We start from the raw sequence: 113807 nt of genomic DNA, 5'->3' as shown, positions 1-113807 counted from the left end.
CACGTTGTCGACCGGGTTCTCCTTGTTGGAGTGCATCTGGAAGATCTTGCCGATGCGCTCCTTCTTGCCCTTGGTCGAGTTGATGACCTGGGCACCGGACTCGATCGAGCCGGAGTACACGCGGACGTAGGTCAGACGACCGAAGAAGGGGTGCACCGCGACCTTGAACGCCAGGGCCGAGAACGGCTCGGTGGCGTCGGGCTTGCGGATGATCTCCTTCTCCTCGTCCTTGACGTCGTGGCCGATCATCGGCGGCACGTCGAGCGGGGACGGGAGGTAGTCGATGACCGCGTCGAGCATCGGCTGGACGCCGCGGTTCTTGAAGGCCGAGCCGCAGAGGACCGGGTAGACCTCGGAAGCGATCGTGAGCTTGCGGATCGCGCCCTTGATCTCGTCCTTGGTCAGCTCCTCGCCGCCGAAGAACTTCTCGAGCAGGGCGTCGTCGGTCTCGGCGACGCGCTCGATCAGCTTCGCGCGGTACTCCTCAGCGCGGTCCTTGAGGTCCGCGGGGATCTCCTGGACCTCGTACTGGGCGCCCATGGTCACGTCACCCTTGGCGTCGCCGGGCCAGACCTTGGCGTGCATCTCGATGAGGTCGATGACGCCGACGAAGTCGTTCTCGGCACCGATCGGGAGCTGGAGCACGAGCGGCTCCGCACCGAGGCGGTTGATGATCGTGTCGACGGTGAAGTAGAAGTCCGCGCCGAGCTTGTCCATCTTGTTGACGAAGCAGATGCGGGGGACGTCGTACTTGTCCGCCTGACGCCACACGGTCTCGGACTGGGGCTCGACGCCCTCCTTGCCGTCGAAGACGGCGACGGCACCGTCGAGGACGCGGAGCGAGCGCTCCACCTCGACCGTGAAGTCCACGTGACCGGGGGTGTCGATGATGTTGATCTGGTTGTTGTCCCAGAAGCAGGTCGTCGCGGCCGACGTGATCGTGATGCCGCGCTCCTGCTCCTGCGCCATCCAGTCCATCGTGGCAGCGCCGTCGTGGACCTCACCGATCTTGTGCGTGATGCCCGTGTAGAACAGGATGCGCTCGGTCGTCGTGGTCTTGCCGGCATCGATGTGCGCCATGATGCCGATGTTGCGGACCTTGTTCAGGTCGGTGAGCACGTCCTGTGCCACAGGTTCCTCCGGAAGAGTTGTAGGAGAGGGTGGCGCCCGGGCGGGCGTCGGTGGTGCGTGACCACCGACGCCCGATCGGAGCCGGGACTACCGGGCCGGGATTACCAGCGGTAGTGGGCGAAGGCCTTGTTCGACTCGGCCATCTTGTGGGTGTCCTCACGGCGCTTGACCGCGGCACCGAGACCGTTCGACGCGTCGAGGATCTCGTTCATGAGACGCTCGGTCATCGTCTTCTCGCGACGGGCCTTGGCGTACGAGGTGAGCCAGCGGAGCGCGAGGGTGTTCGCGCGGTGCGGCTTGACCTCGACCGGGACCTGGTAGGTCGAGCCACCGACGCGGCGGCTGCGGACCTCGAGGGTCGGACGGACGTTGTCGAGCGCCTTCTTCAGCGTCGCGACGGCGTCCTGCTGGTTCTTGGCGGAGACGCCCTCGAGTGCATCGTAGACGATGCGCTCGGCGAGGCCCTTCTTGCCGTCCAGGAGGATCTTGTTGACGAGCTGCGAGACGATCGGCGCGCCGTACACCGGGTCGGCGACGACGGGACGCTTCGGGGCGGGACCCTTACGAGGCATCTAACTCAACCCTTCTTCGCGCCGTAGCGGCTGCGGGCCTGCTTACGGTTCTTGACGGCCTGGGTGTCCAGGGCGCCGCGGATGATCTTGTACCGCACGCCGGGGAGGTCCTTCACACGACCGCCGCGGACGAGCACCATCGAGTGCTCCTGCAGGTTGTGGCCCTCACCGGGGATGTAGGCCGTGACCTCGGTGCCGTTCGAGAGCTTGACACGAGCGACCTTGCGCAGGGCCGAGTTCGGCTTCTTGGGGGTGGTGGTGTAGACGCGGGTGCAGACACCACGCTGCTGGGGGTTCGCCTTCAGTGCCGGCGCCTTGGTCTTGACGACCTTGGGCGTACGACCCTTGCGAACGAGCTGCTGGATGGTAGGCAACTGTTCTCCTGGTTCTTCGCTCGTGCTCTGGCCGACGCATTCCGTCGGCTTCCTCATCCCACGCTGATCACCGCCTGACGGCGGAGGGAGGTCGTGGGATGGATGACCCGGCACGGTCTCGTCGAGGTCGACGAGGGTGACCCGGGATTTCGGGCGCGCCCGAGGGCGCACACCCGGTAGAGACTACCCGCGTCACACGGCGAAATCAATCCGGGCGCGTCGCGCCCGGAGCGCGCCGACGCTGGCGTGGCGAGACGAGCCTCCGGGTCGTCGACCGCGCGTCCGGACCCGTCCGCGGTGGTGGGGCGGGCCTCCAGGCCGACGACCGCCGGTCCGGACCCGTCCGCGGTGGTGGGGCGGGCCTCCAGGCCGACGAGCGGCGGACCGGACCCGTCCCGTCAGGAACCCGCGTCGGACGAACCGTTGCCGATGGCGGACTCGAACGTCGCGCCGTCGTCGGAGAAGCCCGACACGTACCCGCTCGCGTTCACGTTCATCGGACCCGCCGATGCCGTACCGACACCGTCGGGCCCGGAGATGTCCGCGGTGAAGGTGGCCCGACCGAAGGTCGAGGTCGAGACCGTCCACCCACGCGACAGCCATCCGCCGACCGTGACCTGCGGGCGCTGCTCGAGCGTCCACTTCTGGTTCGTGTAGGTGTAGGCCGGGTCCTCGCCGTAGGCGTAGAAGCTGCAGCCAGCGGGTGCCGGGTCCGTGGAGGCGATGCACCCGTCGACCCAGCGGTCGACCGCCTGTTGGGCGGCCTGCTTCCCGTCGTCGGTGAGCTCCGTGGTCATGGACACCGGCACCGAGCCGGTCGTGCTGAAGCCGGGGACGCGCGCGGTCGCACCCGCTGCCGTGAACCACTTCCCGCCGTCGACCGCCACGGCGTACGAGCCCGGCAGGGCGGTCAGGTCCGCGATGCCGTCATCGGACGTCCGGACGCGCTGCCCGGCGACCTCGACCGTGGTCCCGCCGGGGCCGCGGACCGAGACCTGGACCCGTCCGAGGTCCGGCGCCTGGAGCTCCCACACCGGGAAGACCCCCCAGTCGGTCCCCGTGCGGTCGAGCGTGAAGGTGGACGCGACGTCCCGGCCGCCCTGTCGCAGGTACGCGCGCACGGTGGCGGTGTCACCGTCGGTGCGGGTCGCTGCGATGCGGTACCCGGTGACACGGTCCGTCGCCTTCGCGTAGGCGGCGTCGGTGAGCAGCACGTCCGCGTCGTCGTGGTCGACACCCGCCAGGCGCAGCGCGTCGTCCACGTGCCCAGCGGTCAGGTCGTCGAGGAAGGCCCGCACCGGCCGGTCGGCCGAGTGCGAGGAGGACTGGGTCGTGTACCCGACGACGCCCGTCACGAGCAGCAGGACCACGGCTGCACCGCCGGCGATGATCCCGACCAGTGCGCCGCGCCGCATCCGGCGACGCGGGCGAGGTGCGGTCGGGGTGGTGACGGGCACCGGCGGCTCCTGCGTGCCCCGGAGCGTGTCGACGTGCGGGACCTGTGCCCACCCGCCCGGCTGGTTGTCGGTCATGCGTCCCCCGTCGTGCCTCGTGCGTGCTCCGGGATCCTACCGCCGCGCGGTCCCCCGCGACCGGGCCTGGTACCGGGCGGCGGAGACACCGCCGAGGACGCAGAGCAGGGCGACGACCACCGAGCCGACGACGAACGGGCTCAGCGCGGAACCCGCGGGGAACACGAGGAGCTCGGTTCCGTCCCCCCGCGTCACCGAGTAGCCCACCGCTCCCGTCGCGAGCATCGCCAGGTAGGTGCCCGCAGCGGCGACGAGTGCGGTGACGCCGGGGTTGCCCTCGCGGATCCCCGCCGCCGTGGCGAGGAACACGACCGCGGCCGCCGCGACCACCATCGCCGGACCGAGGTACGGGCCGGCGTCCGGCTGCGGGATCGCCTCGACGTCGGCGAGCAGGGCCTCGAAGCCCGTCACCGCGACGACGAGGGCGATGAAGAGGATCGACGTCATCGTCGCGATCAGCCACCGGGACATGGCTTGATCGTACTGCCGGGCATCCTGGGTGGCGGGTCCCGATGCCGTCGCGTCACCGCGCGGCGCGCTCCTGCGCGTGCTCGCGGTCCTGCTCGGCGTCGCGCTCTGGCACGGGAGCCTGGCCTTGGCCCTGGCCCTGGGGGTGCTCCTGGCCCCGGGGGTGTTCCTGGCTCGCCTGGTGCTGTGCCGCCGCGACGAGCGCGAGCGCGATGGTCGCGGTGATGACCGGGACGGACTCGGTCATGGGGGCGACGGGGGCCGCGGTGCCGTCCTGGAGGCGCGGCTCGGCACGGTCGTGCTGCGCGGGCTCCGCCGCGTGGTCGCGTTCCGCCGGGGCCTCGTCGTGGTCGAGCAGGGTCGACTCCGCCTCGTGGCCCCGCAGGGTCGACTCCGCCTCGTGGTCCCGCAGCGCAGGCCCGACGACCGGCAGGACCGCCGTCGTCGTCGGCGGCTCGACGTGCAGGACGGTGACCGCGGGTGTCTCCGGGACCCCGCGTCGGGCAGCCCGACGGGCGCGGCCCATCCGCACCAGGACCACCACGGCGATGACCGCCCAGACGCCGTTCACGATCGTCGACGGGACCGCGTGGTGCGCGGCGACATTGATGGCGACGGAGAGCCCGCCGACCAGGTTGAGGGACTGGTAGAGCGGCCCGTTCGGGATCTTGCCCAGTGAGAACAGCAGGTAACCTGCGAGGACGGTTACGGCTCCGAACCAGCCGAGGAACTCCACGATTCCGACCAACACGCGCGACTCCGGGCACGACGAGGAACGGCCGTCCTGAGGCGACCGTCCGAGAGGGGTGTGAGCAGCCGCGAGTGCGGCGTCGGGAGCATCGTAGGCACAGCGACGGGTGTCGCGGAAGTGGGTGCGGCGTGGCGTGTCGCACCCACTTCGCGGGGGGCTCTGAGGAGGGGTGTCAGCCGTTCGTCGAGGCGCTCGACGAGGACGCTGCTGCGGCCTGTTCGGCCTGCGTCGAGGCGGCGTCCTGCAGGACGTAGATGAAGCCGCTGAGCGTCCAGGTCGTGGGGCCGGCTTCGTTGCTCGCGTCCGAACCGCTCGCGGAGGACGACGAGACGATCGACGAGACGAGGAACAGCCGCTTGCCGTTCTGCACGGCCTTCATGTAGGCGGTCGCCTGCTCGAAGGACCCCTGGACCCCGACGGTCACCGGCACCGCGGAGAAGTTCGTGCTGGTGATGACCGGGCTCGTGGTCACGGCGGGCGCCGCGGCTGCTCCGGGGGTGCCGGAGGCGCTGGGAGTCGGGGTCGGGGTCGCCCCGGCCGAAGCGGTGCCGGACGCCTCGGTGGTCGTTCCCGGACCCTGCGGCGGAGCGTACGACTGCGCATCGGACGTGGTGAGCGACGAGATGGTCACCCCACCCGCGTCCGCGAGGTCCGAGAGCTCCCGGTAGAACGCTGCCTGGTCGAGTGACGAGGGGATGGATCCCTCGAGGACCGCGAGCTCTGCCTTCTGCGCCGGCAAGGTCTGGCTCTCGGCGCGCAGCTTCGCGATGCGCCCCTCCGCCGTCGCGTTGCTCTGTTCGGCCGAGGCCTGCTGGTCGGCGCTGGCGTCCGCCCGTGCGAGCTGCGGTTGCACGCCGAGGAAGAAGCCGCCGACGGCGACCACGACGCTCGCCATCACCGCGACGAGGAGCATGAGTCGGTTGCGGGACACGTCACTCCCCCTTCTCGGCGGCGTACTTGCCGTCGTAGGCACCGGTGTCGAGGTGGATGGTGAGGTTCGCCGTGTACCCGCCGGAGTCGTCCGTGCCGAGCGTGACCGAGTTGGCGTTTGCGTCGACGTAGCCCGGGATCAGCTCGAGTGCGGTGATCCAGTCCGAGACGGACGGGAGCACTGCGGTGGTCGCGGTGACCGTGACCGTCGCCACCCGGGGACCCTGCAACGGAGCCGTCGACTGGGAGAACGCCTGCAGGGGCGTCGCGCTGTCGACCTGGACGCCGGTGATCGCGACCCCTGACGGCAGCGATGCCTGGATTCCCTCGAGCGTCGTACCCCAGTCGATCTCCGTCGAGCCGCCGACCTGCTGCGCCGACGTGATGAGCGCCGACTGCGCCTGGACGGTCTTCACCTCGGCGAATCCCTGCTCCTGCTTGAGCAGCGACACGGTGTGGTCCTGGGCGATGGTGAGGTCCGATTCGGCGTTCGCCGCGGTCGCGTACGCCCCACCGGTGCCGAGCAGGACGACGGCGGCGACGAGTGCCACGACCAACCATGCTCGTCTGACGCCTGCTCGCTGCCGACGTTCGATCAGGACCTCGGCCGGCAGCAGGTGCACCCGGGGCTCGTACCCGACGGTGACGGCGGTACGCCTGCCCCGCCGGTCCGGTTCGTCCGGCCGGGCGCGCGGCGCGGGCCTTCTCTGTGACGGTACCGACGGTGTGCGTCGGAACAGGGGCCGCCGGCCTCCCGCGGACCGGGCGTCCGCTCCTGCGCTGGTCATGCTGCTCTCCCTCCGACCGCGAGGCCGTAGGCGACCGCGACGGACGATCCGCGGGTCTCCAGGTCGTGGTCCCGGACAGACCGGGCGCGCGCCACACCGTCGAACGCGGACGCTACCCGGACCGGCACCCCGACACGTTCGCCGAACCCGTCGGCGAAGCCACCCAGGGCAGCACCGCCGCCGGCGAGCACCACCTCGCGGACCGGTTGGTCCGGGTGCGTGTTCACGAAGTAGTTCACGGTGTTCCTCAAGCTCGAGTAGAGCTCCTCGACGGACTCACGGACGACGCCGGCGGCCCGGTGGTCGTCCGGCGTCCGGGCGGCCGCACCGAGGCCGAGGTGCCGCTTCACCATCTCGGCCTCGTCCCACGAGATGGACATCCGCGCAGCGAGTGCCTTCGTCACGTCGGCCCCTCCGGTCGGGATGATCCGGACGAACTGCGGTACACCGTCGGTCAGGATCACGACCGACGTGGTCTGCGCACCGAGGTCGATGACGGTGACCGTGCCGGGGACGGACCGCCGGGTCGCGAGCACCCTGCTCAGCGCGAACGGGATGAGGTCGACCCCGACCGGGTTGAGGCCGGCGAGCTGCACCGCGCGCACGTTGTTCAGGACCGCGTCCTTGACCGCAGCGATGAGCAACCCCTCGAGCACGGGCGCTCCGTCCTGCACGCCCTCGCTCGTCGGGTAGAAGTCGAGGATCGCGTCGCCGACGGGGACGGGCAGCATGTCCTGCACCTGGAAGGGCAGCGACTCCCGGACCTGCGCCAGTGGCGCCCGCGGTACCGTCAGCGGACGCGCGAGGACGCGTTGGTTCCCCATGCCGAGCACCACGTCCCGAGAACGGAACCGGCCCAGGGACCAGAGTTGCTTGACCGCCCCGGCCACGGTGTTCGGCTCGAGCACCTCGCCCCGTGTCACGGAGTCCTCGGGGGTCGGGACCTCCGCGATGCGGACGACGGTCGGGTTCGCCTTGTCCGCGTCGGCGACCTCGACCGCACGGATGGACTGCGCGGAGATGTCGAGCCCGACGATGTTCTTTCCCATGGTGGTCTTTCCGTCCGGTCTTCAGCCGATGCCGAGGAGTGCGAGGTAGGCGTTCCAGAAGTCAGCGCCGGAGAAGACACCGACCCAGGCGCCGCACACCATCCAGGGCCCGAAGGGGATCCCGCCGCGCCGACCGACGCGCCTCGTGGCGACGAGGACGAGGGCGAACGTACCGCCGAGCAGGAACGCTGCGAAAGAGCCCACTGCGAGGGGTCCCCAACCGAGGTACGCGAGCGCGAGCCCCAGGACACCGGCGAGCTTGACGTCACCGAAACCCATACCGCCCGGGACGAGTACGGCGAGCAGCAGGTACCCCGCGGCGAGTGCACCCATGCCGACCAGGCCGCGAAGGAGCGCACCCCAGTCACCGCTCAGAGCGCTTGCGATCGCGAACAGCACGAGCAGTACCGGGTACGCGGGCAGCACGATGCGATCTGGGAGGCGGTGCACGTCGAGGTCGATCATCGTCAGCGCCACGCTGATCGCCATGAGGTACAGGAACGCGAGGACGACGGGCAGCGTGGCCGCCGTCGCGAAGGAGGCCGACGAGGCCGACGCGACGGCCCACACGACGACGACGGCGAACAGGACGCCCGTGGCGAGCTCGACCACCGGGTACCGCGCGGAGATCGCCGTCCTGCAGTGCCGACAACGGCCCCGGAGGACCACCCAGGACAGCACAGGCACGTTGTCACGTGGCCGGATGGCGGTGTGACACGTCGGACAGGCGCTCGCCGGACGCACCACGGACAGGCCGGCGGGAACGCGGTGGATGACGACGTTGAGGAAGGAGCCGATGAGGAGGCCGACACCGCCGCTGAGGACAGCGAGCAGCACGACCGGGGGTACGCCGATCACGATGCCGCGCTCCCGTCGGTCCGGAATGCTGCCTTGACCTCGCCCACCGTCGTGATGCCGTAGGAGGTGGTGACCGGGCTGAGGAACCGGGGCGGAGCGGTGTACTTGAGTCGCGCGTCGTACTGGTAGTCCTTCACGTACCCGTTGCTGCCCGAGGAGACGATGCCGCGGAACCGCTGGGCGATCGCTCCCTTGACGGTGAGCTTGCCGCGAGCACCCCCTCGGTCGTAGTTCTGCACCTGGAAGGTGTGCGCGGCCGAGATGATCGCAGCGTCGATCTCGCGCCCGTCGTCGTCGAGCATCGCCCCGTTCCTGCTCCATGACAGGGCCCCGTAGGGGTTCCACACCCACACCGCGTTCGTCGCGGTGAGGCCGAGGATGTCCGCGCTCGAGTCGACGTAGTCCAGGTCGCCTGTGACGTACAGGTAGTTCTGGGCCGCGACGGTCAGCTGCCCGTGGAAGTCGCCCTTCACGAAGGCGTCCCCGTTGCGGGAGCCGTAGGCACAAGGCGCCGTCCCGAGGCCCGGCGTGGACTCTCCTGCGAGCGGGTACCCCACGCCGTTGTTGCTGCAGGTCGCGACGGTCGAGGAGGCGTTCTTGTTCGATGCGTCCGACGGGATGTTCTGCACGTAGACGATGTTGTTCTCCGGTACCGGGATCGTGGCGCCCGCAGCGGAGCCGAGCTGCCCCGAGGACGTGCCCGGCTGCCCGCACTGCGCCGGGTTCGACCCACCCGTGGCACCGTCGCCCGTCGTGTTCGTGAACTTCGTGCCGGGCGACTTCACGGTCATCGTCCCGCCCGCGTTGAAGACGATGTCGGTCGGTCCGGTGTACAGGCACCCGGGGCGGGGCACGGTGGCGCCGAGGTCGGAGCGCGTCTCCTGGAGCTGCTGCGAATTCGTGGACGGCATGCCGATCGACGAGGCGAACGACGGCTGGTTGACGCCAGCCGGGAACTGCTGCCCGGCGCACGCCTGGTTCAGGGAGTTCTTCGCCGTGTACCGCAGGGCGGTGCCGGCCGGCTGGTAGGACGTCGAGGGGGTCTCGGTGAACTTCGCCTCGCAGATGCGCATGGTGTCGTTCGAGTGCGCAGGTCCGGCGATGACGTCACCGCTGCCGAAGGCGATCTCGTTGCAGCCGGTCGTCGGCCGCCCCTGGTAGGCGTACCGGACGCAGTTCGTGGTACTGGCACCGGAGATCTGAGGGTCCTGGATCTCGAGGTCGGTGAAGTACAGGAAGTCGATGAAGCCCTGCTGCCGGATGGACGCGACGACCGAGCGCACGGCGTTGCCCACCATCCCCGTCGACCGGACCTTGATCGTCCCGCTCGTGCCGTACTGCGCGGTGTTGACCTCGTACCGGTAGTACGACGTCGGCGTGTCCGGTGCCGTCACCGGGACCTTCGCCCACGACGCTCCGGCGCCCACCCCGAACGCTGGGTTGGCCTTGCCCGCCGGCGGCATCGTCACCGAGCTACCTCGGCTGTAGGTGGATGCGGGGTTGCCGTACTGGAAGTACGTGTTGTCGTTCGACAGTCGCGCCTGGTAGTCCGCGATGCCGGCGTACGCCGCGCTCAACGCCGCGTTGAAGTTCTGGTCGGCGTTCGCCTTGACCCTCCCGGACGTCGCGATCGACAGCGACGTCGCGACGAAGGCGACGATGACCATGCCGAAGATGAGCGCGATGACCATCGCCAACCCCTGGTCGTCGCGCGCGCGGGTCAGGTCGATGCGCTGTCGGAGTCCGTTCACGGTCCGACCCTTCCGGTCGAGAGGAGGTTGGGGAGGCTCACCTGGTTGCTGAGGGTCACGCTGTTGTCGGCGACCGAACCGTTGTTCGACAGACGGAGGGTCACGCCGACCGAGACGACCGACTGCATCTGCGCGGCACTCAACGCGCCCGTCGCATCCGGGACGAGCGCGGTGTTGGTCGCGTCGAAGTAGACGAACAAGGCCTGCTGGCCGCTCGGGGTCGCCGAAACCGGCGGTGCGAGGGTCCGTGTCGTCGGTGTGCCCGTGAAGCGGTAGTAGCTCGACCCGGACACGACCGGCTGTCCGGGGGTGACGGTCTCGACCAGGCGTCGCGAGGAGTCGAGCGCGAGCACCACCTGCTGCGGACGGGGGTCGGGACCCGCGTTCGCGACCGGGGCCGCGCCCGACAGGTCCACGGCGGTCGTGAAGGTCATGGACTCGGTCCGAGCGACGGCGAACGCCGGGGCGTCGGCCGCGTTCTGCTGGGGGTTCCGCATCGCGGCGTGCAGGAGTCGGGTGACCTCGTTCATCGCCGTCGACGCCGAGCGGGCGTTCGTGTCGGTCGCGTTGGCGTACGTCGTCGCCCGCAGCATGGTGACGAACGTCCCGGAGACCACGGCGAGCACGATCGCGAAGATCATGATGGTGACGAGCAACTCGGGCAGGCTCAGCCCGCGGTCGTCGCGCCGGATCCGGTCCGCGACCCGCAGCAGGGCCCCGCTCACCCCGCGGTCCTCGGGTCGAGCGTCACGACGTTCGCGGTGCCGGGGACGACGATGCCGAGCAGGCCACCGATGATGTTGCCGAGCGAGATGGGGTTGAAGTTGATCGCGTCCGAACTCTCGGTCACGGCCCACGTGCCCCACGGCAGGGCGATGGTCGCCGTACCGTCGCTCCTCGTCGCCGTGCGGGTGAACGTGTAGGTCATCCCCGCAGCGCACCCCGGGTCGCCGTTGGCCGCGGTCGTCGTCGTGGCCCGGATGGTCGTCGTCCGGGCCTTCACGTTGATCGTCGCCGCTCCCATGGCGACGGTCGGCGACGCGATCGAGCTCCCCGTCGCGGGCGCGACCTGTGCCGGAGCCTTCCCGGTCCGACCATCTGCACTCGTCGGCCATGCGGTCGGGTCGGTCGACAGGCAGGAGCCGCCCGGAGTGCCGGTCGGAGCGTACTTCCCGGCGTAGACGGAGTAGCCCGACGCTATCGGGCTGAGGTACTGGTCGCTGACCGGGGCCGCGGTCTGGTAGACGCCGAGGGTGCTGACGTACGAGGTCGTCAGGTTCGTCGGCAGCGACGCGCTCACCCCGGACGTGTACCGGTTCTGGAAGTCCCACGCCGGGTCGTACGTGAACGCTGCGCCTCCCGAGTCCCCAGCGGCGACCGTGACCGACTTCACCGGGTTCGCGGCCTGCTCCTGGTCGCGGTACTGGCCGGACGGCGGGCTGAGAGTCACGGTGTAGGTCCCGGGTGCCACCTTGTTCGCGATGGTGCACCCGTCCGCGTTGGTGACGTCGGGCTGCGCGCTGCCGTCGAGCATGCGCGCGGTGTTGCCGGGGACGGTGCGGTCGGGTGCCAGGGTCGCGGTCACGTTGCTCGTCCCGCCGCCGTTGATCGAGGTCACCGAGATGAGGACCGTGCCGAGCGCGGGGTCGTTGATCTTGCTGGTCGGCGCGAGGACCGTGTCAGCCGCGATCTTCTGCGTGGTGGATGACTGACCAGTCCAGGACACGCGGATGTTCACGCGACGGAAGAGGAGGGATCCGTTGCCCGAGAGGCCAGCGACCGTGCAACCGGTGTCGACGTTGTTCGTGTTGATCCAGGACACGGTCCGCGTGACGGTGTACTCGACGCCGTCCACCGCGATGGCGGGGTAGGTCTTGTTCGCCAGGCCGTTCAGGTCGTTCTGGCCGTCGATGCGCGCGACGTCGATGTACTGCTGGGCGAGGTTGGCGGCCTCGACCCGACCGCGGTTGTCCGCGGTCATGCGGAGGACCAGGGTGGTGGACGCGAGGGCGCCCATCACGATCACCGTGAAGATGAGGAGGGCGATGACGACCTCGACGAGGGACAGCCCCTCGTCGGACCGGCGCACGCGCTGGAGCGCGCGGCGGATGGCGATCATCGTTCCTCCTCTCGTCGTCCTCGAGCTGAGGGGGAGCGAGCCGACAGGATGTCGGCTCGCTCCCCCTCTCTTCACATTGCTCAGCTGCAGCCGGCGGGTGCGGTAGCAGTCGGGCCCTGTACCGAGCTGGAATCGGTGACCCAGAACTTCTTCGCCGTGTCACTCGGCGCGTCGGCCTTCAAGCAGAACGCCCCGGACGCGTAGGCCTTCGCGAAGGTGATCGTCTGAGTCGTGTTCGAGGGGAAGCCGTACTTGCCGAGCGGGTCCGTCGCGAGTGCGGGGGCAGCAGAGGGGTTCGGGTTGTCCGTGTAGTACGCGATGACCGCGGTCTTCGCGTTCGTCAGGTCGGACTTCACGCCCGCGTCCTTCGAGCTCGACTGGATGCCGAGGTACACCGGGATCGCGATGGCCGCGAGGATGCCGATGATGATGACGACCACCAGGAGTTCGATCAGGGTGAAGCCCTTGTCGTTCTGCTCCAGCAGTCCCTTGCGGCGAGCTTCGAGCTTGCCCATGAGAGCGAAGTACATTGTTGTTCCGTTCCTTCGGAAATGGGGTGGGATTGCGTTCGGGAGCAGTGCCCTGCCGCCTGCTCAACTGTATGCAGGGCGGATTCTCGGCATAATCCCGAGAACGGGGGTGATCGGCGCAGCAAAATGCCCCCAGTACCGGGGGCAGAATGCACACGGTCTCCCCTCGGACGAGGGGCGCGCGATCAACCGGACTGCTGGATGACGGACGAGATCTGGAAGATCGGCATGTACAACGCGATGATCATGCCGCCCACGACGACGCCGAGGAAGGCGATGAGCAGCGGCTCGATGAGCGACGTCAGCGCCTCGGTGGTGGCGGTGACCTCCTCATCGTAGAAGTCCGCGATCTTCTCGAGCATGATCTCCATGGACCCCGCATCCTCACCCACGGCGACCATCTGCGACACCATCGACGGGAAGACCGTCTCCGCGGACAACGGATCAGCGATGGAACTGCCTTTCCGAACCGATTCTGCAACGCGTTCCAGTGCACGTTGCACGACGATGTTGCCGGAGACTTCTCCGGTTATCTGCAATGCCTGGAGAATGGGTACGCCGGCGCCGATCATGTTCGAGAAGTTCCGCGAGAACCGCGCGATCACGATCTTCTTGTTGAGCTTGCCGAACACCGGCAGCCGCAGTTTCAGCGGGTCGAAGAACGACCGGACCGCGTCCGTGTTCTTCCTCGCACGCCACCAGAGGACGAACGCGATGATCGCGACGGCGAGGACAGGTCCGATGTAGACCATCGAGGCCGACAGGCTGACGAGGATCTGTGTCGGCAGCGGAAGTTCACCACCGAGCCCCTCGAACATCTTCTGGAAGATCGGGACGATGAAGACCAGCATGATGACCACGCTGAGCAGCGACATGACGAGCACGACCACCGGGTAGGTCATCGCCGACTTGATGGTCGTCTTGAGCTTCTGCTCCTTCTCGAAGTTCGTCGCGATCGACGCCATCGCCTGGTCGAGGAAGCCGCCGGTCTCCCCCGCCCGGATCATGTTGATCATGATCGGCGGGAAGTCGACCGGGTACTTCGCGACGGCGTCGGAGAGCGCCACACCGCGTTCGACGTCGTCGCGGACCTTCTCGAGGATGCCGCGCAGCTTGGTCGACTGCGTCTGCTCGGCCAGGATGCTCAGCGTCCGGAGCAGTGAGAGCCCCGAGCTCAGCATCGTGGCGGCCTGCCGCGCCGTGATCGCGAGGTCCTTGAGCCCGACGCCCTTCTCGAACCCCGGGATCTTGATCTCGGTCTGCAGCCCGGTGCCGGGCTTCGCCTCGGTGATCGCGATCGGCGAGACACCCATCGTGCGGAGCCGCTGCACGACCGCCCCCTCGGACGCAGCGTCGAGCCGACCCTTGACGAGCTTGCCGGCGCCGTCACGGCCCCGGTAGTCGAACGCGAGTGACATCAGTGCCCTCCGGAGTACTTGTCGCCGAAGTCGATCTCCGACGCGGCGATCGCCGCTGCGGACGAGTCGGACGGCGACTCGACGCGCTGCACGAGCCGGTCGAAGCCGTCCTCGTCGTGCACCTTCTCCATCGCGGCGGCGCGGGTGACGGTGCCGACGTTGACGAGCTCGGCGAGGTCCTGGTCCATCGTGTGCATCCCGGCGTCACGGCCGGCCTGCATCGCCGAGGTGATCTGGTAGGTCTTGCCCTCGCGCACCAGGTTCGCGATCGCGGGCGTCGTCTTCATGATCTCGGTGGCGACGACACGGCCCGACCCGTTCGCCTTCGGCACGAGGGTCTGGCAGACGACCCCCTCGAGCGTCGCCGCGAGCTGGGTGCGGATCTGCCCCTGCTGGTGCGGCGGGAACACGTCGATCACACGGTCGATGGTGCCGGGAGCGCTCTGCGTGTGCAGCGTCGCGAAGACGAGGTGGCCGGTCTCGGCGGCGGTCAGTGCGACGGAGATGGTCTCGAGGTCGCGGAGCTCGCCGATCAGGATGACGTCGGGGTCCTGTCGCAGCACGTGCTTCAGCGCGGCGGCGAACGAGTGCGTGTCCGCACCGACCTCGCGCTGGTTGATGATCGCCTTCTTGTGGTCGTGCATGAACTCGATCGGGTCCTCGACCGTCACGATGTGGTCGGCACGGGTCTCGTTGACCAGGTCGATGAGCGCGGCGAGGGTGGTCGACTTGCCGGATCCGGTCGGTCCGGTGACGAGGACGAGCCCGCGGGGCAGCTTCGCGAACTCCCCCACGTGCTGCGGGATGCCGAGCTGCTTGAGCGTCTTGATCTTCGTCGGGATGATGCGGAACGCCGCGCCCCAGTTGCCGCGCTGCTGGTAGTAGTTCACGCGGAAGCGGAACTCCGGCGACAGCGAGTACGCGAAGTCGAGCTCCTGCTCGTGGTCGAACTGGCCGGCCTGCTCGGGGGTGAGCAGCGTCTTCAGTGCGGCGATCACCTTGTTGCGTGCCCACGGACCCCCCGGGACCGCGGGACGCAGCGAGCCGTCGACCCGCACGGTCGGCGGCGCGTCGGCGGTGACGTGGAGGTCCGAGGCGCCCTGGTACACGACCTGCGAGAGCGCCGTGATGAGGTCGGCGTCGGCGACCTCGCGAGCGTGGCGGGTGAAGCCGATCTCGGGGTGCGACGCGGGGTCGACCGCGTGACCGGTCGTCGCCGGGACGGCCTGGAGGCTCGTGGTCGCCACCGCGGGTACCACCGGCAGGTGCTCGGTCACCGATCCCGCGTACCCGTACGCCGCGGTCGACGGTGGGACGGCGGCCGGGGGCGTGGCCGGCGCGGCCTGCGGCTGCGCGACCGGGACGGCGACGGGGTCGCCGGCGGGCGGTGGCCACGACCCCGCACCGGCCGCCACACCGGTGCTCGCCGGAACCGACCCCGCCGTGGCCGGCGGTGCCGGGCTCCACGCCGTCGGAGCACCCCAGTCGGGCTCGGCCGACAGGTCGTAGACGGCGTTGCTCGACGTCGGCACGCTCGGCCGGTCGTCGGCCGACGTGCCCGACGGCGCCGAGGAGGCCGACGCCGCCGCAGCCGCAGCAGCAGCCGCGAGCCGTGCAGCCCGACGACCGCCGACCTCGTTGCCCGGGGTCCCCGGGTGCCATCCGGCGACGGGGTCGTCGCCGGCCTCGATGTCGTACACCGATTCGTTCATCGTCCTCGTGCTCCCGGGACTACGCGACCACGCGCAGGATCTCGTCGACGCTGGTCATGCCGAGCTTGACCTTCTCCCACCCGTCCTGTCGGAGCGTCAGCATGCCCTGCTGCTGGGCGACGCGGCTGATCTCGGCGCTCGAGGCCCGTGCGACGGCGAGCCGCTCGATCTCCTCGGTGACGGTCATGACCTCGTGCAGGGCGATGCGGCCGCGGTACCCGGTGTTCGAGCAGACGGCGCAGCCGATCGGCGCGAAGAACTCCGGCACGGCCGCGTCCGCACGGTCGAGGAACCCGAGCGCGTGCAGCTGCTCGGCCTCGTACACCGCGGGGGCCTTGCACCGGTCGCAGAGCCGGCGGGCCAGACGCTGGGCGACCACCGAGTCGAGTGCGGACCCGACCAGGAACGGCTCGATGTCCATCTCGGTCAGGCGGGTGACGGCCGACGGCGCGTCGTTCGTGTGCAGGGTCGAGAGCACCAGGTGACCGGTGAGCGAGGCCTCGATCGCGATCTGCGCCGTCTCGTGGTCGCGGATCTCGCCGAGGAGCACCACGTCGGGGTCGGAGCGCAGGATCGAGCGCAGCGCGGACGCGAAGGTCAGGCCGGCCTTCGGGTTCACCTGCACCTGGTTGATGCCGGCCATCCGGTACTCGACCGGATCCTCGACGGTGATGACGTTGATCTCGGGCTTCGCGACCGCGTTGAGCGTCGTGTACAGCGTGGTGGACTTGCCCGAACCGGTGGGGCCGGTGACCAGGATCATGCCGTACGGCTTCGAGTAGGACCGCTGGTACGCCTGGAAGTTCTGCTCGAGCAGGTTGAGGTCCTTGAGCGTCAGCGACGTGTTCGTGTTGTCGAGGATGCGCATGACGACCTTCTCGCCCCACACCGTGGGCAGCGTCGCCACGCGCAGGTCGATCTGCCGGCCACCGTGGCGCACCGACATCCGGCCGTCCTGCGGCTTCCGACGCTCGGCGATGTCGATGTCGCTCATGATCTTGAGCCGGCTGATCACGCCGTTCTGGATGTTCTTCGGCGCCGGGGCCATCTCGTGCAGCACGCCGTCGATGCGGTATCGCACCCGGACCTCGTGCTCGCCCGGCTCGATGTGGATGTCGGACGCGTGGTCCTGGATCGCCTGCGACACGAGCAGGTTGACGAAGCGGACGATCGGGACGTCGTCGAGTGCACCGTCGGTCAGGTCCACCTGCTGCTGCGTCTGTGCAGCCGACTGGTCCTCGAGCGACGACGTCAGGTCGTTCATCTCGTCGTCGGCCCGCAGGTACCGGTCGAGGGCGCTGACGAGGTCGCGCTCCTCGACCTGGAGCGGCTTGATCGCGCGACCGGAGGCGGTGCGGGCGTCGTCGATCGCGAGCACGTTCGACGGGTTCACCATCGCGAGCACGAGCGTCTCGCCCTCGAACCCGATGCCGAGCACCCCGTGCCGGCGGCAGAGCGCCGCGGGCAGCATCGACACGGCGGTGCCGTCGACCGGGTAGTCGGTCAGCGGGACGGTGTGCGAGTTGTTCGACGCCGCACGCGCCGTGATGTACTGCGCCTCGCTCACGACGCCCTGGTCCACCAGGGACCGGATCGCGCGCTCGTCGATCGTCTCGTCGCCGGTCATGGAGTCGAGGTGTTCGATCGGCAGTGCGCCGTTGAGGATGAGGATCTCGGACAGGGTGGCCATGTGTCCCGGGGCCTCCTTCGGGTCGAGACCGGGTCGTGGTTGTGTGCTCCGCAGCGGCGCGGCGCCCGTCCACGCTACGGCCGCCCGGCACGACCCCCGCAGTCCCACAACGAGGGGGCGACGGGGTGGCGGGTGTCCCCAGTGCTGGGGTACCGACGGGTACCGAGTGGTCCGGCTGGTGGTCGTCATGCGTCGATGCTCCGTGATCACGACGACGGCGCGCGGCTCGGGATGACGACCGGTGGACGACGAGGCGACGGCGAAGGCCTGTGCAGGAACGTGCGGGACACGACGGGTCGGCGGCCGGTGCACGACGAACCCCTCGACGTGCGGGACCGCTCCGAGCCATGATGAGACATGGACATCACGAGCGTGACCGTGGGGCTCCCCGTCTCCGACATCGAGGCGTCCTGCCTCTGGTACGGCGCCGTGTTCCAGCGGGCGGACCCCGACCTCGAGCCCGAGGACGGCGTGGTCGAGTACGAGATCGGCGGCATCTGGCTGCAGCTCTTCCTCGCCGCGGACGCCGAGCAGCGCCCCGCCGCCGTCCGCTTCGGCGTCGACGACGTCCGGTCGCAGCACGCCCGCATCGGCTCGCTCGGCATCGACGTCGGCCCGGTCGAGTGCGTCGACGGCGCCGTCGACTGGTTCGACGTCCGCGACCCCGACGGCAACGTCCTCAGCCTGTACTCGCTGGTCGACGAGAAGGGCCGCACCGCCTGAGACCGTGCCACACGGCGGACGGGAGGCCCGTGGCGGGCCCGCCACGGGCCTCCCGTCCGCCGTCCCGGCCGGTGGGACGAGGAAGGCCCCCGCATCCGAGGATGCGGGGGCCTTCCGGGTTCAGCTCAGGCTCAGTTGTAGGTCCCGGGCGTGAAGTCGTCCGACGAGAAGCTGTCGAAGTCGACGAAGCTCAGGTCGGCGTCCGAGAACGAGGAGTCATCGGCGAAGATGCGGTTGGGGTACCGCTCCGCCTTGGCTTCCTCGGTCGCGGCGACGTCCACGTCACGGTACCGGCTGAGGCCCGTCCCGGCGGGGATGAGCTTACCGATGATGACGTTCTCCTTGAGGCCGACGAGGTGGTCCTGCTTGCCCTCCATGGCCGCCTGCGTGAGGACGCGGGTGGTCTCCTGGAAGGACGCGGCGGACAGCCACGACTCGGTCGCGAGGGACGCCTTCGTGATGCCCATGACCTCCTGGCGAGCCGAGGCGGTCTTGCGACCCTCCTGCAGCGCCGCACGGTTCAGCGCGTTGTAGCGCGACCGGTCGACGAGCTCACCCGGCAGCAGGTCGGTGTCGCCGTGGTCGACGACGGTGACCTTGCGGAGCATCTGGCGGACGATGACCTCGATGTGCTTGTCGTGGATCGGCACACCCTGCGAGCCGTACACGTCCTGCACACCGTTGACGAGGTGCTTCTGGACCTCGCGCACACCCTTGACCCGGAGGACCTCCTTCGGGTCCACCGTGCCGGCGATGAACTGCTCGCCGAGCTCGACGTGCTGGCCGTCCTCGATGAGGAGGGTCGCACGCTTGAGCACCGGGTAGATGAACGGCTCGTCGCCGTTGTCCGGCGTGAGGATGATCCGACGCCCCTTGTCCGTGTCCTCGATCGTGACGCGGCCGGGGGCCTCGGCGATCGGGGACGCGCCCTTCGGGGTGCGGGCCTCGAAGAGCTCGGTCACACGGGGCAGACCCTGCGTGATGTCGTCGGCCGAGGCCGAACCACCCGTGTGGAAGGTACGCATCGTCAGCTGGGTACCGGGCTCACCGATGGACTGGGCGGCGATGATGCCGACCGCCTCGCCGATGTCGACGAGGTTGCCCGTGGCGAGCGAACGGCCGTAGCACTTCGCGCAGACACCGACGGCGGACTCGCAGGTCAGGACCGAGCGCACCTTGATGCTCTCGACACCCGCCTCGAGCAGCGTGTCCAGCAGGACGTCACCGACGTCCGAACCGGCCTCGGCGACCACGGTGCCGTTCGCGTCCACGGCCTCGACGGCCAGGGTGCGCGAGTACACCGTGTTCTCGACGCGCGGGTCGCGGACGAGCTTGCCGTCCTCGCCCTTGGTCGCGATCGGCAGCTCGAGGCCACGGGTCGTCCCGCAGTCGTCCTCACGGATGATGACGTCCTGCGACACGTCCACGAGACGACGGGTCAGGTAGCCCGAGTCAGCGGTACGGAGAGCCGTGTCCGCCAGACCCTTGCGGGCACCGTGCGTGGCGATGAAGTACTCCGCCACGGTCAGGCCCTCGCGGTACGAGTTGATGATCGGGCGGGCGATGATCTCACCCTTCGGGTTGTTCACCAGACCACGCATACCGGCGATGTTGCGCACCTGCAGCCAGTTACCACGAGCACCCGACGAGACCATGCGGTTGATGGTGTTGTCGACCGGGAAGTTGTCGCGCATCTCCTGCGCGATCTCGTTCGTGGCCTCGGTCCAGATCTTGATCAGGTCGGCGCGGCGCTCCGCGTCGGTGATCAGACCCTTGTCGAACTCGCCCTGGACCTTGGCGGCCTGGACCTCGTAGCCCGCGATGATCTCCTTCTTGCGAGGAGGCGTCACGACGTCCGACAGCGCCACGGTCACACCGGAGCGCGTGCCCCAGTAGAAGCCCGCGTCCTTGATCCGGTCCAGCGCGGCGGCCGTCTCGGTCTTGGAGTAGCGCTCGGCGAGGTCGTTGACGATCGCGGAGAGGGTGCCCTTGTCGGTGACGCGCTGGACGAACGGGTAGTCCGCCGGCAGCGTCTCGTTGAAGAGCGCACGGCCCAGGGTGGTCTCGAGGAGGATCGGCTGACCGACCTCGTAGCCCTCCGGTGCCTCGCCCTCGGCGAAGTGGACACCCGACATGCGGATCTTCACCATCGCGTTGAGGTGCAGCGTGTTCTGGTCCTTGGCCAGGATCGCCTCGGCGACCGACGAGAACGCACGGCCCTCGCCGAGCGCGCCCTCGCGGACGGTCGTCAGGTGGTGCAGACCGATGATCATGTCCTGTGCGGGCAGGGTCACCGGACGGCCGTCCGACGGCTTGAGGATGTTGTTCGAGGCGAGCATCAGGATGCGGGCCTCGGCCTGGGCCTCGACCGACAGCGGCAGGTGCACGGCCATCTGGTCACCGTCGAAGTCCGCGTTGAACGCAGCACAGACGAGCGGGTGGAGCTGGATGGCCTTGCCCTCGACGAGCTGCGGCTCGAACGCCTGGATGCCCAGACGGTGCAGCGTCGGGGCACGGTTCAGCAGGACGGGGCGCTCGCGGATGATCTCCTCGAGCACGTCCCACACCTGCGGACGCGAACGCTCGACCATGCGCTTGGCCGACTTGATGTTCTGCGCGTGCGACAGGTCGATGAGGCGCTTGATGACGAACGGCTTGAACAGCTCGAGCGCCATCTGCTTCGGCAGACCGCACTGGTGCAGCTTGAGCTGCGGGCCGACGATGATGACCGAACGACCCGAGTAGTCGACGCGCTTGCCGAGCAGGTTCTGGCGGAAACGACCCTGCTTTCCCTTGAGCATGTCGCTCAGGGACTTCAGGGCGCGGTTGCCGGTACCCGTGACCGGGCGGCCACGACGACCGTTGTCGAACAGCGCGTCGACCGCTTCCTGCAGCATGCGCTTCTCGTTGTTCACGATGATCTCGGGGGCACCGAGGTCGAGCAGGCGGCGGAGACGGTTGTTGCGGTTGATCACACGACGGTAGAGGTCGTTGAGGTCCGACGTGGCGAAGCGGCCACCGTCGAGCTGCACCATCGGGCGGAGCTCCGGCGGGATGACCGGCACGACGTCGAGCACCATCGCGGCCGGCGAGTTGCCGGTGGCGAGGAAGGAGCTGACGACGCGCAGACGCTTGATCGCGCGGATCTTCTTCTGACCCTTGCCCTCGGCGATCTGCAGGCGCAGCGACTCGGCCTCGGCGGCCAGGTCGAAGGCCTCGAGCCGCAGCTTGATCGCCTCGGCGCCCATGTAGGCGTCGAAGTAGATCCCGAAGCGGTCCTGCAGCTCGTGGAACACGGCGTCCTCGGGCTTGAGGTCACCGACCTTGAGGTTGCGGAAGTCCTCCCACACGCGCTCGAGGCGGGTGATGTCCTCGTCGAAGGACTTGCGGACCTGGGACATCTCCTTCTCGGCGGTGTCCTTGGTCCGGCGCTTCACGTCGGCCTTGGCGCCCTCTTCCTCGAGCGCTGCGAGGTCGTCCTCGAGCTTCTTGAGGCGGTCGGCGATGATCGAGTCGCGCTGACCCTCGAGGTTCTTGATCTCGAGGCGCATCTCGTTCTCGAGACCGGGCATGTCGGCGTGACGGCCCTCTTCATCGATGTCGATGATCATGTACGCCGCGAAGTAGATGACCTTCTCGAGGTCCTTCGGCGCCATGTCGAGGAGGTACCCGAGGCGCGACGGGACGCCCTTGAAGTACCAGATGTGCGTGACGGGTGCGGCGAGCTCGATGTGGCCCATGCGCTCACGACGGACCGAGGACTTGGTGACCTCGACGCCGCAGCGCTCGCAGACGATGCCCTTGAAGCGGACACGCTTGTACTTGCCGCAGGCGCACTCCCAGTCGCGGGACGGACCGAAGATCTGCTCGCCGAACAGACCGTCCTTCTCGGGCTTCAGGGTGCGGTAGTTGATGGTCTCCGGCTTCTTGACCTCGCCGTACGACCACTGACGGATGTCCTCGGCGGTCGCGAGGCCGATCCGGATGGCGTCAAATGACGTTGCTTCGAGCAATGTTCTTCTCTCTTGCTGAGTTCGAAACGTGTTCGGTACGGGCCGGCTCAGATGTCGTCGACGGACGACGACTCGAACCGCGAGGAGATGTTGATGCCGAGCTCTTCAGCGGCACGGAAGACCTCGTCGTCCGTGTCGCGGAGGCTGACCGCCTGGCCGTCCGCCGAGAGGACCTCGACGTTCAGGCAGAGCGACTGCATCTCCTTCATGAGGACCTTGAACGACTCGGGGATGCCGGGCTCCTGGATGTTCTCGCCCTTGACGATCGCCTCGTAGACCTTCACGCGGCCGAGGATGTCGTCGGACTTGATCGTCAGGAGCTCCTGGAGGGCGTAGGCGGCGCCGTACGCTTCGAGCGCCCACACCTCCATCTCACCGAACCGCTGTCCACCGAACTGCGCCTTACCACCCAGCGGCTGCTGCGTGATCATCGAGTACGGACCGGTCGAACGAGCGTGGATCTTGTCGTCGACCAGGTGGTGCAGCTTGAGGATGTACATGTAGCCGACCGAGACGGGCTCCGGGAACGGCTCGCCGGAGCGGCCGTCGAAGAGCTGCGCCTTGCCGGACGAACCGATCAGGCGCTCGCCGTCGCGGTTCGGGAGCGTGCTGTCGAGGAGGCCCTCGATCTCGCGCTCGTACGCACCGTCGAACACCGGGGTGGCGACCTTGGTGCCGGGCGCCGCGCTGTGCGCTGCCTCCGGCAGGGCCGAGGCCCACTCCTGGATGCCCTCGACGTTCCAGCCCTGCTTCGCGAGCCACCCGAGGTGGATCTCGAGGACCTGGCCGAAGTTCATGCGGCCGGGGACGCCGAGCGGGTTGAGCACGATGTCGACCGGGGTGCCGTCCGCGAGGAACGGCATGTCCTCGACCGGCAGGATCGTCGAGATGACGCCCTTGTTGCCGTGACGACCGGCGAGCTTGTCACCCGCGGTGATCTTGCGCTTCTGGGCGATGTAGACGACCACGCGCTGGTTGACGCCCGAGCCGAGCTCGTCGTCGCCGTCCTGCGCGTCGAAGACCTTGACGCCGATGATCGTGCCCTCTTCACCGTGGGGCACCTTCAGCGAGGTGTCGCGCACCTCGCGCGACTTCTCGTTGAAGATCGCGCGGAGCAGGCGCTCCTCGGCGGAGAGCTCGGTCTCGCCCTTCGGCGTGACCTTGCCGACCAGGATGTCGCCGGGGCGGACCTCGGCACCGATGCGGATGATGCCGCGCTCGTCGAGGTCGGCCAGGAGGTCCGGGCTGACGTTCGGGAGGTCGCGGGTGATCTCCTCCTTGCCGAGCTTCGTGTCGCGGGCGTCGACCTCGTACTCCTCGATGTGGATCGAGGAGAGCGTGTCGTCCTTCACGAGGTTCTGCGACAGGATCATCGCGTCCTCGTAGTTGTAGCCCTCCCACGGCATGAACGCGACGAGGAGGTTCTTGCCGAGCGCGAGCTCGCCGTTCTCCGTCGCGGGGCCGTCGGCGATGACCTCGCCCTGCTCCACGCGCTCGCCTGCGGAGACGATGACGCGGTGGTTGTAGCTCGTGCCCTGGTTCGAGCGGTCGAACTTGCGCAGGTAGTAGGTCTGCGTGCCGCCCTCGTCGAGCTGCAGGGTCACGGCGTCGGCCGAGACCTCGGAGACCACACCGGCCTTGTCGGCGGTGACGACGTCACCGGCGTCGATGGCGGTGTAGCCCTCCATGCCGGTGCCGACGAGCGGCGACTCGGAACGGAGCAGCGGGACGGCCTGACGCTGCATGTTCGCACCCATGAGGGCGCGGTTCGCGTCGTCGTGCTCGAGGAACGGGATGAGCGAGGTCGCGACCGACACCATCTGGCGCGGCGAGACGTCCATGTAGTCGACCTCGTCCTTGCCGACGAGCTCGACCTCGCCGCCCTTCTTCCGGACGAGCACCTTGTCGTCCTGGAAGTGGAAGTCGTCGGTCAGCGGCGCGTTGGCCTGGGCGACGACGAAGTCGTCCTCCTCCGACGCCGTGAGGTAGTCGATGGTCGTGGTGACCTGACCGTTCACGACACGGCGGTACGGCGTCTCGATGAAGCCGAACGAGTTGATCCGACCGAACGACGCGAGCGAACCGATCAGGCCGATGTTCGGGCCTTCCGGGGTCTCGATCGGGCACATGCGGCCGTAGTGCGACGGGTGGACGTCGCGGACCTCGACGCCGGCACGCTCACGGGAGAGACCACCCGGGCCGAGGGCCGACAGGCGACGCTTGTGCGTCAGACCCGCGAGCGGGTTGTTCTGGTCCATGAACTGCGACAGCTGCGAGGTGCCGAAGAACTCCTTGATCGCGGCGACGACGGGTCGCACGTTGATCAGGGTCTGCGGGGTGATCGCCTCGATGTCCTGCGTGGTCATGCGCTCGCGGACGACGCGCTCCATGCGGGACAGACCCGTGCGGACCTGGTTCTGGATGAGCTCGCCGACGGCGCGGATGCGACGGTTGCCGAAGTGGTCGATGTCGTCCACGTCGAGGCGCAGCTGGACGGGCTCGCCGTCGCGGACACCGTCGAGCGTGGTCTTCTCGGCGTGCAGCGAGACGAGGTACTTGATGGTGCGGACGATGTCCTGCACGGTCAGCACCGAGTCCGAGAGCTGCGCGTCGATGCCGAGCTTGCGGTTCAGCTTGTACCGACCCACCTTGGCGAGGTCGTAGCGCTTCGAGTTGAAGTAGAAGTTGTCGAGGAGCGCACGCGCGGCCTCGGCGGCGACCTGCTCGCCCGGACGCAGCTTGCGGTAGATGTCCTTGAGCGCCTCTTCCTTCGTGAGGACGGCGTCCTTCTCGAGGGTCGACTCGATCGAGGCGAAGCCCTGGAACTCCTCCATGATCTCCTCGCTCGTCAGGCCGAGGGCCTTGAGGAAGACGGTCACGGACTGCTTGCGCTTGCGGTCGATGCGCACGCCCACCTGGTCGCGCTTGTCGATCTCGAACTCGAGCCACGCACCACGCGACGGGATCACGCGTGCGGAGTAGATGTCCTTGTCGGAGGTCTTCTCCTGCTGGCGCTCGAAGTACACGCCCGGCGAGCGGACGAGCTGCGAGACGACGACGCGCTCGGTGCCGTTGATGATGAACGTGCCGCGCTCGGTCATGAGCGGGAAGTCGCCCATGAAGACGGTCTGCGTCTTGATCTCACCGGTCATGTGGTTCATGAACTCGGCGTTGACGTACAGCGGCGCGGCGTAGGTCTTGCCACGTTCCTTGCACTCGTCGATGGAGTACTTCGGGTCCTCGAGCTCCGGGGACGTGAACGAGAGCTGCATGGTCTCGCCGAGGTCCTCGATCGGGGAGATCTCCTCGAAGATCTCCTCGAGGCCGGAGTGCAGCGCGAGGTCGGTGCGACCCTGCTCCTGCCCTTCGGCGAGGCGGGCCTTCCAGACGTCGTTGCCGACGAGCCAGTCGAAGCTCTCCGTCTGGAGGGCGAGCAGATCCGGCACCGTCAGGGTGTCCGTGATCTTGGCGAACGAGAGTCGCGAGTGGTTGCGACCGTTCTTGGGGTTGGTGGATGCGTTGGGCGCAGCAGCCAAGGGTGTGACCTCCGGTAGGCCCCGTCGGGCCGGTACTGACGAGCAGCACGTAGGTGAGTGGGTTGATCGCTCGGCGCGACCCCGGGACCACCGACACGGAACGCACGACGGCAACGACCGTCGGGGACCTGTGGGATGATCGGTGAGCGGGTCCCGCCGCCATATACGGGACCGGCTGCACCAGGGCGCGTGTTCGACCGCAATATGACGACACACGAATGCCAGGGAGCGCGAACTGTCATCATAGGTCGCCCTGGCGCGCGCTGTCCAGTCCTGGCTTGACCGGATTCGGCGATGGCGTGTATAAGCACGGCCACCCGCCGAGCATTCCCCTCGGTGTCAGCCGCGGCCGGCTCAGTCCTCGAGTGCCTGCAGCAATTCCTCCGGGTGCTCGGCACGCACGAAGGTCACCCGACCCCGGTCGTCCGTGATCCGCACGCCCCGCCCCGGGGTGAGCAGGAGCGCCCGCACGCCCCGGCCCAGGCGCAGCCCCACCCCGCCGAAGGTTCGGGCATCCGCCTCGACGACCGCGACGTCTGCGATCCGGCGTCGGACGATGCGGCGCGCCGGCAGCGGGCGGAAGTGCAGCACCACGTCGGTGTCGGTCACCGCGATGCCGGTCCGCGCGAGCAACAGCAGGGCTCCGGCGACGAGGGCGACCACGCCCGGCAGCAGCAGGGCGACCTCCGGCGCGTCCCCCGGCCAGCCGAGGACGGCCGCCGTCAGCGCGCCACCGCCGAGCAGCAGCACGGCACCGACCGCGCGCATCCACCGGGGAGCGCGCTCACCGTCCGCGACCACCGGTCTGGAGGCAGGGTGCGGCCGGGTGGACGGGTGCACCCCCGGCAGGGCGCGGCCGGGTCGCGGAGCACGGCCGGGTCGCAGGGCACGGCCGGGTCGCAGGGCACGGCCGGGTCGCAAGCTGGGGACGCTGAGGGTGTCGGTCATCGCGGGTCTCCTGGGGGGATCGGGTCCTGCCGCGTGCCGCTCGGATCCGGGATCGGCGCACGCGTGGTGTGGTGCGCCGTCGCACGCCGGAGGGCGGCGCACCTCGGGGCACGCCGACGACGTGCGGGGCACCCGGGCGCGGTGGGGGTCGCGCGGGGTCGTGCCGACCACGTCGTGGTCACCCGGACCGGCGGAACGCCACGCCCTCGGGGCGCGGTGCTCGACACCTGTCGGGTGACGACGTGGAGAACGGTACGTCCTGTCCCTTGACGTCGGCTGGTGGTGACGTCGGCTGGTGGTGACGTCGGCTGGTGGTGACGTCGGCCGGCCGTGCGGGGACGACGCTGCGTCAGCGCAGGACGCGGGCGACGGCCTCGGCGCGGGTGCGGACCCCGAGCTTCGCGAAGACCTGGTTCACGTAGGACTTCACGGTCGGCACCGTCAGGAAGAGCTCGGCGGCGATCTCCGGGTTCGTCCGACCGGCGGCGATCCGCTCGAGCACGTCGGCCTCCCGCGGCGTGAGCGCGGGGAAGCGGTCACGGAGCCCACCCCCGGGAGCGTCACCCCGGACACCGACGTCGACACCGGCGGCTCCCGCACCGCCGGCGGCGCCGGGGCCCGCGCCGAGCTGCGCGACGAGCCGCGCACCGACCCCGGCGTCGAACGTGGCCTGTCCCGAGGCCACGGCGCGCACCGCGGTGGCCAGTTCCCTTCGGCCCGCGTCCTTCGTCAGGTACCCGCGCGCCCCGGCCCGCAGCGCGCCGACGATCGAGGCGTCGTCGGCGTAGGTCGTGAGCACCAGCACGGCGACCTCGGGGTGTGCGGCCGTGATCGCCGCGGTGGCGGTCGGGCCGTCGGTGCCCGGCATCCGCAGGTCCATCAGCACGACGTCCGGCGGGTCGTCGTCCACCATCGTGATCGCCGCAGCGCCGTCAGCGGCCTCGCCGACGACCTCGACGTCGGGCTCGAGCGACAGCACCGTCACCAGGCCGTCCCGCACGATCGCCTGGTCGTCCACCACGAGCACCCGGATCGTCATGCCCGCTCCCCTGCACCGCCGGTCGTCGCCGGCACGCGCATCGCCACGACGAAGGACCCGTCGACCACGCCGGCCGTGACGGTCGAGTCGTCGCCGAGCTCCGCGATCCGCTCCCGCATCCCGACGAGACCGAGCCCGCCGCCGGCCCCCGAACCCGAGCCCGCGCCCGAGCCCGCGCCCGAGCCCGCGGGGTCGAGCGCGTTCACCACCGTCACCTCGACCGCCGGGCCGGCCGCACGCACGGACAGCTCAACGGGTCGACCGGCGGCGTGACGGCGGGCGTTGCTCAGCGCCTCCCGGGTGGCCGCGACCACGACCGCGCGGTGCGGCGCGTCGACCGACACCAGCCCCAGGTCGCCGCGCGTGGTGAGCGCCCCGCCGAAGGCGCGATGGGCGTCGGCCAGCCCCGCGAGGTCCACGGGCTGCGTCACGGGCCCCGTCGTGTCGTCCCGCAGCGCGTGCACCGCACGTCGGGCTTCGGCGAGCCCGGATGCCGCGAGGGCCCGCGCCGCGCCGGCGCGCCGGGTGGCCTCCTCGACGCGGCCGGCCTCGAGCAGCGCCTCGACCGCGTCGAGCTGCAGGACGAGCCCGCCGAGCGAGTGCGCGAGGACGTCGTGGACCTCGCGGGCCGCCCGCGACCGGTCCGCCAGCAGTCCGGCACGCTGCTGCTCGACCTCGGCCTGCCGGGTGCGTTCCTCGACGAGGCGGGCCTGGCGGCGGCTGAACCCGACGACGGCGGCCAGGAGCAGTCCGCCGCCGGAACCGAGCACCACGGCGACCGGTGTCCCGGCCGGCACGGCGGTGCCCGCGACCTCGACCAGCGCCACGGTCGCGGCGACCGGTCCCGCCCACCCCGGCTGCCGTGCGCTCGCCCCGAGGACGACGACGCCCACGAGCGGGACGGCGACCGCCACCGCCCCCGTGGGGACGACGACCGCGGCCCCGGCGACGACCATGACCCAGGCCGTGGCGAGCAGCAGGCGCTCCCGTCGCGCGGCGACACGGAGCACCCACGCGGCGAGCGCCACCGACCCGACCACCCACACCCAGGCGGGGTGCCCGGTGGCCGTCCCGGTGCGCACGAACCAGTACGTGACCACCAGCACGCCGAGCAGGTTCAGGGCGCGGGTGAGCACGGAGCCGCTCCGGTCGCGCACGGGCTCGGTCCACGCGGCGGTGGCGCTCCCCGGGTCCGGACTGCTGGTCACCGGACCATCATGCCGCTGGCCGCACGCGGGACGCGCTGGTCGACGACCAGGGCCCGTGCCGCCCGGTTCAGCGCCAGGACGAGCAGGATCGCGCCCGTCGACGTGAGCAGGTGCGCGCCGAGGTGTCCGCCGACGACGTCGAGTCCGATGCGGACGGCGACCAGGAGCAGCCACAGCCCGGCCCCCGCCCAGCCGGTGCGCGACTCCAGCGTCCGGCCGTGGTCGTCGGGGGTCGTGGTCACGCGGAACCGGGTCATCGACCCCATCGCGAGGCCGACCGCGACCGCGAGCAGGGCCTCGATGCCGAGGAAGAGCACGTCGAGCGCCGTCACGGTGGCGGCCGCCTGCGCGAGCACCACGACCCCGACGAGGCCGAGGACGAGCGGGCCGCGCCAGACGCGCGCCGGGTCGAGCGTCCGCCAGGTCGCCTGCCGGTACGCCAGGAAGCCGACGAGGACGAGGCCGATGACGGCGTTCGCGATGAGCTGGGTGGACACGGTGGGCCTTCCGACGAGGTGTCCGGCGGGGGTCCCCGACCGGTGGTCCCAGCCTCGTGAGCCGGCGGTCGGCGGCACACCACCCACGGGTGGTGGTCCGGGTGGGGATCACGGTGGTGTTCCATTGGGGGCATGGCTGATGCGTTCGACGGGTTCCGGATCGGTGCGGGCTGGGCGTCGGTCGAGCCGGACCGGCACCGCCCCGGGTCCTTCACGCTCGTGGTCGACGGCACGCCGCAGTCGCACGTCGACCTCGAGGACCCGACGCACCTGGCGTTCGAGTACATCCGGCGGATCGGGCACGCGATCGACCTGCTGCCGGAGGGCCCGATCACGGCGCTGCACCTCGGCGCGGGTGCGCTGACCCTGCCGCGGTACGTCGCCGTCACCCGCCCGGGCTCGCGGCAGCAGGTCGTGGAGCTGGAGCGCGACCTCGTCGAACACGTGCGCGAGGTGCTCCCCTTCCCGCGTGGCGCGTCGATCCGCGTCCGGTACGGGGACGCCCGCGAGGTCCTCGGCAAGCTGCCGGCCGGGCTCCGCGGGACGGTGGACCTGGCGGTCGTGGACGTGTTCGGCGGCTCGCAGATCCCGGCACACGTGACGAGCGTCGAATTCTACCGGACGGTCGCCGAGTTCCTCTCCCCCACCGGGATCGTCGCCGTCAACGTGGCGGACGGCGCCGGGCTCGCCTTCGCACGGGGGCAGGCCTCGACGCTGCAGGCCGTCCTGCCGTCGGTCGCCGCGGTCGCCGACACCGGGATGCTCAAGGGTCGGCGGTTCGGCAACATCGTGCTGCTCGGGTCGAGGACCGACCTGCCCGTGGCGGACATGCCCCGGCGGTACTCGTCCGACCCGATGCCGGCGAAGGTGGTGCACGGTCAGGAGCTCCGCGCCTTCACGGCGGGGGCCCCCATCGTCACCGACGCGACCGCGGTCGCGTCCCCCGAGCCGAACCGCAGCGTCTTCGGCGGCTGAGCCCGCGGTCGCGGCGCGACCACCCACCGCGACGGGAGGCCCGGTGCCGGTCCGCCACCGAGCCTCCAGGCCGTGGGACGGGTACAGGAGCACCGTGTCGCCCTGAACACGTCGGGCATCCGGCTGTCAGGATGGGGGACAACGACCGCGCAACCGCGCGACCGACCGAGGGAGTCCCCAGATGACGAACGACGACCGGAGCAACGAGGACCGGACGGGCGACGGCAACGCGCCGGGCAACGCCGACGCGCCGGTCTGGGGCAGCGCGCCGCAGCACGACCGGCAGGACGCACCCCGCTACGGCGAGCGCGTCGACCCGGCGCCGGGGTCGGCACCGCAGTACGGCGAGCAGCAGGGCCGGCCGCAGTACGGCGAGCAGGACCACGGCCAGCCGCAGTACGGGCAGCAGCAGTACGGCGACCGCGACCAGCACGGGCAGCACGGGCAGCCGCCGCAGTACGGCCAGCCTGCGCAGTACGGCGAGCACGACCAGCACGGTCGGCGCGACCAGCACGACGGCCGCCACGAGTCCCCGACGTGGGGCGAGCACCAGGGTTCCCACCAGCCGTACGCAGCGTCCTCGGCACCGGCGAGCGCGGGCAGCCCGGCGTGGCAGTCGTACGAGGAGCCGAAGCGCAAGAAGAAGACCGTCGGCCTCGTCGCGTTCGCGCTCGGGGTCCTGTCGCTCGTGCTCGGCGTCGTCGGTGGTGCCCTGATGGGTGCGGCCTTCGCGGGCAACCGCGCACTCGCCGACATCGCGCAGAACGGCGGCAGCTCCGTCGAGCAGCAGCAGCAGATGCAGCAGCAGCTGATGAACGACCCGTCGGCCCTGACCCAGCTCAGCGGCGGGCTGATCGTGGTCGGCATCGCAGCCGTCCTCGGGCTGTGGGCCCTCGTGCAGGGCATCGTCGCGGCCGTCTCGGGCCGGGGTCGTGTCTGGGGTGTCCTCGCGATCATCCTCGCCGTCGTCGCCACCTTCGCGACGTTCATCGCGATCAGCATCGCCGCGGCCGCCGCGGTCACCGGCACCAACTGACCCACGCGTCGCACCGACGGCCCGTCCCGCTGCAGCGGGGCGGGCCGTTCCGCATCCCGGGGGCGTCCCGCGTTCTCGGACCCCCCGTGCGCGTGGCACCGCCCGCTCACGGGAGGCCGCGGTTACCCTCGAACCGATGTCCCTCCCGCCCGACGACAGCCAGCAGCCCGACCGCGCCGACCGCGCCCGGGAACCCCGTCATGCCGCACCGGGCGACTCCGCCCCGGTCACCGCGGGTGTGAGCCCGGGGAGCACCTTCGCGCCGATCAGCCTCCGGCCGGCGGTGGACGCCGACGTCGTGCAGCAACGGCTGCGCGACCTCGGGCAGAGCCGCAGCACCGAGGCCCTGGCCGAGCGGGCCGAGCTCCTCCGGCTGCTCGGTCGGCTGGACGAGTCACTCGTCGTGGCGGAGGAGGTCTTCCGCCTGACGATGTTCACCGGCGAACGGTCGGACAAGGTCGCCGCCCGCATCCGTCGCGCGCACGTGCTGCACGACCTCGGTCGCCACGAGCGTGCCGCGACCGAGGCCGCCATGGCACGGGACACCGCCCGGACCGAGGAGTGGCCGGAGCTCGAGGGCGCCGCCGCCGAGCTCGAGGGCTGGTCGCTGTTCGAGCTGTCCCGGTTCGACGAGGCCCGCTCGGCGCTCTCGCGTGCCTACCAGGCCTTCCGCCAGGCGGGTGCACCGTCCGAACGCACCGAGGCGCTCCGCACCGCGGTGGAGGCCGCGCTCCGGGCATCGGTCGCGCAGCCGAAGGCCGTCGCGGACAAGCCCCGCACCGCACGCGAGGTCGCCGCCCGCCGTGCCGAGGACGACGAGCCGCAGACGACGCGCGTCGCCGAACCGGTGAAGCAGGTCCCGCCGGTCCGCCGTCGTGTGCTCGGTGCCCCCGACGCCGCACGCACCGACGCCGACGACATCTGGGGCCGGATCGCAGCCAAGGCGGCGCAGAAGGGGCAGGCGCCGCGCGACGAGCCGACCGACGACCTGCCGGGCACCGACCGCCGGTGACGGCACAGCCCTCGGCGGTCGTGCTGGAACGCGTCCGTGCGCGGGCGGAGCAGCTGCTCACCGCCCACCTCGGCCCGGGTGGATGGACGTTCGCGTTCGACCACGCCAAGACCCGGGCGGGGCAGTGCGACTTCGGCCGTCGACGCATCACGGTGAGTCGGCACATCGTCAGCAGGGTGTCCGACGACGACGTCGACCAGGTCCTGCTGCACGAGGTCGCCCACGCCCTCGCCGGGCCCCGCGCCGGGCACGGCCCGGTGTGGCGTCGCACGGCGGCCGGCATCGGGTACACCGGGTCCCGCCTGTACGACGGACCCGTGGCGTCCGAGCTCGCGCCCTGGATCGGGACGTGTCCGGCGGGCCACGAGCACTTCCGCTACCGCACGCCGACCAGGCCGCTGGCGTGCGCCCGGTGCTCGCGGCGCTTCGACGGCCGCAACCTCATCGCCTGGGAGCGGCGCGCGGCTACCGCATGATCGATGCGGCACGTGGAGGCGCGCCGGGGAGCCGTTAGCCTGGTCGGATGCACACGGGGCAGCACATCCGGACGGACAGCGGGTCGTCGTGGTTCTTCGACGCCGGCCGGATCGCCCTGGACTTCGCCCACACCGGCGGCTTCGCGGACGACCCCGACGGGCGTCGCCCCCGCGCACGGCTCGGCGAACTCCTCGTGACGCCGGCCGACCTGGACGAGTGGCTGGGCGACCACACCGAACCGATCGACGTCGGCGCCACGGCGCGGGAACTGCAGGACGCCCGGGCACTCCGCGCCGCGATCGGACGCCTGGCCGTCGCCGCCGCCCCCGCCCCCGTCGGCTCGTCCGACCCGGCGGCCCGGACCGCGGTCGCCGCGGGGCTCCGCGCCGGCACCGGACGCACCCGGCCGGCGCCGGACGACATCGACACGGTGAACCTGTTCGCGGCGCTGCCGGACGTCCCCCCGAGCCTGCCCGGGGGCCGACGTCGAGCGGGCGCGAACCGGGTCCGCCTGGCCCAAGCGCTGTCGAGCGTGGCGCGCGACGCCGTGGCGCTCTTCACCGAGGTCGGGTTCGACGACGTCGCCGCCGACGGACAACCGACCCGTCTGAGCCGCTGCTCGGCCGACGACTGCGGGCTCGTGTTCTACGACTCCTCACGGGGCGGGACCCGTCGGTGGTGTTCGATGCAGCGCTGCGGCAACCGCGCGAAGGTGCGGGCGCACCGCGCTCGTCGCGCCGCGGCCTGAGCAACCGATTAGACCTGCCGAATCTGTGGATTCGGCACACCGAAACCTGGCAGGCTGTCGGCATGACCGACACCGCCGCTCGCCGCGCCCACCCCGGGCGGTCCGGGCGCCCTGCCGGCACCGGTTCGCCCGGCCCCGAGCGGCCGCGCCGCCGCGCCGCGGGTCTCACCCTGCTCGGGCCCGCGTTCGTCGCCGCCATCGCCTACGTGGACCCGGGCAACGTCGCCGCGAACCTGACCGCCGGCGCGCAGTACGGGTACCTGCTGCTCTGGGTGCTCGTCGCCGCGAACGCCAGCGCCGTCGTGGTCCAGTACCTGTCGGCGAAGCTCGGGGTCGTCACCGGGAGGTCGCTGCCCGAGCACCTCGGCCTCCGCATGCGCCGCACACCCCGGCTGCTGTTCTGGGTGCAGGCCGAGGTCGTCGCCGCCGCCACCGACGTCGCCGAGGTCATCGGCGGCGCGCTCGCACTCCACCTGCTGTTCGGCCTGCCGCTCGTCGTCGGCGGCGTGCTGACCGGCGTGGTGTCGATGGCGATCCTGCTCCTGCACAGCCGCCGGGGCACCCGCACGTTCGAGGCCGTCGTGACGACCATGCTCGCGATCCTGACCGTCGGGTTCTGCGCGGGGCTGCTGTTCGCGCAGGTCTCCCCCGGCGAACTCGTCGGCGGGCTCGTCCCCCGGTTCGAGGGCGCGCAGTCGGTGCTCCTCGCCGCCTCGATGCTCGGTGCGACCGTGATGCCGCACGCGGTCTACCTGCACTCCGCCCTGGCACGGGACCGGCACGGCGACGTCCCCGCCGGGCCCGAGCGCCGCCGGGTGCTCGTCGCGACGCGGTGGGACGTCGCCCTGGCCCTCGTCGTCGCGGGCGGCGTCAACGTCTGCATGCTCGTGCTCGCGGCGGCCACGCTCCCCGGGGTCCCCGGCACCGACACGATCCCCGGCGCCCAGGGCGCGATCGCGACGAACGTCGGCCCGGTCGTCGGCGTGCTCTTCGCGGTCGGCCTGCTCGCGTCCGGACTGGCCTCGACCTCGGTCGGCTGCATGGCCGGCGCCGAGATCATGCACGGCCTGCTGCACGTCCGCGTCCCGCTCGTGGTGCGCCGACTCGTCACGCTGGTGCCCGCCGTCGTGCTCCTGGCCGTGGGCGCGGACCCGACGATGCTCCTCGTGCTCAGTCAGGTGGTGCTGAGCTTCGGCATCGCCTTCGCGATCGTGCCGCTGGTGGTCTACACCTCGCGGCGGAGCGTCATGGGCGCAGACGTCAACGCGATGACCACCCGCGTGGTCGCGGGGGTCATCGCGCTGGTGATCGTCGCCCTGAACGTGGCGCTCGTGGTGCTGACCCTGACCGGAGCCGGCTGAGCGGCTCGCGTCGGGCGTCGGGCGTCAGGCGTCAGGCGTCAGGCGTCAGGCGTCAGTCGTCGGTCGTCAGTCGACGACGCGGACGTCCTTCCAGAAGGCGTAGTAGCCCGAGTAGTCCTTGCCGACCCGGTCGAACGACGACGGGATCGGCGTCGGGTAGGTCCAGGCACGGTCCGGCAGCTCCTGGCCGTCGACCGTGACGGTGTAGTACTGCGTGTCGCCCTTCCACGGGCAGTGGTACTGGGTGTCGCTCTCCGAGAAGAACTCCGGCTTCACGCTCGACGGCGGGAAGTACCAGTTGCCCTCGATCTGGATGAGGTCCTCCTGCGGAGCCTCCGCGATCACGGTGTCGCCGACGACTGCCTTCATGACGTGCTCCTTGCGATCAGCGGCGTCCTCGCGACGCCTGGTGCGATCCGGAACGCTACGCCCGCACCCCGGATTCCCGCAGGACGACCAACTCGGGTCCCACGGCGAGCGCCGCGTGCACCGTCTCGCGGTCCAGGTCCGTCGCACCCTCGGCGGCGGTCACGAGGTGCTTCACCGCGCGACGGAGCCCCGTGTACGCGGCGCAGGCGGCAGCGGCTTCCGGCGACGTGTGGTCGATCCCGACCGTGACGAGCGCATCGACGACCGCTCCGGCAGCGAGCAGGTCCTCGACCGCCGCCTCGGGCGTCTCGGCGACGTCCGACGGCTCCCCCGCCGCGTCCGCGACGGTCGCGGCGCCGTCGGCGGTGCGGCCTGCCGCGACGACCGCGACGACGCACCGGTCCCCACGCTCGGCCTGGAGGCTCGTCACCCGCTCCGCGACCGCCGCCGCGTTGCCGAGGTGGCCGAGCACGACCTCCGGACCGTCGGGCAGCAGGGCTGCCGCGGCCCGCGCACGGGCCGCGTGGTCGGCCCCCTGCGTGGACGGTTCCGGCAGCACGTCCACCCACACCACGAGGTGCGTGCCGTGCGCGATCCGGTCGGCACCGGCGTTCCCCCACGCGAACCGGACCTGGTACTTCTCCTGCGTGCGTGCTGCCACCACTCCACGGTACCGGCGGTCCGCACCTGTCCGTCTCCACAGGACCGCGCTGCGGCTGCGCATCCGCCGGGCCCCGCTGTCGGACCGGCGACCGTAGGATCGGTGACCATGGAGATCGCCACCGTCCCCACGCTGACCGGCGACCGCGTCACCCTCGAGCCCCTCGCGGCCGAGCACGCGGACGACCTGCGGGCGGCGGTGGCGGACGGCGACCTCTGGCGCACCTGGTACACCTCGGTGCCGGCCCCCGACCGGGTCGAGTCCGAGATCGACCGGCGACTCGGCGAGCACGCCGCGGGTCGGATGGTGCCCTTCGCGATCCGTGACCGCCCGACCGGTCGGGTCGTCGGGGCCACGACGTTCGCGAACATCGACACGGTCAACCGTCGCGTCGAGATCGGGTACACGTTCCTGGCGCGTGCGGCGCAGCGCAGCGGGATCAACACCGAGGCGAAGCTGCTCCTGCTCTCGCACGCGTTCGACACCTGGGACTGCATCGCGGTCGAGTTCCGCACGCACTGGCACAACCAGCAGTCGCGGGCGGCGATCGCGTCGCTCGGGGCGAAGCAGGACGGTGTGCTCCGCAGTCACTCGATCGGCCGCGACGGCATGCTGCGCGACACCGTGGTCTTCTCGATCACCGCTGCCGAGTGGCCGACCGTGCGCCTGTCGCTCACCGAGCGGCTGCGCACCCGGGACCGCGCCGAGGGCGCCCGCCGCCGGGCCGCCCGGCACGCCTGACCCCGCACGCACCGTCCCCCGCCCCGACGTCACCTGTCCAGAGCCGCGGCGTAGCGTCCGCTGCATGCACGTCGGTCTCCGCATCGTCCTCGACGCACCCGTCGACGCCGTCCGCGACGCCCTGCTGTCGCCGTCGGTGATGGTCGCCGTCACGAAGCCGTTCCTGGTCTACCGGTCGCGGTCGCCGGAAGGGTTGCCGGACCGCTGGACCCCCGGCGTCCCGCACCCCATCGCCGCCGACGCGTTCGGGGCGGTGCCGAGCGGTGACACGCACGTCGACATCGACCTCTACGAGGTGGACGGCGTCCCCGTGCAGCGTGACAACGGCGGTGGCGTCTCGGGTCTGTTCGGCCGGATGACGATGCGGCACCGGATGGCCACCGTCGACCTCGGGGACGGCCGGACGCTGCTGCTCGACCGGCTGACCTACCGGATGCGTCCCGCGGTCCTCGGCGCCGCGCTCTGGCCGGGCATGTGGGTGATCTGGCAGTGGCGTGCGCTCCGGATGCGGCAGCTCGCGCCGTCCTGGCGCTAGGCCTCGCTCGCGGTCCTGCTGCCCGGAGGTGTCACCGCGGTGACGGGACCGGTCGTCCGGGCCGCACCGGGCTCCCCGTGGACGTCCGCCGACCGGGTCCTCCGCGGGTGAGCGGCACGAGCGGGTGCCACGTCCCTAGGCTGCACCCATGACGACCGTTCCCCCGCACCGCCCCGCTGCCGAGGTCGAGCAGGCGCTCCTCGCCCTGAACGACGGTTCCCACCCCTTCGAGGTCCGCAAGGACGACGACCGGATCGTCGCGGTGTGGCGCCACCGACTCCAGGGCGCCCAGCTGGCCTGGGGCAGGGCCGAGTGGCGCTACCGCGTCACGCTCCTCGACGACAGCGGCGAGTACACGACGAGCGTGGTGCAGAAGAACTGGGACGGGGAGAACACCGCCTTCTCGTTCCGGTCGAGCGACGTGACCGGACCGGTGGACGACGTCCTCGCCCGCGCCGGTTGGACGAAGCGACGGAGCGCGGTGGGACGGATGGTCGGCAGACTCCTCGGCCGCGACTGATGCCGCTGCCACGACGAGCGCTCCTCGGCTAGGGTGGCGAGGTGCTCCGGGGGGCGGCTCGGAGTGCGATCGGAACGATCAGAGGGGGATCACCGTGGACCAGTACGCGATCGACCCGGGCGGGGTGCTGTCCGTGCTCGTGGGTGTCGACGGGCGGCTCGAGCAACTCCGCGAGGCCGACGCAGCAGTCGTCGCGGCCGTCGAGGCAGCGCTGACCGCGGTGGGTTCCTCGAGCGCGCGAGGGGGTCTCGAGCGTCTGGCGGAGGACTTCCGGTCCGTCGTCCCGAACCTGCACGAGCACATCGCTGCGGCCAGGACCGCGGCGACCACGGCGACGCAGGCCTACGACGCCGCTGACGCCGAGATGGCCGGACGGACCCCGCGGGTCCGACGTCCCGAGGACGAGCGGTGAGCGGCGCACTCGTCGACGGATCGGCGTTCCCAGCCATCGACGCCGACGCGGAGGGACTGCGCACCGCCGCGTCCGACATGCGGTCGGCGACGAAGACCGTCTCCACGGTCACCGCTGAGGTCGACGACCGGTGGAGCGGACTCGGCCTGGTGTACGTCGCGCAGGAGAGCGCGGCGCTGATCGACGCCACCCTCGCTCCGAAGTGGGCTGCCGAGGCGCTCGCCAGCGCCTTCGACCGAGCGGCCACCGCCCTGGAGACGTTCGCGGACGCGGTCGACACGGCGAAGGGGTCCCTCGCGTCCGCGGCGACCGCGGCCTCGGAGCTCCGTGGCGAGGTCAGGCGGGCGTCGGACGACCCCACCTACGACTGGCACGACGACGACGACGTGACCAGCCGCAACGCTGCGGTCGAGACGAGCGTGCTGCAGGCGGTCGAGGCGTACGAGACCGCCGCTGCCGAGTGTGCGGCCGCGCTCGACGCCATCGGTCGTGAGACTGCTCCGACGCACGCGAGCGGGTCGTCGTCGGCGCACGGCTGGGAGGCCGACACCGGCGCCTCCGCGTCCGCGACGGCGTCCGACCAGCAGGCTTCCGCGCACGCGAAGGCCGGCGTCGGCGCATCAGCCGAGGGTTCGGCGTCGGTGGACGGTGTCGGATCGGTCCGAGGAGACGCCGACACCTTCGCCGGGGTGGGGTCCGAGGCGAAGTCCGAGGCCCACGAGGACGAGGACGGGTTCTCCGGCTCCGCGTCGGCCGAGGCGTTCGCCGGTGGCAAGGCAGACGCGCACGGACACTACGAGGGACTCGGCGGATCGCTCGACGGCGCGGCCGAGGCGTTCGGCGGTGCGAGCGTCGCCGCCGCTGCGTCCGCGAAGGCCGACCGCGTGAACGGCGTCTCGGCCGGTGGCTCCGTCGACGCCTTCGCCGGCGCACGGGCGAAGGGCTCGGTGGACTACCAGAACGGGTTCGTGGGCGCGAAGGCCTCCGGGCACGCCGACGCCGGTGCCGGAGCATCCGCGAACGGCAAGGTCGAGGCCGGCCCCAAGGGTGTGAGCGCCGAGGCCGGCGCGAGTGCCTTCGCCGGTGCGAAGACCGGCGTCGACTACAGCACCTCCTTCATGGGCGTCTCGATCGGCAGCGGTGTCGACGTCCGGGCGGGGGCCGGCGGCGAGGTCAAGGCCGCAGCCGAGGTCTCGGCGGACGAGATCGACCTCGAGGCGAGGCTTGCGGGAGCACTCGGCGTCGGAGCCGGTGGCAACGTGCACGTCAACATCGACCCGAAGGAGTTCGTCGACGACGTCAGCTCCCTCTTCGGGTTCTGACCCACCGGACCGACGAGCAAGAGGACAGCATGCCCACCACGAGATCCGACACCGCCCCGTTCGCACCGTTCCCCGTCGTCGCGGTCGAGCACCCGGCCGACTGGGGACCACTGCTCGTGCCGGACGCAGCGCTCGCCGTCGCGGAGCGCGAGCAGCGGGGGGTCTTCCGGGCGAACGTCGCCGTGACCGTCCGACGGGTGGCGACGGCCAGCGGCGAGGACGCTCCTGCCCTCGCGACGGCGATCGCGGAGAACACCGCGGCACTCGAGGGTGCCGAGCGGTGGGCCGAGCTCGGGAGCGAGTACCGGACGGTGCTCGGGCTCGACGGCTACCGCATCGAAGGTGCGTTCGTGCTCCCGGGGACGGGCACGGTCTTCCAGGCGGTCCAGCTCACGGCGGTCCAGCACGACGGCTTCGCCGACGTCGTGGGCATCACCGGGACGTGCGGCGCCGACGAGGGCGAGCGGCTCGTCCCCGTGCTCCGCGCGATCATCGAGTCGGCGCGGCTCGTCTGAGGGACGCTCGGGCCGGCCGGTCCTCGGCGCGTCGGTCCTCGGGCCCGTCAGTCCTCGGGCCCGTCAGTCCTCGAGACCATCGGTCCTCGAGACCGTCGGTCCTCGGGCCCGTCACTCCTCGGGGGTGTCGGCGACCTGCACGTCCACGGAGTACTTGCTGCCGTCGACGTCGCCGATCTCGACGGTCGCGTCGTACTTCGTGTCGAAGCCCGCGGTGTTGACGTCGCAGTGCACGACGTTCCCGTCCTGCAGGTCGATGGAGTCGTCGCCGCAGTCGACCTCGGGGCGCTGACCGACGCTCTTCTCGAGCGAGTCCGCGACGACGCGGGCCAACCCCTCAGGAGACGTCGTCCGGTTCGCGGACACCGCGCACCCGCTCAGGACGACCACCAGTGCCGCCACGGTCGTCCCGACCAGTGCGCTCTTCCGGGCACTTCGCATGATCCACGTCCCCCTCGTGTTCTCCGACATCGGGCCCATCCTGCCACGGCACGTCGCCCCGCGGCCCCGGCTCACCCGACCCGCTGACGCCCGCTGGCCGGTCAGGAGCGCACGGGCGTACGCTCGTCCCCGTGAGCCAGACGCAGGAGCCGAGGGCCCAGGACCGCGTGCACAGCACGCTCGCCACCGTGGACTGGCGGCGGATGACGTTCGACCTGTACCGACGGGTGCGGGCGACGGCCGACCCCGAGACCGCGCACGCGATGTGGCGCGAGACCCGCGACGCGATGTTCGCCGAGCACCCGGCCAGTCCGCTGCTCGACGAGGACGCCCGCGACTTCGAGGCGCTGCCCGTCCCCGACTACGACCCCGAGTGGCGGTTCCGGGCACGGATCGAGACCGCTGAACCCCTGGCGATGGACGTCGAGACGGGCACCGACGGCACCGTGCACTTCGACCGGCTCGGCGTCGTCCGGCTCCCCGGCATCGGCACGCTCGACGTGTGGTCGCACGGCGGCTACGCGGGCGGGGTGTTCGTCCCCGTGAAGGACGCCAGCGCCGGCCGGGCCCGCGGCACGTACGGCGGTGGCCGCTACCTGCTCGACACGATCAAGGGCGCGGACCTCGGCGGGGACGACGGCGAGCTCGTCCTCGACTTCAACTTCGCGTACAACCCCTCGTGCGCGTACGACCCGGCCTGGGCGTGCCCCCTCGCTCCCCCGGGCAACACCGTCGCCGTGCCGATCCCGGTCGGCGAGCAGTACGACTTCTGACGCCGCGCAGGCACGAGCACACGGACAGGACGCAAGGGTGGATCGCATGACGGGACTCGTGGCACTCGACGCGGGCGGCCGGGTGCCGCCCTTCGAGCAGGTCCGTTCGCAGATCGCGGCGCAGATCGCCGCCGGCTACCTGGTGGACGGGGAGCGCCTGCCGAGCGTGCGGGCCCTCGCCGAGGAGCTCTCGCTCGCCCCGGGGACGGTCGCGAAGGCCTACCAGCTGCTCGAGGAGGCCGGTCTCGTGCACACCGCGCGGGGCGCCGGCACGCGGGTGGTGCGGCCGGCCGAGGTCCCCGACGCCGTCGCCACGGCAGCGCACGCGCTGGCGGCCGCCGCGCGCGAGGCCGGACTGTCCGCCGACCAGGCGGCGGCGGCCCTGCGCGACGCCTGGCCCGCCTGACCCGGCCACCCGCGTTCCGCAGCTCGCGGGACGGACGTGATCCGCGCCTCCCGGCCGTCCCCGTCCCCGCGCCTTCCGCAACACGCAACGTCGGCGGGGCCGCGCAACGCCGTGCCGCTGCGCACTGCCGCCGAGGTTGCGTCTCGCGGAACCGGGAACCGCGACGTCAGCAGTGCTCGAAGACGTACTCGTCCGAGGCCGGGGTGACCAGGTCGCGGTCCCGCAGGATCGTCATGGCCGGACGGTCGCGCAGCCGGCACACCGACGCCCACGACCGGTCGAGGGTGTCCGCGTACTCGACGTCGATCACGCGCCCTCCGTACGCCTCCGTGTAGGCCGAGCACTCGTCGTACTGCACGCACTCCTCGGCGACGACGAAGTCGAAGCCCGTCGACTGCCGACCGGCCTTGCCGAGCTGCGGGGTGTTCTTCTGCCCGACGGCCAGGCCGTGCTCGTGCCCGAGCCGGACGAGCGCCGTCGCGAGCGCGAGGTTCCCGGACCGGGTCAGGCGCTTCCCGGAGCGCGTCCACGAGTCGAGGTTGTCGAACTCCACGGCGTCGAACCCGCGGTCTGCGCACCGGGCGACCGACGTCGTCAGCTCCGCCGTGATCGCGGCGCGCCCCGCGGCGGTCCGGGTGTCGAGGAGCACCTCGTCCGGCCAGCCCGGGTCGGCGACGAGTTCCCCGGCGTCGTCGCGCAGCAGTGCCGATGGAGCGCGGCGCTCCCACTCGGCGAGCGTTCCCGGCTGCGTCTGGAAGCCGTTGACGTAGCAGATCGAGTACCTGCCGGCGGCCGGACGGTCGGTGCTGTCGCGTTCGACGATCGTCACGCCCGAGGGCGGGGTGTAGCCGCCGCCGAGCTGGTAGTCCGGGCGCCCCGAGGTCGGCAGGTCCCGGTGCGAGGACGCCGACGACGCGGCGGGCGCGGCAGGCGCGGCGTGCGCGGCAGGCGCGGCGGGGGCGGCAGGCGCGACAGCCTCGGCGCAGCCCGCGCTGCCGAGGACGGCGACCAGCGCGATCGCGGTGGTCAGGAGGACGGATCGCGTGCGCACGAGGGGATCATCGCACGCCGGGCGCGAACGGCCTCGGCTCGTTCGACGGGTACCCGCTATGCTGGTGGTACTCGAGGCGCCGATCGCCTCGTGCGTCGTACGGACGCCCCCGACTCCCGACCCTCATCCGGTCGATGATCGCGCACCGTCACCCGGTGCCAGGCTCTCTGCTGCGGCGACCGCGTCAGCCTCTGCTGACGCGGGGATCCCGCCCGCGCGCCGAAACCGAGCGCGCCCACGGCCGGCACGAGCCGGCTCGAAAGGTCACGATGACCGCCACTCCTTCCGACATCCGTTTCTCCGACCTCGGCGTCCCCGCGCCGATGGTCCAGTCCCTCGCCCAGCAGGGCAAGGAGACCGCGTTCCCGATCCAGGCCGACACGCTGCCCGACTCCCTGCAGGGCAAGGACGTGCTCGGCCGCGGGCGCACCGGCTCCGGCAAGACGATCGCCTTCGCGATCCCGCTGGCCGCGCGGCTCGCCGCGAGCCGTCGGCCGCGTCGCGCCGGTCGCCCCCGAGCGCTCGTGCTCGCCCCGACCCGTGAGCTCGCGACCCAGATCGACGCGACGCTCGCGCCGCTCGCGAAGTCGATGGGCCTGAACACCACGACGATCTTCGGCGGCGTCGGCCAGGGCCGTCAGGTCGACGCGCTCCGCGCCGGTGTCGACGTGGTCGTCGCCTGCCCGGGTCGCCTCGCCGACCTGATGCAGCAGGGGCACGTGAACCTCGGCGACATCGAGGTCACCGTGCTCGACGAGGCCGACCACATGGCCGACATGGGCTTCCTGCCCGGCGTGACGAAGATCATGCAGGCGACGCCCGAGCAGGGGCAGCGCCTGCTGTTCTCGGCCACGCTCGACAACGGCGTGGACAAGCTCGTCAAGAAGTTCCTGCACAGCCCGGTGATGCACTCGGTCGACGACGAGACCAGCCCGGTCGAGGCGATGACCCACCACCTGTTCGAGGTCGCCGACGCCGACGCGAAGAAGGACCTCGTCCGCGCACTCGCCTCGGGCACCGGTCGTCGCATCCTCTTCATGCGCACGAAGCACCACGCGAAGCGCCTCGCGAAGCAGCTCAGCTCGCAGGGCATCCCCGCGGTCGACCTGCAGGGCAACCTGTCGCAGGGCGCCCGGGAGCGCAACCTCGCCAAGTTCTCGTCCGGCGAGGCCCTCGTGCTCGTCGCCACCGACGTCGCCGCCCGTGGCGTGCACGTCGACCACGTCGAGCTCGTCGTGCACGTCGACCCGCCGACCGAGCACAAGGCCTACCTGCACCGCTCGGGTCGCACCGCGCGTGCCGGTTCCTCGGGCGACGTCGTCACCGTGACGCTGCCGACCGAGCGCCGCGACGTCGCGCAGATGATGCGCGCAGCGGCGATCAAGGTCACCCCGCAGCAGGTCACCGCGACCTCGCCGGCCGTCACCGAGCTCGTGGGCGAGGTCGCGCCGATCCGTCACGTCGAGGAGGCCCCGGTCCAGCAGCAGCGTCAGCGACAGCCGCGCGCGGCCGAGAGCGGGCACACCGATTCGGCCGGCGGCGGTCGTCGTCGTGGTCGCGGCGGACGGTCGGGAGGCTCGACGCAGGCTCCCGAGGCCGCCTCGGCCGGTCGCGGCTCGGGTCGCGCCGCCGGTGGTCGCGGTGGTCGTCCGGCCGCCGCGGGTGCCTCGGCCTCCGCGGGTGCTGCCGGTCGTGCCGGCGGTGCCGGTCGCGGCAACGGCTCGGGTGCTGCGGCGTCGGGCGGTGCGACCGGTGGTCAGCGCCGTTCGGGCGGCAGCCGCCGGGCGTCGAGCGACGTCGTCCGTGGCGGGTCCGCTCCGGTGTGGTCGTCCGAGGGCGGCTACGCAGCGGGTCGGTCCGGTGCGGGTGAGTCCGCCGGCGGTCGTCGCCGCGGGGCTTCGCGTCGGGCGTCGCGTCCGGCCGGGGCTGCCGACCGCCACTGAGCGTCGGCGGGCTGGGGCCTGAGTGGTCCGCGAGAGCGACAGGACGCCGCCGTTGTCCGGCGGCGTCCTGTCGCTTCGGCGTCGGCGTCCGGAACCTGGACGTCCGGTGGGAGCAGCAGCAGTGCTCCCGCGTACGTTCTCCTTCACCGAAGGCTGCGTGAGTGGCCGACGGGGAATCGTCCGTCGTTGGAAGGAGACCGTATGGCTGGCAGCGAAGAGAACCACACCGGCGAGAAGCTCGTCGGCAAGGTCAAGGAGGGCGTTGGCAACCTGACCGGCAACGACAAGCTGAAGGCCGAGGGTCAGACCGACCAGGCCAAGGCGTCGGCCAAGCAGGGTGTCGACGACGTGAAGGACGCGGCGCACGGCGTCGCGGACTCCCTCCGCGACGAGAAGCACTGAAGCCGGTCCACGACCGCGCTGCGAAGCCCCCGGAACCATGCGGTTCCGGGGGCTTCGTCGTGTCCGGGTGTCGGTCGGACCGTCAGTGCAGGGCACCGACCGAGGCGAGACCGGCGCGCAGGAGTGCTCCGCGACCGCCCTCCATCTCCTCGGCCACGGCGTCCGAGGCTGCCTCCATCGGGCTCATCCACGTGAGCTCGAGGGCGTCCTGCCGCGGCTCGCAGGTGCCGGTCACGGGCACCACGTACGCGAGGGAGATCGCGTGCTGCCGCTCGTCGGTGAACACCGAGGCACCGGGGAGCGGGAAGTACTCGGCCACGGTGAACGGCGTGGGGCTCGCGGGGAGCTGCGGGAAGGCCATCGGCCCGAGGTCCTTCTCGAGGTGCCGGAAGAGCGCGGTCCGGATGGACTCACCGAACATCACGCGACCGGAGACGAGCGTGCGGGCGATCGAGCCGCTCGGTGCGACGCGCAGCAGCACGCCGACCTCGGTCACGACGCCGAGTCCGTCGGTCCGGACGGGCAGTGCCTCGACGTAGCAGATGGGCAGCCGACGACGGACGTTCGCGAGTTCCTCGTCGGACAGCCAGCCGGAGTCGGGGTCGGGGGTGCGCAGCGAGGCCATGCACCGTGTCTACCAGTCGCCCCGGCGAGTTCGGCGGAAGGCGCGGTCGCTGTGGACGGCTAGCGTTGTCCACGTGATCGATGCGGACATCGTGCAGTGGACCCGTCCGACCGGGGAACGCGCGGGCACACCCCTGCTCGTCGCCATGCACGGGGTGGGCTCGCACGAGCGCGACCTGCTCGGTCTGGCGCCCGCGCTGCCGTCCGCGTGGACGATCGCGTCGCTCCGCGCGCCGATGCCGTGGGGTCCCGGGTTCTCCTGGTACCCGCTCGGCACGCCGGGGTCGCCCGCGCTCGAGCCGGTCGACGCCGCCGTCGAGGGCGTCCTCGACTGGATCGACTCCGTGTCCGCCGACCACCCGCGCATCGGGTTGCTCGGGTTCTCGCAGGGCGGCTCGATGGCGCTGCAGCTGCTGCGCGCCCGACCTGCGGCCTTCGCCTTCGCGGTGTCGCTCTCCGGCTTCGTGGTGCCCGGGGTGACGGACGCACGGGACGCGGCCGTCGCAGCCGTCCGTCCGCGGGTCTTCCTCGGGCACGGCGACCTCGACCCGGTGATCCCGGCCGAGGCCACCGCCCGCACGCAGGCGTGGGCCGCGGCGAACACCGACGTGACCGACCGGACGTACGCCGGCCTGCCGCACGCGGTGTCCGCCGAGGAGCTCGCCGACGTGGCCGCGTTCGTCGACGCCTCCTGACGACCGCTCCCCCGACCGGTACGCGGAGGCGACAGGGTGACCGGCTGACGGACGGGAGGCGCGTGGCGGGCCCGCCACGCGCCTCCCGTCCGGCACGGCGCTACTCGGCGAGGATCTGCAGCAGGTCCTTGCGGAGCTGGTCGACCTTCGCCGTCGCGGCCTTGGTCTGCTCGTCGGAGGCACTGGTGCGGTACACGTGCAGCACCCCCATGGCCTTGCGGAGGGCCTCGACGAACTCGCGCTGCGTGTCGGGCATGCCCGGTGCGGCGTCGAACGCGGCGGCGATCTCGTCCGCCTTCGCCTCGGCCTCCGCGCGGCCGGCGTCGGTGAGCTCGAAGAGCGTCTTGCGGCCGTCGCCGGTCGAGACGACGAGGTCCTCGTCGACGAGCTGCTGGAACGTCGGGTAGACGGAGCCGGGGCTCGGCTTCCAGGCGCCGCCGGTGCGCTCGGCGATGGTCTTGATCACGGCGTAGCCGTTCTGCGGACCCTCGGCCAGCAGGCCGAGGATCGCGAGGCGCACATCGCCGCGGCGGCGGCGTTCGCGGCCGAAGCCGGGGCCGCCGCCGAACCCGGGGCCGAAGCCCGGGCCGAAGCCGCGTCCGCCGAAGCCGGGGCCGAAGCCGCCGCGTCCGCCGTGGTCGTGGTCGCCACGGTCACGGCCGGGGAAGCCGTGGCCGTGGTGCTGCCGCGCGCCGCCGAAGCGGGGGCCGCGCGGACCGGTGCCGCGGGCGCCGCGGCGGGGCGTGGTGCTGTCGAGGTCATCGTGCGAGGGGCGCATGACGACTCCTTCCTGTCGGTGGTGAAGTGAGCTCGCGATCGGTTCTGTTCCTGTCGCGATGGCTCAACGATAGATCGCTACGTATCGCTGTGTCAAGGATCTCCTCCACCCGGCCCGCTGTCGGTGGCGGCGTGCAGGATGGGACGGACCATGACGGACGTCCTCGAGCGCTTCTCCCCCGCGACCGCGGAGTGGTTCCGCGGCGCGTTCCCCGGCCCGACCGCGGCACAGGCCGGCGCGTGGGACGCGATCTCCACCGGGCAGCACGCGCTCGTGGTCGCGCCGACCGGCTCCGGCAAGACGCTGGCCTCGTTCCTGTGGTCGATCGACCGGCTCATCAGCGCGACGGACCGCCCGCCGGCGAAGCAGCGCACCCGCGTGCTGTACGTCTCCCCGCTCAAGGCGCTGGGCGTCGACGTCGAGCGGAACCTCCGCAGCCCGCTCGTCGGCATCACGCAGACCGCGCGTCGGCTCGGGACCGAACCGCCCGAGGTCACGGTGGGCGTCCGGAGCGGTGACACCCCGTCGTCCGACCGACAACGGCTCCTGCGACAGCCGCCGGACATCCTCATCACCACGCCCGAGTCGCTCTACCTGATGCTGACCTCGCAGGCACGCGAGACCCTGGTGAACGTCGACACCGTCATCGTGGACGAGGTGCACGCGGTCGCGTCCACCAAGCGTGGCGCCCACCTGGCGGTCTCGCTCGAACGACTCGACGACCTGCTCGAGAAGCCCGTGCAGCGCATCGGTCTGTCCGCCACCGTGCGCCCGGCGGAGGAGGTCGCACGGTTCCTCGGCGGACGCGCCCCCGTGTCGATCATCGCCCCGCCCGCGCAGAAGACCTTCGACCTGCGCGTCGTCGTGCCGGTCGACGACATGACCGAGCTCGGCGCCCCGCCCGTCGGCGCGGACGCGACCGAGTCGCCGACGAACGGCTCGATCTGGCCCCACGTCGAGGAACGCGTCGTCGACCTCATCGAGGAGCACCGGTCGACGATCGTGTTCGCGAACTCACGCCGGCTCGCGGAGCGCCTGACGGCGCGGCTGAACGAGATCCACGAGGAGCGCGTGCTCGCGGCCGTCGACACGGCGGCGGTCGTCGCCCCGGAGGCCGTGGGCGCGGTGGCCGGATCGGCTCCCGTCACGCAGTCCCCCGGTCGTGCGTCGGCACACGCGCCCGTCGCGCAGCCGAAGCGTCCGCCCGCCCAGGTGATCGGGCAGTCCGGGCAGACCGAGGGCGGCGGCTCCGACCCGGCGGTCCCGGTGCTCGCCAGGGCACACCACGGGTCCGTGTCGAAGGACCAGCGCGCGATCATCGAGGACGACCTGAAGTCCGGACGCCTGCGCTGCGTCGTCGCGACCAGCTCGCTCGAGCTCGGCATCGACATGGGCGAGGTCGACCTCGTGGTCCAGGTCGAGGCACCGCCGTCGGTCGCCAGCGGCCTGCAGCGCGTCGGTCGCGCCGGACACCAGGTCGGCGAGATCTCCCGCGGTGTCCTGTTCCCCAAGCACCGCGCCGACCTCGTGAACAGCGCGGTCACCGTCGAGCGCATGGTCTCCGGGCAGATCGAGTCGATCTCGGTGCCCGCGAACCCGCTCGACGTCCTCGCGCAGCACACCGTCGCAGCCGGGTCGATCGACACCGTCGAGGTCGAGCACTGGTTCGAGCTCGTCCGCCGCAGTGCGCCGTTCAGCTCGCTGCCGCGCTCGGCGTTCGAGGCGACGCTCGACCTGGTGACCGGTCGCTACCCGAGCGACGAGTTCGCCGAGCTCCGGCCGCGCCTGGTGTGGGACCGCGTGCACGGCACCCTCACCGGGCGTCCCGGCGCCCAGCGGCTCGCGGTCACGAGCGGCGGCACGATCCCCGACCGCGGGATGTTCGGCGTCTTCATGGTCGGCGAGAAGGCGTCCCGCGTCGGCGAGCTCGACGAGGAGATGGTCTACGAGTCCCGCGTCGGCGACGTCTTCGCCCTGGGCGCGACGAGCTGGCGGATCGAGGAGATCACCCACGACCGGGTGATCGTCAGCCCCGCGTTCGGGCAGCCCGGACGGGTGCCGTTCTGGAAGGGCGACGGCATCGGGCGTCCGGCCGAGCTCGGCCGCGCGACGGGTGCGTTCGTGCGCGAGGTCGACGCCGCGTCCGACGAGGACGCCCGCGCCCGCGTCGCTGCCGGCGGGCTCGACGAGCGCGCCGTGACGAACCTGCTGACGTTCCTGCGCGACCAGCGGGCGGCGACCGGACACGTGCCGAACGACACCACGCTCGTGGTCGAGCGGTTCCGCGACGAGCTCGGCGACTGGCGGCTCATCCTGCACTCGCCGTACGGCATGCAGGTGCACGCGCCGTGGGCCCTGGCGGTCGGTGCTCGCCTGCGCGAACGGCACGGCATCGACGGCGACGCCATGGCGGCCGACGACGGCATCGTCGTGCGCATCCCGGAGACCGATGCCGAACCGCCGGGGGCCGACCTGTTCGTGTTCGAGCGGGACGACCTCGAGGCACTCGTCACCGACGAGGTCGGCGGCTCGGCGCTCTTCGCCGCCCGGTTCCGCGAGTGTGCGGCGCGGGCGCTGCTCCTGCCCCGTCGGAACCCCGGCCAGCGGTCCCCACTGTGGCAGCAGCGTCAACGGGCGTCGCAGCTGCTCGAGGTCGCCCGGAAGTACCCGACGTTCCCGATCGTGCTCGAGACCGTGCGCGAGGTCCTGCAGGACGTCTACGACGTGCCGGCACTGCTCGGCATCTCGGACCAGATCGCCGAGCGACGCATCCGCCTGGTCGAGCGCGAGACCGAGCAGCCGTCGCCGTTCGCCCGGTCGATCCTGTTCGGGTACGTCGCGGCGTTCATGTACGAGGGCGACTCGCCCCTGGCAGAGCGTCGGGCGGCGGCGCTGTCGCTCGACTCCACCCTGCTGGGCGAGCTGCTCGGACGGGCCGAGCTGCGCGAGCTCCTCGACCCCGCGGTCATCGCGTCGGTCGAGCGCGACCTGCAGCGGCTCTCCCCGGACCGTCGCGCGCGCGACACCGAGGGGCTCGTCGACGTGCTGCGGCTCGTCGGTGCCCTCGAGCTGGACGAGCTCGTCGCCCGCAGCTGGGTGGCCGACAGCGCGGACGCCGACAGTGCGGACGCTGACACCGGCACCGGCACCCGCACCGACACCGCCGGCTCCGACCCCGCGCGCGCGACGGTCCGGTCGGCGCTCGAGACGCTCGAGCGTGACCGCCGCGTGCTGTCGTTCTCGCAGGGCGGGGCGACGCGCTGGTCCGTGATCGAGGACGCCTCCCGCCTGCGCGACGCCCTCGGCGTCCCGCTGCCGATCGGCGTGCCGACCGCCTTCGTCGAACCCGTCGCCGATCCCCTCGGCGACCTGGTCGGCCGGTACGCCCGGTCGCACGGGCCGTTCTCCGCGCAGGAGGCCGCGACCCGGCTCGGACTCGGCATCGCCGTCGTGCAGGACACCCTGCGCCGACTGGTCGCCGACCGCCGCGTGGTCGAGGGCGAGTTCCGCCCGGACCGCCAGGGCGCCGAGTGGTGCGACGCCGAGGTCCTCCGTCGCATCCGCACGAAGTCGCTCGCGGCGCTCCGGCACGAGGTCGAGCCGGTCTCGCCGGACACCCTCGCCCGGTTCCTGCCCGCGTGGCAGCACGTGCAGGCACCGGGTACCCGCGGCGGTCTCCGCGGTGTGGACGGCGTGCTGCAGGTCATCGACCAGCTGGCCGGGGTCGCCCTGCCCGCGAGCGCGTGGGAGACGCTGGTGCTGCCGTCCCGCGTCACCGACTACTCCACGAGCATGCTCGACGAGCTGACGGCCACCGGCGAGGTCCTCTGGTCCGGCGGCGGCACCCTGCCCGGGAACGACGGCTGGGTGCGCCTGCACCTCGCCGAGACCGCGTCGACCACCCTGGCGGAGCCCGACGGCGGCGAGACCACCGAGCTGCAGCGCGACGTCCTCGGCGCCCTGGCCGGCGGCGGCGCCTACTTCTTCCGGCAGCTCGGCCAGGCCGTCGGCAGCACGGACGACCAGGCCCTGACGACCGCGCTGTGGGACCTGGTCTGGGCGGGCCAGGTCACGAACGACACGTTCGCACCGCTCCGGGCGATGCTCGGCGGCAAGGCCCGGTCGACGAGTGCGCCGCGGGCCCGGGCGTACCGCGGGCGTCGCCGGCCGACGCTGCCGTCGCAGTCCGGCCCGCCGTCCGTCGGCGGTCGGTGGTCGATCCTGCCGCTCGCCGAGTCCGACTCGACGCTGCGCGCGGCCGCGACCGCGGAGCAGCTGCTCGAGCGGTACGGGGTCGTGACCCGCGGCGCCGTGCAGGTCGAGGGCGTCCGCGGCGGGTTCGCCGGCGTCTACCGGGTGCTCAGCCGGTTCGAGGAGTCGGGTCGTGCACGCCGGGGCTACTTCGTCGAGGGACTCGGGGCGGCGCAGTTCGCGACGAGCCCCACGGTCGACCGGCTCCGGACGTACGCGCGGGACCTCGACGACGACGAGCGTGCCGACCCGGACCGCGAGCGTCAGGCGCTCACCCTCGCCGCGACGGACCCGGCCAACCCGTACGGCGCCGCACTGCCGTGGCCGTCGGAGGACGCCCCCGCCGACCCCGACGCGGACTCCGCCGCTGCCGACGCCGTCGCCCCGACCGGCGCCCGCGGGGCAGCAGCACCGGCCACGTCCGCCACTGCCGCCGCCGCACCGACCCGGTCGACGACCACGGGTGGGCGCGGGCACCGCCCGGGGCGGAAGGCCGGAGCGCTCGTGACCACCGTCGACGGGCGCCTCGCGGTGTACGTCGAGCGCGGGGGCAAGTCCGTCCTGACCTTCACCGACGACCCGACGGACCTCGCGGTCGCGGCACGCTCCATCGCGGCGACCGTGCGGAGCGGCCTGCGGAAGCTCTCGGTCGAACGGGTGGACGGCGACTTCGTGTTGGAGACGCCGCTCGGGTCGGCGCTGCGCGAGGCGGGGTTCACGGCGACCCCGCAGGGACTGCGGCTGCGTGTCTGAGGCGACCAGGGCCTCCCGGCCGCGAACCGGAGCGGGAACGGAGGTGCACCGTGCCCGAGGGTGACACCGTCTTCCGCGCCGCCCGGCGCCTGCACACCGCGCTCGCGGGCAAGGTCCTGACCCGCTCGGACTTCCGCGTCCCCGCGTTCGCGACCCTCGACCTGGTCGGCCGCACGGTCGACGAGGTCGTGCCGCGCGGCAAGCACCTGCTGCACCGCATCGGCGACCTGACCGTGCACTCGCACCTGAAGATGGAGGGCCGCTGGGACGTCTACGCCCCCGGTGAGCGGTGGCGGCGACCGGCGCACCAGGCTCGCGTGGTGCTCGACGCCGCGGACGTCTCGACCGTCGGGTTCACCCTCGGGGTGCTCGAGGTCGTCCCGCGCGACCAGGAGTCCGAGGTGGTCGGGCACCTCGGCCCCGACCTGCTCGGCCCCGACTGGGACGCCGACCGGGCGCTCGAGAACCTGACGGCCGACCCGGAGCGGCCCATCGGACTCGCGCTGCTCGACCAGCGGGTGCTGGCCGGCCTCGGGAACGTGTACCGGAACGAGCTCTGCTTCCTGCGCGGGGTGCTGCCGACGCGACCCGTGGGACAGGTGCCGGACCCGGCGCGGGCGATCGCGCTGTCGCACCGGCTCATCACGATGAACCGTGACCGCAGCAACCGCGTCACGACCGGGGTCGACCGGCCCGGGCGTCGGTTCTGGGTCTACGGCCGCGCCGGCAAGCCCTGCCTGCGGTGCGGGACGCCCGTGCGGCGGGGGGAGCTCGGCGACTCGGAGCTCACGCTGCGGGACACCTACTGGTGCCCGCGCTGCCAGACCTGACGCGGGCGCGACTCAGCGGTCGGCGGCCTCGACGGCGCAGCTCTCCGCGCGCTTGGCGGCGTCGGAGTCCGCGCTGAAGGAGCTCGGCGCCGGTGACGCCGACTGCGACTCGTCCGAGGTGGCGTCCTTCGCGGTCTGGTTGACGGCGTAGATCGTGCCGTCCCAGTCCTGGGCCGTCGGGTCGGTCTCCGTCGCCCAGATGGTCAGCTCGTCGTCGTTCGCGTCCTTGCTGTCCGACGGCACGATCGACGCGGCGAGGTACCAGCCGCCGTCGCCCTTCGCGACGTCGGCGAAGTCCGTGGTGTCGTGCGGGCCGACGGCGGTGCCGATGGCGTCCACGGCGTTGCTCGACGCGACGGCGCACTCGGCCGACTGCGACTTCTGCTCGTCACCCGGGACCTTGCCGACCGGGTCGATGTTCTGGGCGCCGCCCGGGTCGCACGCCGTCAGGAGTAGGGCGAGGGTGGCAGCGCCGAGCAGCGCGGTGGCGGTCTTGGCTCGCGTGGTCATGGCGTGGACGGTAGGCCGCGGTCCCCGTGCAGGACCCCAGGGCGTCCGGGAAGCGAACGATGACGGGCGGCACCGCGGTCCTGGAGACCGCCGTGCCGCCCGTCGAGGGGGTGCGAGGACCGGCTGCTACGACCGGTCCCGCGTCATGATCCAGGCGAGCAGGTACGACCGCGTGTTCGCCGAGTCGATGACCGCGTCCGGCAGCTGCTCGGCGTCGCGCAGTGCCGCCGCCGCCTCGGCCTTCCCGCCGAGGGCCCGGTACATGAGCAGGTAGTCGCCGAACTGCACGCCGTAGCGGCCGTCCGGCACGGCCTCGTCGAGCACCCGCTGGATCTGCTGCCGTCCGCCCGCGTCGACGTACTCGCCCGCCATCGCCGGCATCGGGATGAGTTCGATCCCGGCCGGTGCAGCGGCCGCCGCACTGAACCACGTGGCGTGGTCGCGCTTCCCGCCCCACGTCAGCGAGACGACCCGGTGCGTGAAGCCCGGGAACGCCGACAGGTCGGGATCGAGCACGTCACGCTGCGCCGAGGCGGCCTCGTTCGACAGCAGCCAGGTGCCGGTCGACTCGAGCGTCGACGACCCGGACACGGCACCCCAGCGGGCGAGGCCGTTCCACGCGGACACCGCCTCGGACGACGACTCCTGGTTGTTGCCGTCGGCGAAGGGCGAGTAGCCGGACGCCCAGGAGTGCTGCGCGTACGGGTCGTAGACACGGAGCGCGGGGAACGACGCGGTCGCGGTCGGCGAGGCGATGTCCGCCGCGACGAGGTCCGCGACGGTGCGCCACTTCCGGACGAGGGACGCGTCGCCGTCGGCCACCATCGCGGCGGCGGACAGCACGTACCCGTAGTGGAAGTGGTGGTCGTTGAACTCGTCGGACCCGAACGACGCCTGCTGCCCGACGAGTCCGTGGACCTCCGGGTCGTGGGCGAAGCACCGGGCGGTCCTGCCACCGCACCCGGCGGGGTCGAACCACTGGTCGAGCTCGGCGACGACGGACGTCTTCAGCGCTGCAGCCTGGTCGTCGAGCCCGAGTGCGACGGCGAGTCGGTACAGCGTCGCCACGCGGTACAGGTCCTTGCCGCCGCCGTACGAGTCCGCGGCGTACGACGATGCGTCCACCTCGGCTGCGTCCTGCCGCACCTGGGCCGCGAGGGTGTCCCGCTGGCCGTCGGTGAGCCTCGACAGGTCGAGCCGGTCGGACGGCTCGACGGTGTCGACGCCGAAGCGCAGCGCCGTGCCGGTGCAGACGGGCGCCGGACCCATCAGGGTCGCGACGCGCAGGTCGGTGCACGTCAGCCCCCGGGTGCCCTGACCGGGCTGCGGGACGAGCACGCCGGCACCGCCGTCGAAGTCGTACGACAGCGTGGTGCGCTGGGACCCGCCGGTCGCGCTGCGCTCCAGCGAGGTGCCGGAGAGCGGCCGTGCGGCCTCGACGAGCCGGCTGACCTCGGACGACGATGCACCGTCGGGCGTCGGCAGGAGCACCACCGAGCCGCCGCTGCGCAGGGTCACGCCGGACCGGGAGACCGAGCCGTCGCGCACGACGACCTGCCAGGTCCGGCCACCGCCGGACATCGTCGCCGTGCCGTCACCGGTCGGGTCGAGCGACGACGTGCCGGTCAGGGTCTGGTCGCGGTCCGCGGTGTAGGTCACGAGGGGCGAGCCCTCGGCGACGACCGAGTGCCCGAGCACGGTGTCGCCGTCGCGGTGCTCGACGGTCACCGAGACCGCGTCGTACGCCGACACGAGCGTGCTCGTCGCCCCGAGGTCGAAGCCGACCTGCGGCACGGCTCCACCGGCGATCGTCTTCTCCGTCGCGGTCACGTCCGGCAGCCCGGCCGCGAAGCCGTGGTCCGTGACCTGCCACGAGATCGGCGTCGGGAACACTGGTTGCGGAGCGTCGCCGAACACCAGGCCGGAGAACCACCGGTTCGTCGGCGGGGTGAGTCCCTCCGCCAGGCGCATCGTGCCGACCGTGGACGACGCGACGTCGCCCAGGGCGGCGACCGCGCGAGCCTGGGCCGCCGAGTCGGTCGCGGTGGCCGACGGGGTCGTGTGGGCCGCGCCTCCCGTCCCGGTGCACGCGCTCAGCAGCAGGGCGACGGACGTCACCAGGGGGACGGCCAGGAGCAGCGGTCGGGAGGCCCGGCGTGCGCCCGCAGGGCGGCCGTCGGTGCGCAGGTGGTGCCGCACCGGCTACAGCCCGATCTGCCGCGAGAAGTCGCGGACGGCGTCGGTGACGCCCGCCAGCGTGCCGTCGTCGCGCAGGTGCAGGGTCGCGTCGACCGGCGTCCCGGGGCTCGTGATGCCCGACGACGGCGAGGCCGACAGCTCGGGGCTCTCGACGTCGACGGTGGTCTTCGCCTTGCCGGCGTCGTTCGTCTCCACGCTCACGTTCTTCACGGTGCCGGTGATCGTGCGGTCGTCGGGCAATCGGAGCTCGACCTCGGCGCCGTTCTGGATCCGGCCGTAGTCGCGCGGGGTGACCGTGAACTCCGACGTGACGAACAGGCTGTCCTGCTTGTGGATGGTGCCGAGCTCGGAACCCGCCTGCACGTACCCGCCGGTCTTCACGTCGACCTTCGCGACGGTGCCGGAGACCTCGGCCGTGAACGTGATGAACCCGTCCTCGCCGATGTCGTACGCGCTCGTCTGCGTGTCCGCGCCGACGACGCCCTTCCGGATGTCCTGGGCGAGCTGCAGGCTCTGCACCTGCAGGAGCTTCTCGCCCTTGGTGACGGAGTCGCCCTCCTGGACGTACTCCTCGGTGACCGTGCCGCCGTAGTCGGTGCCCACGGCGTACTCCTGCGCGGCGATCGCGGCCGAGGTGCTGGCCACGGCGCTCTGCCGCTGGTTGAAGACGAGCGTGCACGCGGCGACGATCACCAGGACGACCACGAGGCCGCCGAACAGTCGGAGTCGGTTGGTCCAGGTCATGCGCGGGGTCCGTCCTGCATCTGCATCGCGACGCCGGCGATCGCGGCGCGCTGGGGTTCGAGGGTGTCGGGTCGGACGACGGTCGTCCGGACCGGGCTGGCCGGCGCCTGGGCCAGCAGTGCCGCCGGACGGGCCGGCTCGCCGCGGTCGCGCGCACGGTCGGCCACGCGGTTCCGGGCCTGCTCGCGGAACGCCGCGACGATGAAGGCGAGGAAGACCAGGGTGTTCGTGATGTTCCAGGCGGTCGCGAGCGTGAACTGGCCGTTGCCGGTGTCGCGCCAGACCGCCACGACGCTCGTCAGGGCGAGGAACACGAAGACGAGCACCTGCGGGACGATGAAGTTGAACGGCGACGGTGTCCGGCCGCGGTCCGCACCCGTGACGTGCCAGGCCTGCTCCTTGCCGCACAGGACGTTCCAGAGCGCGCTCGCGTAGATCGGGAACGACACGGCGGCGAGCAGGAGCGTCTCGTAGCGGAACGAGCCGAGCGCGTAGAAGGCCAGGACGACCTGCATGAGGTAGAAGCCGAGGTAGAACAGCACCCACTCACCGGCACCGATCGACAGGTTCATCGGGCGCAGGTCGAAGAAGATCTCGAGCGGCGGCACCAGGAGCAGCAGGCCCGGGACGATGCCCGTCAGGTAGAAGCTCGCGGTGACCAGGTACTGCAGTCGCTGGTCCATGGTCAGGCGGTGCTTCGGGTTGAACGGGAAGTGCGTGAGCAGGATCTCGAACCCGCCGGTCGCCCAGCGCAGCTGCTGCTTCGTGAAGCCCTCGATCGTCTCGGGAGCGTCGCCGACGGCCAGGGTCATCGGGATGAACACCGACTTCCAGCCGCGTTCGTGCAGCATCAGGCTGGTCCAGACGTCCTCGGACTTCGAGTCGGTGTGCATGCCGCCGATGTCGTCGATCGCGCTGCGGCGGAAGATGACGTTGGTGCCGACGCAGAAGGCCGCGTTGAAGCGGTTCCGGCCGGGCTGGATGAACTTGTAGAACACCGTCTGCATGTAGCCGGCGCCGCGGGACACCAGGTTGTGCAGGTTGCCGTAGGTCTGCGGTGTCTGCACGAAGGCGATGGTGTCGTCCGCGAAGAACGGCACGGTCTCGAACAGGAACTCCGGCTCGGGGACGAAGTCGGCGTCGAACACGGCGTAGTAGTCGCCCTTGGCCAGGGTCAGGGCGTGGTTGATGTTGCCGGCCTTGGCGCCGTGCGACGACAGGCGGCGGACGTACCGCGCGCCGAGCTGCGCGGCGAGTGCCTGCACGTCGTCGCTCCGACCGTCGTCGAGCACCCAGGTCCGGTGCTCGCCGCGCATCGCGACCGCTGCCCGGACGGTGGCCGCGATCTTCGACAGCTCCTCGCCGTAGACCGTGATGAACACGTCGACCTCGACCCGGCGGCCGCGCACGTGCATCGGCCAGCGGTGCGGCTGGTCGGTGAGCCCGTCGCGCTCGATCGTGTCCCGGTCGAACAGGGTGTCCTGCGTGTGGTGGAACGCGAAGTCCCGGGGGTCGGCGCCGCCGGACAGGATCGTCCACATCGACAGCAGCGCCTGGCCGACCAACACGCTCTCCGCGATGATCACCAGGCCGTACGGCAGGAGGTCGCCGCGGTTCGCCGGGTCGAGGAGGAACACCGCGTAGGCCATCACGCCCAGGGTCGCGACGAGCACGATGAGCACCATGACGGGGCTGTGCGCGCGGCTCTCCGACCGGGGTCGCACGTGCTGGACCTGCTCGGTCAGCCGGCCTCGGCGCGCAGGCTCCGGGTCGCGGGGGGTGAGCTGCGGCGGGAGCAGCTGCGGCTGCGGTCGCTGCTGCTGGACGGGCCGGGCCACGTCGGGGGACTGCGGTGGCGCGCTCCGGCGGTGCTGCGGAGGACTGGCGTCCGGGCGCGAGCGACGGACGTCCGTGGGTGCGGACATGAGGATCTCCTGTCGGGTCGGGAGAGACTCACGGCCCACAGGCAGGGACGCCGACGGGTCGCGAGACGGGCGTCGGCGACTGTGGCGACATGGGCCGGACCGTTCGGGGGTCCGGCTCGGCGGGGGGACCAGGGATCCTGCGCCGGGGAGGTCGCGACCGAGGGTGCGGTCGCGGAGTTCGGTGTGTCGAGAGCGGTCGTGCGACGACGGCCCGTGCCGTCGGTCGTCAGCGACACTACGACCCGCTCGACGCGCTCGTGTGTCCGTCCGGTGAATCCCGCAGGACCCCGCCGCTTCTTGCGGTTTCCCGCATCTCGGCGGTGCGGGGCTGGGGTGACGCCGGCTCCCCGGCCCGTTCCCCCCTCCCGCCCTACCGCTCCCGCGAAACGCAACGAAGGCGGTTGCTCGCAGCGGTACAGCGCTGCGAGCAACCGCCGGGGTTGCGTTCTGCGAGAGGGGGTCGGGGGATCAGGCGGCGGAGCGCTCGGCGGCCGGACGACGGCGGAGCTCGGGTCGCAGGAGCGCGGGCGGCTGGTACTGCTGGTCGAGCCGCGTGACGTCGGTGCCCGGCGGGACGATCGCGTCGATGCGGTCGAGCACCTCGTCGGAGAGCGCGACGTCCGCCGCCGCCAGCAGGTCGTCGAGCTGCTCGACCGACCGCGGCCCGATCAGCGCGCTGGTGACGCCGGGGTGCGCGATCGCGAAGGCGAGGGCGAGGTGGGTCGTGGGGATGCCGGTCTCCTCGGCCAGGGCGACGACCTGCTCCACGGCGTCGATCCGCCGGTCGTCCTGGTCGTGGCGGAACATGCCCGCCCGCGACAGGTCGTTCTGCTGTCCCCGACGGAAGCGCCCGGTCAGCATGCCGCCGGCGAGCGGGCTCCACACCAGCGTTCCCATGCCGTGGCGCTGGGCGACCGGCAGGACCTCGCGCTCGATGCCGCGGCTGAGGATCGAGTAGGTCGGCTGCTCGGACCGGAAGCGCTCGAGGCCGCGCCGCTCGGAGGTCCACTGCGCCTCGACCTGCATCGATGCGGGGAAGTCCGACGAGCCGATGGCACGCACCTTGCCGCTCCGGACGAGGTCGGTCAGGGCGGACAGGGTCTCCTCGAGGTCCACGCTGTCGTCGGGGCGGTGCGCCTGGTACAGGTCGATGTGGTCGGTCTGCAGGCGGCGGAGCGAGTCCTCCACCGCGCGCATGATCCACCGGCGGGAGTTGCCGCGGCGGTTCGGGTCCTCCCCCATCGGTCCGTTGAACTTCGTGGCGAGGACGACGTCGTCGCGCCGGCCCTTGATCGCCTTGCCGACGAGGACCTCGGACCCGCCCTGCGAGTAGCGGTCCGCGGTGTCGATGATGTTGATGCCGGCGTCGAGCGCGCGGTGGACGATGCGGATCGAGTCCTGCTCGTCGCCGTTGCCGATGCGACCGTCGGTGCCGAGCATCATCGCTCCGAGCGCGAAGGGGCTGACCTGGATGCCGGTGCGGCCGAGGGTGCGGTACTGCATGATGGTGCCTCCTGTCGGTGGCGTCCCGAGGCCGGTCGTCGTAGGCTGGCGCGAAGCGGAACGCTCTTCCGCAACGATACGGAACGCCGTTCCGTTTCCGCAAGCCCTCACCGCGATCCTGTTCGGAGGAACCGTGCGCGCCGATGCCCGCCGCAATCTCGACGCCCTGGTCGACGCTGCCCGCCAGGTGTTCGCCGACCAGGGCGTCGACGCTCCCGCCAAGGTGATCGCCGACCTCGCCGGCGTCGGTGTCGGCACGCTCTACCGCCACTTCCCCCAGCGCTCCGACCTGGTGGTCGCGGTGTTCCAGCAGGCCGTCGAGGAGTGCGCCGACGCCGCCGCGGACCTCGCCGACCACCACGAGCCGGACGAGGCCCTCGCGCTCTGGCTCCAGCGGTTCACCGGGTTCGTCGCGACGAAGCGCGGGCTCGCTGCGGCGCTCCAGTCCGGTGACCCGGCGTTCGAGGGACTCCACCCCTGGTTCATCGGCCGACTCGGCGGGGCGCTGACCGGACTGCTCGACGCAGCCTCGGCAGCGGGGACCATCCGCACCGACATCGACGCCACGCAGCTGCTCCGCGCGGTCGCCGACCTCTGCCACGGGGCACCGACGACCGAGCAGAGCCAGCAGCTGGTCGGGCTGCTCGTCGACGGGCTGCGCTGGCGGGCGACCGTCTGACCGGGCACCCCCGGCGGGGTCCGCGGCCCGCCGGGAGGCGCGGGGAGCGTCCGCGGTCAGCCCGGCTGGTGCAACCGCTCGCGCGCGGTGGCCCGCACGGCCTCGGTCACCCGTTCGAGCAGCGGTGACGCCAGGTTCCACCGCTGCCACCACAGCGCCACGTCGGCCCGGCGCCCGGGCGTCAGCTCGACGAGCGCACCGCTGCGCAGGCCGTCGAGGCACTGGGCCTCGGGCAGCATCCCCCACCCGAAGCCGAGCGACACCGCGCGCGCGAAGTCCGCCGAGGTCGGGACGAAGTGTCGCGGCCCACGAGGGGCGTGCCCGAGGACCCGGCGGAGGTACCCCTGCTGCAGGTCGTCGTCGCGGTCGTAGTCGACGAGCGGGACGGCGTCCAACCGCACGGTCATCTGCCGCTCCGACGCCGCTCCGGCCAGGTACCGGTCGACGAAGGCGGGCGAGGCGACGGCTCGGTAGCGGTCGATGCCGAGCGGCACGGACGAGCAGCCCTGCACGGGGTCGGCCTCGGCGGTGACCGCGGCCATCACCGTGCCGGCGCGCAGGAGTTCAGCGGTGCGGTCCTGGTCCTCGCGGTGCAGGTCGAACACGACCTCGGTGTCCGCCCGGACGAGCGCGAGGGCGTCGAGGAACCACGTGCCGAGCGTGTCCGCGTTCACCGCGAGCGGGATCGACGGCACGACGGGGGCGTCGGCGTCCCCGCCCGCGCCGAGCGCCCGGGCGGTCTCGTCCTCGAGGAGCCTGGCCTGCCGCGCGTGCCGGAGCACCACCGCGCCGTCGGCTGTCGGCGCGACGGGTGTCGTGCGCTGGAGCAGGACCCGTCCGAGCTGCTGCTCCATCGCCTTGATCCGTTGCGACACTGCGGACGGCGTGATCGCGAGCGCCCGGGCCGCTGCGTCGAGGGTGCCGTGGTCGACCGCGGCGAGGAGCGTCTCGAGGTGGTCCCGTTGCAGACGGAGCATGCAGCAGAGCTTACGGTGCTGCAGGAACGTGAGCTGGACTGAACCACGTGCGACTCCTAGCGTCGGGACCGTGACCGCGCTCCTCCCCCTGCTCTCCGGCCTCGGCACCGGCCTCGCCCTGATCGTCGCCATCGGTGTGCAGAACGCCTACCTGCTCCGCCTCGCCGTCAGCGCGCCGGTGCGGGTCGTCGCCGCCGCGGTCGCCGTCTGTGCCGTGTCGGACGCGGTGCTCATCGTCGCCGGGGTGTTCGGCGTCGGGGTGGTCGTCGAACGGTTCCCCGTCGCGCTCGTGGTGGTGCGGTTCGTCGGCTCGGCGTTCCTCGTCGTGTACGGGGTGCTCGCGGCCCGACGGGCGTTCCGTCCCAGCGGGGAGGCCATGGCCGTCGAGCAGGACGCGGCGGACGACGGTGTGGTGGCCCCGGCGACGGCCGCACCGGCGGGACGGGCGGAGGAGGAGCCTCCCGGCCGGAGCTCGACGCCCGCGGTCGCGACCCGGACCGCCACCGCGGCACGCGCGGTCCCGACCCTCGGCGCGGCAGTCGCGACGATGCTCGTGTTCACGTGGGCGAACCCGCACGTGTACCTCGACACGCTCGTGTTCCTCGGCTCGGTGGCGAACCAGCAGGGCGTCGACGACCGCTGGTGGTGGACCGTCGGCGCGGTCGCCGCGAGCTGCCTCTGGTTCGGCGCGCTCGGGTTCGGGGGACGGCTGCTCCGCCCGCTGTTCGCGAAGCCGCTCACGTGGCGGGTCTTCGACGGGCTCGTCGCCGTCGTGATGCTGTCCTTCGGTGTCACACTCGCCGTCGGGGCCTAGGGGCGCGGCCGGCGGCGGGCGCGCCGCGGACGCGGGGCACGCGGCCCCCGGCACGGCGGGCCGCGGCGCGAGCTGCTCCGGCACAACCAGAAGCACCTCGCGCCACGGCGATCCGTGGCGCGAGGTGCTTCCCGTTGTGCGCGCGGCGAGGCCGCGGATGGGCCCGCCCGCTACTGCAGGCCCTTGCCCACCCGGCTGTTGCGTCGGCTGTACCCGAAGTAGATTGCGAACCCGATCGCCAGCCACACGATGAAGCGCAGCCAGGTCTCGACCTCGAGGTTGAGCATCAGCCAGAAGCAGAGCACCGCCGAGAGGATCGGCAGCACCGGCACCCACGGCACCCGGAAGGCACGGGGCGCGTCCGGGCGGGTCTTGCGCAGCACCACGATGCCGATCGACACGAGCACGAACGCCGAGAGCGTGCCGATGTTGATCATGCCCTCGAGGCGCTCCACCGCGGTGAAGCCGGCGATGAACGCCACGACGACACCGGCGACGACCTGCACCCGCACGGGCGTCTGCGTCTTCGGGTTCGTCTTCGAGAACCAGCGCGGCAGCAGTCCGTCGCGGCTCATCGAGAACACGATGCGCGACAGGCCGAGCAGCAGGACCATGACGACCGTCGTCAGGCCGATCAGCGACCCGATGGCGATGATGCCGGCCGCCCACGGCAGCCCGACGATGTCGAACGCCGACGCGAGGGACGGTGCTTCCTCGTCGGCGAGACGCTGGTACGACACCATGCCCGTGATGACGATGCTGACGCCGATGTAGAGCAGCGTGACGATGCCGAGTCCGATGAAGATGCCACGGGGCAGAGTCTTCTGCGGGTTCTCGGTCTCCTCGGCGCTCGTCGCGACGACGTCGAAGCCGATGAACGCGAAGAACACGAGCGAGGCCGCGGCGAGCAGGCCGAAGACGCCGTACTGGGCCGGTGCCTGACCGGTGACGAACGACACGAGCGACTGGGTCAGGACGCCGCCCTCGGCACCCTTGGACGGCTCCGCCGGCGGGACGAACGGCGCGAAGTTCGCAGCCTTGACGAAGAACGCACCGGCGACGATGACGAAGACGACGATCGCGACCTTGATGACCGTGATGACGGCCGAGACCCGCGACGACAGACGCGTCCCGAACGCGAGCAGCAGCGTGAAGACGCCGACGATGAGGACCGGGCCCCACGTGAAGCCGATCGGGCCGAGCTGGATCGTGTCGGGGAGGTCGATGCCGAAGACCCCGAACGCGGTGCTCAGGTAGATGCCCCAGTACTTCGCGATGACGGCGCTCGCGGTCAGGGTCTCGAGGATGAGGTCCCATCCGACGATCCACGCGAGCAGCTCGCCCATCGTGGCGTAGGTGAAGGTGTACGCGGAGCCGGCGACCGGGATGGTCGAGGCGAACTCGGCGTAGCACATGATGGCGAGGCCGCACGTGACGGCGGCGAGCAGGAACGAGATGATGACGCTCGGCCCGGCGAAGTTCGCAGCGGCGTTCGCGCCGACCGAGAAGATGCCGGCGCCGACGGCGACCGCGATGCCCATCGCGGCGATGTCGAACGTCTTGAGGGACCGCTTGAGCGAGCGGCCCTTCTCCTCGGAGTCGGCGAGGGAGGCCTCGATCGACTTGATGCGGAGCGGTGATGCCATGGGGGTTCCCGTCAAACGACTGGCGGTGGACCCCGTGAGGGTACTGGTGTACCACCCCGGCTCGCAAACGGCGCCGCCCCGTCGTGCGTCCCAGTGGCACCAGCCGTCCGGACGGGAGGCACGGTGTCCGTCCGCCCCGGTCGTCGCCCGCGCAGCGGTGCGGGTCAGGCCCCGTGGCGCCAGTCGTGCAGGAAGCGCGCGCCCGCCTCGTCGTGGATGATCCCGTCGGGAGCGGTGAGCACCGGGTACGGCGTCACCGGCACCCCGTCCGAAGGTCGGACGTCCACGTGCGCGACGTCGTGCCCGTTGGCGTGCAGCCAGTCAGCCATCGCGTAGTCGCTCCGGGAGTCGCCGACGGTCCGCCAGGTCACCGGGAGCTCCCCGTCCTGCGCGAGCAGCTCGAGGGCACGCTCGGCACCCATGTCCTTCCCGGACCGGTCCGACTCGACGTCGGTGGAGATGATCGTCGGGTCGACCCGCCACTGCACGGCACCGTCGGCGTCCGGCCGGACGTCGTCGAGTCGGCGGACACCGAGCCCGCGCCGCTCGAGCGCCGCCATCGCCTTCGCGTCGAACTCGGCCTGGCGGGCGAGGTACGCGGCGTTCGACACCTCCACGCGCTGCTCGATCGAGACCATCGCGTGCTTCGTCTCGTCGAAGAACACCAGGTCGGCGTACTCGTCGCGGACGAGGTCGCGCATCTCGTCGGCGAAGTCCCGCGGGAGCGCGAGGTCCTCGGCGATCACCAGGTCGCTCATCCCGCCCTCGTACTGCGGGCCGATCGAGCACCAGACGGCACCCTTCTCGCACACCGCGTGGACACGGCCGCCCTCGGCGAGCCCTCCGGCGACGAGCGGACCGACGACCTGCTCGCGGATGAACGCGTCGCTGCGGCCGGTGTTGAAGACGATCGGGACGCCCTCGGCGGCGAGCGCGACGAGGTCGGCCACGATCGAGGGGATCGCGATCGTGCGGGTCACCGGGCTGGCGATGGGTCCGTCGACGTCGAGCAGCAGGCCGAGGCGGGGAGCAGTCACGTCCCCATCCTCTCGCATGCACGATGCACGCCAGTCCGCTCGGGAATCGGGGCTCGGGACTCGGGCGGTCGGGTCACTCGGGCGCCGGGAGCCCGACGAACCGGTCGACCAGGTGACGGAGCACGCTCGGCTCCGGTACGTGCCCCTGACCCGGGACGACGAGGTGCCGCGCACCGGGCACCGCCTCGGCGAGTGCGACCGAGGCCTGCCGCATCCACTCCGCTCCGCGGTCGCCGGAGGCCACGAGCACCGGCACGCCGACCGATGCGGCCACCCGCTCGGGCACGGAGAGGCCGTTGAGCACCCGGACGTCCCGGGCGAGCACGTGGGCGTCGGCCAGGAGCGACCGCCAGAGGCCGGGCTTGAGACGGGCCGCCGTGATGTGCGGGATCGGGACGCCGAGCACCCGCGACAGGAACGCCCGCACCGCCTGGGCGCGGCGTCCGGCTGCGACGTGCCCGTCGAGGAAGTCCGCGAAGAGCACGTCGTCGCCCTGCGGGTCGACCGAGGCGCGGTACGGCGGCTCCCAGAGCACCGCGCGACCGAACGGCACGCCGGTCGCGAGGCCACGCAGGACCACGCCGGCACCGACGCACCACCCCACGGCGTCGACCGGGCCACCCACCGATGCCGCGACCGCGGCCAGGTCCTCGACCTCGCGCTGGACCGACCACGGTGCCGTGTCCCCGCTCGCACCCCGACCACGTCGGTCGTACGTGACGACCCGGTAGCGGTCGTGGAGCGCGGCGACGATCCGGTCGGTCGTCGGGCTGCCGTGGTGGTCCCACGCGCCGCCGACCAGCACCAGGGCGGGCCCGGAACCGCTCTCGGCGACCGCGAGCACCGTGCCGTCGGCGGACACGACCGTGCGGTCGACGTGCCCGAGATCGTGCCCGGGGTCGCGCCCGGAGTCGCGCCCGGGACCTCCGGGTGGACGCTCGGGTGACCGCCGGGGCGGCTGTCCGGGCGGGGCGTGCTGGTCGGCGGGCATGGGTCCTTCCGAGGTGCGCGACGGCGCTGCGTCGGGTCCTGCGGACGGACCGTGCGGGTCGGTACCCAGAGCATGACAGTCCGGGCCGTGAGCGTCACCACCCGCAACCAGGGGGAGCGCTCCACGTTCCCTGTGCAACCTGCTCGACAGCCCGGCTCGGTGCGGGGTGCCGGACCGCCTCAGACCAGTGCGGTCACGCCGACCGACTCACGCTCCAGCAGGGATCGCTTGACGTCGAGGCCCCACGCGAAGCCGCCGAGCGTCCCGTCGGACCGCAGCACCCGGTGACAGGGCACGAACAGCGCCGGGGCGTTCCGGGCGCAGACGCTCGCTGCCGCACGGACGGCGTCCGGTCGTCCCATGGCCGCCGCGAGCTCGGTGTACGTCAGGACGGAGCCGGCCGGGATCGCGCGGAGCTGCCGCCAGCCCTCCGTGAAGAGTTCGGTGCCGTGCTGGCGGACCGGGACCCGCATCGCCGCCTCGACGTCGCCCGCGTAGAAGGCCTCGACCGCCTCGGCAGCGCGCACCCGGCCGTCGGTCAACCGACGGGGGCGGTGCCGATCGGCCAGCCGCGCGAGCAGCCGGGCGGAGTCGTCGGTCCACCCCGACGCGAGCACGTGACCCTCGGCGTCCTCGAGCACGGTGAACGGGCCGTCGGGGGTGTCGAGCGTCTGGATGGTCGCCGCGGGCTCGGGCAGCCCGGGTCCGGACACTCCGGGCGCGGTCGCGGTCGCGGTCGTGGTCGCGTCGGATGCGACCACGTCGGGTCCGGTCGTCGTGGGGTCGGTCATGGGGTCTCCTCCTGGTGGTCCGTCGCGGCGGCCGCCTCCGCCGCCGCGCTCGCGCGGTCGACGATCGGACGCCAGCAGTGCATCGTCAGGTAGCTCCGCCACGGCGCCACCTGCTCCGACCGTAGGGACAGCTCGCGGGCGGCACCGGGCAGTCCGAGTTCCTGTGCACCGTTCCGCACGGCGAGGTCGCTGTGCAGGAACACGTCCGGGTGGTGTCGGACCCGGAGGGCCACGTAGTCGGCCGTCCAGGGTCCGATGCCCCTCACCGCCAGGAGCCCGGCGCGCAGCTCCGCGATGGACTGGCCCGCGTCGACGACGAGCGACCCCTCGGCGAGCGCCACGGCGACGCGCAGGATGGTGTCCACCCGCGCCGCAGGTCCCCGCAGGACCTCGTGCCCGCGGGCCGCGATCGACGCGGCGGTCGGGAACAGCAGCCCGTCCTCGGCCAGGCCGGGGTCGACGGGCTCCCCCAGTGCCGCCACGAGCCGGGTCTGCGCGGTGCGCGCAGCGGCCACGGAGACCTGCTGCCCGATCAGGGTGCGGACGACGATCTCGTGCGCGTCCACGGCACCGGGCATGCGGATGCCCGGGACCCGTGCCACCGCCGGGGCGAGCACCGGGTCCGCCGCGAGGACCGCGTCGACCGCCTCGGGATCGGCGTCGAGGTCGAACAGGGCCCGCACCCGCGCCACGAGGGTCGGCAGGTCGGAGAGCGTCGTGAGCCGGACCCGCAGGGCGACCCCGACGCGCCCCGCGCCCCGGCCGGTCCGGTCGGCGGCGGGGGCCGATGCGGTGAAGCGGGCCGGGCCTCCCGGCAGGGTGACGAGGCGACCGTAGGCCGTGACGCGGCCCGAGGCGTCCCGCTCGACGTGCTCCAGCCCCGGCAGCGCGTGGAGCGCGTGCCAGTCGAGCAGGCCCTGCAGGTCGAACGGCGGACGGGCCGGGAGGTGCACGTGCAGCCAGCCGTCGTCGGCCGTCGCCGGGCCGTCCGCCCGCCGGGCGCGGAGCTCGGAGGGGGTGAGGGCGAAGACCTCGCGGACGGTGTCGTTGAACTGCCGCACGCTCGAGAACCCGGACGCGAACGCCACGTCGGCCACCGGCAGGTCCGACGAGGTCAGCAGCGTCCGCGCGGTCTGCGCACGGTGCGCCCGGCTGAGGGCCTTCGGTCCGGCCCCGAGCTCCTCGGTCAGGATGCGGTTCAGCTGCCGCTCGGAGTAGCCGACGCGGCCGGCGAGGCCGGGCACGCCCTCGCGTTCGACGACGCCGTCGAGGACGAGGCGCACGGCGCGGCCGGCGACGTCCTCGCGGAGGTCCCACTCCGGGCTGCCCGGCGTCGCCTCGGGCAGACAGCGCTTGCAGGCGCGGAAGCCGGCGAGGTGCGCGGCGGCGCTGGTGCGGTAGAAGGTGACGCCCTCGGCGCGCGGGGTCCGGGCGGGGCAGCTCGGGCGGCAGTAGATGCCGGTGGAGTGCACGGCGGTGACGAACTGGCCGTCGAACCGGGCGTCGCGGGAGGCGACGGCGCGGTGACGCTCGGCGTGCAGCTCTGCGGGCTGCGCGTCGGGCTGCGGCTCCGTGTGCGGTGCGGGGATCGTCACGCCGTCAGCCTGGCACGCACCCCCGACGGTCACTGGCGGGAATCGGACACGGCAGTGGGGCGGCGGGGCCGGCCGGGAGGCCGTGCCGCGTCGAGACGGCGGCGTCACGTCGAGACGCACCGTCCGTGTCGAGACGCCGCGGGATCCGGCGGCGTCTCGCGGCCCGCGGGGCGTCTCGCGCGCACGCCCGCGTCTCGCGTCCGCTCCGATCGCTCGGGGCGGCCGGGAGGCACGACTACCGTGGGCGCCGTGACCTCCGTCGACCCCGTGGCCGGCCCCGGCGACCTGCCCTTCCGCACCGACGTCGAGGTCGCGATGCTGCTCGTCTCACCGCGCCACCGGTACGAGGGGCGCCCGGCGGACGGTGCGCTGCCCGCCGAGGGTCCGGAGCTGCGCGACCGGATCGACCTCCGGGCGGGGCTCGGCATCGTGGGGGACCGCTACTTCGCCGCGCGGGCCCACGTCCACGCCACCGTGACCGTGATCGGGCTCGAGGGGCTCGACGCCGTGGGCGAGGCGGTGGGCGCTGCGGTCGACCCCGCGGCGACCCGGCGGAACGTGTACCTGCGCGGCGCCGACGTCGAGGCGCTCCGGGGCGAGCCGTTCTCGCTCGAGAGCCCGGGGGCCGGCGGCCCGGTGCGCTTCCGGGGGTACCGGCCGGCGAACCCGTGCGCGTGGATGGACCACGAGGTGGCACCGGGTGCCTTCCGGGCGATGCGGGGACGCGGCGGGGTGCGCTGTGACCCGGAGTCCGACGGTGTGCTGACGCTCGGCCCCGCGGTGCTCCGCACGGCACGGCCGGTCGCGCTCTGACGGCGTCGGCCCCGTCCCGCCCGGTCCGCCCGGTCCGCCCGTTCCGCCCGTTCCGCGAAACGCAACGTGGGCGGCACCTCGCAGCGCTGTAGCCCTGCGAGGTGTCGCCCACGTTGCGTGGTGCGAGCGGGGTCAGGCGGTGAGTGCCTGCTCGATCGCGTCGACGAAGGCGGGCAGGTCGTCGGGGTTGCGCGACGTGATCAGGCCGCCGTCGACCTGGACCTCCTGGTCGACCCACTCGGCGCCGGCGTTGCGCACGTCGGTCTGCAGCGAGGGGAACGAGGTGATGGTCTTGCCCTGCAGCACACCGGCCTCGATGAGGGTCCACGGGCCGTGGCAGATCGCGGCGACGGGCTTGCCCGCATCGGCGAAGGCCTTCACGAGTGCGACCGCGTCCGAGTCCTGGCGGATGGTGTCGGCGTTGATGGTGCCACCGGGGACGACCAGTGCATCGTAGTCGCCTGCACCGCTGACACTGCCGATGGTGGTGTCGACGGACACCGACTTGCCCGGGTCCTTGTCGCCGACGAGGGTCTCGATCGAACCGGACTCCTGCGCCGCCACCGTCACGTCGGCACCGCGCTCGCGGAGCTGGTCGGTGGGGACGACGATCTCGTCCTGCTCCACACCGTAGTTCGTCGCGATGACGAGGATCTTCTTGCCGTCGAGGGCTGCCATGGTCGCTCCTTCCGCTGCCGGGTGTCTCCCGGCGCGAGGACCACGGTCGTCCGCTCGCCCTGGGGACGTTCGCAGTCCGGAGCCGACGTTCAGCCCCGGATGCGGAAAGCGGACCCTTCGCGGACGACCTCGATGCCGTCGTACCCCGCGATGCGCGGCAGGCCCTCGGTGACCGGTCCCTCGAGCGTCCCGACGACGACGGTCGTCGCCCCGGAGGCGACGGCCGCCTCGACCCCGGCGGGAGCGTCCTCGAACGCCATGCAGCGCTCGGCCGGCACCCCCAGCAGGGCTGCGCCACGCAGGTAGCCCTCGGGGTGCGGCTTGCTCCGTTCGGCGTCCTCGGACGGCACGAGCGCCTCGGGCACGGCGACCCCCGCGGCAGTCATCCGCTCCACCGCGAGCGCCCGCGGAGCACTCGTGACGAGGGCGACGGGCACGCCGGTGTCGAGCAGGCGGCGCACGAACGCCGCCGCTCCCGGCACCTCGACGATGCCCTCGGTGTACCCGATCTCGGCGGCGATCATCGTCTCGACGATCGCCCGCTGCTCGTCCGGGGCCAGGTGCGGCAGGAAGCGCTGCACGGTGTCGATCGTCTGGCGGCCGTGCGAGAAGCCGAGGATCTCGGCGGGGTCGATGCCGTGCTCCGCCCCGAAGCGGCTCCATGCGTCCTCGACCACGGCGGTCGAGTCGACGAGCGTCCCGTCCATGTCGAACAGCACCCCGGACACCACGACGTCGATCACGTGTCCGACCCTAGCCCCTACCGGTCACCCGACCGCCGGTTCCGGATGATCACCACACCCGCAGCGACGATCAGCGCCAGGGTCGTGATCCACACCACCGCTGAGACCTCTCGGAGCGCGGGGACCATGCGGCCGCTCACCATGACGACCGCAGCGCAACCACAGAGCACGGCAGCGGCGATCGAGCCGCGCCGGGTCGATCGGCGACTCACCCTCGGCTCGCCTTCCCGGCGCAGAAGGAGATCGTCCCGCTGGTCGCCGCCCCGGCGGCAGTGATGCAGGCGATGCACCCGATACCCGCCGTGACCAGGCACGCCGCAGAACACGCGATGGTGAGGGCTGTGATGGCCCACGCTGCGACCCCGGCACTGTTCAGGCAGGACGAGAACCGGCTCCACCAGGTCGAGCGCGCCGCCGGTCCGGCTGTGACGTCACGGTCGAGACCGGCGATACCGTTGATCCAGGTCTGCAAGCGACCCGAGTCGGCCGACTTCGGAGTCAGGACCAGCTCGCTCCAGGTCCTGACGCGCCCGCCGTCGAGGACCGCAGTGACGCTGGACTCGGCCAACACTCCGGCGCCGGCGGCGAACGGCACCCGGAGGACCGTCCCGTCGACCGTCCCGAAGGTCTGCGCCCGTGCGAGGTCGAGGGGGAGTCCGCTCGAGGACGTCCTTCCCGAACCGGACCAGACCGCCACCGCCGCCGTGGTCTCGCTGTCGGAGAGCGCTTCCCAGGACTGCGCCTGCTCGACGAGGTCCCGGATGCCCCGCTCGGTCGAGGTCGTCGAGGCCCCCGGGGCAGCGGCCGCTGGGTCGGGCACAGTCACGAGGCCGCTGACGAGGGCGACGAGGACGGCTCCCGTTGCGACGAGTGGCCGGGTGGTCAAGAGCGTGGGGAAGGATATCGCATCCATGCCACGAGCCTACTGGCATGTCACGTTTCAGTACGGGTGCCCGTCACCGTTCGTCACGGGCACGCACCCACCGCGTCAACAGCACACCGCCGTCGCCGAGCAGCACGTGCGCGGGCCGCATGCGCCGCAGCTCCGGCGAGGACCCGGTCGCGATCCGAGGGCCCTCCCCGCCCTCGAGCGTCGGGTCGACCGTCAGCGTCAGCTCGTCCACCGCGTCGCCCGCCACGAGCGCCCCGAGGAACGACGGACCTCCCTCGCAGTGGATGCGGTCGAGCCCACGCGACGCGAGTGCCGAGCGCACCGCGCCGACGTCGACAGCAGCGGAGCCGCACTCCACCACGTCCGCCACGGACGCCAGGGCCCGCCCCGACGAGGACGACGCCCCGGACCCGGACGTCAGCACGATCGGCCGCACCGGTGCCTCGGTGAACACCCGCGACCCCGCGTCCATCGACCCGGAGTTCGTGACGATCGCGAACACCGGGTGGTCGGACATCCCGTGCTCCCGGCGCCACGCCACGTCCTCGTCGTGCAGCACCATCGGCCCGTACTCCTCGTCGCGCACGGTGCCCGCGGCGACGAGCACCACGTCGGCGACCCGTCGGAGCAGGTCGAAGACCCGCAGGTCGTCGTCCCCGCCGAGCGAGGCGGTGCGACCCGACGCGGATGCCGAGCCGTCGAGCGTCGCGACGAAGTTCACCCGCAGCCAGGGCCCCTCGGGCACGTCCGCGGTGTACAGGTCGAGCAGGTCGTCGTCGGACAGGTCCGCGATGGACGTCGGCAGGGAGGGGCCGTTCACGTGTTGTGCCTCGCTTCCACGGGTTCGCGCCAGCCGAGGACCGCCTCGACCATGCGCATGGCGTCGACGCTCTCGACGACGTCGTGCATGCGGACGATCCGGGCGCCGAGCATCGCGCTGACCGTGGCCGCGGCGAGCGATCCCGACAAGCGAGCACCACGGGGACGTCCGAGGGACTCCCCCACGAAGTCCTTGTTCGACACCGCTGCGAGCACCGGGAACCCGAGCGCGACGACCTCGGGCAGACGCCGGGTCAGCTCGAGCGTGTGCACGGTGTTCTTGTTGAGGTCGTGCCCCGGGTCGACGATGATCCGCGACTCGGGGATGCCCGCGGCGAGCGCCCGGTCGACCCGTCCGCGCAGGAAGTCCACGACCGAGACGGTCACGTCGTCGTACGTCGGTGGCTTCGGCAGCTCCTGGCGCGGCGGCGCGGTCGAGTGCGTGATGACGATGGTCGCCTCGGAGTCCGCGACCACGGAGGCCATCCGCGGGTCGGACAGCCCGGTGGTGTCGTTGACGACGCTGGCACCGGCGGCGATCGTCGCCGCTGCGACCTCGGGCCGGAAGGTGTCGACCGAGATGACGACGTCGGACTGCTCGGCGAGCTGGGCCACGACCGGCAGCACCCGGTCGATCTCGTCGTCGGCGGACAGCTCCGGCCCCGGCGCGAACTTCACCCCGCCGATGTCGACCCAGTCGGCGCCCTGGTCGGCAGCGCGGACGGCGGCCTCGACGGCCCGGTCGAGCGCGAAGGTCGCGCCCTTGTCGTGGAACGAGTCGGGCGTGCGGTTCACGATCGCCATCACGGCGATGCGGCGGTCGAAGTCGAAGGTGCGACGCCCGATCGTGCGGACCGGGTCGCGCAGGTCCGGCACGACCCAGCCGGGTGCGGGTGACACGGCCTGGAGGCCCGTGGTCGGCTGCTCGCTCGTCATGCGTCCGCCCCGTGGTCGGCACCGGTACCGCCACCGATGAGCGCGATCGCCTCGGCCCGCCCCGCCGCGTCGGCCAGGGAGCCGGTCGCCGCGACGGTGACCGTCGACGAGCCCGACTGCCGTTCGCCGCGCGCGGTGACGCACTGGTGGGTGGCGTCGAGCACGACGAGCACGCCGTCGGCGTCGAGCCCCTCGGTGACGGCTGCGGCGACCTGCTCGCCGAGCCGCTCCTGCAGCTGCGGCCGCGAGGCCACGGCGTCGAGCACACGGGACAGGGTCCCGAGCCCGATGAGCTGCTCCCCGGGCGCGTAGGCCAGGTGGGCGACCCCGATGAACGGCAGCAGGTGGTGCTCGCACATCGAGCGGAAGCGGACGTCCCGCACGACCACGAGCTGCCCGCGCTCACCGTCCTCGGAGTGCACGGCGCCGGAGCGTGCGATCGCGGTGGCGTCGACCCCCATGCCGGCGAAGAACTCGGCGTACGAGTCCGCGACGCGTGCCGGGGTCCGTTCGAGCTCGGGGCGGTCGGGGTCGTCGCCGACGGCGAGGAGGAGCTCACGCACGGCGGCTTCGACCCGCGCGCGGTCCAGACGTTCGTTCACGCACTCATCCAACACCGTCGGATGGCCGCAGAACGCGGCCGCCTGCCGGACGCGTCGTACCCCGCGGCGGTGGGTCGCGCCTCCCGTCCGTCAGCACGATCGAGCCAGGGCGACGCGCCGCGCTCCCAGCGTTCTGTAAACTCGTTCGGTGAGCGCCCAGCAGACCGACACCCCGCCCCGGAACCGCTTCGCATCCGGCCTCGACCGCTTCTTCTCGATCACGCAACGCGGATCGAGCATCCCCCGAGAGATCCGTGGTGGTCTCGTCTCCTTCGTGACGATGGCGTACATCGTCATCCTCAACCCGCTGATCCTCGGTGGGTTCAGCCAGGACCAGGCCCCGCAGGACGTCCTCGGTGGCTGGCTGCAGAACGCGCAGGTCGCCGCCGCGACCGGCCTCGTCGCCGGTGTGATGACGATCGCGATGGGCCTCGTCGCGAACCTGCCGTTCGGCATCGCCGCGGGCCTCGGGATCAACTCGTTCCTCGCCGTGAGCGTCGTGCACCAGGTCACCTGGGCCGAGGCGATGGGCCTCGTCGTCATCAACGGCGTGGTGATCGTGATCCTGGCGCTGACCGGCATCCGGACGATGATCTTCACGGCCGTGCCCGCGCAGCTCAAGGCCGCGATCACCGTCGGCATCGGTCTGTTCATCGCGTTCATCGGTCTGGTCGACTCCGGGTTCGTCCGCACCACGAAGAACGCCTCGCCGCCGCTGCAGCTCGGTGAGGACGGCTCCGTCGCGGCCCTGCCGACGATCGTGTTCCTGATCGGCCTGGTCGTCATCGGGACGCTCATGGCCCGCAGGGTCAAGGGCGCGCTGCTCATCGGCATCGTCGGCACGACGATCGTCGCGATCATCCTGCAGGCGATCTTCAAGGTCCCGACCTCGGTCGACTCCCTCACCGGCTGGAACCTCAACGCACCCGGCCTGCCGAACGCCCTCTTCGCCCTGCCGGACCTGTCGCTCGTCGGGCACGCCGACGTCTTCGGTGCCTTCACCCGCATCGGCCCGGTCGCCGCGTCGATGCTCGTCTTCACCCTGGTCTTCACGAACTTCTTCGACGCGATGGGCACGATGACCGGACTCGCGAAGGCCGCCGGTGTCGCGAAGCCCGACGGCACCTTCCCCCGCCTGAAGTCGGCGCTCGTCGTCGAGGGTGTCGGTGCCGTCGCCGGTGGCGGCGCCTCGGTGTCGTCGAACACGGTGTTCATCGACTCCGCGTCGGGCATCGGCGAGGGTGCCCGTACGGGCATGGCCTCGGTCGTGACCGGTCTGCTGTTCCTGGCGTCGATGTTCCTCACGCCGCTCACCCAGGTCGTCCCGCTCGAGGTCGCTGCCGCCGGACTCGTCGTCGTCGGTGCCCTCATGGTCGCGCAGGTCGCGGACATCTCCTGGACGGACTTCGGCTCGGCGCTGCCGGCGTTCCTGACGATCGTCGTGATGCCGCTGACCTACTCGATCGCGAACGGCATCGGCGCCGGCTTCATCAGCTGGGTGCTCATCAAGCTGCTGTCCGGCCGCGGCCGCGAGGTCTCGTGGCTCCTCTACGTCGTCGCCGCGGGCTTCCTGCTGTACTTCGCGCGCGGGCCGCTCGAGGCGCTGCTCGGCGTCGGGTAGCGCGCCCCGCCGTTCCCCCTCGCGGAACGCAACGAAGGCGACTCCTCGCAGCGGTACATCGCTGCGGGCAGTCGCCTTCATTGCGTCTTGCGGGGTCGGCTCCGGCCGGGAGGCGCTGGGTCAGTCCCGCAGGTCGGCCGGCTTGGCCTCGTGGCGGCGTCGGCCCGGGGTGCGCCGGTCCTCCTTCATGCTCGCCTCGTACAGGTGGCGCTTGCCCCCGACGAGCTGGTCGCGAGCGGTCTGCTCGAGCTCCTTGGCGAGGGCGTAGTAGTTGTCGTCGTAGTCCTCGACGATCTGGAACGTCCAGCGCCCGTCGATGACGTTGCGGCCGACCAGCTCGGTGTCGATCCGCTCGGCGAGCTCGGTGTGCCCGGCCTTCCGGAGCTGCTCGACGGCCTCGCCGAGGTTGAGGTCAGCGGTCCCGGTGAGTCGGTGGAACCCGTACAGCAGGCCACGCGCGTGCTCGAGCACCTCGAGTGCGGCCGACAGCGTGCCGAGCGCCTCGACCGTCGCCTCGGACACCCCCTCGGGCACCACGTGTGCGTCGTCCGGTCCCTGTCCGTCGGCTGCCTGGCCGTCTGCGTTGCGCTCGTCCGTCATGCTCCTCGTCTACCGGAGCGTTGCTCGGGTCGCTCTGAGCAAGTGCGGGACGGACTACTTCGTGGCGTTCGGGTGGTGCGTGTGCACAGCGATCACGCCGACGGTGCGCTGGGACTCGTCGACCGTGAACCAGATCCTTGCCCCGCGCTTCAGCTCGATCTGCCGCCGTGTCCACTGCCGGCCGGAGTGCACGACGATCCCCAGTTCACCGCGGAGTGCGTGACACGCCAGGTCCTCCGTGAGTGGGTCCGTCGTCAGACGGTCCCATGCGTCCGCCACGGCGTTCCGCTGCGTCGCCACGAGGTCGCGCCAGCCCACCTCCGCTGCCCGGGTCAGGAACACGAGGGAGTACTCCGTGGTGCGCACCGGCCGTGGCACCGTCGTCCGTCGGCCCACGGCTCGGTCAGGGGCGCTCGACGGCGATCGGCTCGTCGAGCAGCTGCGGTTCCGAACCGTCCCACCCGGCAGCGATCGCCTCGGCAGAGTTGCGCCACGCCTGCATCTCGAGCAGGAGCGTCCGCGGTTGGCGCAGCGAGAAGGAGCCGCGCGCGATCTCGGTGATCTCCTTGGCGAATCGCACCTGGTCGTCAGCACTGAGGAGCTTCAACCACGGGTAGGGGATCGCAAGCCGGTCCTGCAGCGGGAGTTCGACGTTGACGGTCATGGCGGCGATCAGCTGCGCCGCGATGTCGAGGACCGCCTCATCGTCGTCAGAGCGCTCCTTGGTCGTGAGGACGAGCGGTTTGCCGTCACGACGTGTCACCTCGAGCGGCTCGACCTCCGCCGCCGCGAACACGTCCTTCGCATGGCGGGACAGATCGGACGACTGGACCGAGCGTCGTCGACGAGTGGGAGCTACGAGGGTCATGCAACGAGGTTATTCAGAACGCGTTCTGAACACAAGGGCTCAGTGCGAGACAGCGGAACGCTCAGCGAGCTCCGCCCCGGACGCATCGGCGGCAGCCGCCCGCCGCTCCATGAGCCGCCACGATCCGCCGAGCAACGGCGACAGCGTGACGACCGTGTAGACCACCGCCACGATCCCGAACGTCCCCGTCACCCCGATGCCGTCCGCCGCGATGCCGCCGAAGAGTCCGCCGAGCGGGATGCCCGCCCACGACCCCGCCGACAGGAGCCCGAACACCCGGGCCCGCATGTGCGACGGGATGCGCTCGAGCTCGACGGCTCCGAGGATCGGGTTGAGCGCGCCCGCCGCGAAGCCGGACAGCACGCACGCGCCGAGCACCCACGGCAGCCCGAGCCCGAGCGCCGGCACCACGAGCGACGGTCCCCCGGCCAGCACGAAGCACACCACGAACGTGATCCGCCGGGGTACCCGGTGCGCCACGTAGCCGAACGCGAGCGACCCGAGGAACGCCGCGCCGCCGAAGGTCCCGCTGACGATCCCGAGCGACTGCGCGCCGTCGAGCACCCGGTCGGCGTAGAGCGGGAGCAGCGCCGTCGAGCGGGCCGCGTCGAGCAGGTTCGTCACGAGGACGAGCGCGATGACGAGCCGGAAGAGCGGGTCGCGCACGCAGAAGCGCAGACCGGCGCCGAGGTCGCGCCAGTACCCGGCCGACGCCTCGGCCGGCACTGCGTCCGGTTCCGGGTGCACCGTCACACCCCGCAGCGTGAGCGCAGCGAGCACCGCTGCCGCCCCGAACACGGCGGCGGTCACGGCCAGTGCGGGCAGCGGCCCGACGGCACCCACGAGCAGTCCCGCCGCGGGGGCGCCGAGCAGCACCGAGAAGCGCACCGACGCCTCGAAGTGTCCGACGGCGCGTTCGAGCGGGATCCCCGCCGCCGTCGCGAGTCCCGGCAGGAGCACCCGCCGGCCGGACTCCCCCGGGGTGTCGAACAGACCGCCGAGGAACACGAGCACGAGCAGCGCCCAGGCCGGCAGCCCGACGGTCCACGCCAGGAGCGGGATCGCGACGAGCGTCGCGGCGCTGACCAGGTCGGACGCCACGCTCGACCGGACGAAGCCGAACCGCTCGACGAGCACGCCGCCGAAGGCTCCGCCGAGCACGATCGGGACCGTCGCCGCGAAGGCCGCGATGCCGACGTCCGTCGCCGACCCGCCGCGCGAGAGCACCACGAACGGCACCGCGATCGTCGTCGCGACGTTGCCCGTCCGCGAGACGACCTGCACCGCGAGCAGGGACCGCAGCCGCCAGTGCGCGTTCACGGGCGCGCCGACCGGTAGCTCTGGACGACCGCGGTGACCCGCTCGGAACCGTCGCCGGGTCCGTGCTCGGCGCTCCGCGCCTCCCACCGGTCGAGGACGCCCTGCAGCTCCGACCCGAGGGCACGGAGCTCGTCGACCGTCAGCCGGAGGGTCCGGTCGCCGCTGTTCGACGCCGCGACCCACGCGCGCCCGAAGGCCGGGACGTGGTCGAGGAACGCCGTGTACTCGTCGGCGTACGCCTGCGCGACGGTCCGGTCGAGCGCGGTGCCGGCGACCATCCGGTCGGGGTCGTCGAAGCCGTCGGCGAGGTTCCACGACGTGTGCTGCGCGACCGCCCGCCACCAGCGCTCACGTCGGTCGGTGCCGACCTCGGGTGCCGGCTCGATGAAGCCGGCGTCGGCCAGGCGCCTGCAGTGGTAGCTGATCGTCCCCGGTGCCTCGTCGACCTGGTCGCCGAGCATCGTCGCGGTCTGCGGGCCACCGGTCCGCAGCAGCCCGACGAGCCGCAGCCGGGTGGGGTGGGCGAGCGCACGCATCTGCGCCGCGTCGTCGAGTCGCTGCACGTCCATGGCTCGACCATAGATGCACAAGACTTCTTGCGCAACGGCTCTTGCGCAACGGTCGCCGCGGATCGGCCGGGAGGCTCGCCCCACCACCGCCGCGCAGGCTACGGTTCCGACATGGCCAGGTGGGTCGCGCTGCTGCGCGGGGTGAACGTCAACGGGATCACGATCCGCAACGCCGACCTCGCGGTGCTGTTCGGGGACCTCAGGTACACCGACGTGCGGACGGTCCTCGCCTCGGGCAACGTCGTGTTCACCGCGCCGGACGACACGTCGGACGTGCAGACCAGGATCGAGCAGGGCCTGCGGGACCGGTTCGGGTACGACGCCTGGATCGTCCTCGTGCCGCACGACCACCTCGCCGCGGTCGTCGACGCCTTCCCCTTCGACTCCGCTCCGGATCGTCACGACTACGTCGTCTTCGGTTCCGACGACACCGCACTCGCCGACCTGGTCGCCGACCTCGACGCGGACGACGCCGTCGAGCGCGTGACCCGAGGGGACGGCGTCGTCTACTGGTCCTGCCCGAAGGGGTCGAGCACCGGCACCACGTTCGCGAAGCGGGCCGCCGCCGCACGCTTCAAGCGCTCGACGACGACCCGCAACACGAACACCCTGCGCAAGCTGCTCTGAGCTGCGCGAGGGGCGTCAGGACTGCGCCGGCTGCCCGTTGCTCGCGGTCGTCCCACCGTCGACCGGCAGCACCGCACCCGTGATGTAGGACGCAGCGTCGCTGGCCAGGAACAGCACCGCGGCGGCGACCTCCTCCGAACGGCCACCGCGACCGAGCGAGACGCGCTCCGCGAACTCGTGCTGGAGCTCCTCGTCCTCGGCCTGCTGCTGGGTCATGTCCGTCCAGATGAGCCCGGGCGCGACGGCGTTCACGCGGACGCCGAACTGCCCGTTGTCGAGCGCGGCGGCCTTCGTGAAGTTCGAGACCCCGCCCTTCGCAGCGTTGTACGGGCTCATCCGCCAGTCCGCGTCCATGCCCGACACGGACGACGTGTTCACGATCGACCCCGTCGTCTCCCGCAGGAACGGCAGCGCTGCCCGCGTGCCGTAGAACACGCTCGACAGGTCCGTCTCGATGACCCGGTGCCACTCGTCCGGCTCGATGTCGGCGATGTCACCCGAGGTGAACGTGCCGGCGTTGTTCACGAGCACGTCGATGCGGTCCCACCGGTCCACCGCGCCGGACACGATCGTCTCCCACGCTGCCGGGTCGGCCACGTCCGCCTGCAGCGCGACCGCACGACCGGTCGGCAGGCTGTCGGCGACGGCACGGACCTTGTCCTCGACGCTGTCGACGAGCAGCACGTCCGCGCCCTCGTCGACGAACGCCCGCGCGGTCGCCTCACCGATGCCGGACCCGGCTCCGGTGACGATCGCGACCTTGCCCTCGAACCGCTTGCCCATGTGTGTCTCCTCTCGATGCACTGCTCGTGCCGCAGGAGACGCCGTCGGCCCGGGGGCACGGACGACCACGCTGCCCGCCTCCGGCTGGACGCGTGTGCAGGCGGAACAGGAGGAGGCGCGGCACGGGGCGGACCCGCACCGCGCCTCCAGGCCGGGGCGTCAGGCGGTGGTCTCGTCCACGTCCAGGCCGCGGTCGAGCGAGATCATCGGGATCGACGCGGTGATGACGGACCCGTCCGCCCGGAGCGTCCCCTGGATGTCGCTCGTGGTCGGCGCGTGCCCGCTCATCCGCGGACCGTGGTGGGCCAGCGGCACGACCGTCGGCGCCCCCGCGGTGACGTCCCACTGCTGGTTGTGCACCCACGCGGTGAAGCCGTCGCCGGTCTCCACCGTGAAGGTCATCGTGTCCTCTTCGAGGTCGATCCGGACGCGCGAGCCGTGCACCTGGATGCGGTAGGTCAGGCGCTCCCAGTCCTTCGGCAGCCGCGGGTTGAAGGTCATCCGACCGCCGTGGTCGCGCATCCCGCCGAAGCCGTTCACGAGCGCGCCCCAGATGCCACCCGTCGATGCGATGTGCACGCCGTCCGCGGTGTTGCCGTGCAGGTCGGCGAGGTCGACGTAGAGCGCCGTCAGGAAGTACTGCGCCGCCAGGTCGTGGTACCCGACCTCGGCCGCCATGATCGACTGCACCACGGCGGACAGCGTCGAGTCGCCGGTCGTCAGGGCGTCGTAGTAGTCGAAGTCGCGACGCTTCTCGGCCGCCGTGAACTCGTGGCCCTGCAGGAACAGCGCGAGTACCACGTCGGCCTGCTTGAGCACCTGGAACCGGTAGATCACCAGCGGGTGGTAGTGCAGCAGCAGCGGCCGCTTCGACTCGGGGGTGTTCTCGAGGTCCCACAGTTCCTTGTCGAGGAACTGGGCGTCCTGCGGGTGGATGCCACGGTGCGGGTCGAAGGGGATCTCCATCGACTCGGCGGCGTGCTCCCACTCGGTGACCTCGTCCTCGACCAGCCCGGTGCGGCGGATCATGCGGCCGTACTCCTCTGGGTCGTCGGTCGCGAGCTGCCGGCAGGCGTTCACCGCGAACCACAGGTTCGCCCGTGCCATCACGTTCGTGTAGAGGTTGTCGTCGACGACCGTCGTGTACTCGTCGGGCCCGGTGACGCCGTCGATGTGGAACTTCTTGTCGCCGTTCGAGCGCCAGAAACCCAGGTCGGACCACAGGCGGGCGGTCTCGACCAGGATGTCGATCGCCCCGCGCTTCAGGAAGTCGGTGTCACCGGAGGCCCGCACGTACTGCATGAGCGCATGCGCGATGTCCGCGTCGATGTGGTACTGCGCGGTACCGGCCGCGTAGTACGCGCTCGACTCCTCGCCGTTGATCGTCCGCCACGGGAACAGCGCCCCGCGCTGATTCAGCTCGCGCGCCCGCGACCGGGCGGCGTCGAGCATGTTGTAGCGGAAGCGCAGCGCGTTCCGCGCGACGATCGGCGCCGTGTACGACAGGAACGGCAGGACGTAGATCTCCATGTCCCAGAAGTAGTGACCGCCGTACCCGGAGCCCGTGACGCCCTTCGCCGCGATGCCGTGCCCGTCGGTGCGGGCGGTGGCCTGGGCGAGCATGAACAGGTTCCACCGGACCGCCTGCTGGATCGCCGGCTGCCCCGGGATCTCGACGTCGCTGCGCGTCCAGTAGTCGTCCATCCACGCGTGCTGCTTGGCGAAGGTCTCCTCGACCGTCTCGGCGCGAGCACGGTCGAGCGTCCGCTCGCAGCGGTCGGCGAGTTCCCGCGCCGGCACCCCGCGGGACGTGTGGTAGACCATGTGCTTCACGAGCCGGATCGGCACGCCGGCACGGGCCTGCACGCGGTAGACGTGCTTCGCGAGGTCGTCCTCGATCGACGACGCCTCGTCCCAGGAGTTCTCGGTCTCCAGGTGGTGCTCGACCCCGACGCAGATCGTCATGCCCGAGCTCGACGCCTGGTAGCCGAGCAGCGACCGGCCGCCCGTGCTGCGCTTGAGCTTCGGCTCGAGCACCCGCTCGGTGAACGCCTCGGCCTTGCGGGGATCGAAGGCGTTCGCCGCGGCGCGCATGCCCGCGTGGTACTCGTCCTGCACGTCCTGCCGGTTGAGGATCTGGCTCGACAGCAGGATCGAGGCGTCCCCGTCCAGCACGGTGACCTCGTAGTCGATGACGGCGAGGTGCCGGTCGGTGAACGAGACCAGCCGGCGGGCCCGGATGAGCACCCGCTTGCCGGACGGCGTCGACCACTCGGTCTCGCGGTACAGGTACCCGCCGCGGAACTCGAGCCGTCGGGTGTGCCGGAGGATGTCGGCCTCGGCCAGCACCAGCGGCTCGTCGTCGACGTACAGCCGGATGACCTTGGCGTCGGGCGCGTTGATGATCGTCTGCCCGGTCTTGGCGAAGCCGAAGGCGTCCTCGGCGTGCCGGATCGGCCAGGTCTCGTGGAAGCCGTTGACGTACGTGCCGTACTGCACGCCGCCGCGGCCCTCGTCGAGGTTGCCGCGCAGGCCGAGGTAGCCGTTGCCGACCGCGAAGTTCGTCTCCGCGACGCCCTGCTCGTCCGGCGCGTACTCGGTCTCGACGAGTGCCCACTCGTCGACCGGGTAGCGGACGCGGTCGAGGGGGTCGGAGGTGATGGGGTTCATGGCGTGTGCTCCGTGGGATGGAGGAGTCGTGCGGTGGTCGGACGGTCTGGCCACGCCGTCGGGGCCGTTCCGGGTGGGGGACTAGCTGGTGCGCGGGGCCGGGAGCTGGTCGACGAGTTCGGCGAGGTCGCGCACGACCACGTCGGCCCCGTGCTCGCGCAGCGCGTCGGCACCGGCACCGCGGTCGACGCCGACGACGAGCCCGAAGGCGCCGTTCCGGCCGGCCTCGACCCCGCTCGTGGCGTCCTCGACGACGACGCACTCGGCCGGGGCGAGCCCGAAGCGTCCGGCGGCGTCGAGGTAGGTGTCCGGCGCGGGCTTGCCGGCCAGGCCGTCCTGGCGCGCGACCAGCCCGTCGACGACCACCGGGAAGTGGTCGACGATGCCCGCCGTGCGCAGCACCTGCGTCGCGTTCGCCGAGCTCGACACGACGGCGACCTGCATGCCGGCGGCGATCGCGGCGACGAGGAACCGGAGCGAACCCGGGTACGGCTCGACGCCGTGCTCGGTCAGCTCGGCCGTGAACTCGGCGTTCTTCCGGTTGCCGAGCGCGCACACGGTGTCGCTGCCCGGGCCGTCGTCCGGCGAGCCCTGCGGGAGCTCGATGCCCCGGGACTCGAGCAGCGACCGCACGCCGTCGTAGCGCGGCTTGCCGTCGATGTGGTCGAAGTAGTCCTGCTCGCGGTACGGCGCGACACCGCGGTCCGCCAGGAACGGCGTGAACAGGCGGCTCCACGCGCGCATGTGCACGTCGGCTGTGGGTGTCAGCACACCGTCCAGGTCGAACAGGAGTGCCCGCGTGTCGGCGAGTCGTGCGGGCGTGCGCCGGTCCGGCATCGTCATCGGGGTTCCTCTGGTCTCGGTGGTCGGTTCGGCTCCGATCGAGTCTAGGACCGCCCCGGCCCGGACGCTCAGGCTCGGGAGGAACCCGTGGAGGACCGAGCACCCGGGCACCGACCGCGCCGAACGGACCTTCCGGGAGCGCTCGGACCGCGACCCGTCGAGGTTGGGCGTGACGGAAGGCACCACATGAGCACCACCACGACGGACCAGGACGGATCGGGCTCGAAGCTCCAGCAGGCGATCACCGGCCCGCTCCTGTTCCTCTTCATCCTCGGCGACGTGCTCGGCGCCGGCATCTACGCGCTCATGGGCACCCTGTCGAAGGACGTCGGCGGCGCGCTCTGGGCACCGCTGGTCCTCGCGCTGCTCCTGGCCCTGCTGACCGCGGGCTCGTACGCCGAGCTGGTGACGAAGTACCCGAAGGCCGGCGGCGCCGCGGTGTTCGCCGAGCGGGCGTACAAGACGCCCATCGTGTCGTTCCTCGTGGGCTTCAGCATGCTCGCTGCCGGTGTCACGAGCGCCGCCGGGCTCTCGCTGGCGTTCGCGGGCGACTACCTGGGCACGTTCGTGGACCTGCCGCCGGTGCCGACGGCGATCGTGTTCCTCGCGCTCATCGCCTGCCTGAACGCCCGCGGCATCTCGGACTCGCTGAAGAGCAACGTCGTCATGACGATCATCGAGGTCTCCGGCCTGGTCATCGTCATCGTCGTGGTCGCGGTCATGCTCGGCGGCGGAGGCGGCGACGTCTCGCGCGTCGGTGCCTTCCCCGCCGAGGCGAACCCGGCACTCGCGACCCTGAGCGCCGCGATCGTCGCCTACTACTCGTTCGTCGGCTTCGAGACCTCGGCGAACATCGCGGAGGAGGTCCGCGAGCCCCGCCGCGTCTACCCCCGCGCCCTCTTCGGCGCCCTGGCCACAGCCGGCGTCGTCTACGTACTCGTCGCGCTCGCGAGCTCGATCGCCCTGCCCGCCTCGGAGCTGTCCGACTCGAGCGGCCCGCTGCTGGCCGTCGTCTCGGCGACCGGCGTCCCGATCCCCGACTGGGTGTTCAGCATCATCGCCCTCGTCGCCGTCGCGAACGGTGCCCTCCTCACGATGATCATGGCGAGCCGCGTCACGTACGGCATGGCGGAGCAGCGGCTCCTGCCCGCCCTGCTCGCGAAGGTCCTGCCGAACCGGGGGACCCCGTGGGTCGCCATCGTCGCCACGACGGTCGTCGCGATGGCCCTCACGCTGGTCGGCGACGTCGGCACGCTCGCCGAGACCGTCGTGCTCCTGCTGCTCTTCGTGTTCATCAGCACGAACGTCGCCGTGCTGGTGCTGCGGAAGGACGAGGTCGAACACGACCACTTCCGGGTGTGGACGTGGGTGCCGGTGCTCGGGGTGGTGTCCTGCATCCTGCTGCTGACGCAGCAGAGCGGCCAGGTCTGGCTCTACGCCGCCCTGCTGCTGGCCGTCGGCGTGGTGCTGTACTTCGTCGCCCGTGCAACGGGCCGCCGGACCGGACGCGACCACGAGGCGGGTCGCATCCACTGACCGCTCCCCCGACCAGCTGACGGCCTGGAGGCTCGGTGCCGGCCGGCACCGGGCCTCCGGTCCGTCGTGTGGTCGCGTCAGCCCAGGGTGCGCACCCAGTCCTGGACGGCCGCGCTGATCTGCGCCCGCGCGTCCTCGCGCGAGATCGTCGCCGAGCGGTCGCCGGGCTGGTCGCCGTAGGCGCCGAAGTCGGCGTGGTTCGCCCCCTCGATCTCGACCGTCCGCGCCGTGGAGGGGAGCTCGTCGCGGGCGGCCGCGACCTTCTCCGGCGTCGAGAGGCCGTCACGGGAGCCGGAGACGCTGAGGACCTGGACGGACGAGCGGGCGACGTCGTTCGCGCAGTAGCTGCCGAGCAGCAGCAGCCCGTCCGCGTCCTGCGCGAGCTGGCACGCACGGACCCCGCCGAGCGAGTGGCCGCCGACCGCCCAGGTGCGGACCCCGGGGGCGTGCGCCTCGAAGGTCGACAGCGGGCGGGTGTCGAAGAACGCCAGGTTGAGCGTCGGCTTCGTGATGACGACCGTGGTGCCCGAGGCGACGACCTGTCGGAAGGTCGCCAGGTACGCGTACGGGTCGACCTTCGCGCCCGGGATGAAGACGATCCCCCTGCCGTCGTCGCTGCCGGTCGGGGTCATCACGACACTGTCGCCGGCGTCGCGCACGGCCACACGGTCGTCGCGCCAGACCTGCAGTGCAGCGCTCCGGGTGCCCTGCATGACGATGTTCGCGTACACGAGGAACACCACCGCGAGCAGCACCACCACGGTGACGACCCAGGCGGTCCAACGGAGTGCACGGTTCACGGTCGGTCCCCCTCTCGCCGACGGGCCGTCACGGTCAGCCAGCGCTCCTCGGCACCGGGGCGGGTGGTCTCCCGCACGTCGACGGCCACCCACCCGGCGCTCGTGACGGCCTCGGCGAGGGCGTCCTCGTCCCAGTAGGTGAACCAGCGGGGGTCGTCGAGCTTCCGGTCGCTCCAGCCGTCGCCCCGGCCGTCGCCGTCGCCGCGCTTCACCGTCGCCGCGAGCACCCCGCCGGGGCGGACCGCGCGTCGGGCACGCTCGAGCACCGTGCCGGTGTCCGCCCGTGCGACGTGCAGCAGGACGGCGTTCGCGAAGACGGCGTCGTACGGGCCGCCCCAGCCGTCACGGCGGACGTCGAGCACCCGGGCGTCGTGGCCGGCTGCGCGGAGGCGGTCGACGAACGCGACGCTGCCGTCGGTGCGGTCGACACGCAGCCCCGCCGACTCGAGGGCGTCTGCGTCCCGACCCGGGCCCGAACCGAGTTCCAGGACGTGCGCGCGGTCTGGCACGAGGGCGAGCAGGTCGTCGACGAGCCCCGCGCGGTGGTCGTCGGTCCGCTCCGTGTAGCGGTCCGCACCGCGCTCGTAGGCGAGGAGCGTGCGCTCGGGGGTGAGGTCGCGGCGCATCACGGTCTCGTACCGCCCGTCCGGCAGCCGGTCGCCGGGGGTGGCCGTCGCGGTGAAGCCGATCCGCTCGTACGCCCGGCGGGCGCGGTCGTTGTCGGGCATGACCGAGAGCTCGAGGTGCGCCACCCCCTGCGCGACGAGCACGCGGGCGACCTCGTCGACCAGGAGCGCGACGTGCCCCCGACCACGGGCGTCCGGCGCGACCCACATCGAGATCAGTTCGGCCAGCGCGGGGTCGTCCGGGTCGGGGACCCCGCTCGCCATCCCCACGACGACGTCGTCCTCGACCGCGAGCAGGTCGACCGCTCCCGGCAGCGACAACCGTGCCCGCCACCGGTGTTCCGGGGCGTCCTGCCAGTCCTCGAGGCGGGAGCCGAACGCCTGGGGCGCATCGGCCAGGGCGGCCAGGCGGACGGGGCGCCAGACGGCCCAGTCGTCCGCGGTCACCCGGCGCAGTGCGATCGTCACGGGTCGACGGTACCGCCCGGTCCTGTCCTGGGGACGCGGGCGGCACCGGCGCTGTCCGTGGTCAGGACGCCGGCGTGAGGTCGTACATCGTCACGCCGTCGACCGTCGTCGCCTCGTGGTGCGCGGCGACCCACTCGGCGATCTCGGCCGCGGCGTCGCTCCCACTGCCGCTGGTGCTCGTGCTGCCGCCGATGAACCAGTGCACCTCCCCCGCGGCGACGAGGGCCTGGAACTCGGCGAGCGTCGGAGCCGGGTCCGTGCCGTTGTAGCCGCCGATCGCCATCACGGGGTCGCCCGTCGCGAGCTGGTACGCGGCGGCGCGGTTCGACCCGACGGTCGCCGCGGCCCAGGTGTACTCGTCGGCGTCCGCGGACAGCGCGGCGACGAGTTCGTCGGACACCTCGGTCGAACCGCCGAGCAGGTTCGTGCCGCCGCCCGGGGCGTTCGTGCCCCCGTCGGTGCCGCCCGCGGATCCCGGGCCGTTCGCGTTCTGGCCGTTCGCGTTCTGGCCGGTCCCGTTCTGCCCGCTCGCGTTCTGGCCGGTCCCGGCCCGGCCGGTCTGGCCGCCCGGTGCTCCGCCGGGACCGCCCTGACCACCGGGAGCGCCCTGTCCACCGGGACCGCCCTGAGCACCGGGCATGCCGCCGCGACCCCCGCCGAACCCGCTCGTCGTGACGCTCGGTCCGGCCGACGGGAGCGCACCCGTGTGCCCGACCGTGGTGGTCTGCACCGAGAACGCCGTCGGCCCGAGCAACGCTGCGACGAGCACGGTCGCCACCGTCGCCCCGGCGAGGCCCCGACCACGCGGCGGGAGCAGCACGAGAACGGTCCCGACGACCGCCCCGACGAGGACCACCCACCGGATCCACGGCTGCCACGACGACGCCTGGGACAGCAGCACGAACGCCCACCCACCGGAGAGCGCGACGACCCCGGCGGTGACGATGCGCCACGCGAGCACGGCCCGGCACTGCCACAGGAGCCCGGCGCCGATCCCGACCAACCCGGCGATGTACGGCGCGAGTGCGACCGTGTAGTACGGGTGGAAGATCCCACCCATGAAGCTGAAGACCAGCCCGGTGACGAGCAACGAGCCGCCGAGCACCAGGACGGTCGCGAGCCGCGGGTCACGGCGGCGACGGGCCCCGATCACGACGAGGGACACGACGAGCAGCACGAGCGCGGTCGGCAGCAGCCAGGTCACCTGCGTGCCGAACTCCGAGCCGAACAACCGGGTCAGGCCGGTCGAGCCCCACGACCCCGCCCCGGTCGTCCCGCCGGGCACAACGCTCCCCGTCTCGTCGCCCGTGACCCGGCCGAGGCCGTTGTAGCCGAAGGTCAGCTCGAGGAAGCTGTTCGTCTGGGACCCGCCGACGTACGGCCGCGCCGAGGCCGGCACGAGTTCGACGATCGCGACCCACCACCCTGCGGAGACCACCACGGCGAGCGCTGCTGCGGACAGGTGCCCGATCCGCCGGAGCACCGGGCGGGGCGACGCGAGGAGGTACACCCCGACCAGGGGCGGCAGCACGAGGAACGCCTGCAGCTGCTTCGTCAGGAAACCGAACCCGACGAGCACACCGGCCCAGACGACCCACCGCATCCGCCCGGACTCGATGCCGCGCAGTGTCAGGGCGATCGCTCCGACAGTGAGCAGCACGAGCAGGGCGTCCGGGTTGTCGTAGCGGAACATGAGGGTCGCGACCGGGGTCGTGGCCAGGACCGCACCGGCGGTCAGGGCGGCACCGGCCGAGAACCGACGCCGGACGATCCGGTACAGGACCGCCACCGACGCGACGCCCATCAACGCCTGCGGCACCAGGATCGACCACGAGTTCAGCCCGAACAGCCGGACGGAGATGCCGATCACCCAGAGGAACGCCGGCGGCTTGTCGACCGTGATCGCGTTCGCGGCGTCGGAGGAGCCGTAGAAGAACGCCTCCCAGCTCTGGCTCCCCGCCTGCACGGCCGCCGAGTAGAACGCGTTCGCCCAGCCGTTCACGCCGAGGTTCACGACGTACAGCACGCCGGTGACCAGCAGCAGCCCGAGGAACGCGGGGCGCTCCCACCTCGCGGTGTGCGCACGGCCGCGGACGAGACCGACCAGGCGGTCGCGGACGCCGTGCGGACGGGTGGGTGGCGGCAGGAGGCGCGGGCGCTCGGCGGGGATCGTCTCGGTCATGCGTCGAGCGTGCGACGCCCACGTGCGCGGATCGTCGGCGAAGCCTTGGACGCCCCTAAGGGACCGGCACCGGCGGGACCAGCGGACGGCTCCAGGCGGCCTCGCGCCCGAGCTGCCCGGTCGCGCGGAACAGCTCGACCTGCGTCGTGCCGGCGAGCACGGTCGCGAGCTCCGCGCGATCGGCCGGCGCGAAGCCGAGGCCCTGCCAGAACGGTCCGGACCGCCGACTGAACAACCACGCCCGTCGTGCCCCGCCCGCCGTCGCCTCTGCCATCGCGAACCGAGCGAGCGCCGCCCCGCGCCCAGAGCCGCGCAGCGCCGGTCCGACGGCGACGCTGCGGAGGAGGGCGTGCCTCCCGTCCGGCCCGGTCTCGTACCCGGTGGTGCCGACGACGGCGCCGCCCTGACCCCGGAGTGCCCAGAGCCGGACGCCCGGGTCCGACAGCCCCGCGACCGTCAGGTCGCACGCCGACAGGAAGGCGTGCACCTCGTCCACGTCGTCCGGCTCGACGCGGACCGGCGTCGGCTCAGCGAGCGGCACGGACCGGCACGTCGGTCGCCGACGACAGCGGCCAGCGCCGGTCGAGCCAGGGGCCGAGCACGGTGTCGAGCAGGAACCGTCCGGCCAGCCGCCCGACCGCCCAGTACGCCCCGACGAGCAGGAACACCAGCGGGGACCACACGTGCAGGACGAGGAGCACGACCGTGACGATCCCGAAGGCGACCCCGACCGCGGAGTACAGCGACCAGAACCCGCCGACGAACCGGTCACGCGCGGCCTGCTCCGACGCCGCTGCAGCCGCTGCGGCCTCGGTCCGCTCGTCGAGCCCGCGCACGCCCGGCTCCAGCTCCGCGGGGTCGTCCTGCGCGAAGAGCTCCCGCACCGGCACCTCGAGCGCCCGGGCGATCGCGGACAGGGTCTCGAGGCTCGCGTCACTCCCGCCCTCGAGTCGTTGCACGGTCCGCACGGCCACGCCGCTCGTCTCGGCCAGGCGTTCCTGGGTCCAGCCACGCTCGCGTCGGAGGGTGGCGATCCGCATCTCGTTCATGGTGCCGAGCCTAGGAACGACGGGGGCGACAGCACCACGACACGGACACGACAGCCTCCCGCCACCCGCCCGACACGGCCCGTCAAGCCCCGCTCGGGTCGAACCGGTACCCCATGCCCGACTCCGTCACCAGGTACCGGGGGTGCGACGGCTCGGGCTCGAGCTTCCGCCGCAGCTGCGCCATGTAGAGCCGCAGGTAGCCGGAGTCGTTGCCGTGCGTCGGACCCCAGACCTCGGTCAGGAGCATCTCGCGGGTCATCAGTCGGCCGGGGTTCGTGACGAGGACCTCGAGCAGGCGCCACTCGGTCGGGGTGAGCCGGATCGCCGGTCCGGTCGGCGGCGTGACCTGCTTGGCGACGAGGTCCACCACGAGGTCGCCGATCGTCACCGTCGGCGTCACGCCCGCGCTCGCCGCCGCCGTCGCCTGCCGCCGACCGAGCGCGCGGAGCCGGGCGAGCAGCTCGTCCATCTGGAACGGCTTCGTCACGTAGTCGTCGGCTCCGGCGTCGAGCGCGTCGACCTTGTCCGACGAGTCGGTCCGGCCGGAGAGCACGAGCACGGGCACCTGCGACCAGGCACGGATGCCCTCGAGCACCCCGATGCCGTCGAGCCGGGGCATGCCGAGGTCGAGCATCACGATGTCCGGGCGCTCGGTGATCACCGCGTCGATCGCGGCCCGGCCGTCCCGGGCGGTGACGACGTCGTACCCGCGGGCGGCGAGCGTGACGGACAGGGCCCGGACGAGCTGCGCGTCGTCGTCGGCGATGAGGACCTTCGTGCTCACTTGACATCCACTCCCAGGTGTCCGGCGATCGGCAGCCGCACGACGACGGTGAGCCCGCCGCCGGGGGTGTCGTCGACCTCGATCGTGCCGCCCATGCCCTCGGTGAACCCACGGGCGAGCGCCAGTCCGAGGCCGAGACCGGTCTCGTTGTCGGTGTCGCCGAGCCGCTGGAAGGGCTGGAAGACCTGGTCGCGTCGGTCCTCGGGGATGCCGGGGCCGTGGTCGGCGACGCGGAGCTCGACCCCGCCGCCGAAGGCGCTCGCCGCGATGCGGACGCGCGTACCATCCGGCGCGTAGCGGCTGGCGTTGGCGAGCAGGTTCACCACGACGCGCTGCAGCAGTCCGGGGTCGGCGAGGACGGGCGGCAGGTCGGCGGGCAGGTCGAGGTCGACGTCGTCCGGGCCGAGCTCGAGCTCGTCGAGTGCGGGGGCGACCACCGTCTCGAGCGCGGTGGAAAGCGGGGTGACGGCGAGGACCCCGGCCTGCACGCGGCTGACGTCGAGCAGGTCTGCCAGCAGGACCGCCAGCTGACGGAGGCTCTCGTCGGCGGTGGTGAGCAGCGCCTCCCGGTCGGACGGCGAGAGCTGGATGTCGGAGGCGTGCAGGGTCTGCACGGCGGCGGAGGCTGCCGCGATCGGTCGGCGCACGTCGTGCCCGACGGCAGCGAGGATGGCGCTCCGGACGCGGTCGGCGGCGGCGATCCGCTCCGCGTCGACCGCGGTGCGGGTGAGCCGCCGGTGCTCGACCGCGGCGTCGAGCTGCTGCTCGACGACGCGCAGCAGTCGGCGCTGGGTCGGGTCGTCGGGTGCGCCTGCGAACTCGAGGACGGCTCCGGACGGGAGGCTCGTGGTCGCGTCCGGCCCGTCGGCGAACGTCCCGGACGTGGCCGGGACCTCGTCGCCCTGCCGGATGCGCACGCCGGTGAAGCCGAAGGCCTCGCGGGTGCGGTCGAGCAGTGCCTGCAGGGCGTCGTCGCCGCGGAGCACGCTGCCCGCGATCCCGACCAGGAGCCCCGACTCGGCCGCTGCCCGACGTGCCGCACGGCTGCGACGGGCGGACCGGTCGACCACGAAGCTGACCAGCACGGCACTGATCACGTACATCACGAGTGCCACCAGGTGCCACGGCTGCTGCACGGTGACCATGTAGAGGGGTTGCACGAAGAAGTAGTCGAGGCTCAGCCCGGACAGCACCGCGGTGAAGACCGCCGGCCACATGCCCCCGGTCAGCGCGACGACGAGCACGAGCAGCTGGTACGACAGCACGTCGACCGTGATCGAGTCGGGGTCGCTGCCGAGCGACAGCAGCCAGGTCAGCAGCGGTCCGAGCAGCAGCGAGACCGCGAACGCGGCGGCGATCCGCCCGCGGGACAGGCTGCCACCGAGCTTCGGCAGGGCGAACCCGCCGCCGGCGCGCTCGTGCGTGACCACGTGCACGTCGATGTCGCCCGACTCGCGGACCACCGTGTTGCCGATGCCCGGACCGGTGAGCGCTGCGGCGAGCCTGCTCCGTCGACTGACACCGATCACGATCTGCGTGGCGTCGACCGACTTCGCGAACCGCACGAGGGTGGACGGGACGTCGTCCCCGACGACCTGGTGGTACGTCCCGCCGAGCTGCTCGAGCAGGGTGCGCTGCTTGCCGAGCGCGCCGGGGTGCCGTTCGCGCAGGCCGTCGTTCGTCGTGACGTGGACCGCGGCGAGCTCCCCGCCGGCGCTGCGGGCGGCGATGCGGGCGCCGCGACGCAGCAGGGTCTCGCCCTCGGGCCCGCCGGTGAGCGCGACGAGCACGCGCTCCCGGGTCTCCCACCGGTGGTCGATGCCGTGCTCGGCGCGGTAGGCCTTGAGCGCGTCGTCGACCTCGTCGGCGAGCCAGAGCAGGGCGATCTCACGGAGTGCGGTGAGGTTGCCCAGGCGGAAGTAGTTCGAGAGTGCGGCGTCGATGCGGGCGGCCGGGTAGACCAGCCCGTCCGAGAGCCGCTCGCGCAGGGACGCCGGGGACAGGTCGACGACCTCGATCTGGTCGGCGGCGCGGACCACGGCGTCGGGGACGGTCTCGCGCTGCACGGTCCCGGTGATCTCCCGCACGACGTCGCCCAGGGACTGCATGTGCTGGATGTTCACCGTCGAGATGACGCTGATGCCGGCGGCGAGGAGCACCTCGACGTCCTGCCAGCGCTTCTCGTTCGGGCTGCCCGGGGCGTTCGTGTGGGCGAGTTCGTCGACGAGGGCGACGTCGGGGGCCCGCGCCACGACCGCGTCGAGGTCCATGTCGTCGAGCGCGACGCCGCGGTGCTCGACGACCCGGCGGGGCACGAGCTCGAGGCCGTCCACCAGGGCTGCGGTGGCGGCACGCTCGTGGGTCTCGACGACGGCGACCACGACGTCCCGGCCCTCGGCGCGGAGGCGGTGGCCCTCCTCGAGCATCGTGTAGGTCTTGCCGACACCCGGAGCGGCGCCGAGCAGCACCCGGAGTTTCCCGCGCTTCACGTGTTCATCCTCTCGCTGTTCGGTGTGGTGTGGTGCCTGGTGCGTGGTGCGACGTGCTGCCGCACAACCGGAAGCACGTCGCACCACGGGGTTCCGCGGCGCGAGGTGCTTCCGGTTGTGCCGCATGCTCCGCCCTCGGCCTGGACAGGACCGGGCCGGGCCGGACCGGGCCGGGCCGGGCCGGCGTCAGCGGGCGGCGGCCAGGGCCAGGTTCAGCTCGAGGACGTTCACGACCGGCTCGCCGAGGAACCCGGCCTGCCGGGACTCGGTGTGCTGCTCGACGAGCTTCCGGACGGCGTCGGCGGACAGTCCGCGGGCCTCGGCCACCCGGGCCACCTGCTGGGACGCGTACTCCGGGCTGATGTCCGGGTCGAGGCCGGAGCCCGAGGCGGTGACCGCGTCAGCGGGCACCTCGGCAGCGCTGACCCCGTCGGCCTGCGCCACGGCGGCCCGGCGCTCCTCGATGCTCTTCAGCAGGTCGGGGTTGTTCGGCCCGAGGTTCGAGCCGGACGAGGCGTTCGCGTCGTAGCCGTCCTCGCCCGCGGCACTCGGACGCGACTGGAACCAGCGGTCGGCGTCCTTCCCGGAGAAGGACTGCCCGATCAGGGACGAGCCGACGACCTTCCCGGACGAGTCGGTGACCATCGAGCCGTTCGCCTGGTCGTGGAAGGCCGCCTGGCCGACGCCCCACACCGCGAGCGGGTAGGCGACGCCGAGCACGACGGTGGCGAGCAGGGTGAGGCGCACGGCCACCCCGGTGGAGCGGAAGAAGAAACGTGATGAGGAAGCCATGGTCTAGAACCCCGGGATGAGACCGACCACGAGGTCGATCGCCTTGATGCCGATGAAGGGGACGATGACGCCGCCGAGCCCGTACACGAGCAGGTTGCGTCCGAGGACGGACGACGCCGAGGCCGCGCGGTACTTGACGCCGCGCAGCGACAGCGGGATGAGCGCCACGATGACGAGCGCGTTGAACACGACGGCCGACAGGATCGCCGACGACGGGCTGTGCAGCCCCATGATGTTCAGCGCCGCCAGGCCGGGGAACGCCGCCTGGAACATCGCCGGGATGATCGCGAAGTACTTCGCGACGTCGTTGGCGATCGAGAACGTGGTGAGCGCCCCGCGGGTGATGAGCAGCTGCTTGCCGATCCGGACGACGTCGATGAGCTTCGTCGGGTCGGAGTCGAGGTCGACCATGTTGCCGGCCTCCTTCGCAGCGGTGGTGCCGGTGTTCATCGCGACGCCGACGTCGGCCTGCGCCAGCGCGGGGGCGTCGTTCGTGCCGTCACCCGTCATCGCGACGAGGTTCCCGCCCTCCTGCTCCTTGCGGATGTAGGCGAGCTTGTCCTCGGGCGTGGCCTCGGCGAGGAAGTCGTCGACGCCGGCCTCGGCGGCGATCGCGGCTGCCGTGCGCGGGTTGTCGCCGGTGATCATCACCGTACGGATGCCCATCGACCGCAGCTCCGCGAAGCGCTCGGCCATGCCGTCCTTCACGACGTCCTTCAGGTGCACGACGCCGAGCAGGGCGACCGTTCCCGAAGCCGAGCGCTGCCCGACGACGAGCGGTGTGCCGCCCTGATCGGAGATCTCGGCGACCGCGGTGTCGATCGCGGCGACGACGGCGGCATCGGTCGACCCCGCCCAGGCGAGCACGGCGGCCGCCGCACCCTTGCGGATCTGCGACCCGTCGGCCAGGTCGAGCCCGGACATGCGGGTCTGCGCCGTGAAGGGCACCTCGACCGCACCCGTCGGGGTGCCCGGCGTGATGCCGTCCTGCTCGGCGAGCGTGACGATCGAGCGCCCCTCGGGGGTGCTGTCCGCGGCGCTGGACAGGGCCGCGGCCTCCATCAGCGTCGCGACGGTGATGCCCGGGACGGGCACCACCCGCGAGGCCTGGCGGTTGCCGTACGTGATCGTGCCGGTCTTGTCGAGCAGCAGCGTCGTGATGTCCCCGGCGGCCTCGACCGCACGGCCGGACATCGCCAGGACGTTGTGCTGCACGAGCCGGTCCATGCCGGCGATGCCGATCGCGGAGAGCAGCGCGCCGATGGTGGTCGGGATGAGGCAGACGAGCAGCGCGATGAGCACCGGCACGCTGACGGTCGCCCCGACGAGCCCCGCGATCGGCTGCATCGTCAGGCAGACGATCACGAACACGATCGACAGCGACGCGAGCAGGATGTTCAGCGCGATCTCGTTCGGCGTCTTCTGTCGTGCGGCGCCCTCGACCAGACGGATCATCCGGTCGATGAAGGTCTCCCCCGGCGTCGAGGTGATGCGCACGACGATCCGGTCGGACAGCACCCTGGTGCCGCCGGTGACGGCGCTCCGGTCGCCGCCGGACTCGCGGATGACGGGTGCCGACTCGCCGGTGACCGCCGACTCGTCGACGCTGGCGATGCCCTCGACGACGTCGCCGTCACCGGGGATCACCTCGCTCGCCACGACCACCACGACGTCACCCTTCGCGAGGTCGACCGAGGCGACCTCCTCGGTGTCGTTCGCCAGGGCGGCAGCGTCGGACGCGTCCCACCGGAGTACCCGGCGGGCGCTGGTCGTGGAGCGGGTCTTCCGCAGGGTGTCGGCCTGCGCCTTGCCGCGGCCCTCGGCGACGGCCTCGGCCAGGTTGGCGAAGACGACGGTGAGCCAGAGCCACACCGCGATCGCGGCGGTGAACACCGACGGCTCGACGAACGCGGTCACGGTGGTGAGCGCGGCGCCGACCTCGACGATGAACATGACGGGGTTGCGCCACATCAGGCGCGGATCGAGCTTGCGGAGCGCGCCGGGGAGGCCCGCTGCCAGCTGTCGGGGTCCGAAGGCGGACGATCGGGTGACCGGCCGGGAGGCGCTGGTCGCCTCCGCCTCGGCGGTCGCGGTGGTCGTGGTGTCGTGTGTCATCGATGCGGCTTTCATCGTGCGAGCGCTTCGGCGAGGGGGCCCAGGGCGAGGACCGGGAAGTAGGTGAGGGCGGTGACGATCACGGCGACGGCGCCGAGCAGGCCGACGAACAGCGGCCGGTGCGTCGGCAGGGTCCCGACGGTCGCGGGCACCTTGTCCTGTGCGGCGAGGGACCCGGCGAGCGCCAGGACGAGCGCGATCGGGATGAACCGACCGAGCAGCATCACGACGCCGAGCGCGGAGTTCATCCACGTCGTGTTCGCGGTGAGTCCACCGAAGGCGGAGCCGTTGTTGTTCGCGCCCGAGGTGAAGGCGTAGAGCAGTTCGGACAGCCCGTGGTTGCCCGGGTTGAAGATGCTCGTGCCGAGGACCTGCTCGCGGACGCCCGGGATCACCAGGGACAGTCCGGTGCCGAGCAGCACCAGCGTCGGCGTGACGAGGATGTACAGCGCGGCGAAGGTCATCTCGCGGGCGCGGATCTTCTTGCCGAGGTACTCCGGGGTCCGGCCGACGAGCAGTCCACCGATGAACACCGTGATCACGGCGAGCACGAGCATGCCGTACAGGCCGGAGCCGACGCCGCCGGGGCTGATCTCGCCGAGCATCATGTTGAGGAGCGCCATCATGCCGCCGATCGGCGTGAAGCTGTCGAACATGCCGTTCACGGCGCCGGTCGACGTCGCGGTCGAGGTCGTGCCGAAGAGCGTCGTGCCGAGGATCCCGAAGCGCATCTCCTTGCCCTCCAACGCCGCACCGGCCGCCTGCGTGGCGCTGCCGCCGCCGGCGAGCTCCGCGATGGACATCACCGAGAGCGACACGAGGAAGATCGCGCCCATGACCGCGAGGATCGCGTACCCCTGGCGGTCGTCGCCGACGAGCCGCCCGAACGTGCGGGGCAGCGAGAACGGGATGACGAGCATGAGGAAGACCTCGACGAGGTTCGTCCACGCCTGCGGGTTCTCGAACGGGTGCGCCGAGTTCGCGTTGAAGTACCCGCCGCCGTTCGTGCCGAGCTCCTTGATCGCCTCCTGAGACGCGACGAAGCCGTCGGGGATGTGCTGGGTGCCACCCGCGAGCGTGGTGATGTCCGCGCCGCTGCCCCACGACTGCACGACGCCGCCGGCGACCAGGACGATCGCGAAGACGAAGGCGCCGGGGAGCAGCAGCCGGCCGGTGCCGCGGACGACGTCGACCCACACGTTGCCGAGCGTGCCGCTCTTCCGACGTGCGAACCCACGCACCAGCGCCACGGCGACCGCCAGCCCGACCGCGGCGGACAGGAAGTTCTGCACCGCCAGGCCCGCCATCTGCACGGAGTAGCCGACGGTCGCCTCGGGCGAGTACGACTGCCAGTTCGTGTTGGCGACGAAGGACGCGGCGGTGTCGAACGCGAGCGACGGACCGACGTTCGGCAGCCCGAGGTCCCCGGGCAGCACGACCTGGATGCGCTGCAGCAGGTAGACGAGCAGCACGCCGACGGCGCTGAAGAGCAGCACGCCGCGCAGGTACGCCGGCCAGGACTGCTCGGCGTCGGGGTCGACACCGATCACGCGGTAGACGCCGCGCTCGACGCGGGCGTGCTTCGTGGGCGTGTAGACACGCGCCATCCAGTCACCGACCGGGCGGTACGCGACCACCAGGAGCAGGACGAGGGTGGCGACCTGGGCGATCCCGGCCCAGGTGTCGGCAGCGCTCATCAGAACCGCTCCGGGTGCACGAGCGCCCACACGAGGTAGACGACCGAGGCGATGCCGAGGACGGCGGCGGCGATGGTGACGACGATCACAGCCGCTCCACCCCCTTGGCGATGAGTGCCACGACACCGAACACGGCGAGGACACCGGCGACGACGAAGACGTCGAACACGAAGGACTCCGTTGGTTGCTGCGGGTCCGACGCCGGGCGGCGCGGACCGCACCACGTGTGGTGCGGTACCGATGCTGGATCGGGCCGTGTGCCTCCAGGCCGGTCCTAACGCAATCCTGACGGCGTCCTGACGGACGCGTGCACCGCCCTAACGCAGCGCTGCTGTCCCGAGGCGCTCCGCCGCTCGCTGGACAGCAGCACGCAGTTCGTCCGGCCCCTCGACCACGAACGGCACCGTCAGTCCGGCGACCGCGCCGGCGAGCCCGTCCCACGACCAGGACCCGAGCGTCAGCGGCCGTCGCCCGTTCTCCGTCGGGCCGAGCACGGCGTCCTCGGGCAGGAACGGGACGATCCGCGCGGCGTCGGCAGCGCTGAGTGAGACGGTGCCCCTGCACGGCCACGCGTCGTCGTGGTCGGAGCCCTTGAACCGGGCCGACACGAACGCCGCCGCGTCCTCGCCGGGTACGGGTCGCGGCGCGAACGGCAGCCGGGTGCGCATCCGCGGGGCGATCCGGTCGACGCGGTACGTGCGCCAGTCCTCGCGCTCGGGGTCCCAGGCCAGCAGGTACCACCGGCCGTACCGGGCGACGACCGCGTGCGGCTCGACCCGGTGCGGGGTGTCCCGCTCGCCGTACCCGAAGCGCAGGACCTCGCGCCGGTGCACCGCCTCGCTGACGGCCACCAGCACGTCGGGGTCGACGCGCGGGCCGGACGACCCGACGACGGCGTCCACCAGGTCGACGCGTTGCCGGAGCCGGTCGGGCATCACCTGCCGGACCGTCGCCAGCGCGCGGACGGCGGACTCGGCGATGTCGGCACCGGAGGCCGGCGCGACCGCGAGCGCCAGGGCGATCGCCACGGCCTGGTCGTCGTCGAACAGCAGCGGCGGCAGGTCCGAACCGGCGGCGAGGCGGTAGCCGCCGGCCGGTCCGCGGACCGAGTCGATGCGGTAGCCGAGCTCCCGGAGCCGATCGACGTCACGACGGAGCGTCCGGGGGCTGACGGTCAGCCGGCCGGCGAGCTCGTCGCCCGTCCACTCACGGTGCACCTGCAGCAGCGAGAGCAGGGCGAGCATGCGCGAGGAGGGGCCGGCCATGCCACTCATCCTCGTTCGAGAAGCGGTCACGATCTGACCGCAACGCCCGTGACACTCGGCCCATGAGCATCGAGACCACGACCCACATCAACTTCGACGGACAGGCGCGCGAGGCCCTGGACTTCTGGGCGTCCGCGTTCGGCGGCACCGTCACCGCCGCGACGTACGGCCAGATGGGCGCGTCCCAGGACCCCGCCTGGGCGGACCGCATCGTGTTCGGCCAGGTCACGACCGACGCCGGCTTCCGCGTCATGGCGTTCGACGTCTGGCCGGACCAGCCGTACGACCAGGGCGCGAACGCCTTCTACGTGTTCGTGCACGGCGACGACGCCGACGAGGTCACCCGCTACTGGGAGGCGCTGTCCGACGGCGCCGAGGTGCGACAGCCCCTCGCTCCGTCGCCGTGGGCCCCGCTCGCCGGACAGCTCCGCGACCGGTTCGGCGTCGTGTGGCAGCTCGACGTGGCCGCGCCGCAGGACTGAGCCGTCAGCGCGTGGGCGGTCCGGCGACCGCCCACGTGCTGACCGTCACGGCGGCCGTCACGGTCGTCGGGGCGAACACCCGGGCCGGGTCGACGTGGTGGTGGCTCGGGCCCATGTGCACGACGTCGTGCACGTCCTCCGCGGACAGGTCCATCGTCCAGGTCAGGTCCTCGGACGACCGCTGCGCGAAGGTCGGCTCGAGCGAGTCCCGCAGCCGCCGCTCCTTCTGCGGGTCGACGGCGATGGTCGCCTCGGCCAGCTCCGCGAGGTGCCCGGTCCGCGGCGTCACCACGGCGAGCACGCCCGCCGGGTGCAGCACCCGGGCGTACTCGCGCTGGTTGCGCGGCGCGAAGACGTCCAGCACGACGGCCGCCGCGTCGTCGACGACCGGGAGGCGCTCGGTGACGTCCCCGACGACCGCTCCCGCCCGCGGGTGGACGCGTGCCGCCCGTCGGATCGCGACCGCGGACAGGTCCAGCGCGACCCCGAGGCGGGCAGCGACGGACCCTGACGGGGCCGAGCCGGGCCTCCCGTCCGGCGCGGTCGCGTCCGATGCGGTCTCGTCCGACACGGTCTCGTCCGGTCGGTCCGAGTCCAGCACGTGCGCCAGGTACGTGCCCGGGCCGGAGCCGACGTCGAGCACGACGCCCGGCACCGCCGTCGCCGCGACCACCGCGGCGAGCGCCCGCTCGACCGGTGCGTAGTGCCCGCGACCGAGGAACCGGATCCGCGCGTCGACCATCTCCGGGGTGTCCGCGGTCAGGGCGCGACGCTTCGCGGGCAGGAGCGTGAGGTGGCCCTGCTTCGCCTCGTCGAACCGGTGTCCGGTGGCGCAGCCGACCTGCCCGCCGTCGACACGGGCGAGGGGCTCGGCGCAGACGGGGCAGGCGAGCACGGGGAGCAGGTCGTCGCGCACCGACCCAGCGTACGGGCGTCGACGCGGCGGGCCGACGGTGGAAGCCGAGGTGTGCTCGGTAGCGTCGGTGCATGGCCGTCATCCACCGCGCAGAACTCCGACCGTCCAAGGCCGAGGCCCTCGCCGCCTGGCTGCCCGCGCAGCCGTGGAGCGGACTCACCGCCGGTGCCGCCGTCGAGGTAGTCACCCGCTTCCGGTTCGACGACCCCGAGGGCGAGGTCGGCGTCGAGGAGATCATCGTGCGGACGCCCGAGGGACGGCTCCTGCACACGCCGCTGACCTACCGCGGCGCTCCGCTCGACGACGCCCGGGGCGCCCTGGTGTGCGAGATGCACCACTCCGTGCTCGGGCAGCGCTGGGTGTACGACGCCGTCGCGGACCCGGTGTACGCCGACGTCCTGCGTCGCGCGATCGCCACCGGCGGGCACGAGGCGGAGCTCGAGCGCGCCGACGGCTCCGGACGGTTCGACAAGGAGGGCACGGCGGTCGGCAGCGGATCGGCGCCGGACTCCCCCACGGTGACGTCGGTCGCGGCCAGCACCGACGGGACCGAGACGACGGTGCGCACCGGTCACGGCGACCTCGTCGTGCTGCGGGTGATCGGTCTCCCCGTGCCGGACGGCGAGACACTGACCGCGACCTGGGGCGACCGCTCGGCCGTCGTCGCGGTGCTGCCCGCCTGACGGACGCGTCCTCGGCCCTCGAGGACGTGCCCCGTCCGGGGGACTCGGAGCTTCCGGGCGTCTGATTGCAATGTGCAACTTCGAGGCGGGACCGAATGGGTGGGGCTCCTCCCCGCCTCGGTGGTCGCCGCTGCCGTCGACCACGACCTGAGCGGCCCGCTCGCCGACGACGAACGCGCGGCGATCGCCCGTGCCGTCCCGTCGCGGCGTGCCGAGTTCCGCACCGGCCGCCTGCTCGCCCGCCTTGCCCTGACGGCGATCGGCACCCCGGTGACGGCACTGCCCGTGGCCCGGAGCGGGGCTCCCCGCTGGCCCGACGGCGTGGTCGGCACGATCACCCACTGCCCCGGCGTGCGCGCCTGCGCCGTCGCCCGGCACGACGAGCACGCCGGCATCGGCATCGATGCCACACCGGCACGTCCCCTGCCGCCGGGAGTGCTCCGACGCGTCGCCGACCTCGCGGACGACCGCGTCGCACGAGGTCTCGCCGTACTCCGGCGAACCGGTGTTGAGAGTCCGGACAGCGTCCTGCTCGCCGCGACCGAGGCCGTCGCCAAGGCCCGCTCGACCGCGCACGACGGCTGGTTCGGCATCGACGGCGCCCACGTCGAGCTGCGCCCGGACGGGACCTTCGCGGCGAGCGCGCGTCGCGGCCCGAGGTTCGCGGCGACGGGACGGTGGGCAGTCGACCGGGGGACGGCGCGAGCGGGCATCGTGCTCGCCGCGCGCTGAGACGCCGCGCGCGGGGGCGCGTCGGACGAACGAGGAAGGGAACCACCATGGTGCAGCAGGACGAGGACACCTCCGTCGAGGCGGTGTTCGACCGGTACGCCGACCGGACGGCGCTCCGACAGCGGGACGGCGAGGACGTCACCGACACGAGCTTCCGGGAGCTCCGGGACCGTGCGCGTGCCCTCGCGGCGGTGCTCGGCGAGACCGTGGCCCCGGGTGACCGGATCGCGGTGCTCGGTCCCCCGAGCGCCGACGTCGTGACCCTCGAGCTCGCGTGCTCGGTGCTCGGCGCGGTGAGCGTGCCGCTGCAGACCAGCGCGCCCGTCGAGCAGCTCCGTGCGATCGTCGACGAGACGACGCCGGTGTGGCTGGGCGTCACCGCCGACCAGGCAGCGACGGCCCGGGCGGTCATCGACGCGGCAGCAGCCGAGGTCCGCACCGTCCTGCTCGACACGACGGGTGCGGGCGGCGGCGCGACCGGTGCCGAGGGCACCGACGACGCGGCAGCGCTGCCGACGCTCGCCGACCTCGTGGCGCGGGGCCGCGACCTGCCGCAGCCGACCCCGTGGCGTCCGGCACCCGACGAGGACCCCCTCGCCCTGCTGCTGTACACCTCGGGCAGCACCGGGACCCCGAAGGGCGCGATGTACACGCGGTCCATGGTCGAGCGGCTCTGGCACGCACTGCCGCCGGACCACCCGGACGCGGTGACCGTCGGCTACGCCTACCTGCCGCTGAGCCACCTGACCGGTCGCGCCGCGCTGCTCGCCACGCTCGGTCGCGGCGGCACCGTGGCGCTCGCGACCTCGACCGACCTGTCGGCCCTGTTCGAGGACCTCCGGGTCTACGCACCGACCGAGCTCGTCCTCGTCCCGCGGATCGCCGAGATGGTCCGCCAGGAGGGCGCCCGCGAGGAGCAGCGACGACTCACCGCCGGCGCGACCGACGCCGCAGCCGTTCGTGCACAGGTGCAGGACGACCTCCGGACGCGCGCCTTCGGCGGTCGCGTCGGGCAGGCCGTGTGCGCCAGCGCCCCGCTCACGCCCGAGCTCCGCGCGTACCTCGAGGCATGCCTCGGCGTCCCGCTGCACGACCTGTACGGCTCCACCGAGGCGGGCAGCATCCTGCGCGACGGCGTGGTGCAGCAGCCGCCGGTCACCGAGCACAAGCTCGTCGACGTCCCCGAGCTCGGCTACCGCACCACCGACCGACCGCACCCGCGCGGCGAGCTGCTCGTGCGGAGCACCGCGGTGATCCCCGGGTACTTCCGCCGCCCGGACGTCACCGCCGCGGTGTTCGACGAGGACGGGTTCTACCGGACCGGCGACGTGATGGCGCAGACCGGTCCGGACACGTACGAGTACCTCGACCGTCGGAACAACGTCATCAAGCTCTCCCAGGGCGAGTTCGTCGCGGTCTCCGCACTCGAGGCGACCTACGGTGGGACGCCGGAGGTCCGGCAGATCGCCCTGCACGGGGACAGCAGGCACGCGTTCCTCGTCGCGGTCGTCGTGCCCGTCGACCCGGAGGCCACGGAGGGCGACCTGCTCGCCGGCCTGCAGCGCACCGCCCGCGCGCACGGGCTCGCCCCGTACGAGGTGCCCCGAGCGATCGTCGTCGAACCGGACCCCTTCACGGTCGACAACGGCATGCTCTCCGATGCCCGCAAGCTCCTCCGTCCCCGGGTCACCGCCCGCTACGGGGACCGGTTCGCCGCGCTCTACGACGCGGCCGCCGAGCAGCAGAGCGGCACCCTCGTCGCGACGCTGCGCGAGCACGTCGGCGACGAACCGACCGTCGACACCGTCGTCCGTGCCGCCCGTGACCTGCTCGGCGCGGAGGTCAGCACGGCAACCGCGTCGGCCGCCCGGTTCTCGGACCTCGGCGGTGACTCGCTGTCGGCCCTGACGTTCTCCGGGGTCCTCGAGGACGTCTTCGAGACCGAGGTGCCCGTCGGTGTCATCACCGACCCGACGAACGACCTCGCCGCGGTGGCCGCGTACGTCGAGCGCTCGGCCACCGACGACCGCCCGACCGTCGCCCGCGTGCACGGCGCGGACCCGGCGGTGCTGCGGGCGTCGGACCTGCGGGTGGACCGCCTGCTCGGCGCCGTCCCCGAGCCGGTCGCACGCGCGCCCCGCACCACCGCGGACGGGCCCCGCACCGTCCTGCTCACCGGCGCGAACGGCTACCTCGGCCGCTTCACCGCGATGGACTGGCTCGAACGGCTCGCACCGGTGGGCGGCACGCTGGTCTGCGTCGTGCGCGGCTCGGACGACGCCGCTGCCCGTCGTCGACTGGACGCCGCGTTCGCGGCCGATCCCGCGTTCGCCGACCGGTTCGCCGAGCTCTCGGGGGCGCTCGAGGTGGTCGCGGGCGACGTCAGCGAGCACCTGCTCGGCCTCGAGGAACCGCGGTGGCAGGACCTCGCCGCGCGGGTGGACCTCGTCGCGCACGCCGCCGCCCTGGTGAACCACGTCCTGCCGTACTCCGCGCTGTTCGGGCCCAACGTCGTCGGCACCGCCGAGGTCGTCCGGCTCGCGATCGCCGCCGGGAGCATCCCCGTCACCTTCGTGTCGAGCGTCGCGGTCGCCGGCGGAGCCCGCCCGAGCGCGTCCGAGGACGTCGCCCCCGACGCCCCCGCGGCACTCGACGAACGGGCCGACATCCGGTCGACGATCCCCGAGTGGACGGTCGCCGACGAGTACGCGAACGGCTACGGCGCGAGCAAGTGGGCGAGCGAGGTGCTGCTGCGCGAGGCGCACGAGCAGCACGGGGTCCCGGTCGCGGTGTTCCGCTCCGACATGGTCCTGGCGCACCCGCGCTGGCGCGGCCAGGTGAACCTGCCCGACGTGTTCACCCGCCTGGTCTGGAGCGTGCTCGCGACCGGGCTGGCACCCGGGTCCTTCGTGCAGCGGACCCCGGACGGCCGGGTGCAGCGGTCGCACTACGACGGCCTGCCCGCCGACTTCACGGCCGCGGCGATCAACGCCGTCGGCGCGTCCGTGGTCGACGGCCACCGGACGTTCAACGTCGTCAACCCGCACGACGACGGTGTCTCGCTCGACACCTTCGTCGACTGGCTGGTCGAGGACGGGCACGCGATCGAACGCATCGAGGACCACGCCGAGTGGGTCGACCGGTTCCGGTCGGCGCTCGAGGCGCTGCCGGACGAGGACCGCGCGCGCTCCGTGCTCCCGCTGCTGCACGCCTTCGCGGTGCCGGAGGCTCCGCACGCCGGGTCCGCGATCCCCGCCGACGCGTTCACGGCGGCCGTGCGGGCGGTGCGCCCGCTCGGGTCGCCGGACGTCCCGTCGCTCGACCACGCGCTCATCACCAAGGTGGCGGACGACCTGACGTTCCTCGGCCTGCTCGGCCCGGTCGCGTCGCCCACGCGCTGAGCACCGGACGGGAGGCGCGGTGCCGGTCCGGCACCGCGCCTCCCGTCCGTCACCCGCTCACGCCGGACGCCCCTGCCGGGCCCGCCCCGACGGGCACCGGCAGGGCCTGTCTGCGCACGACGAGCTGCTGGCAGGATCGAGCACGTGAAGACACTGGAGTTGCCACAGACCGACCTCACCGCGTCCGACGTCGTCGTCGGCCTCATGCGGATCAACGACATGAGCGACGAGGACATCCGCGAGCTGTACACCGCCTCGCGCGACGCGGGCGTCACGATGTTCGACCACGCCGCCGTGTACGGGGTCTGGCACGGGTGCGAGCAGCGCTTCGGGTCGGCCGTCACCCTGTCGCCGTCCGAGCGTGCCGCGATCCAACTGCAGACCAAGGTCGGCATCCGCCCGACGCCGAACGGCGCGTACTTCGACTTCTCGTACGAGCACATCATCGAGTCCGTGCACGAATCGCTCGAGGCACTGCGCACCGACTACGTCGACGTGCTGCTCCTGCACCGTCCCGACGCGCTCGTGGAGCCCGAGGAGGTCGCCCGCGCGTTCGACGAGCTGCACGCCGCCGGCAAGGTGCACCACTTCGGGGTCTCGAACCACACGCCGGGCCAGGTCGAGCTGCTCAAGCGGTCCGTGCGGCAGCCGCTCGCGTTCAACCAGGTGCAGCTGAGCATCACGCACGCCAACGTCATCACCCAGGGACTGACGGCGAACATGGCCGGTCTCGACCAGTCGATCGACCGCGACAACGACATCCTCAACCACGCGCGGCTGAACGACGTGACGCTGCAGGCGTGGTCGCCGTTCCAGAAGGGCTTCTTCGACGGCGTCTTCCTCGGCGACCGCGAGCAGTACGCCGAGCTGAACGACGTGCTCGAGGAGCTCGCGTCGGCGCACGGCGTGACCCCGACCGGCATCGCGGTGGCGTGGATCACCCGGCACCCCGCGCACTTCCAGGTCGTCCTCGGCACGACGAACCCGCAGCGCGTGCGGGACTCGGCCGCGGGCTCGGACGTCGAGCTCTCGCGCGAGGAGTGGTACCGCGTCCTGACGGCGGCGGGGCACACCGTCCCCTGACCGGGGGCGGGGCCAGGGGCGGCCGTCCCGAACTCCGCACAACGGGGAGCACGTCGCACCACGGGGATCCGTGGTGTCGGGTGCTCCCCGTTGCGCTCGAACACGTCGCGCCCCGAGCTGCACCGGGCCGACCCGGTCCGACCCGACCGACCGCCGAGGGTCAGTCGTCGGCGGTCGGGGCGCTCGGCACGCGGACGTCGACGGGTGACACCCGGGTCGGGTCGGCCGACGCGCCGCCCACGACGTCGAAGGAGATGCCGAGCTCGGCGGCCGTGTCCTCGTCGAGCTCGAGCCCGTCCTCGATGGCCTGGTCCTCTGGGATGGCGCGACCCTTCGACGGGTCCCACGCGTTCGCGAACGACATGCGGACGAGCTTGCCGCCCGCGGCTGGCAGCGAGGTGTCAGGCCTCGACGGAGTCCGTCAGAGGTCGTCGGCGTGCAGCCGGTCGCCCGCCTCGGGTCGGCGGAAGACCGGGCCGCCACCGGCCTCGTCCTCGTCCTCGTGCGGGGCAGGCGAGACCGACGGGTCGACCGAGTCGGGGCCGACATCGGCGCCGCGATCCTCCTCGACCTCGATCTCGGTCTGGTCGCTCCCGTCCACGGGGAGGTCAGCGCCGGGCTGCTGCGGATCGAACGGTGTGCTCATCGACATGACCCGAGCGTGCTCCCGGTCGGTGGAGGCGCGGTGGACGCTGTCCGCCCACCGCGTCCCGCGCTGGACTCGGGTACCCGGCCGCGAACGGGTCAGCCCCGGCCGGGGCCCTTCGCAGGCCCCTCGGTGAGCGACCCGACCGTGGTGTCGACCGTCGTGTCCGCCGCGCCGGCCCCCTTGCCCTTGCCGCTGTTGCTCGCGGGACCGTTGCCGTTGCCGTTGCCGTTGCCGCTGTTGCCCTGGGGTGCCTCGACGGGGTTCGACGCCGGTCCGCCCGGCTGGGGACCGACGGTCGGGTCGTCCCCGGGCTGGCTCGGCTGCTGCTCCTGGCTGGGCTGCTCCTCGGGCTGGCTGGGCTGCTGCTCGGGCTCGCTCGGTTCCTGCTCGGGCTCGCTCGGCTGCTGCTCGGCCTGGCTGGGTTGCTGGTCCGGCTCGCTCGTCTGCTGTTCCGTCGGCGACGAGGACCCGGTCGGCGCCGGAGCGGGGTCGTCCCTGCCGCCCAGGGCGAAGAGCGCGACGCCGATGCCGGCCAGCACGAGGAGCCCGACGACCACCGCGACGATGATCCCCGTCCGCCGCCGCTTCGGTTCGTCCGTGTCGACACCACCGCGCCCGGGGCCACCCACCGCACCACCGGCTCCCCGCGCCGCGGCACCGCCGGCCACCGCTCCACCGCCCGCAGCAGCGGCGGCGCCCGCTCCCCCGGCGCCGCGCTGGGCGCCGAGGACCGTGGTCGCGACGTCGTCCTGCGCCGCGGGTCGGTCGTACGCGCGGGTCGCGGCGTCGGCTCCGCCCGCGGTCGGCATCGCCCGGGTCGCCTGGTCGGCGTCCGCAGCTCCCGGCATCGCCTGGGTGGCCTGGTCGGCACGGGCCGCGTCCGGACCACCGGCGCCGAGCGCGGCACCCGCGAGACCGGCCCCTGCGCCCGCCGCACCGCCGGCTGCACGGGTCAGGGTGCCGGGGCCGCCGGGGAGCAGCTGCGTCGCCGGTGCCGACCCGTCGCGTTCGAGGGCCCGGAGGCGTCGGGCCGCCTCGGCCGCGGTCGGCCGCTCGGACGGGTCCTGCGCGGTCATCACGTGCAGCAGCGTCCGCCACGCGGTGGGCAGGTGCTGGTCGATCTCGGGACCCCGTGTCAGCCGCGCGGTGGCGGACTCGACCGCCGTGCCGGGGAAGGGCCGTTCGCCGGTCAGGCACTGCAGCAGGAGGAGACCGAGGGCGTAGACGTCGGCCTGGCCGGTGACCTCGCGGCCCAGGACCTGCTCCGGGGAGATGTACGCGGCGGTGCCGATCACGGTCCCCGTCCCCGTCACGCGGGCGGCGTCGCGGAGCAGGGCGATGCCGAAGTCGGCGAGCTTGACGTGCTCCCCGTCGCTCTCGAGCAGCACGTTCGCGGGCTTCACGTCCCGGTGCACGATGCCCTGCGCGTGCACGGCGGCGAGCCCCTCGGCGACCTGGGCACCCATCCGGGCGGTCGTCGTGGTGTCGAGGGGTCCCTCGCGCAGCCGGGTGTCGAGGTCGCTGCCGGGGACGAGCTCCATCACGAGGTACGAGTCGCCGTCCTCGTCGTCGAGTGCGGCGTCGTAGAGCGTGACGAGCGACGGGCTGCGGAGCGCGGCGAGGGTGTGCATCTCCGCCTCGGCCCGGGCACGTTCGCCGTGGTCGACGGCACCGATCCGGAAGACCTTGACGGCGACCTCGCGGCCGAGCTGCTCGTCGACGGCGCGGTAGACGGAGGCCATGCCGCCGTGCCCGAGCGTGCCGGTGACGCGGTACCTGCCGCCGAAGACCCGTTCTTCCATGCGGGTGAACCTACCGTGGCGACCTGACCGGGCGTGCCGGTCCACCGCCGCGACGGACGGGTTCCGCGCCCCGGTGCAGGGCCGTCAGGTAGAGCCGGTGCGCCGTGATCACGAGCGCCGACCACGCCAGCCCGAGCGCCCACGCGGCGAGGACGTCCGTCGTCCAGTGGTGCCCGAGGAACACCCGCGAGACGCCGATCGACAGCACGAAGAGCGTGCCGACCACGATCGTCCACACACGGGTCACCGTCCGCGACTGCCGGAGGATGAGCAGGTACACGATCGTGCCGACGACGACCGTAGCGTTGAGCGTGTGACCGGACGGGAACGACGGCGAGTGCTCGTACGGCGGCACCGCGTCGGACAGCGGCGGACGGGCACGGCCGATCAGGTCCTTGCCCGCGATCGTCATGAGGAGCGAGCCGCCGCTCGCCGCCACGAGCAGCACCAGCGGGGTCCAGGCGCGGCGCTGCACCGTGAAGCCGATCAGGAAGCACACCGCGACGATCGGCATCCCGATCGTCCCGGCGATGTCGGTCCACCACGTGACCGCGCGGTCGGCGAACGGGGAGCGCAGGGTGAGCATCCAGTCGAGCACCGGACGGTCGAGCACGGCGACGTCGTCGGACTCGCGGACCGCGTCGTACACCTCCGACGCCGCCCAGGTCGCGGTCACCGCGATGCCGATGCCGATCAGGAGCGTCAGCACGAGCAGCGGGAGCGCGCCGTACCGGCGGCCGAGCGCGGCCCAGGCCTCGGCGACCGCGTGACCGGCGCGCGAGCGCCACGACGTCAGGTCGACGGTGCCCAGGTGCCGGTCCGCCTCGACGGCGGATCGCTCGTCGCGGTCGGCCCGCCCGGCGGCCGCCGCGAGTGGGTCCGTCGGGTCCTCGTGGTCGGCGCGCTGCATCGTCCCACCCTGCCCGTCGGACGCTGCGAGCGCCCGGACCGGACCACGCTGTGAGCATCCGGACCGGACCACGCGGCGGGCGCCCGGACCGGACCACGCTGCGGGCCGCCGGGACCGTGCGGCGGAGCTCAGGCCTTCGCCGCCCCGTAGTCGCGCACCGTCGACACCGTCAGGGGGAACACCACCGGGAAGTCCCGGAAGAGCAGGCGTCCGGCGTCGACCGCCGCGGCGCGGACCTGCTCGGCCACGAACTCGGCGTGCTCGACGGGCGTGTGCACCACGAGCTCGTCGTGCACGAAGAACACCAGGTGCGGGCCGGCCGTCAGCGGGCCCGGGAACCGCGTCGCGAGCCGAGTGCGGAGCGACCCCATCCACGCCAGTGCCCACTCGGCCGCCGTGCCCTGCACCACGAAGTTCCGCGTGAAGCGCCCCCAGCTGCGCGCACGTCCCTCGACCGCCCGCTGCTGCGCCGGGGTGCCGTCCACCGACCACGCGCGGTTCCGTGCGGCGAACCAGGCCTCGTCGGGGACGGGTGACGTCCGGCCGAGCAGCGTCGTGACGGGCTCGCCCCGCTCCCCGGCGCGGGCAGCGCGGTCGACGAGGCCGAGCGCCGCGGGGAACGCCCTGGCCAGCCGCGGCACGAGCCGTCCGGCGTCGCCCTGGGTCGCGCCGTACATCGCGCCGAGCATCGCACCCTTGGCCTGCTGCCGGGTCTCCACGGCACCGGAGGCCACCACGCCGTCGTACAGGTCCCGCCCGTCCCCGGCGGTGGCCATGGCCCGGTCGCCGGCCATCGCCGCGAGCACCCGCGGTTCGAGCTGCGCCGCGTCCGCCACGACGAAGGCCCACCCGTCGTCGGCGACCACCGCGCTGCGGACGGTCCTCGGCAGCTGCATCGCGCCGCCGCCGTCCGCCGCCCAGCGGCCGGTGACGACCCCGCCGACGACGTACTTCGGGTGGAACCGCCCGTCCTGCACCCACTCGTCGAGCCAGGCCCACCCGTTCGCGGTGAGCAGCCGGGAGCGCTGCTTGTACTCGAGCAGCGGTGCGATGACGGGGTGCTCGAGCTCCTGCAGCTCCCACTTGCGGGTCGACGAGACCATCAGTCCGGCTGCTCGGAGCGACCGCAGGACGTCGGCGGGCGAGTCGGGGTTGAGGCCGGGGTCGCCGAGGTGCGCCCGGATCTCCACGGCGAGCTCCTCGAGCCGACGCGGTCGCACCCCCGCGGGCACACGGGGTCCGAGCTCCTGCTCGAGCAGGCGCTCGTGCACGTCGGCGCGCCAGGGCAGCCCGGCGTGCAGGATCTCGGCCGCGACGAGCGCCCCGGCCGACTCCGCGGTCGCCAGCAGGCGCAGCGCTCCCGGGGTCGTCGACGTGGCGATCGCATCGAGCTGCAGCCGGAACTCGGCGACCGGGTCGGCCGGGTCGTCGGCCGGCACGACGGCGAAGAGCGCGTCGTCGAAGAGCCGGGCCTGCGTCGGGCGGGCGGAGCGGGCCTCCTGGCCGGCGGCGTCCCACGTGTCGACCGGGGCCGCGGCGAGGGCGGTGTCCCGTGCGGCGAGCGCGCCGCGCAGGATGCGCCGGCAGAGCCGGAGGTCGGTGCAGCGGCCCACGCGTCCGCCGGATGCGAGGACGGCCGGGTACCAGCGGGCGGTGTCGTCCCAGACCCAGCGCACGTCGGGAGCGTCGTGCGCGGCGACGAAGGCCGGGAGGCCCGGCTCGTCCAGGCGCGTCGGCGCACCGGCCGACTCCCCCGCGTCGGTCAGGGGCGTCGCGGTGACGCCGCCGTCGACGCGGCGGAGGACGAGGTGCACCCGACGATCATCCTCCCTTCCGCGAGACGCAACGTCAGCGGTTGCTCGCAGCGGTACATCGCTGCGCGGTGTCGCCGAGGTTGCGTCGTGCGGAGGCGGGACGCGGAGGGCTCAGTCGGCGTGGTGAGGGTCCTGCGCCGCGTCGGTACGGGGATCGGTACCGGCGGCGTCGCCCGGCCGGACGGCGGCGGAGTCGGCGACGTCGATGCGGACGTCCCCGTCCTCGGCGCGGGAGACTTCGACGCGCGGGTCGGCGTCGTGCTCGTCCGACCCGGACATCCGTCGGAGGGTGTCCTGGCGGCGCTCCTCGAAGGACATGTCGACGCCGTCGCCGAGGTGGTCGTGGTCCGTGTCGCTCATGGGTCCGACCGTACCCGCGGCCACCGCGCCGACTCTCGGCACCGTACTTGAGCGACCGTCGGCGATTTGGTGCGCGAATCGGACAGACGCCATGGTGGAGCGATGGAGACGGAACGCGCACGAGCACCGCGGTGGCGACCGGTCCCCGCGGACGACGTCCCGATCCACGCGGTCGTCCGGTACCGAGACCGGGGGCGGCTCGTCGCCGGCACGGCGGTCGACGTCCTCGACACACCGGGGCGTCCTGCCCTCATCGTCCGCGCGGACGACGGGCAGCACCACGTCGCGCCGCGTGCCGTCCCGCTGGAGATGCGGGTCGCCTGACCGCCCGGTCGCGCCCGTTCAGCAGAGCGGGACGTTGACCGCCAGACCGCCCATCGCGGTCTCCTTGTACTTCGTGGACATGTCGGCGCCGGTCTGGCGCATCGTCTCGACGACCTGGTCGAGCGACACGTGGTGCACACCGTCGCCGCGGAGGGCCATCCGGGCCGCGTTGATCGCCTTGTTCGCGGCGATCGCGTTGCGCTCGATGCACGGGATCTGCACGAGACCACCGATCGGGTCGCAGGTCAGCCCGAGGTTGTGCTCCATCGCGATCTCGGCGGCGTTCTCGACCTGCTCGGGCGTCCCGCCGAGCACCTCGGCCAGCCCGGCTGCGGCCATCGACGCCGCGGAGCCGACCTCGCCCTGGCAGCCGACCTCGGCGCCGGAGATCGACGCCCGCTCCTTGTAGATCGAGCCGATCGCCCCGGCGGTGAGCAGGAACCGGACCACGGCGTCGTCGCGGTCCTCCGGCGCGACCTCGGAGACGTACGTCAGCGCGTAGTACAGCACCGCGGGGATGATGCCGGCGGCGCCGTTCGTCGGGGCGGTGACGACCCGGCCGCCCGTGGCGTTCTCCTCGTTGACCGCCATCGCGGTGAGGTTGACCCACTCCATCGCGAAGAGCGGGTCGTGGTGCGGGTCGTCGCGGGTGAGCTGCTCGTGCCAGTTCGCCGCGCGACGTCGGACCGTCAGCCCCCCGGGCAGCGTGCCGGTGCGGCGGATGCTGCGGTCGACGCTCTCGCGCATGACGTCGTGCACGTGCAGGAGTCCGGCGCGGACCTCGG

Annotated in this window: 107 protein-coding genes (2 of these 107 running past the window's edge); 32 read left to right on the top strand and 75 right to left on the bottom strand. The window is 72.3% G+C overall.

Going from position 1 to position 113807, the window contains the following annotated elements; genetic code table 11:
- The 17 genes from fusA to ACIPEQ_RS12190 all read right to left on the bottom strand — a co-directional run.
- Positions 1–1131, bottom strand: the 5' portion of a protein-coding gene (gene fusA / locus ACIPEQ_RS12270) for an elongation factor G (RefSeq protein ID WP_126890947.1). It extends 984 nt beyond the left edge of the window; only the first 1131 of its 2115 coding nucleotides appear in the window; its start codon is at positions 1129–1131; the stop codon falls past the left edge of the window.
- 101 nt (positions 1132–1232) lie between these two features.
- A complete protein-coding gene (gene rpsG / locus ACIPEQ_RS12265) occupies positions 1233–1703 on the bottom strand; it encodes a 30S ribosomal protein S7 (protein ID WP_058728452.1) in 471 nt (156 codons plus the stop codon).
- Between the two features lie 5 nt (positions 1704–1708).
- Positions 1709–2077 (bottom strand): 30S ribosomal protein S12, encoded by a 369-nt coding sequence (gene rpsL, locus ACIPEQ_RS12260; RefSeq protein WP_058728453.1) that lies wholly within the window; start codon positions 2075–2077, stop codon positions 1709–1711.
- A 398-nt stretch (positions 2078–2475) separates the two neighbouring features.
- Positions 2476–3609: a hypothetical protein gene (locus ACIPEQ_RS12255; RefSeq protein ID WP_402715387.1), complete on the bottom strand. Its 1134-nt coding sequence runs from the start codon at positions 3607–3609 to the stop codon at positions 2476–2478.
- A 36-nt stretch (positions 3610–3645) separates the two neighbouring features.
- Complete coding sequence (locus tag ACIPEQ_RS12250; RefSeq protein ID WP_402715386.1) at positions 3646–4080, bottom strand: DUF6121 family protein; 435 nt, start codon at positions 4078–4080, stop codon at positions 3646–3648.
- A 52-nt stretch (positions 4081–4132) separates the two neighbouring features.
- Complete coding sequence (locus ACIPEQ_RS12245; protein ID WP_402715385.1) at positions 4133–4828, bottom strand: hypothetical protein; 696 nt, start codon at positions 4826–4828, stop codon at positions 4133–4135.
- 172 nt (positions 4829–5000) lie between these two features.
- A complete protein-coding gene (locus tag ACIPEQ_RS12240; RefSeq protein ID WP_402715384.1) occupies positions 5001–5759 on the bottom strand; it encodes a hypothetical protein in 759 nt (252 codons plus the stop codon).
- Between the two features lies 1 nt (position 5760).
- Complete coding sequence (locus ACIPEQ_RS12235; protein ID WP_402715383.1) at positions 5761–6309, bottom strand: hypothetical protein; 549 nt, start codon at positions 6307–6309, stop codon at positions 5761–5763.
- A 233-nt stretch (positions 6310–6542) separates the two neighbouring features.
- Positions 6543–7595 carry a type IV pilus assembly protein PilM gene (pilM, locus tag ACIPEQ_RS12230; protein WP_402715382.1) on the bottom strand — a complete coding sequence of 351 codons (1053 nt, stop codon included), beginning with the start codon at positions 7593–7595 and terminating at the stop codon, positions 6543–6545.
- A 21-nt stretch (positions 7596–7616) separates the two neighbouring features.
- Positions 7617–8453 (bottom strand): prepilin peptidase, encoded by an 837-nt coding sequence (locus tag ACIPEQ_RS12225; protein ID WP_402715381.1) that lies wholly within the window; start codon positions 8451–8453, stop codon positions 7617–7619.
- Positions 8450–10204: a hypothetical protein gene (locus ACIPEQ_RS12220; protein ID WP_402715380.1), complete on the bottom strand. Its 1755-nt coding sequence runs from the start codon at positions 10202–10204 to the stop codon at positions 8450–8452. Before ACIPEQ_RS12220 ends, ACIPEQ_RS12225 begins: the two co-directional genes overlap by 4 nt.
- Complete coding sequence (locus ACIPEQ_RS12215) at positions 10201–10929, bottom strand: type II secretion system protein J (protein WP_402715379.1); 729 nt, start codon at positions 10927–10929, stop codon at positions 10201–10203. Before ACIPEQ_RS12215 ends, ACIPEQ_RS12220 begins: the two co-directional genes overlap by 4 nt.
- Complete coding sequence (locus ACIPEQ_RS12210) at positions 10926–12323, bottom strand: prepilin-type N-terminal cleavage/methylation domain-containing protein (protein ID WP_402715378.1); 1398 nt, start codon at positions 12321–12323, stop codon at positions 10926–10928. The genes ACIPEQ_RS12215 and ACIPEQ_RS12210 overlap by 4 nt, the downstream gene beginning before the upstream one ends.
- Before the next feature lie 80 nt (positions 12324–12403).
- Positions 12404–12853 carry a type IV pilin protein gene (locus tag ACIPEQ_RS12205; protein WP_374109341.1) on the bottom strand — a complete coding sequence of 150 codons (450 nt, stop codon included), beginning with the start codon at positions 12851–12853 and terminating at the stop codon, positions 12404–12406.
- 185 nt (positions 12854–13038) lie between these two features.
- Positions 13039–14271 carry a type II secretion system F family protein gene (locus tag ACIPEQ_RS12200; RefSeq protein ID WP_250366269.1) on the bottom strand — a complete coding sequence of 411 codons (1233 nt, stop codon included), beginning with the start codon at positions 14269–14271 and terminating at the stop codon, positions 13039–13041.
- The gene (locus ACIPEQ_RS12195) at positions 14271–15983 is read right to left on the bottom strand and encodes a PilT/PilU family type 4a pilus ATPase (RefSeq protein WP_402715377.1); all 1713 of its coding nucleotides are present in this window, start codon (positions 15981–15983) and stop codon (positions 14271–14273) included. The genes ACIPEQ_RS12200 and ACIPEQ_RS12195 overlap by 1 nt, the downstream gene beginning before the upstream one ends.
- A gap of 19 nt (positions 15984–16002) precedes the next feature.
- Positions 16003–17673: an ATPase, T2SS/T4P/T4SS family gene (locus ACIPEQ_RS12190; RefSeq protein ID WP_250366270.1), complete on the bottom strand. Its 1671-nt coding sequence runs from the start codon at positions 17671–17673 to the stop codon at positions 16003–16005.
- Positions 17674–18030: 357 nt separating this feature from the next.
- On the opposite strand from ACIPEQ_RS12190, the gene ACIPEQ_RS12185 reads away from it, so the two are divergent.
- Entirely contained in the window at positions 18031–18396 is a 366-nt protein-coding gene (locus tag ACIPEQ_RS12185; RefSeq protein WP_126892208.1) for a VOC family protein, read from the top strand.
- 131 nt (positions 18397–18527) lie between these two features.
- On the opposite strand, the gene rpoC is transcribed toward ACIPEQ_RS12185, so the two are convergent.
- From rpoC to ACIPEQ_RS12155, 6 genes are all read right to left on the bottom strand, one after another.
- Positions 18528–22409 (bottom strand): DNA-directed RNA polymerase subunit beta', encoded by a 3882-nt coding sequence (gene rpoC / locus ACIPEQ_RS12180; protein WP_402715376.1) that lies wholly within the window; start codon positions 22407–22409, stop codon positions 18528–18530.
- Positions 22410–22456: 47 nt separating this feature from the next.
- A complete protein-coding gene (gene rpoB / locus ACIPEQ_RS12175; RefSeq protein ID WP_066657077.1) occupies positions 22457–25945 on the bottom strand; it encodes a DNA-directed RNA polymerase subunit beta in 3489 nt (1162 codons plus the stop codon).
- A 354-nt stretch (positions 25946–26299) separates the two neighbouring features.
- Positions 26300–26893, bottom strand: a complete 594-nt coding sequence (locus ACIPEQ_RS12170; RefSeq protein ID WP_402715375.1) for a hypothetical protein — start codon at positions 26891–26893, stop codon at positions 26300–26302.
- Positions 26894–27242: 349 nt separating this feature from the next.
- Complete coding sequence (locus tag ACIPEQ_RS12165; RefSeq protein WP_402715374.1) at positions 27243–27932, bottom strand: response regulator; 690 nt, start codon at positions 27930–27932, stop codon at positions 27243–27245.
- Positions 27929–29140, bottom strand: coding sequence for a histidine kinase (locus ACIPEQ_RS12160; RefSeq protein WP_402715373.1), 1212 nt, complete (start codon positions 29138–29140; stop codon positions 27929–27931). Before ACIPEQ_RS12160 ends, ACIPEQ_RS12165 begins: the two co-directional genes overlap by 4 nt.
- Positions 29137–29637, bottom strand: coding sequence for a hypothetical protein (locus tag ACIPEQ_RS12155; protein ID WP_209823787.1), 501 nt, complete (start codon positions 29635–29637; stop codon positions 29137–29139). The genes ACIPEQ_RS12160 and ACIPEQ_RS12155 overlap by 4 nt, the downstream gene beginning before the upstream one ends.
- Positions 29638–29769: 132 nt before the next feature.
- On the opposite strand from ACIPEQ_RS12155, the gene ACIPEQ_RS12150 reads away from it, so the two are divergent.
- The 6 genes from ACIPEQ_RS12150 to ACIPEQ_RS12125 all read left to right on the top strand — a co-directional run bounded on the left by ACIPEQ_RS12150 (position 29770) and on the right by ACIPEQ_RS12125 (position 35246).
- The gene (locus ACIPEQ_RS12150; RefSeq protein ID WP_209675608.1) at positions 29770–30612 is read left to right on the top strand and encodes a fused MFS/spermidine synthase; all 843 of its coding nucleotides are present in this window, start codon (positions 29770–29772) and stop codon (positions 30610–30612) included.
- Between the two features lie 181 nt (positions 30613–30793).
- Positions 30794–31648, top strand: a complete 855-nt coding sequence (locus ACIPEQ_RS12145; protein ID WP_402715372.1) for a hypothetical protein — start codon at positions 30794–30796, stop codon at positions 31646–31648.
- Positions 31649–31784: 136 nt separating this feature from the next.
- The gene (locus ACIPEQ_RS12140) at positions 31785–32660 is read left to right on the top strand and encodes a hypothetical protein (protein WP_126892654.1); all 876 of its coding nucleotides are present in this window, start codon (positions 31785–31787) and stop codon (positions 32658–32660) included.
- Positions 32657–33136 (top strand): SprT-like domain-containing protein, encoded by a 480-nt coding sequence (locus ACIPEQ_RS12135; protein WP_402715371.1) that lies wholly within the window; start codon positions 32657–32659, stop codon positions 33134–33136. The genes ACIPEQ_RS12140 and ACIPEQ_RS12135 overlap by 4 nt, the downstream gene beginning before the upstream one ends.
- A gap of 47 nt (positions 33137–33183) precedes the next feature.
- Positions 33184–33885 carry a CGNR zinc finger domain-containing protein gene (locus ACIPEQ_RS12130; RefSeq protein ID WP_209675610.1) on the top strand — a complete coding sequence of 234 codons (702 nt, stop codon included), beginning with the start codon at positions 33184–33186 and terminating at the stop codon, positions 33883–33885.
- A 62-nt stretch (positions 33886–33947) separates the two neighbouring features.
- Positions 33948–35246, top strand: a complete 1299-nt coding sequence (locus ACIPEQ_RS12125) for an Nramp family divalent metal transporter (RefSeq protein WP_402715370.1) — start codon at positions 33948–33950, stop codon at positions 35244–35246.
- 66 nt (positions 35247–35312) lie between these two features.
- On the opposite strand, the gene ACIPEQ_RS12120 is transcribed toward ACIPEQ_RS12125, so the two are convergent.
- On the bottom strand, positions 35313–35615 hold the full coding sequence (locus tag ACIPEQ_RS12120) for a DUF427 domain-containing protein (protein ID WP_058729567.1): 303 nt from the start codon (positions 35613–35615) through the stop codon (positions 35313–35315).
- Positions 35616–35670: 55 nt separating this feature from the next.
- Positions 35671–36276, bottom strand: coding sequence for a hypothetical protein (locus ACIPEQ_RS12115; protein ID WP_402715369.1), 606 nt, complete (start codon positions 36274–36276; stop codon positions 35671–35673).
- Positions 36277–36384: 108 nt separating this feature from the next.
- Between ACIPEQ_RS12115 and ACIPEQ_RS12110 the strand changes: the two genes are divergently transcribed.
- The 6 genes from ACIPEQ_RS12110 to ACIPEQ_RS12085 all read left to right on the top strand — a co-directional run bounded on the left by ACIPEQ_RS12110 (position 36385) and on the right by ACIPEQ_RS12085 (position 40321).
- The gene (locus ACIPEQ_RS12110; protein WP_402715368.1) at positions 36385–37017 is read left to right on the top strand and encodes a GNAT family N-acetyltransferase; all 633 of its coding nucleotides are present in this window, start codon (positions 36385–36387) and stop codon (positions 37015–37017) included.
- Between the two features lie 64 nt (positions 37018–37081).
- Positions 37082–37552, top strand: coding sequence for a hypothetical protein (locus ACIPEQ_RS12105; RefSeq protein ID WP_402715367.1), 471 nt, complete (start codon positions 37082–37084; stop codon positions 37550–37552).
- Between the two features lie 148 nt (positions 37553–37700).
- Positions 37701–38072: a hypothetical protein gene (locus ACIPEQ_RS12100; RefSeq protein ID WP_402715366.1), complete on the top strand. Its 372-nt coding sequence runs from the start codon at positions 37701–37703 to the stop codon at positions 38070–38072.
- 94 nt (positions 38073–38166) lie between these two features.
- Positions 38167–38484, top strand: a complete 318-nt coding sequence (locus tag ACIPEQ_RS12095) for a DUF6507 family protein (protein ID WP_402715365.1) — start codon at positions 38167–38169, stop codon at positions 38482–38484.
- A complete protein-coding gene (locus tag ACIPEQ_RS12090; protein ID WP_402715364.1) occupies positions 38481–39806 on the top strand; it encodes a hypothetical protein in 1326 nt (441 codons plus the stop codon). The genes ACIPEQ_RS12095 and ACIPEQ_RS12090 overlap by 4 nt, the downstream gene beginning before the upstream one ends.
- A gap of 29 nt (positions 39807–39835) precedes the next feature.
- Complete coding sequence (locus ACIPEQ_RS12085) at positions 39836–40321, top strand: hypothetical protein (RefSeq protein WP_402715363.1); 486 nt, start codon at positions 39836–39838, stop codon at positions 40319–40321.
- A 111-nt stretch (positions 40322–40432) separates the two neighbouring features.
- Here the strand turns inward: ACIPEQ_RS12085 and ACIPEQ_RS12080 are convergent, their stop codons facing one another.
- Positions 40433–40762: a DUF4333 domain-containing protein gene (locus ACIPEQ_RS12080; RefSeq protein WP_402715362.1), complete on the bottom strand. Its 330-nt coding sequence runs from the start codon at positions 40760–40762 to the stop codon at positions 40433–40435.
- Positions 40763–40965: 203 nt separating this feature from the next.
- On the opposite strand from ACIPEQ_RS12080, the gene ACIPEQ_RS12075 reads away from it, so the two are divergent.
- On the top strand, positions 40966–41535 hold the full coding sequence (locus tag ACIPEQ_RS12075; protein ID WP_402715616.1) for a DUF1684 domain-containing protein: 570 nt from the start codon (positions 40966–40968) through the stop codon (positions 41533–41535).
- Between the two features lie 46 nt (positions 41536–41581).
- On the top strand, positions 41582–41941 hold the full coding sequence (locus tag ACIPEQ_RS12070; RefSeq protein WP_209675620.1) for a GntR family transcriptional regulator: 360 nt from the start codon (positions 41582–41584) through the stop codon (positions 41939–41941).
- A gap of 166 nt (positions 41942–42107) precedes the next feature.
- On the opposite strand, the gene ACIPEQ_RS12065 is transcribed toward ACIPEQ_RS12070, so the two are convergent.
- A complete protein-coding gene (locus ACIPEQ_RS12065) occupies positions 42108–42992 on the bottom strand; it encodes an endo alpha-1,4 polygalactosaminidase (RefSeq protein ID WP_402715361.1) in 885 nt (294 codons plus the stop codon).
- Positions 42993–43261: 269 nt separating this feature from the next.
- On the opposite strand from ACIPEQ_RS12065, the gene ACIPEQ_RS12060 reads away from it, so the two are divergent.
- Together ACIPEQ_RS12060 and ACIPEQ_RS12055 are read left to right on the top strand one after the other, a co-directional pair.
- A complete protein-coding gene (locus tag ACIPEQ_RS12060; RefSeq protein WP_402715360.1) occupies positions 43262–44935 on the top strand; it encodes a DEAD/DEAH box helicase in 1674 nt (557 codons plus the stop codon).
- A gap of 201 nt (positions 44936–45136) precedes the next feature.
- Entirely contained in the window at positions 45137–45337 is a 201-nt protein-coding gene (locus ACIPEQ_RS12055) for a CsbD family protein (protein WP_022903197.1), read from the top strand.
- Between the two features lie 82 nt (positions 45338–45419).
- Here the strand turns inward: ACIPEQ_RS12055 and ACIPEQ_RS12050 are convergent, their stop codons facing one another.
- Entirely contained in the window at positions 45420–45962 is a 543-nt protein-coding gene (locus ACIPEQ_RS12050) for an NUDIX hydrolase family protein (RefSeq protein ID WP_058729559.1), read from the bottom strand.
- 73 nt (positions 45963–46035) lie between these two features.
- On the opposite strand from ACIPEQ_RS12050, the gene ACIPEQ_RS12045 reads away from it, so the two are divergent.
- Positions 46036–46656: an alpha/beta hydrolase gene (locus ACIPEQ_RS12045; protein WP_402715359.1), complete on the top strand. Its 621-nt coding sequence runs from the start codon at positions 46036–46038 to the stop codon at positions 46654–46656.
- Positions 46657–46756: 100 nt separating this feature from the next.
- Here the strand turns inward: ACIPEQ_RS12045 and ACIPEQ_RS12040 are convergent, their stop codons facing one another.
- Positions 46757–47434, bottom strand: a complete 678-nt coding sequence (locus tag ACIPEQ_RS12040; RefSeq protein ID WP_402715358.1) for a PadR family transcriptional regulator — start codon at positions 47432–47434, stop codon at positions 46757–46759.
- Between the two features lie 150 nt (positions 47435–47584).
- On the opposite strand from ACIPEQ_RS12040, the gene ACIPEQ_RS12035 reads away from it, so the two are divergent.
- Together ACIPEQ_RS12035 and ACIPEQ_RS12030 are read left to right on the top strand one after the other, a co-directional pair.
- Positions 47585–52438 carry an ATP-dependent helicase gene (locus ACIPEQ_RS12035; protein WP_402715357.1) on the top strand — a complete coding sequence of 1618 codons (4854 nt, stop codon included), beginning with the start codon at positions 47585–47587 and terminating at the stop codon, positions 52436–52438.
- Positions 52439–52488: 50 nt separating this feature from the next.
- Positions 52489–53268 carry an Fpg/Nei family DNA glycosylase gene (locus tag ACIPEQ_RS12030; RefSeq protein WP_126892006.1) on the top strand — a complete coding sequence of 260 codons (780 nt, stop codon included), beginning with the start codon at positions 52489–52491 and terminating at the stop codon, positions 53266–53268.
- A gap of 12 nt (positions 53269–53280) precedes the next feature.
- On the opposite strand, the gene ACIPEQ_RS12025 is transcribed toward ACIPEQ_RS12030, so the two are convergent.
- From ACIPEQ_RS12025 to ACIPEQ_RS12005, 5 genes are all read right to left on the bottom strand, one after another.
- A complete protein-coding gene (locus tag ACIPEQ_RS12025) occupies positions 53281–53778 on the bottom strand; it encodes a hypothetical protein (RefSeq protein WP_209675634.1) in 498 nt (165 codons plus the stop codon).
- A gap of 126 nt (positions 53779–53904) precedes the next feature.
- Entirely contained in the window at positions 53905–55896 is a 1992-nt protein-coding gene (locus tag ACIPEQ_RS12020) for a glycosyl hydrolase (RefSeq protein WP_402715356.1), read from the bottom strand.
- A gap of 84 nt (positions 55897–55980) precedes the next feature.
- Positions 55981–56721: an HlyD family efflux transporter periplasmic adaptor subunit gene (locus ACIPEQ_RS12015; RefSeq protein WP_209675637.1), complete on the bottom strand. Its 741-nt coding sequence runs from the start codon at positions 56719–56721 to the stop codon at positions 55981–55983.
- A complete protein-coding gene (locus ACIPEQ_RS12010; RefSeq protein WP_402715355.1) occupies positions 56718–58646 on the bottom strand; it encodes a glycosyltransferase family 2 protein in 1929 nt (642 codons plus the stop codon). Before ACIPEQ_RS12010 ends, ACIPEQ_RS12015 begins: the two co-directional genes overlap by 4 nt.
- 468 nt (positions 58647–59114) lie before the next feature.
- A complete protein-coding gene (locus ACIPEQ_RS12005) occupies positions 59115–60149 on the bottom strand; it encodes an aldo/keto reductase (RefSeq protein ID WP_402715354.1) in 1035 nt (344 codons plus the stop codon).
- A gap of 133 nt (positions 60150–60282) precedes the next feature.
- Here ACIPEQ_RS12005 and ACIPEQ_RS12000 point away from each other — a divergent pair, with 133 nt between their 5' ends.
- Positions 60283–60828, top strand: coding sequence for a TetR/AcrR family transcriptional regulator (locus ACIPEQ_RS12000; RefSeq protein WP_402715353.1), 546 nt, complete (start codon positions 60283–60285; stop codon positions 60826–60828).
- Positions 60829–60884: 56 nt separating this feature from the next.
- On the opposite strand, the gene ACIPEQ_RS11995 is transcribed toward ACIPEQ_RS12000, so the two are convergent.
- Positions 60885–61805, bottom strand: a complete 921-nt coding sequence (locus ACIPEQ_RS11995; RefSeq protein WP_354026602.1) for a LysR family transcriptional regulator ArgP — start codon at positions 61803–61805, stop codon at positions 60885–60887.
- 70 nt (positions 61806–61875) lie between these two features.
- On the opposite strand from ACIPEQ_RS11995, the gene ACIPEQ_RS11990 reads away from it, so the two are divergent.
- Positions 61876–62619: a LysE/ArgO family amino acid transporter gene (locus ACIPEQ_RS11990; protein ID WP_402715352.1), complete on the top strand. Its 744-nt coding sequence runs from the start codon at positions 61876–61878 to the stop codon at positions 62617–62619.
- Positions 62620–62789: 170 nt separating this feature from the next.
- Here ACIPEQ_RS11990 and ACIPEQ_RS11985 read toward each other — a convergent pair whose 3' ends face one another.
- From ACIPEQ_RS11985 to ACIPEQ_RS11965, 5 genes are all read right to left on the bottom strand, one after another.
- Positions 62790–64265: an amino acid permease gene (locus ACIPEQ_RS11985; protein WP_209675641.1), complete on the bottom strand. Its 1476-nt coding sequence runs from the start codon at positions 64263–64265 to the stop codon at positions 62790–62792.
- Positions 64266–64429: 164 nt separating this feature from the next.
- Positions 64430–65320: a hypothetical protein gene (locus ACIPEQ_RS11980; RefSeq protein WP_402715351.1), complete on the bottom strand. Its 891-nt coding sequence runs from the start codon at positions 65318–65320 to the stop codon at positions 64430–64432.
- A gap of 55 nt (positions 65321–65375) precedes the next feature.
- Positions 65376–66293 (bottom strand): alpha/beta fold hydrolase, encoded by a 918-nt coding sequence (locus ACIPEQ_RS11975; protein WP_402715350.1) that lies wholly within the window; start codon positions 66291–66293, stop codon positions 65376–65378.
- A gap of 179 nt (positions 66294–66472) precedes the next feature.
- Positions 66473–67084 carry a methylated-DNA--[protein]-cysteine S-methyltransferase gene (locus ACIPEQ_RS11970; protein WP_402715349.1) on the bottom strand — a complete coding sequence of 204 codons (612 nt, stop codon included), beginning with the start codon at positions 67082–67084 and terminating at the stop codon, positions 66473–66475.
- Positions 67081–68673 (bottom strand): AlkA N-terminal domain-containing protein, encoded by a 1593-nt coding sequence (locus tag ACIPEQ_RS11965; protein WP_402715615.1) that lies wholly within the window; start codon positions 68671–68673, stop codon positions 67081–67083. The genes ACIPEQ_RS11970 and ACIPEQ_RS11965 overlap by 4 nt, the downstream gene beginning before the upstream one ends.
- Positions 68674–68994: 321 nt before the next feature.
- On the opposite strand from ACIPEQ_RS11965, the gene ACIPEQ_RS11960 reads away from it, so the two are divergent.
- Complete coding sequence (locus ACIPEQ_RS11960) at positions 68995–69492, top strand: molybdenum cofactor biosysynthesis protein (RefSeq protein ID WP_402715614.1); 498 nt, start codon at positions 68995–68997, stop codon at positions 69490–69492.
- 132 nt (positions 69493–69624) lie between these two features.
- Here ACIPEQ_RS11960 and ACIPEQ_RS11955 read toward each other — a convergent pair whose 3' ends face one another.
- The 7 genes from ACIPEQ_RS11955 to folE all read right to left on the bottom strand — a co-directional run bounded on the left by ACIPEQ_RS11955 (position 69625) and on the right by folE (position 74162).
- Positions 69625–70170: a type 1 glutamine amidotransferase domain-containing protein gene (locus ACIPEQ_RS11955; RefSeq protein ID WP_402715348.1), complete on the bottom strand. Its 546-nt coding sequence runs from the start codon at positions 70168–70170 to the stop codon at positions 69625–69627.
- An 89-nt stretch (positions 70171–70259) separates the two neighbouring features.
- Positions 70260–70913, bottom strand: coding sequence for an HAD-IA family hydrolase (locus ACIPEQ_RS11950; protein ID WP_402715347.1), 654 nt, complete (start codon positions 70911–70913; stop codon positions 70260–70262).
- Between the two features lie 17 nt (positions 70914–70930).
- Complete coding sequence (locus tag ACIPEQ_RS11945) at positions 70931–71125, bottom strand: hypothetical protein (RefSeq protein ID WP_402715346.1); 195 nt, start codon at positions 71123–71125, stop codon at positions 70931–70933.
- Positions 71122–71826 (bottom strand): hypothetical protein, encoded by a 705-nt coding sequence (locus tag ACIPEQ_RS11940; protein ID WP_402715345.1) that lies wholly within the window; start codon positions 71824–71826, stop codon positions 71122–71124. The genes ACIPEQ_RS11945 and ACIPEQ_RS11940 overlap by 4 nt, the downstream gene beginning before the upstream one ends.
- A 43-nt stretch (positions 71827–71869) precedes the next feature.
- Entirely contained in the window at positions 71870–72625 is a 756-nt protein-coding gene (locus ACIPEQ_RS11935; RefSeq protein WP_402715344.1) for a pyrimidine reductase family protein, read from the bottom strand.
- Entirely contained in the window at positions 72622–73560 is a 939-nt protein-coding gene (folP, locus tag ACIPEQ_RS11930; RefSeq protein ID WP_402715343.1) for a dihydropteroate synthase, read from the bottom strand. Before folP ends, ACIPEQ_RS11935 begins: the two co-directional genes overlap by 4 nt.
- Positions 73557–74162 (bottom strand): GTP cyclohydrolase I, encoded by a 606-nt coding sequence (gene folE / locus ACIPEQ_RS11925; protein ID WP_402715342.1) that lies wholly within the window; start codon positions 74160–74162, stop codon positions 73557–73559. The genes folP and folE overlap by 4 nt, the downstream gene beginning before the upstream one ends.
- 148 nt (positions 74163–74310) lie before the next feature.
- Between folE and ACIPEQ_RS11920 the strand changes: the two genes are divergently transcribed.
- Positions 74311–75783 carry an NCS2 family permease gene (locus ACIPEQ_RS11920; RefSeq protein WP_402715341.1) on the top strand — a complete coding sequence of 491 codons (1473 nt, stop codon included), beginning with the start codon at positions 74311–74313 and terminating at the stop codon, positions 75781–75783.
- Between the two features lie 120 nt (positions 75784–75903).
- On the opposite strand, the gene ACIPEQ_RS11915 is transcribed toward ACIPEQ_RS11920, so the two are convergent.
- The 5 genes from ACIPEQ_RS11915 to ACIPEQ_RS11895 are packed head-to-tail and all read right to left on the bottom strand — an operon-like array spanning position 75904 to position 79140.
- Positions 75904–76383, bottom strand: a complete 480-nt coding sequence (locus ACIPEQ_RS11915; RefSeq protein WP_126891031.1) for a hypothetical protein — start codon at positions 76381–76383, stop codon at positions 75904–75906.
- 54 nt (positions 76384–76437) lie between these two features.
- Positions 76438–76749 (bottom strand): hypothetical protein, encoded by a 312-nt coding sequence (locus ACIPEQ_RS11910; RefSeq protein ID WP_402715340.1) that lies wholly within the window; start codon positions 76747–76749, stop codon positions 76438–76440.
- A 37-nt stretch (positions 76750–76786) separates the two neighbouring features.
- Positions 76787–77251: a prevent-host-death protein gene (locus ACIPEQ_RS11905; protein WP_402715339.1), complete on the bottom strand. Its 465-nt coding sequence runs from the start codon at positions 77249–77251 to the stop codon at positions 76787–76789.
- A gap of 39 nt (positions 77252–77290) precedes the next feature.
- A complete protein-coding gene (locus ACIPEQ_RS11900) occupies positions 77291–78571 on the bottom strand; it encodes an MFS transporter (RefSeq protein ID WP_402715338.1) in 1281 nt (426 codons plus the stop codon).
- On the bottom strand, positions 78568–79140 hold the full coding sequence (locus ACIPEQ_RS11895) for an ArsR/SmtB family transcription factor (RefSeq protein ID WP_402715337.1): 573 nt from the start codon (positions 79138–79140) through the stop codon (positions 78568–78570). The genes ACIPEQ_RS11900 and ACIPEQ_RS11895 overlap by 4 nt, the downstream gene beginning before the upstream one ends.
- Positions 79141–79251: 111 nt before the next feature.
- On the opposite strand from ACIPEQ_RS11895, the gene ACIPEQ_RS11890 reads away from it, so the two are divergent.
- Positions 79252–79767: a DUF1697 domain-containing protein gene (locus tag ACIPEQ_RS11890; RefSeq protein ID WP_402715336.1), complete on the top strand. Its 516-nt coding sequence runs from the start codon at positions 79252–79254 to the stop codon at positions 79765–79767.
- A gap of 15 nt (positions 79768–79782) precedes the next feature.
- On the opposite strand, the gene ACIPEQ_RS11885 is transcribed toward ACIPEQ_RS11890, so the two are convergent.
- The 3 genes from ACIPEQ_RS11885 to ACIPEQ_RS11875 all read right to left on the bottom strand — a co-directional run bounded on the left by ACIPEQ_RS11885 (position 79783) and on the right by ACIPEQ_RS11875 (position 84063).
- Positions 79783–80550 carry an SDR family NAD(P)-dependent oxidoreductase gene (locus ACIPEQ_RS11885; protein WP_402715335.1) on the bottom strand — a complete coding sequence of 256 codons (768 nt, stop codon included), beginning with the start codon at positions 80548–80550 and terminating at the stop codon, positions 79783–79785.
- A 159-nt stretch (positions 80551–80709) separates the two neighbouring features.
- Positions 80710–83220: a glycoside hydrolase family 65 protein gene (locus ACIPEQ_RS11880; RefSeq protein ID WP_402715334.1), complete on the bottom strand. Its 2511-nt coding sequence runs from the start codon at positions 83218–83220 to the stop codon at positions 80710–80712.
- Between the two features lie 81 nt (positions 83221–83301).
- Positions 83302–84063 carry an HAD family hydrolase gene (locus ACIPEQ_RS11875; RefSeq protein ID WP_402715333.1) on the bottom strand — a complete coding sequence of 254 codons (762 nt, stop codon included), beginning with the start codon at positions 84061–84063 and terminating at the stop codon, positions 83302–83304.
- 186 nt (positions 84064–84249) lie between these two features.
- Here ACIPEQ_RS11875 and ACIPEQ_RS11870 point away from each other — a divergent pair, with 186 nt between their 5' ends.
- Complete coding sequence (locus tag ACIPEQ_RS11870) at positions 84250–85599, top strand: APC family permease (RefSeq protein ID WP_402715332.1); 1350 nt, start codon at positions 84250–84252, stop codon at positions 85597–85599.
- Positions 85600–85676: 77 nt separating this feature from the next.
- Here the strand turns inward: ACIPEQ_RS11870 and ACIPEQ_RS11865 are convergent, their stop codons facing one another.
- The 12 genes from ACIPEQ_RS11865 to ACIPEQ_RS11810 form a co-directional block, all read right to left on the bottom strand.
- Complete coding sequence (locus tag ACIPEQ_RS11865) at positions 85677–86399, bottom strand: alpha/beta hydrolase (protein ID WP_402715331.1); 723 nt, start codon at positions 86397–86399, stop codon at positions 85677–85679.
- Entirely contained in the window at positions 86396–87493 is a 1098-nt protein-coding gene (locus tag ACIPEQ_RS11860; RefSeq protein WP_402715330.1) for a GNAT family N-acetyltransferase, read from the bottom strand. The genes ACIPEQ_RS11865 and ACIPEQ_RS11860 overlap by 4 nt, the downstream gene beginning before the upstream one ends.
- A 61-nt stretch (positions 87494–87554) precedes the next feature.
- Positions 87555–89675: a glycosyltransferase family 39 protein gene (locus ACIPEQ_RS11855; RefSeq protein WP_402715329.1), complete on the bottom strand. Its 2121-nt coding sequence runs from the start codon at positions 89673–89675 to the stop codon at positions 87555–87557.
- A 55-nt stretch (positions 89676–89730) separates the two neighbouring features.
- A complete protein-coding gene (locus ACIPEQ_RS11850) occupies positions 89731–90216 on the bottom strand; it encodes a GNAT family N-acetyltransferase (RefSeq protein ID WP_402715328.1) in 486 nt (161 codons plus the stop codon).
- Positions 90203–90724: a helix-turn-helix domain-containing protein gene (locus tag ACIPEQ_RS11845; RefSeq protein WP_402715327.1), complete on the bottom strand. Its 522-nt coding sequence runs from the start codon at positions 90722–90724 to the stop codon at positions 90203–90205. Before ACIPEQ_RS11845 ends, ACIPEQ_RS11850 begins: the two co-directional genes overlap by 14 nt.
- 82 nt (positions 90725–90806) lie before the next feature.
- On the bottom strand, positions 90807–91508 hold the full coding sequence (locus tag ACIPEQ_RS11840; protein WP_209675669.1) for a response regulator transcription factor: 702 nt from the start codon (positions 91506–91508) through the stop codon (positions 90807–90809).
- On the bottom strand, positions 91505–93997 hold the full coding sequence (locus ACIPEQ_RS11835) for an ATP-binding protein (RefSeq protein ID WP_402715326.1): 2493 nt from the start codon (positions 93995–93997) through the stop codon (positions 91505–91507). Before ACIPEQ_RS11835 ends, ACIPEQ_RS11840 begins: the two co-directional genes overlap by 4 nt.
- A gap of 186 nt (positions 93998–94183) precedes the next feature.
- Positions 94184–94789: a potassium-transporting ATPase subunit KdpC gene (gene kdpC / locus ACIPEQ_RS11830; RefSeq protein WP_402715325.1), complete on the bottom strand. Its 606-nt coding sequence runs from the start codon at positions 94787–94789 to the stop codon at positions 94184–94186.
- Between the two features lie 3 nt (positions 94790–94792).
- Entirely contained in the window at positions 94793–96904 is a 2112-nt protein-coding gene (gene kdpB, locus ACIPEQ_RS11825) for a potassium-transporting ATPase subunit KdpB (RefSeq protein ID WP_402715324.1), read from the bottom strand.
- 11 nt (positions 96905–96915) lie between these two features.
- On the bottom strand, positions 96916–98601 hold the full coding sequence (kdpA, locus tag ACIPEQ_RS11820; RefSeq protein ID WP_402715323.1) for a potassium-transporting ATPase subunit KdpA: 1686 nt from the start codon (positions 98599–98601) through the stop codon (positions 96916–96918).
- Positions 98601–98690 carry a potassium-transporting ATPase subunit F gene (locus ACIPEQ_RS11815; protein ID WP_058729515.1) on the bottom strand — a complete coding sequence of 30 codons (90 nt, stop codon included), beginning with the start codon at positions 98688–98690 and terminating at the stop codon, positions 98601–98603. Before ACIPEQ_RS11815 ends, kdpA begins: the two co-directional genes overlap by 1 nt.
- Before the next feature lie 228 nt (positions 98691–98918).
- Positions 98919–99866 (bottom strand): helix-turn-helix transcriptional regulator, encoded by a 948-nt coding sequence (locus ACIPEQ_RS11810; RefSeq protein ID WP_402715322.1) that lies wholly within the window; start codon positions 99864–99866, stop codon positions 98919–98921.
- 62 nt (positions 99867–99928) lie between these two features.
- Here ACIPEQ_RS11810 and ACIPEQ_RS11805 point away from each other — a divergent pair, with 62 nt between their 5' ends.
- On the top strand, positions 99929–100348 hold the full coding sequence (locus tag ACIPEQ_RS11805; protein WP_402715321.1) for a VOC family protein: 420 nt from the start codon (positions 99929–99931) through the stop codon (positions 100346–100348).
- Between the two features lie 4 nt (positions 100349–100352).
- Here the strand turns inward: ACIPEQ_RS11805 and ACIPEQ_RS11800 are convergent, their stop codons facing one another.
- Positions 100353–101264, bottom strand: a complete 912-nt coding sequence (locus ACIPEQ_RS11800; protein WP_402715320.1) for a putative RNA methyltransferase — start codon at positions 101262–101264, stop codon at positions 100353–100355.
- A gap of 71 nt (positions 101265–101335) precedes the next feature.
- On the opposite strand from ACIPEQ_RS11800, the gene ACIPEQ_RS11795 reads away from it, so the two are divergent.
- From ACIPEQ_RS11795 to ACIPEQ_RS11780, 4 genes are all read left to right on the top strand, one after another.
- Positions 101336–101947, top strand: a complete 612-nt coding sequence (locus ACIPEQ_RS11795; RefSeq protein ID WP_402715319.1) for a hypothetical protein — start codon at positions 101336–101338, stop codon at positions 101945–101947.
- A 99-nt stretch (positions 101948–102046) separates the two neighbouring features.
- Positions 102047–102679 (top strand): 4'-phosphopantetheinyl transferase, encoded by a 633-nt coding sequence (locus ACIPEQ_RS11790; RefSeq protein WP_402715318.1) that lies wholly within the window; start codon positions 102047–102049, stop codon positions 102677–102679.
- 47 nt (positions 102680–102726) lie between these two features.
- Complete coding sequence (gene car / locus ACIPEQ_RS11785; RefSeq protein WP_402715317.1) at positions 102727–106080, top strand: carboxylic acid reductase; 3354 nt, start codon at positions 102727–102729, stop codon at positions 106078–106080.
- A gap of 144 nt (positions 106081–106224) precedes the next feature.
- A complete protein-coding gene (locus ACIPEQ_RS11780) occupies positions 106225–107163 on the top strand; it encodes an aldo/keto reductase (protein WP_250366331.1) in 939 nt (312 codons plus the stop codon).
- Between the two features lie 160 nt (positions 107164–107323).
- Here the strand turns inward: ACIPEQ_RS11780 and ACIPEQ_RS11775 are convergent, their stop codons facing one another.
- The 6 genes from ACIPEQ_RS11775 to ACIPEQ_RS11750 form a co-directional block, all read right to left on the bottom strand.
- A complete protein-coding gene (locus ACIPEQ_RS11775; protein WP_402715316.1) occupies positions 107324–107527 on the bottom strand; it encodes a hypothetical protein in 204 nt (67 codons plus the stop codon).
- 57 nt (positions 107528–107584) lie between these two features.
- Positions 107585–107809, bottom strand: a complete 225-nt coding sequence (locus ACIPEQ_RS11770; protein ID WP_402715315.1) for a hypothetical protein — start codon at positions 107807–107809, stop codon at positions 107585–107587.
- Positions 107810–107907: 98 nt separating this feature from the next.
- On the bottom strand, positions 107908–109614 hold the full coding sequence (locus ACIPEQ_RS11765; protein WP_402715314.1) for a serine/threonine-protein kinase: 1707 nt from the start codon (positions 109612–109614) through the stop codon (positions 107908–107910).
- Between the two features lie 10 nt (positions 109615–109624).
- Positions 109625–110524, bottom strand: coding sequence for a phosphatase PAP2 family protein (locus ACIPEQ_RS11760; protein ID WP_402715313.1), 900 nt, complete (start codon positions 110522–110524; stop codon positions 109625–109627).
- Positions 110525–110652: 128 nt separating this feature from the next.
- Complete coding sequence (locus ACIPEQ_RS11755) at positions 110653–112338, bottom strand: bifunctional 3'-5' exonuclease/DNA polymerase (RefSeq protein WP_402715312.1); 1686 nt, start codon at positions 112336–112338, stop codon at positions 110653–110655.
- A gap of 111 nt (positions 112339–112449) precedes the next feature.
- Positions 112450–112698, bottom strand: a complete 249-nt coding sequence (locus tag ACIPEQ_RS11750) for a hypothetical protein (protein WP_250366337.1) — start codon at positions 112696–112698, stop codon at positions 112450–112452.
- 102 nt (positions 112699–112800) lie between these two features.
- Between ACIPEQ_RS11750 and ACIPEQ_RS11745 the strand changes: the two genes are divergently transcribed.
- The gene (locus ACIPEQ_RS11745; protein WP_137768495.1) at positions 112801–113022 is read left to right on the top strand and encodes a hypothetical protein; all 222 of its coding nucleotides are present in this window, start codon (positions 112801–112803) and stop codon (positions 113020–113022) included.
- 18 nt (positions 113023–113040) lie between these two features.
- Here ACIPEQ_RS11745 and ACIPEQ_RS11740 read toward each other — a convergent pair whose 3' ends face one another.
- Positions 113041–113807: the 3' portion of an L-serine ammonia-lyase gene (locus ACIPEQ_RS11740; RefSeq protein WP_402715311.1), read on the bottom strand. The gene runs 607 nt beyond the window's last position; 767 of the gene's 1374 nt are visible here — the last part of the coding sequence; its start codon lies beyond the right edge, outside the window — the gene reads right to left on this strand; the stop codon is at positions 113041–113043.

Source organism: Curtobacterium sp. NPDC087080 (genome assembly GCF_044745105.1).
Taxonomy (GTDB): Bacteria; Actinomycetota; Actinomycetes; order Actinomycetales; family Microbacteriaceae; genus Curtobacterium.
This window is presented reverse-complemented; position numbering and strand designations above follow the sequence as displayed.

What these genes read in the sequence shown, in the direction of transcription:
- rpsG (WP_058728452.1), bottom strand. Translation starts at nt 1,703, where the DNA reads ATGCCTCGTAAGGGTCCCGCCCCGAAGCGTCCCGTCGTCGCCGACCCG.
- ACIPEQ_RS12255 (WP_402715387.1), bottom strand. Translation starts at nt 3,609, where the DNA reads ATGACCGACAACCAGCCGGGCGGGTGGGCACAGGTCCCGCACGTCGAC.
- ACIPEQ_RS12250 (WP_402715386.1), bottom strand. Translation starts at nt 4,080, where the DNA reads ATGTCCCGGTGGCTGATCGCGACGATGACGTCGATCCTCTTCATCGCC.
- pilM (WP_402715382.1), bottom strand. Translation starts at nt 7,595, where the DNA reads ATGGGAAAGAACATCGTCGGGCTCGACATCTCCGCGCAGTCCATCCGT.
- ACIPEQ_RS12210 (WP_402715378.1), bottom strand. Translation starts at nt 12,323, where the DNA reads ATGATCGCCATCCGCCGCGCGCTCCAGCGCGTGCGCCGGTCCGACGAG.
- ACIPEQ_RS12205 (WP_374109341.1), bottom strand. Translation starts at nt 12,853, where the DNA reads ATGTACTTCGCTCTCATGGGCAAGCTCGAAGCTCGCCGCAAGGGACTG.
- ACIPEQ_RS12200 (WP_250366269.1), bottom strand. Translation starts at nt 14,271, where the DNA reads ATGTCACTCGCGTTCGACTACCGGGGCCGTGACGGCGCCGGCAAGCTC.
- ACIPEQ_RS12195 (WP_402715377.1), bottom strand. Translation starts at nt 15,983, where the DNA reads ATGAACGAATCGGTGTACGACATCGAGGCCGGCGACGACCCCGTCGCC.
- ACIPEQ_RS12190 (WP_250366270.1), bottom strand. Translation starts at nt 17,673, where the DNA reads ATGGCCACCCTGTCCGAGATCCTCATCCTCAACGGCGCACTGCCGATC.
- ACIPEQ_RS12185 (WP_126892208.1), top strand. Translation starts at nt 18,031, where the DNA reads ATGGACATCACGAGCGTGACCGTGGGGCTCCCCGTCTCCGACATCGAG.
- ACIPEQ_RS12170 (WP_402715375.1), bottom strand. Translation starts at nt 26,893, where the DNA reads ATGACCGACACCCTCAGCGTCCCCAGCTTGCGACCCGGCCGTGCCCTG.
- ACIPEQ_RS12165 (WP_402715374.1), bottom strand. Translation starts at nt 27,932, where the DNA reads ATGACGATCCGGGTGCTCGTGGTGGACGACCAGGCGATCGTGCGGGAC.
- ACIPEQ_RS12150 (WP_209675608.1), top strand. Translation starts at nt 29,770, where the DNA reads ATGGCTGATGCGTTCGACGGGTTCCGGATCGGTGCGGGCTGGGCGTCG.
- ACIPEQ_RS12145 (WP_402715372.1), top strand. Translation starts at nt 30,794, where the DNA reads ATGACGAACGACGACCGGAGCAACGAGGACCGGACGGGCGACGGCAAC.
- ACIPEQ_RS12140 (WP_126892654.1), top strand. Translation starts at nt 31,785, where the DNA reads ATGTCCCTCCCGCCCGACGACAGCCAGCAGCCCGACCGCGCCGACCGC.
- ACIPEQ_RS12130 (WP_209675610.1), top strand. Translation starts at nt 33,184, where the DNA reads ATGCACACGGGGCAGCACATCCGGACGGACAGCGGGTCGTCGTGGTTC.
- ACIPEQ_RS12125 (WP_402715370.1), top strand. Translation starts at nt 33,948, where the DNA reads ATGACCGACACCGCCGCTCGCCGCGCCCACCCCGGGCGGTCCGGGCGC.
- ACIPEQ_RS12120 (WP_058729567.1), bottom strand. Translation starts at nt 35,615, where the DNA reads ATGAAGGCAGTCGTCGGCGACACCGTGATCGCGGAGGCTCCGCAGGAG.
- ACIPEQ_RS12110 (WP_402715368.1), top strand. Translation starts at nt 36,385, where the DNA reads ATGGAGATCGCCACCGTCCCCACGCTGACCGGCGACCGCGTCACCCTC.
- ACIPEQ_RS12105 (WP_402715367.1), top strand. Translation starts at nt 37,082, where the DNA reads ATGCACGTCGGTCTCCGCATCGTCCTCGACGCACCCGTCGACGCCGTC.
- ACIPEQ_RS12100 (WP_402715366.1), top strand. Translation starts at nt 37,701, where the DNA reads ATGACGACCGTTCCCCCGCACCGCCCCGCTGCCGAGGTCGAGCAGGCG.
- ACIPEQ_RS12085 (WP_402715363.1), top strand. Translation starts at nt 39,836, where the DNA reads ATGCCCACCACGAGATCCGACACCGCCCCGTTCGCACCGTTCCCCGTC.
- ACIPEQ_RS12080 (WP_402715362.1), bottom strand. Translation starts at nt 40,762, where the DNA reads ATGCGAAGTGCCCGGAAGAGCGCACTGGTCGGGACGACCGTGGCGGCA.
- ACIPEQ_RS12075 (WP_402715616.1), top strand. Translation starts at nt 40,966, where the DNA reads ATGACGTTCGACCTGTACCGACGGGTGCGGGCGACGGCCGACCCCGAG.
- ACIPEQ_RS12070 (WP_209675620.1), top strand. Translation starts at nt 41,582, where the DNA reads ATGACGGGACTCGTGGCACTCGACGCGGGCGGCCGGGTGCCGCCCTTC.
- ACIPEQ_RS12060 (WP_402715360.1), top strand. Translation starts at nt 43,262, where the DNA reads ATGACCGCCACTCCTTCCGACATCCGTTTCTCCGACCTCGGCGTCCCC.
- ACIPEQ_RS12055 (WP_022903197.1), top strand. Translation starts at nt 45,137, where the DNA reads ATGGCTGGCAGCGAAGAGAACCACACCGGCGAGAAGCTCGTCGGCAAG.
- ACIPEQ_RS12050 (WP_058729559.1), bottom strand. Translation starts at nt 45,962, where the DNA reads ATGGCCTCGCTGCGCACCCCCGACCCCGACTCCGGCTGGCTGTCCGAC.
- ACIPEQ_RS12040 (WP_402715358.1), bottom strand. Translation starts at nt 47,434, where the DNA reads ATGCGCCCCTCGCACGATGACCTCGACAGCACCACGCCCCGCCGCGGC.
- ACIPEQ_RS12035 (WP_402715357.1), top strand. Translation starts at nt 47,585, where the DNA reads ATGACGGACGTCCTCGAGCGCTTCTCCCCCGCGACCGCGGAGTGGTTC.
- ACIPEQ_RS12025 (WP_209675634.1), bottom strand. Translation starts at nt 53,778, where the DNA reads ATGACCACGCGAGCCAAGACCGCCACCGCGCTGCTCGGCGCTGCCACC.
- ACIPEQ_RS12015 (WP_209675637.1), bottom strand. Translation starts at nt 56,721, where the DNA reads ATGACCTGGACCAACCGACTCCGACTGTTCGGCGGCCTCGTGGTCGTC.
- ACIPEQ_RS12010 (WP_402715355.1), bottom strand. Translation starts at nt 58,646, where the DNA reads ATGTCCGCACCCACGGACGTCCGTCGCTCGCGCCCGGACGCCAGTCCT.
- ACIPEQ_RS12005 (WP_402715354.1), bottom strand. Translation starts at nt 60,149, where the DNA reads ATGCAGTACCGCACCCTCGGCCGCACCGGCATCCAGGTCAGCCCCTTC.
- ACIPEQ_RS11995 (WP_354026602.1), bottom strand. Translation starts at nt 61,805, where the DNA reads ATGCTCCGTCTGCAACGGGACCACCTCGAGACGCTCCTCGCCGCGGTC.
- ACIPEQ_RS11985 (WP_209675641.1), bottom strand. Translation starts at nt 64,265, where the DNA reads ATGGCATCACCGCTCCGCATCAAGTCGATCGAGGCCTCCCTCGCCGAC.
- ACIPEQ_RS11980 (WP_402715351.1), bottom strand. Translation starts at nt 65,320, where the DNA reads ATGCGAGAGGATGGGGACGTGACTGCTCCCCGCCTCGGCCTGCTGCTC.
- ACIPEQ_RS11975 (WP_402715350.1), bottom strand. Translation starts at nt 66,293, where the DNA reads ATGCCCGCCGACCAGCACGCCCCGCCCGGACAGCCGCCCCGGCGGTCA.
- ACIPEQ_RS11970 (WP_402715349.1), bottom strand. Translation starts at nt 67,084, where the DNA reads ATGACCGACCCCACGACGACCGGACCCGACGTGGTCGCATCCGACGCG.
- ACIPEQ_RS11960 (WP_402715614.1), top strand. Translation starts at nt 68,995, where the DNA reads ATGCTGCTCGTCTCACCGCGCCACCGGTACGAGGGGCGCCCGGCGGAC.
- ACIPEQ_RS11955 (WP_402715348.1), bottom strand. Translation starts at nt 70,170, where the DNA reads ATGGCAGCCCTCGACGGCAAGAAGATCCTCGTCATCGCGACGAACTAC.
- ACIPEQ_RS11940 (WP_402715345.1), bottom strand. Translation starts at nt 71,826, where the DNA reads ATGGATGCGATATCCTTCCCCACGCTCTTGACCACCCGGCCACTCGTC.
- folP (WP_402715343.1), bottom strand. Translation starts at nt 73,560, where the DNA reads ATGACGAGCGAGCAGCCGACCACGGGCCTCCAGGCCGTGTCACCCGCA.
- ACIPEQ_RS11915 (WP_126891031.1), bottom strand. Translation starts at nt 76,383, where the DNA reads ATGACGGACGAGCGCAACGCAGACGGCCAGGCAGCCGACGGACAGGGA.
- ACIPEQ_RS11905 (WP_402715339.1), bottom strand. Translation starts at nt 77,251, where the DNA reads ATGACCCTCGTAGCTCCCACTCGTCGACGACGCTCGGTCCAGTCGTCC.
- ACIPEQ_RS11895 (WP_402715337.1), bottom strand. Translation starts at nt 79,140, where the DNA reads ATGGACGTGCAGCGACTCGACGACGCGGCGCAGATGCGTGCGCTCGCC.
- ACIPEQ_RS11890 (WP_402715336.1), top strand. Translation starts at nt 79,252, where the DNA reads ATGGCCAGGTGGGTCGCGCTGCTGCGCGGGGTGAACGTCAACGGGATC.
- ACIPEQ_RS11885 (WP_402715335.1), bottom strand. Translation starts at nt 80,550, where the DNA reads ATGGGCAAGCGGTTCGAGGGCAAGGTCGCGATCGTCACCGGAGCCGGG.
- ACIPEQ_RS11880 (WP_402715334.1), bottom strand. Translation starts at nt 83,220, where the DNA reads ATGAACCCCATCACCTCCGACCCCCTCGACCGCGTCCGCTACCCGGTC.
- ACIPEQ_RS11875 (WP_402715333.1), bottom strand. Translation starts at nt 84,063, where the DNA reads ATGACGATGCCGGACCGGCGCACGCCCGCACGACTCGCCGACACGCGG.
- ACIPEQ_RS11870 (WP_402715332.1), top strand. Translation starts at nt 84,250, where the DNA reads ATGAGCACCACCACGACGGACCAGGACGGATCGGGCTCGAAGCTCCAG.
- ACIPEQ_RS11855 (WP_402715329.1), bottom strand. Translation starts at nt 89,675, where the DNA reads ATGACCGAGACGATCCCCGCCGAGCGCCCGCGCCTCCTGCCGCCACCC.
- ACIPEQ_RS11845 (WP_402715327.1), bottom strand. Translation starts at nt 90,724, where the DNA reads ATGAACGAGATGCGGATCGCCACCCTCCGACGCGAGCGTGGCTGGACC.
- kdpC (WP_402715325.1), bottom strand. Translation starts at nt 94,789, where the DNA reads ATGGCTTCCTCATCACGTTTCTTCTTCCGCTCCACCGGGGTGGCCGTG.
- kdpB (WP_402715324.1), bottom strand. Translation starts at nt 96,904, where the DNA reads ATGACACACGACACCACGACCACCGCGACCGCCGAGGCGGAGGCGACC.
- kdpA (WP_402715323.1), bottom strand. Translation starts at nt 98,601, where the DNA reads ATGAGCGCTGCCGACACCTGGGCCGGGATCGCCCAGGTCGCCACCCTC.
- ACIPEQ_RS11810 (WP_402715322.1), bottom strand. Translation starts at nt 99,866, where the DNA reads ATGGCCGGCCCCTCCTCGCGCATGCTCGCCCTGCTCTCGCTGCTGCAG.
- ACIPEQ_RS11805 (WP_402715321.1), top strand. Translation starts at nt 99,929, where the DNA reads ATGAGCATCGAGACCACGACCCACATCAACTTCGACGGACAGGCGCGC.
- ACIPEQ_RS11795 (WP_402715319.1), top strand. Translation starts at nt 101,336, where the DNA reads ATGGCCGTCATCCACCGCGCAGAACTCCGACCGTCCAAGGCCGAGGCC.
- car (WP_402715317.1), top strand. Translation starts at nt 102,727, where the DNA reads ATGGTGCAGCAGGACGAGGACACCTCCGTCGAGGCGGTGTTCGACCGG.
- ACIPEQ_RS11775 (WP_402715316.1), bottom strand. Translation starts at nt 107,527, where the DNA reads ATGTCGTTCGCGAACGCGTGGGACCCGTCGAAGGGTCGCGCCATCCCA.
- ACIPEQ_RS11770 (WP_402715315.1), bottom strand. Translation starts at nt 107,809, where the DNA reads ATGAGCACACCGTTCGATCCGCAGCAGCCCGGCGCTGACCTCCCCGTG.
- ACIPEQ_RS11765 (WP_402715314.1), bottom strand. Translation starts at nt 109,614, where the DNA reads ATGGAAGAACGGGTCTTCGGCGGCAGGTACCGCGTCACCGGCACGCTC.
- ACIPEQ_RS11760 (WP_402715313.1), bottom strand. Translation starts at nt 110,524, where the DNA reads ATGCAGCGCGCCGACCACGAGGACCCGACGGACCCACTCGCGGCGGCC.
- ACIPEQ_RS11750 (WP_250366337.1), bottom strand. Translation starts at nt 112,698, where the DNA reads ATGAGCGACACGGACCACGACCACCTCGGCGACGGCGTCGACATGTCC.
- ACIPEQ_RS11745 (WP_137768495.1), top strand. Translation starts at nt 112,801, where the DNA reads ATGGAGACGGAACGCGCACGAGCACCGCGGTGGCGACCGGTCCCCGCG.